111 protein-coding genes (1 of these 111 running past the window's edge) are annotated in these 113,308 nt (G+C 67.1%); 47 read left to right on the top strand and 64 right to left on the bottom strand.

Annotated elements, in window-relative coordinates:
• The 3 genes in view from ispH to rnhA are tightly spaced (at most 6 nt apart) and all read left to right on the top strand, a layout consistent with a single transcriptional unit that may run on beyond the window.
• Positions 1-371, top strand: the end of a protein-coding gene (gene ispH, locus BMX37_RS02035; RefSeq protein WP_093663792.1) for a 4-hydroxy-3-methylbut-2-enyl diphosphate reductase. The gene continues 586 nt to the left of window position 1, outside the view; only the last 371 of its 957 coding nucleotides appear in the window; its start codon lies off the left edge, out of view; its stop codon occupies positions 369-371.
• Between the two features lie 6 nt (positions 372-377).
• Entirely contained in the window at positions 378-1,331 is a 954-nt protein-coding gene (gene thrB / locus BMX37_RS02030) for a homoserine kinase (RefSeq protein ID WP_093663791.1), read from the top strand.
• Positions 1,328-1,813 carry a ribonuclease HI gene (gene rnhA / locus BMX37_RS02025; RefSeq protein ID WP_244501341.1) on the top strand — a complete coding sequence of 162 codons (486 nt, stop codon included), beginning with the start codon at positions 1,328-1,330 and terminating at the stop codon, positions 1,811-1,813. Before thrB ends, rnhA begins: the two co-directional genes overlap by 4 nt.
• A 19-nt stretch (positions 1,814-1,832) precedes the next feature.
• Here the strand turns inward: rnhA and BMX37_RS02020 are convergent, their stop codons facing one another.
• Together BMX37_RS02020 and BMX37_RS02015 are read right to left on the bottom strand one after the other, a co-directional pair.
• Positions 1,833-2,909, bottom strand: a complete 1,077-nt coding sequence (locus BMX37_RS02020) for an NAD(P)/FAD-dependent oxidoreductase (protein ID WP_093663789.1) — start codon at positions 2,907-2,909, stop codon at positions 1,833-1,835.
• The gene (locus tag BMX37_RS02015; protein ID WP_093663788.1) at positions 2,906-3,841 is read right to left on the bottom strand and encodes an alpha/beta fold hydrolase; all 936 of its coding nucleotides are present in this window, start codon (positions 3,839-3,841) and stop codon (positions 2,906-2,908) included. Before BMX37_RS02015 ends, BMX37_RS02020 begins: the two co-directional genes overlap by 4 nt.
• Positions 3,842-3,888: 47 nt before the next feature.
• Between BMX37_RS02015 and BMX37_RS02010 the strand changes: the two genes are divergently transcribed.
• The 8 genes from BMX37_RS02010 (at position 3,889) to BMX37_RS01975 (ending at position 11,443) form a co-directional block, all read left to right on the top strand.
• Positions 3,889-4,338, top strand: a complete 450-nt coding sequence (locus tag BMX37_RS02010; protein WP_093663787.1) for an A24 family peptidase — start codon at positions 3,889-3,891, stop codon at positions 4,336-4,338.
• Between the two features lie 82 nt (positions 4,339-4,420).
• Positions 4,421-5,452: a Flp pilus assembly protein CpaB gene (cpaB, locus tag BMX37_RS02005; RefSeq protein ID WP_093663786.1), complete on the top strand. Its 1,032-nt coding sequence runs from the start codon at positions 4,421-4,423 to the stop codon at positions 5,450-5,452.
• The gene (locus BMX37_RS02000; RefSeq protein ID WP_093663785.1) at positions 5,452-7,023 is read left to right on the top strand and encodes a type II and III secretion system protein family protein; all 1,572 of its coding nucleotides are present in this window, start codon (positions 5,452-5,454) and stop codon (positions 7,021-7,023) included. The genes cpaB and BMX37_RS02000 overlap by 1 nt, the downstream gene beginning before the upstream one ends.
• A 17-nt stretch (positions 7,024-7,040) precedes the next feature.
• Positions 7,041-7,679 (top strand): CpaD family pilus assembly protein, encoded by a 639-nt coding sequence (locus BMX37_RS01995; RefSeq protein WP_093664234.1) that lies wholly within the window; start codon positions 7,041-7,043, stop codon positions 7,677-7,679.
• Position 7,680: 1 nt separating this feature from the next.
• On the top strand, positions 7,681-8,976 hold the full coding sequence (locus BMX37_RS01990; protein ID WP_093663784.1) for a CpaE/TadZ family protein: 1,296 nt from the start codon (positions 7,681-7,683) through the stop codon (positions 8,974-8,976).
• A gap of 53 nt (positions 8,977-9,029) precedes the next feature.
• Entirely contained in the window at positions 9,030-10,004 is a 975-nt protein-coding gene (locus BMX37_RS01985) for a type II secretion system F family protein (protein ID WP_093663783.1), read from the top strand.
• A 7-nt stretch (positions 10,005-10,011) separates the two neighbouring features.
• On the top strand, positions 10,012-11,001 hold the full coding sequence (locus BMX37_RS01980) for a type II secretion system F family protein (protein ID WP_093663782.1): 990 nt from the start codon (positions 10,012-10,014) through the stop codon (positions 10,999-11,001).
• Positions 11,002-11,086: 85 nt separating this feature from the next.
• The gene (locus BMX37_RS01975; RefSeq protein ID WP_093663781.1) at positions 11,087-11,443 is read left to right on the top strand and encodes a hypothetical protein; all 357 of its coding nucleotides are present in this window, start codon (positions 11,087-11,089) and stop codon (positions 11,441-11,443) included.
• Between the two features lie 54 nt (positions 11,444-11,497).
• Here BMX37_RS01975 and ppdK read toward each other — a convergent pair whose 3' ends face one another.
• The 3 genes from ppdK to BMX37_RS01960 all read right to left on the bottom strand — a co-directional run bounded on the left by ppdK (position 11,498) and on the right by BMX37_RS01960 (position 17,433).
• Positions 11,498-14,200 carry a pyruvate, phosphate dikinase gene (gene ppdK / locus BMX37_RS01970; protein ID WP_425288421.1) on the bottom strand — a complete coding sequence of 901 codons (2,703 nt, stop codon included), beginning with the start codon at positions 14,198-14,200 and terminating at the stop codon, positions 11,498-11,500.
• 105 nt (positions 14,201-14,305) lie between these two features.
• Complete coding sequence (gene glyS, locus BMX37_RS01965) at positions 14,306-16,528, bottom strand: glycine--tRNA ligase subunit beta (protein WP_093663779.1); 2,223 nt, start codon at positions 16,526-16,528, stop codon at positions 14,306-14,308.
• Positions 16,525-17,433 (bottom strand): glycine--tRNA ligase subunit alpha, encoded by a 909-nt coding sequence (locus tag BMX37_RS01960; RefSeq protein ID WP_093663778.1) that lies wholly within the window; start codon positions 17,431-17,433, stop codon positions 16,525-16,527. The genes glyS and BMX37_RS01960 overlap by 4 nt, the downstream gene beginning before the upstream one ends.
• A 140-nt stretch (positions 17,434-17,573) precedes the next feature.
• On the opposite strand from BMX37_RS01960, the gene BMX37_RS01955 reads away from it, so the two are divergent.
• From BMX37_RS01955 to BMX37_RS01940, 4 genes are all read left to right on the top strand, one after another.
• Positions 17,574-18,506, top strand: coding sequence for a TraB/GumN family protein (locus BMX37_RS01955; RefSeq protein WP_093663777.1), 933 nt, complete (start codon positions 17,574-17,576; stop codon positions 18,504-18,506).
• A 127-nt stretch (positions 18,507-18,633) separates the two neighbouring features.
• Positions 18,634-19,251: a 50S ribosomal protein L25/general stress protein Ctc gene (locus BMX37_RS01950; RefSeq protein WP_093664233.1), complete on the top strand. Its 618-nt coding sequence runs from the start codon at positions 18,634-18,636 to the stop codon at positions 19,249-19,251.
• An 81-nt stretch (positions 19,252-19,332) separates the two neighbouring features.
• Positions 19,333-19,899: an aminoacyl-tRNA hydrolase gene (pth, locus tag BMX37_RS01945; protein WP_093663776.1), complete on the top strand. Its 567-nt coding sequence runs from the start codon at positions 19,333-19,335 to the stop codon at positions 19,897-19,899.
• An 11-nt stretch (positions 19,900-19,910) separates the two neighbouring features.
• On the top strand, positions 19,911-20,498 hold the full coding sequence (locus BMX37_RS01940; protein ID WP_093663775.1) for a TIGR02466 family protein: 588 nt from the start codon (positions 19,911-19,913) through the stop codon (positions 20,496-20,498).
• Positions 20,499-20,501: 3 nt separating this feature from the next.
• On the opposite strand, the gene BMX37_RS01935 is transcribed toward BMX37_RS01940, so the two are convergent.
• On the bottom strand, positions 20,502-21,041 hold the full coding sequence (locus tag BMX37_RS01935; protein ID WP_093663774.1) for a hypothetical protein: 540 nt from the start codon (positions 21,039-21,041) through the stop codon (positions 20,502-20,504).
• Between the two features lie 139 nt (positions 21,042-21,180).
• On the opposite strand from BMX37_RS01935, the gene ychF reads away from it, so the two are divergent.
• Both ychF and BMX37_RS01925 read left to right on the top strand, forming a co-directional pair.
• On the top strand, positions 21,181-22,281 hold the full coding sequence (gene ychF / locus BMX37_RS01930; protein ID WP_093663773.1) for a redox-regulated ATPase YchF: 1,101 nt from the start codon (positions 21,181-21,183) through the stop codon (positions 22,279-22,281).
• Positions 22,282-22,391: 110 nt separating this feature from the next.
• Entirely contained in the window at positions 22,392-23,675 is a 1,284-nt protein-coding gene (locus tag BMX37_RS01925; RefSeq protein WP_244501377.1) for an alkaline phosphatase family protein, read from the top strand.
• Positions 23,676-24,236: 561 nt separating this feature from the next.
• Here the strand turns inward: BMX37_RS01925 and BMX37_RS01920 are convergent.
• The 4 genes from BMX37_RS01920 to petA all read right to left on the bottom strand — a co-directional run bounded on the left by BMX37_RS01920 (position 24,237) and on the right by petA (position 27,848).
• Positions 24,237-24,944: a hypothetical protein gene (locus BMX37_RS01920; protein WP_093663771.1), complete on the bottom strand. Its 708-nt coding sequence runs from the start codon at positions 24,942-24,944 to the stop codon at positions 24,237-24,239.
• A 167-nt stretch (positions 24,945-25,111) separates the two neighbouring features.
• Positions 25,112-25,957: a cytochrome c1 gene (locus tag BMX37_RS01915; protein WP_093663770.1), complete on the bottom strand. Its 846-nt coding sequence runs from the start codon at positions 25,955-25,957 to the stop codon at positions 25,112-25,114.
• A 24-nt stretch (positions 25,958-25,981) separates the two neighbouring features.
• Positions 25,982-27,268 (bottom strand): cytochrome b, encoded by a 1,287-nt coding sequence (locus BMX37_RS01910; protein ID WP_093663769.1) that lies wholly within the window; start codon positions 27,266-27,268, stop codon positions 25,982-25,984.
• Between the two features lie 13 nt (positions 27,269-27,281).
• The gene (gene petA / locus BMX37_RS01905; protein ID WP_093664232.1) at positions 27,282-27,848 is read right to left on the bottom strand and encodes a ubiquinol-cytochrome c reductase iron-sulfur subunit; all 567 of its coding nucleotides are present in this window, start codon (positions 27,846-27,848) and stop codon (positions 27,282-27,284) included.
• Positions 27,849-28,064: 216 nt separating this feature from the next.
• Between petA and BMX37_RS01900 the strand changes: the two genes are divergently transcribed.
• Genes BMX37_RS01900 through BMX37_RS01890 form a run of 3 tightly spaced genes read left to right on the top strand, consistent with a single transcriptional unit; the run spans position 28,065 to position 29,988 of the window.
• Positions 28,065-28,511 (top strand): tRNA (cytidine(34)-2'-O)-methyltransferase, encoded by a 447-nt coding sequence (locus BMX37_RS01900; RefSeq protein WP_093663768.1) that lies wholly within the window; start codon positions 28,065-28,067, stop codon positions 28,509-28,511.
• A gap of 23 nt (positions 28,512-28,534) precedes the next feature.
• Complete coding sequence (hemF, locus tag BMX37_RS01895; protein ID WP_093663767.1) at positions 28,535-29,377, top strand: oxygen-dependent coproporphyrinogen oxidase; 843 nt, start codon at positions 28,535-28,537, stop codon at positions 29,375-29,377.
• A 5-nt stretch (positions 29,378-29,382) separates the two neighbouring features.
• The gene (locus BMX37_RS01890) at positions 29,383-29,988 is read left to right on the top strand and encodes a GNAT family N-acetyltransferase (protein WP_093663766.1); all 606 of its coding nucleotides are present in this window, start codon (positions 29,383-29,385) and stop codon (positions 29,986-29,988) included.
• On the opposite strand, the gene BMX37_RS01885 is transcribed toward BMX37_RS01890, so the two are convergent.
• Together BMX37_RS01885 and BMX37_RS01880 are read right to left on the bottom strand one after the other, a co-directional pair.
• Positions 29,955-30,740 carry a hypothetical protein gene (locus BMX37_RS01885; protein ID WP_093663765.1) on the bottom strand — a complete coding sequence of 262 codons (786 nt, stop codon included), beginning with the start codon at positions 30,738-30,740 and terminating at the stop codon, positions 29,955-29,957. The genes BMX37_RS01890 and BMX37_RS01885 overlap by 34 nt on opposite strands.
• On the bottom strand, positions 30,737-31,558 hold the full coding sequence (locus tag BMX37_RS01880) for a DUF7847 domain-containing protein (protein ID WP_139197938.1): 822 nt from the start codon (positions 31,556-31,558) through the stop codon (positions 30,737-30,739). Before BMX37_RS01880 ends, BMX37_RS01885 begins: the two co-directional genes overlap by 4 nt.
• Before the next feature lie 91 nt (positions 31,559-31,649).
• Between BMX37_RS01880 and lipB the strand changes: the two genes are divergently transcribed.
• From lipB to BMX37_RS01865, 3 genes are all read left to right on the top strand, one after another.
• Positions 31,650-32,333, top strand: coding sequence for a lipoyl(octanoyl) transferase LipB (gene lipB / locus BMX37_RS01875; protein ID WP_093663763.1), 684 nt, complete (start codon positions 31,650-31,652; stop codon positions 32,331-32,333).
• A 92-nt stretch (positions 32,334-32,425) separates the two neighbouring features.
• Entirely contained in the window at positions 32,426-32,710 is a 285-nt protein-coding gene (locus tag BMX37_RS01870; RefSeq protein WP_093663762.1) for a hypothetical protein, read from the top strand.
• 192 nt (positions 32,711-32,902) lie between these two features.
• Complete coding sequence (locus BMX37_RS01865) at positions 32,903-33,619, top strand: hypothetical protein (RefSeq protein ID WP_093663761.1); 717 nt, start codon at positions 32,903-32,905, stop codon at positions 33,617-33,619.
• 36 nt (positions 33,620-33,655) lie between these two features.
• Here BMX37_RS01865 and queE read toward each other — a convergent pair whose 3' ends face one another.
• The 6 genes from queE to parE all read right to left on the bottom strand — a co-directional run bounded on the left by queE (position 33,656) and on the right by parE (position 40,553).
• On the bottom strand, positions 33,656-34,288 hold the full coding sequence (gene queE / locus BMX37_RS01860; protein WP_093664231.1) for a 7-carboxy-7-deazaguanine synthase: 633 nt from the start codon (positions 34,286-34,288) through the stop codon (positions 33,656-33,658).
• 25 nt (positions 34,289-34,313) lie between these two features.
• Positions 34,314-35,003, bottom strand: a complete 690-nt coding sequence (gene queC, locus BMX37_RS01855) for a 7-cyano-7-deazaguanine synthase QueC (RefSeq protein WP_093663760.1) — start codon at positions 35,001-35,003, stop codon at positions 34,314-34,316.
• Between the two features lie 45 nt (positions 35,004-35,048).
• Complete coding sequence (gene hslO, locus BMX37_RS01850) at positions 35,049-35,954, bottom strand: Hsp33 family molecular chaperone HslO (protein WP_093663759.1); 906 nt, start codon at positions 35,952-35,954, stop codon at positions 35,049-35,051.
• A gap of 135 nt (positions 35,955-36,089) precedes the next feature.
• Entirely contained in the window at positions 36,090-37,007 is a 918-nt protein-coding gene (gene argF, locus BMX37_RS01845; RefSeq protein ID WP_093664230.1) for an ornithine carbamoyltransferase, read from the bottom strand.
• A 103-nt stretch (positions 37,008-37,110) separates the two neighbouring features.
• Positions 37,111-38,307, bottom strand: a complete 1,197-nt coding sequence (locus BMX37_RS01840; RefSeq protein ID WP_093663758.1) for an aspartate aminotransferase family protein — start codon at positions 38,305-38,307, stop codon at positions 37,111-37,113.
• Positions 38,308-38,573: 266 nt separating this feature from the next.
• On the bottom strand, positions 38,574-40,553 hold the full coding sequence (parE, locus tag BMX37_RS01835) for a DNA topoisomerase IV subunit B (RefSeq protein ID WP_093663757.1): 1,980 nt from the start codon (positions 40,551-40,553) through the stop codon (positions 38,574-38,576).
• A 208-nt stretch (positions 40,554-40,761) separates the two neighbouring features.
• On the opposite strand from parE, the gene BMX37_RS01830 reads away from it, so the two are divergent.
• A complete protein-coding gene (locus tag BMX37_RS01830) occupies positions 40,762-41,598 on the top strand; it encodes an outer membrane protein (protein ID WP_244501340.1) in 837 nt (278 codons plus the stop codon).
• A gap of 45 nt (positions 41,599-41,643) precedes the next feature.
• Here BMX37_RS01830 and BMX37_RS01825 read toward each other — a convergent pair whose 3' ends face one another.
• Entirely contained in the window at positions 41,644-42,390 is a 747-nt protein-coding gene (locus BMX37_RS01825; protein ID WP_093663755.1) for a GcrA family cell cycle regulator, read from the bottom strand.
• A gap of 66 nt (positions 42,391-42,456) precedes the next feature.
• Between BMX37_RS01825 and BMX37_RS01820 the strand changes: the two genes are divergently transcribed.
• Together BMX37_RS01820 and BMX37_RS01815 are read left to right on the top strand one after the other, a co-directional pair.
• Positions 42,457-43,311 carry an ABC transporter permease gene (locus BMX37_RS01820; RefSeq protein ID WP_093663754.1) on the top strand — a complete coding sequence of 285 codons (855 nt, stop codon included), beginning with the start codon at positions 42,457-42,459 and terminating at the stop codon, positions 43,309-43,311.
• Positions 43,311-44,600, top strand: coding sequence for a serine hydrolase (locus tag BMX37_RS01815; protein WP_244501339.1), 1,290 nt, complete (start codon positions 43,311-43,313; stop codon positions 44,598-44,600). Before BMX37_RS01820 ends, BMX37_RS01815 begins: the two co-directional genes overlap by 1 nt.
• 3 nt (positions 44,601-44,603) lie before the next feature.
• On the opposite strand, the gene BMX37_RS01810 is transcribed toward BMX37_RS01815, so the two are convergent.
• The 17 genes from BMX37_RS01810 to BMX37_RS01730 form a co-directional block, all read right to left on the bottom strand.
• Positions 44,604-45,395: a LysR family transcriptional regulator gene (locus tag BMX37_RS01810; RefSeq protein ID WP_093663752.1), complete on the bottom strand. Its 792-nt coding sequence runs from the start codon at positions 45,393-45,395 to the stop codon at positions 44,604-44,606.
• A gap of 19 nt (positions 45,396-45,414) precedes the next feature.
• Positions 45,415-45,828 carry a Co2+/Mg2+ efflux protein ApaG gene (apaG, locus tag BMX37_RS01805; RefSeq protein ID WP_244501338.1) on the bottom strand — a complete coding sequence of 138 codons (414 nt, stop codon included), beginning with the start codon at positions 45,826-45,828 and terminating at the stop codon, positions 45,415-45,417.
• Positions 45,825-47,033, bottom strand: coding sequence for a trans-sulfuration enzyme family protein (locus BMX37_RS01800; protein ID WP_093663751.1), 1,209 nt, complete (start codon positions 47,031-47,033; stop codon positions 45,825-45,827). Before BMX37_RS01800 ends, apaG begins: the two co-directional genes overlap by 4 nt.
• Before the next feature lie 53 nt (positions 47,034-47,086).
• On the bottom strand, positions 47,087-48,187 hold the full coding sequence (locus BMX37_RS01795; protein WP_093663750.1) for a glycosyltransferase: 1,101 nt from the start codon (positions 48,185-48,187) through the stop codon (positions 47,087-47,089).
• Positions 48,184-49,227: a 3-isopropylmalate dehydrogenase gene (leuB, locus tag BMX37_RS01790; protein ID WP_093663749.1), complete on the bottom strand. Its 1,044-nt coding sequence runs from the start codon at positions 49,225-49,227 to the stop codon at positions 48,184-48,186. The genes BMX37_RS01795 and leuB overlap by 4 nt, the downstream gene beginning before the upstream one ends.
• Before the next feature lie 27 nt (positions 49,228-49,254).
• Complete coding sequence (gene recO, locus BMX37_RS01785; protein ID WP_093664228.1) at positions 49,255-49,989, bottom strand: DNA repair protein RecO; 735 nt, start codon at positions 49,987-49,989, stop codon at positions 49,255-49,257.
• Between the two features lie 64 nt (positions 49,990-50,053).
• Positions 50,054-51,007, bottom strand: coding sequence for a polysaccharide deacetylase family protein (locus tag BMX37_RS01780; RefSeq protein ID WP_093663748.1), 954 nt, complete (start codon positions 51,005-51,007; stop codon positions 50,054-50,056).
• Positions 51,008-51,063: 56 nt separating this feature from the next.
• Positions 51,064-52,995, bottom strand: coding sequence for an excinuclease ABC subunit UvrC (gene uvrC, locus BMX37_RS01775; protein WP_170841791.1), 1,932 nt, complete (start codon positions 52,993-52,995; stop codon positions 51,064-51,066).
• Between the two features lie 33 nt (positions 52,996-53,028).
• Positions 53,029-53,619 carry a hypothetical protein gene (locus BMX37_RS01770; protein ID WP_139197936.1) on the bottom strand — a complete coding sequence of 197 codons (591 nt, stop codon included), beginning with the start codon at positions 53,617-53,619 and terminating at the stop codon, positions 53,029-53,031.
• Between the two features lie 72 nt (positions 53,620-53,691).
• Entirely contained in the window at positions 53,692-54,345 is a 654-nt protein-coding gene (locus BMX37_RS01765; protein WP_093663746.1) for a F0F1 ATP synthase subunit B family protein, read from the bottom strand.
• Complete coding sequence (locus tag BMX37_RS01760) at positions 54,338-54,832, bottom strand: F0F1 ATP synthase subunit B family protein (protein WP_093664226.1); 495 nt, start codon at positions 54,830-54,832, stop codon at positions 54,338-54,340. Before BMX37_RS01760 ends, BMX37_RS01765 begins: the two co-directional genes overlap by 8 nt.
• A gap of 61 nt (positions 54,833-54,893) precedes the next feature.
• Positions 54,894-55,121, bottom strand: a complete 228-nt coding sequence (locus BMX37_RS01755) for a F0F1 ATP synthase subunit C (protein ID WP_093663745.1) — start codon at positions 55,119-55,121, stop codon at positions 54,894-54,896.
• Between the two features lie 60 nt (positions 55,122-55,181).
• Positions 55,182-55,940, bottom strand: coding sequence for a F0F1 ATP synthase subunit A (locus BMX37_RS01750; protein ID WP_093664225.1), 759 nt, complete (start codon positions 55,938-55,940; stop codon positions 55,182-55,184).
• Between the two features lie 67 nt (positions 55,941-56,007).
• Positions 56,008-56,325: an AtpZ/AtpI family protein gene (locus BMX37_RS01745; RefSeq protein ID WP_093663744.1), complete on the bottom strand. Its 318-nt coding sequence runs from the start codon at positions 56,323-56,325 to the stop codon at positions 56,008-56,010.
• 171 nt (positions 56,326-56,496) lie between these two features.
• Complete coding sequence (locus tag BMX37_RS01740; protein WP_093663743.1) at positions 56,497-56,874, bottom strand: YdbL family probable chaperone protein; 378 nt, start codon at positions 56,872-56,874, stop codon at positions 56,497-56,499.
• A 3-nt stretch (positions 56,875-56,877) separates the two neighbouring features.
• The gene (locus BMX37_RS01735; RefSeq protein ID WP_093663742.1) at positions 56,878-57,078 is read right to left on the bottom strand and encodes a YnbE family lipoprotein; all 201 of its coding nucleotides are present in this window, start codon (positions 57,076-57,078) and stop codon (positions 56,878-56,880) included.
• Positions 57,075-60,317, bottom strand: coding sequence for an intermembrane phospholipid transport YdbH family protein (locus BMX37_RS01730; protein WP_139197934.1), 3,243 nt, complete (start codon positions 60,315-60,317; stop codon positions 57,075-57,077). Before BMX37_RS01730 ends, BMX37_RS01735 begins: the two co-directional genes overlap by 4 nt.
• 63 nt (positions 60,318-60,380) lie before the next feature.
• Between BMX37_RS01730 and radC the strand changes: the two genes are divergently transcribed.
• A complete protein-coding gene (gene radC / locus BMX37_RS01725) occupies positions 60,381-61,070 on the top strand; it encodes a RadC family protein (protein WP_093663740.1) in 690 nt (229 codons plus the stop codon).
• Between the two features lie 20 nt (positions 61,071-61,090).
• Here the strand turns inward: radC and BMX37_RS01720 are convergent, their stop codons facing one another.
• Positions 61,091-61,462 (bottom strand): hypothetical protein, encoded by a 372-nt coding sequence (locus BMX37_RS01720; RefSeq protein WP_093663739.1) that lies wholly within the window; start codon positions 61,460-61,462, stop codon positions 61,091-61,093.
• A gap of 185 nt (positions 61,463-61,647) precedes the next feature.
• On the opposite strand from BMX37_RS01720, the gene purB reads away from it, so the two are divergent.
• Entirely contained in the window at positions 61,648-62,964 is a 1,317-nt protein-coding gene (gene purB, locus BMX37_RS01715) for an adenylosuccinate lyase (protein WP_093663738.1), read from the top strand.
• A gap of 586 nt (positions 62,965-63,550) precedes the next feature.
• Here the strand turns inward: purB and dnaJ are convergent.
• The gene (gene dnaJ / locus BMX37_RS01710) at positions 63,551-64,669 is read right to left on the bottom strand and encodes a molecular chaperone DnaJ (protein ID WP_093664224.1); all 1,119 of its coding nucleotides are present in this window, start codon (positions 64,667-64,669) and stop codon (positions 63,551-63,553) included.
• A gap of 80 nt (positions 64,670-64,749) precedes the next feature.
• Positions 64,750-66,660, bottom strand: coding sequence for a molecular chaperone DnaK (dnaK, locus tag BMX37_RS01705; RefSeq protein WP_093663737.1), 1,911 nt, complete (start codon positions 66,658-66,660; stop codon positions 64,750-64,752).
• 172 nt (positions 66,661-66,832) lie between these two features.
• Here dnaK and BMX37_RS01700 point away from each other — a divergent pair, with 172 nt between their 5' ends.
• The 4 genes from BMX37_RS01700 to BMX37_RS19370 all read left to right on the top strand — a co-directional run bounded on the left by BMX37_RS01700 (position 66,833) and on the right by BMX37_RS19370 (position 69,678).
• Positions 66,833-67,294, top strand: coding sequence for a copper chaperone PCu(A)C (locus tag BMX37_RS01700; protein ID WP_093663736.1), 462 nt, complete (start codon positions 66,833-66,835; stop codon positions 67,292-67,294).
• Positions 67,295-67,350: 56 nt separating this feature from the next.
• A complete protein-coding gene (locus BMX37_RS01695; RefSeq protein ID WP_093664223.1) occupies positions 67,351-67,785 on the top strand; it encodes a vgr related protein in 435 nt (144 codons plus the stop codon).
• A gap of 38 nt (positions 67,786-67,823) precedes the next feature.
• Positions 67,824-68,882, top strand: a complete 1,059-nt coding sequence (locus BMX37_RS01690; protein ID WP_093663735.1) for an acyltransferase family protein — start codon at positions 67,824-67,826, stop codon at positions 68,880-68,882.
• A gap of 82 nt (positions 68,883-68,964) precedes the next feature.
• Positions 68,965-69,678 carry a methyl-accepting chemotaxis protein gene (locus BMX37_RS19370; protein WP_093663734.1) on the top strand — a complete coding sequence of 238 codons (714 nt, stop codon included), beginning with the start codon at positions 68,965-68,967 and terminating at the stop codon, positions 69,676-69,678.
• Between the two features lie 57 nt (positions 69,679-69,735).
• On the opposite strand, the gene grpE is transcribed toward BMX37_RS19370, so the two are convergent.
• The 3 genes from grpE to BMX37_RS01670 are packed head-to-tail and all read right to left on the bottom strand — an operon-like array spanning position 69,736 to position 71,869.
• Positions 69,736-70,314 carry a nucleotide exchange factor GrpE gene (gene grpE / locus BMX37_RS01680; RefSeq protein WP_093663733.1) on the bottom strand — a complete coding sequence of 193 codons (579 nt, stop codon included), beginning with the start codon at positions 70,312-70,314 and terminating at the stop codon, positions 69,736-69,738.
• Positions 70,311-71,369, bottom strand: coding sequence for a heat-inducible transcriptional repressor HrcA (gene hrcA, locus BMX37_RS01675; RefSeq protein WP_093663732.1), 1,059 nt, complete (start codon positions 71,367-71,369; stop codon positions 70,311-70,313). Before hrcA ends, grpE begins: the two co-directional genes overlap by 4 nt.
• A gap of 17 nt (positions 71,370-71,386) precedes the next feature.
• A complete protein-coding gene (locus BMX37_RS01670) occupies positions 71,387-71,869 on the bottom strand; it encodes a DUF6438 domain-containing protein (protein ID WP_139197932.1) in 483 nt (160 codons plus the stop codon).
• Between the two features lie 90 nt (positions 71,870-71,959).
• Between BMX37_RS01670 and rph the strand changes: the two genes are divergently transcribed.
• Both rph and rdgB read left to right on the top strand, forming a co-directional pair.
• Positions 71,960-72,676, top strand: a complete 717-nt coding sequence (gene rph, locus BMX37_RS01665) for a ribonuclease PH (protein ID WP_093663730.1) — start codon at positions 71,960-71,962, stop codon at positions 72,674-72,676.
• Positions 72,673-73,308: an RdgB/HAM1 family non-canonical purine NTP pyrophosphatase gene (gene rdgB, locus BMX37_RS01660; protein WP_093663729.1), complete on the top strand. Its 636-nt coding sequence runs from the start codon at positions 72,673-72,675 to the stop codon at positions 73,306-73,308. Before rph ends, rdgB begins: the two co-directional genes overlap by 4 nt.
• A gap of 16 nt (positions 73,309-73,324) precedes the next feature.
• On the opposite strand, the gene BMX37_RS01655 is transcribed toward rdgB, so the two are convergent.
• Together BMX37_RS01655 and BMX37_RS01650 are read right to left on the bottom strand one after the other, a co-directional pair.
• Positions 73,325-74,023 (bottom strand): hypothetical protein, encoded by a 699-nt coding sequence (locus BMX37_RS01655; protein WP_139197930.1) that lies wholly within the window; start codon positions 74,021-74,023, stop codon positions 73,325-73,327.
• A gap of 61 nt (positions 74,024-74,084) precedes the next feature.
• Entirely contained in the window at positions 74,085-74,639 is a 555-nt protein-coding gene (locus BMX37_RS01650) for a CAP domain-containing protein (RefSeq protein ID WP_244501337.1), read from the bottom strand.
• Positions 74,640-74,662: 23 nt separating this feature from the next.
• Here BMX37_RS01650 and hemW point away from each other — a divergent pair, with 23 nt between their 5' ends.
• Positions 74,663-75,835, top strand: a complete 1,173-nt coding sequence (gene hemW, locus BMX37_RS01645; protein ID WP_093663726.1) for a radical SAM family heme chaperone HemW — start codon at positions 74,663-74,665, stop codon at positions 75,833-75,835.
• Here hemW and BMX37_RS01640 read toward each other — a convergent pair.
• Positions 75,825-77,042 (bottom strand): penicillin-binding protein activator, encoded by a 1,218-nt coding sequence (locus BMX37_RS01640; protein WP_244501375.1) that lies wholly within the window; start codon positions 77,040-77,042, stop codon positions 75,825-75,827. The two genes, hemW and BMX37_RS01640, sit on opposite strands and share 11 nt — an antisense overlap.
• Between BMX37_RS01640 and rsmI the strand changes: the two genes are divergently transcribed.
• The 4 genes from rsmI to BMX37_RS01620 all read left to right on the top strand — a co-directional run bounded on the left by rsmI (position 77,035) and on the right by BMX37_RS01620 (position 80,184).
• Positions 77,035-77,889 (top strand): 16S rRNA (cytidine(1402)-2'-O)-methyltransferase, encoded by an 855-nt coding sequence (gene rsmI / locus BMX37_RS01635; protein ID WP_093663725.1) that lies wholly within the window; start codon positions 77,035-77,037, stop codon positions 77,887-77,889. The genes BMX37_RS01640 and rsmI overlap by 8 nt on opposite strands.
• A gap of 208 nt (positions 77,890-78,097) precedes the next feature.
• Positions 78,098-78,484 (top strand): YraN family protein, encoded by a 387-nt coding sequence (locus BMX37_RS01630; protein ID WP_093663724.1) that lies wholly within the window; start codon positions 78,098-78,100, stop codon positions 78,482-78,484.
• Between the two features lie 135 nt (positions 78,485-78,619).
• Positions 78,620-79,576, top strand: coding sequence for a glutathione synthase (gene gshB, locus BMX37_RS01625; RefSeq protein ID WP_093663723.1), 957 nt, complete (start codon positions 78,620-78,622; stop codon positions 79,574-79,576).
• Positions 79,577-79,584: 8 nt separating this feature from the next.
• Entirely contained in the window at positions 79,585-80,184 is a 600-nt protein-coding gene (locus tag BMX37_RS01620) for a DedA family protein (protein ID WP_093663722.1), read from the top strand.
• Between the two features lie 12 nt (positions 80,185-80,196).
• Here BMX37_RS01620 and BMX37_RS01615 read toward each other — a convergent pair whose 3' ends face one another.
• Complete coding sequence (locus tag BMX37_RS01615) at positions 80,197-81,105, bottom strand: tyrosine recombinase XerC (RefSeq protein WP_093663721.1); 909 nt, start codon at positions 81,103-81,105, stop codon at positions 80,197-80,199.
• Between the two features lie 77 nt (positions 81,106-81,182).
• Here BMX37_RS01615 and BMX37_RS01610 point away from each other — a divergent pair, with 77 nt between their 5' ends.
• Together BMX37_RS01610 and BMX37_RS01605 are read left to right on the top strand one after the other, a co-directional pair.
• On the top strand, positions 81,183-83,351 hold the full coding sequence (locus tag BMX37_RS01610; protein ID WP_093663720.1) for a primosomal protein N': 2,169 nt from the start codon (positions 81,183-81,185) through the stop codon (positions 83,349-83,351).
• Between the two features lie 311 nt (positions 83,352-83,662).
• Positions 83,663-84,109 carry a Cas5 family CRISPR-associated protein gene (locus BMX37_RS01605; protein ID WP_093663719.1) on the top strand — a complete coding sequence of 149 codons (447 nt, stop codon included), beginning with the start codon at positions 83,663-83,665 and terminating at the stop codon, positions 84,107-84,109.
• A 30-nt stretch (positions 84,110-84,139) separates the two neighbouring features.
• Here the strand turns inward: BMX37_RS01605 and BMX37_RS01600 are convergent, their stop codons facing one another.
• The 5 genes from BMX37_RS01600 to BMX37_RS01580 all read right to left on the bottom strand — a co-directional run bounded on the left by BMX37_RS01600 (position 84,140) and on the right by BMX37_RS01580 (position 88,978).
• A complete protein-coding gene (locus BMX37_RS01600; protein ID WP_093663718.1) occupies positions 84,140-84,394 on the bottom strand; it encodes an ATP synthase F1 subunit epsilon in 255 nt (84 codons plus the stop codon).
• Positions 84,394-85,875 carry a F0F1 ATP synthase subunit beta gene (gene atpD, locus BMX37_RS01595; protein ID WP_093663717.1) on the bottom strand — a complete coding sequence of 494 codons (1,482 nt, stop codon included), beginning with the start codon at positions 85,873-85,875 and terminating at the stop codon, positions 84,394-84,396. The genes BMX37_RS01600 and atpD overlap by 1 nt, the downstream gene beginning before the upstream one ends.
• A 26-nt stretch (positions 85,876-85,901) precedes the next feature.
• Complete coding sequence (locus BMX37_RS01590; protein WP_093663716.1) at positions 85,902-86,789, bottom strand: F0F1 ATP synthase subunit gamma; 888 nt, start codon at positions 86,787-86,789, stop codon at positions 85,902-85,904.
• A 74-nt stretch (positions 86,790-86,863) separates the two neighbouring features.
• Complete coding sequence (gene atpA / locus BMX37_RS01585) at positions 86,864-88,393, bottom strand: F0F1 ATP synthase subunit alpha (protein ID WP_093663715.1); 1,530 nt, start codon at positions 88,391-88,393, stop codon at positions 86,864-86,866.
• Between the two features lie 24 nt (positions 88,394-88,417).
• Positions 88,418-88,978, bottom strand: coding sequence for a F0F1 ATP synthase subunit delta (locus BMX37_RS01580; protein ID WP_093663714.1), 561 nt, complete (start codon positions 88,976-88,978; stop codon positions 88,418-88,420).
• A 289-nt stretch (positions 88,979-89,267) separates the two neighbouring features.
• Here BMX37_RS01580 and BMX37_RS01575 point away from each other — a divergent pair, with 289 nt between their 5' ends.
• Both BMX37_RS01575 and BMX37_RS01570 read left to right on the top strand, forming a co-directional pair.
• Entirely contained in the window at positions 89,268-90,803 is a 1,536-nt protein-coding gene (locus BMX37_RS01575; protein ID WP_170841789.1) for a TadA family conjugal transfer-associated ATPase, read from the top strand.
• A gap of 58 nt (positions 90,804-90,861) precedes the next feature.
• Positions 90,862-92,091: a hypothetical protein gene (locus tag BMX37_RS01570; protein ID WP_244501336.1), complete on the top strand. Its 1,230-nt coding sequence runs from the start codon at positions 90,862-90,864 to the stop codon at positions 92,089-92,091.
• 27 nt (positions 92,092-92,118) lie between these two features.
• Here BMX37_RS01570 and BMX37_RS01565 read toward each other — a convergent pair whose 3' ends face one another.
• On the bottom strand, positions 92,119-92,313 hold the full coding sequence (locus tag BMX37_RS01565; protein WP_093663713.1) for a hypothetical protein: 195 nt from the start codon (positions 92,311-92,313) through the stop codon (positions 92,119-92,121).
• Positions 92,310-92,894 carry a polyhydroxyalkanoate synthesis repressor PhaR gene (gene phaR, locus BMX37_RS01560; RefSeq protein WP_093663712.1) on the bottom strand — a complete coding sequence of 195 codons (585 nt, stop codon included), beginning with the start codon at positions 92,892-92,894 and terminating at the stop codon, positions 92,310-92,312. Before phaR ends, BMX37_RS01565 begins: the two co-directional genes overlap by 4 nt.
• A 14-nt stretch (positions 92,895-92,908) precedes the next feature.
• Between phaR and BMX37_RS01555 the strand changes: the two genes are divergently transcribed.
• From BMX37_RS01555 to BMX37_RS01545, 3 genes are all read left to right on the top strand, one after another.
• Complete coding sequence (locus BMX37_RS01555) at positions 92,909-93,973, top strand: alpha/beta fold hydrolase (protein ID WP_244501335.1); 1,065 nt, start codon at positions 92,909-92,911, stop codon at positions 93,971-93,973.
• A 29-nt stretch (positions 93,974-94,002) separates the two neighbouring features.
• A complete protein-coding gene (locus BMX37_RS01550) occupies positions 94,003-95,175 on the top strand; it encodes an acetyl-CoA C-acetyltransferase (protein ID WP_093663710.1) in 1,173 nt (390 codons plus the stop codon).
• A gap of 182 nt (positions 95,176-95,357) precedes the next feature.
• The gene (locus tag BMX37_RS01545; protein ID WP_093663709.1) at positions 95,358-98,309 is read left to right on the top strand and encodes a TonB-dependent receptor domain-containing protein; all 2,952 of its coding nucleotides are present in this window, start codon (positions 95,358-95,360) and stop codon (positions 98,307-98,309) included.
• Between the two features lie 135 nt (positions 98,310-98,444).
• Here BMX37_RS01545 and alr read toward each other — a convergent pair whose 3' ends face one another.
• The 3 genes from alr to BMX37_RS01530 form a co-directional block, all read right to left on the bottom strand.
• On the bottom strand, positions 98,445-99,482 hold the full coding sequence (gene alr / locus BMX37_RS01540; protein ID WP_093664219.1) for an alanine racemase: 1,038 nt from the start codon (positions 99,480-99,482) through the stop codon (positions 98,445-98,447).
• Between the two features lie 19 nt (positions 99,483-99,501).
• A complete protein-coding gene (locus tag BMX37_RS01535; RefSeq protein ID WP_244501334.1) occupies positions 99,502-101,106 on the bottom strand; it encodes an MFS transporter in 1,605 nt (534 codons plus the stop codon).
• A 71-nt stretch (positions 101,107-101,177) separates the two neighbouring features.
• A complete protein-coding gene (locus tag BMX37_RS01530; protein ID WP_093663708.1) occupies positions 101,178-101,876 on the bottom strand; it encodes a murein L,D-transpeptidase catalytic domain family protein in 699 nt (232 codons plus the stop codon).
• A 206-nt stretch (positions 101,877-102,082) separates the two neighbouring features.
• On the opposite strand from BMX37_RS01530, the gene BMX37_RS01525 reads away from it, so the two are divergent.
• The gene (locus BMX37_RS01525) at positions 102,083-102,685 is read left to right on the top strand and encodes a L,D-transpeptidase family protein (protein ID WP_093663707.1); all 603 of its coding nucleotides are present in this window, start codon (positions 102,083-102,085) and stop codon (positions 102,683-102,685) included.
• A 105-nt stretch (positions 102,686-102,790) separates the two neighbouring features.
• On the opposite strand, the gene mmsB is transcribed toward BMX37_RS01525, so the two are convergent.
• The 8 genes from mmsB to BMX37_RS01485 all read right to left on the bottom strand — a co-directional run bounded on the left by mmsB (position 102,791) and on the right by BMX37_RS01485 (position 113,215).
• Entirely contained in the window at positions 102,791-103,735 is a 945-nt protein-coding gene (mmsB, locus tag BMX37_RS01520) for a 3-hydroxyisobutyrate dehydrogenase (protein WP_425288420.1), read from the bottom strand.
• A gap of 110 nt (positions 103,736-103,845) precedes the next feature.
• Positions 103,846-104,619: an enoyl-CoA hydratase gene (locus BMX37_RS01515; RefSeq protein ID WP_093663705.1), complete on the bottom strand. Its 774-nt coding sequence runs from the start codon at positions 104,617-104,619 to the stop codon at positions 103,846-103,848.
• Entirely contained in the window at positions 104,616-105,695 is a 1,080-nt protein-coding gene (locus BMX37_RS01510) for an enoyl-CoA hydratase/isomerase family protein (RefSeq protein WP_093663704.1), read from the bottom strand. The genes BMX37_RS01515 and BMX37_RS01510 overlap by 4 nt, the downstream gene beginning before the upstream one ends.
• On the bottom strand, positions 105,692-106,849 hold the full coding sequence (locus BMX37_RS01505; RefSeq protein ID WP_093663703.1) for an acyl-CoA dehydrogenase family protein: 1,158 nt from the start codon (positions 106,847-106,849) through the stop codon (positions 105,692-105,694). The genes BMX37_RS01510 and BMX37_RS01505 overlap by 4 nt, the downstream gene beginning before the upstream one ends.
• On the bottom strand, positions 106,846-107,349 hold the full coding sequence (locus BMX37_RS01500) for a hypothetical protein (RefSeq protein ID WP_139197928.1): 504 nt from the start codon (positions 107,347-107,349) through the stop codon (positions 106,846-106,848). The genes BMX37_RS01505 and BMX37_RS01500 overlap by 4 nt, the downstream gene beginning before the upstream one ends.
• A gap of 65 nt (positions 107,350-107,414) precedes the next feature.
• On the bottom strand, positions 107,415-110,612 hold the full coding sequence (locus tag BMX37_RS01495; RefSeq protein ID WP_093663701.1) for a helicase-related protein: 3,198 nt from the start codon (positions 110,610-110,612) through the stop codon (positions 107,415-107,417).
• 231 nt (positions 110,613-110,843) lie between these two features.
• Positions 110,844-112,376 (bottom strand): CoA-acylating methylmalonate-semialdehyde dehydrogenase, encoded by a 1,533-nt coding sequence (locus tag BMX37_RS01490; protein WP_093663700.1) that lies wholly within the window; start codon positions 112,374-112,376, stop codon positions 110,844-110,846.
• A gap of 77 nt (positions 112,377-112,453) precedes the next feature.
• Positions 112,454-113,215, bottom strand: a complete 762-nt coding sequence (locus tag BMX37_RS01485) for a sulfite exporter TauE/SafE family protein (RefSeq protein ID WP_093663699.1) — start codon at positions 113,213-113,215, stop codon at positions 112,454-112,456.
• Positions 113,216-113,308 lie beyond the last annotated feature (93 nt).

Below are 113,308 nucleotides of genomic sequence, written 5' to 3'. Positions count from 1 at the left end.
CGCCGCGTGGGGAGGACATCTGCTACGCCACGTCCAACCGCCAGGCGGCGGTGAAGGCGATCGCGGCGTCGTGTGACGCGGTGCTCGTGATCGGCGCGCCCAATTCCTCCAATTCGCTGCGTCTCGTCGAAGTCGCGTTGCGCGAGGGGATCCGCGCGCAGCTGATCCAGCGCGCAGGCGACCTGGACTGGTCGCTGCTCGACGGCGTCGGCACGCTGGGCATCACGGCCGGCGCGTCCGCCCCCGAATTGCTAGTGCGCGAGCTGGTGACCCTGCTCGCCACCCGTTACGAAGTCACCGAGCGCGAGGTGGAAACCACACGTGAAACAGTGGCGTTCAAGCTGCCGCGCGGCCTCGACGCGGCGGCCTGAGACGCGATGGCGGTCTATACGCAGGTCTCGGCCGAGGCGCTGGCCGGGTTCCTCCGCGACTATGATGTGGGCGGCCTGCTCTCCGCGAAAGGCATCGCGGAGGGTGTGGAGAATTCCAACTACATCGTCGACACGACCGGCGGCCGCTTCATCCTGACGCTGTACGAGAAGCGCGTGGCGGCGGGCGACCTGCCCTTCTTCATGGCGCTGCTCGACCATCTCGCCGACAGCGGCCTGCCGGTGCCGCCCGCGATCAAGGATCGGCAGGGGCAGACGATCCGGGTGCTGGAGGGTCGCCCGGCCTGTCTGATCCGCTTCCTGCCGGGGGTATCCGTGTCGCACCCCACGGCCGGGCAGGCGCGCGCCGCCGCCGCGATGATGGCGGACATGCACGGTGCCCTGGAAGGGTTCGGGCAGGCTCGCCCCAACGACATGGGGGTGGCCGGCTGGCGTCCGCTACTCGAGCGATGCGGCCGCGACTTGGACGGGATCGAGTCGGGCCTGTTCGATCGCGTCGACCGGGTGCTGGCGGCGGTGGAGGCGGCATGGCCCGCAGACCTGCCGACCGGAGTGATCCATGCCGATCTGTTCCCCGACAATGTGCTGATGCTGGGCGAGGAGGTCACCGGGCTGATCGACTTCTATTTCGCGTGCACTGACATCCGGGCCTATGACCTGGCGGTGATGCACGGGTCGTGGATGTTCGACGCGCGCGGCGAGAACCCTGACGCCGCGCTGGGCCAGGCGCTCGTCGCCGGCTATGCCGAGCGGCGCCCGCTATCGACAGAGGAACGCGCCGCCCTGCCGATCCTGGCGCAGGGGTCGTGCATCCGCTTCCTGCTCACCCGCGCGTGGGACTGGCTGAACACGCCCGCCGACGCACTGGTGACGCGCAAGGACCCGCTGGCCTATCGTCGGCGGCTGCAATGGTATCAAACGCATCCGGAGGCATTCGCGTGAGCGACGAAGCGTTGGAGGGTCAGGCGGGCAAGGCCGCCGGCCCGCTGGTGGAGATCGCGACGGATGGCGCGTGCAAGGGCAATCCCGGACCCGGCGGCTGGGGCGCGCTGCTGCGGTTCGGCGAGCACGAGAAGGAATTGTCCGGCGGGGAGGCGCATACCACCAACAACCGCATGGAGTTGACGGCGGTGATCCAGGCGCTGAACGTCCTGACGCGGCCCTGTCACATCCGCCTGTCCACCGACAGCAAGTACGTCATGGACGGGCTGACCCGCTGGATCCACGGCTGGCGCCGCAACGGGTGGAAGACCGCCGACAAGAAGCCGGTGAAGAATGCGGAGCTGTGGCAGGCGCTGTTCACCGCCACGCAGCAGCATCAGATCGACTGGGTCTGGGTCAAGGGTCATGCCGGTCATCCCGACAACGAACGCGTCGACCGCCTGGCCAGCGACGCCGCGGTCGCCGCCGGAAAGCCGGCCTGAACCGACCTCGTCGCGACGGTCAGCCGAAGCGACCGGGCGCGTAAGCCTCCGCATCGACGCCGGCCGGCATGTCGCCCGTCCCGCGCAGCAGCGCCGCGGTCATCTGCCCGGCGGCAGGCGCAGTCTGGATACCGAACCCGCCCTGCCCCGCGCACCAGAAGAAGTCCGGCATGCGGGTGTCGTAGCCATAGACCGGCAGCCGATCGGGCGCGAAGCTGCGCAGGCCCGCCCACCGGCGCTCCACCGCCTCGACGCGCCAGTCGACGACATTCTCCAGCCGGTCGATCGCCAGCGCGACGTCGATCTCCTCCGCCGCGGCATCGCATGGGTCTGTGGGTGTCTCGTCATGGGGGCTGAGCCATAGCCGCCCTCCCGCCTCCGGCTTGAAATAGAAACGGCCGGCCAGATCGGCGACATGCGGCAGGCCGACAGGCGGGCGCGGATCGGTCCGCAATTGCACCACCGTGCGGCGGAACGCGCGTATCCCGAGCGGCCGCGCGCCGCACATGGCGGCCACACCGTCCGCCCAGGCACCGGCCGCATCGACGACGACACACGCCTGTACCGCCCCGGCGGCGGTATTGAGCCGCCATACGCCGTCCCGCCTGTCCGCCGATCGCAGCGCTGCGCCGGTCATCACGCGCGCACCGGCCGCACGGGCGACCGCCAGACGATCGGCATGGAGTCCCGCCACGTCGATATAGGCGCAACTCGGTTCCCACACCCCGACCGTCCAACCGTCACGCAGGCCGGGCAACCTGTCACGTGGATCGACCGCCTCCAAAGTGACAGGCGCGTCTTCAAAGGCTTGCAGAAGGGCGTCCGCCGCCGCGCGGTCTTCTGCCCGTCCGACATGCAGCGATCCCAGCGGCTGGAGAAACCCGCCCGATCGAAGCGCGTCGCCGGATGCCGTGGTCAGGGGCTGGATGCCGGGACCGCCATAGGTTTCCGACCAGAAGGCGGCGGAGCGGCCGGTGGCATGATATCCCGGCGCATCCTCCGCCTCTAGCAGCAGGACACCGGCATGCGGCGCCAGTTCGGCGGCCAGGCTCGCCCCCGCCATGCCTGCGCCGATGATGACCACGTCATGCGTCATGCCGCGTGCTTATCCAGAAAGGCATCGATCCGCATCAACGCATCGTCGCGGACCGGATCGGCCTCACGCAGGATTTCATGGGCCGACTCGGGTCCGTAGCGACGAACTTCCGCATTCGGCAGGCGCGCGGCCACGCGCCGGGCCGCCGCCGCGTCGACCAGCCCGTCCGCATCCGCGACCAGCATCAGCAACGGCGTGGTCAGCGCCGACAGCCGCGGGTCGGCCGCCAGCGTCGCGCAGGAGCCGAACGCCTCCGCCAGCCAGCCCCAACTGGGCGGGCCCAAGCGCAACTCGGGTTGGCGATCGTACCACCATTGCTCGTCGTCATAGCGGCTCCGGTCGCGGGTCAACAGCATCTGGCGAGGCGTGCGCGTGGCGGGCCGTTCATTGCCCTGCCACGCGGCGCGGGCAGGATCGCCTCGCCGGGCCATCCAACGCGCGGCCGTGCCGCCCAATGACGCGCCGACCGGTGAACGCAGCCCCAGCATCGGCGCGACCAGGACCGCCGCGTCGGGATCGATCGCGCCCTCCGCCATCGCGCGCAGGATCAGGTGCCCGCCCATAGAATGCCCGATCGCGACGCGCGGTCCCTGCCCCGCCCCGCTCCACTCCCGCCAGAAGGTGCCGAGATCGGCGATCCACACGCCGAAATCCTCGCAATGGCCGACATGCGGGTCCGCCGCGAACCGGCCCGAGCCGCCCTGCCCGCGCCAGTCGAACGAGGTCACCGACCATCCCCGCGCGTGCCAGTGACCGAACGCCTCCAGATATTTCTCGAACACGTCCGCCCGGCCCGCCTGGAACAGCAAACGGCCACGCGGGGTGCCGGCCGCCGGCCAGTCGAACCGGCGCACTCGCCAGCCATCCGGCGCCGTCCAGTATGAAACCCGCGCATCGGGCGGCAGCGCGCGGCGAAGGGATGTCAGGTCCATGCCCCCGGTTACGGTTTCGCAAGCCCTTCCGTCTAGGACCACGCGCCATGGGTTGGTTCCATCCGGCATCATTGTTGTTGGTCGTCCTGATCGTGCTGCTGGTCTGGGCCGGGGTCGAGGACGTGCGTCACCGCACCATCGCCAATGGCAAGAACGCGACGATCGCCCTGTTGGCGCCATTCTGGTGGTGGGCGACTGCCACGCTGGGCTGGGGCGACCTCGCCTGGCAGATCGGCGGCGCGCTGGCCGTGTTCGCCGCGTTCGCCGGCCTATTCGCGATGGGGTGGATGGGCGGCGGCGACGTGAAGCTGATCGGCGCGCTGGCGCTGTGGCTGCCCGTCGGCACCATGGTCTGGGTGCTGATGGTCATGTCGCTCCTGGGCGGAGCGATCTCGCTGGCGCTTCTCATCGAACGCGGGCTTGCCCGGCACCAGGCGCAGATCGAGGTGCCGTACGGCGTCGCGATCGTCTGTGCGGCGCTGCTGGCGCTGCCGTGAACGCAATCTTCACCACTTGGCGTGATGCTTAACGCTCACGCAACCGGGCCTGCACCGGCAGGCAGTAGGGGCATAACGGGTCATGGATAGTCGCAAGGTCGTTCTGCTGGTAGGCGCGCTGTTCGTCGCGGCGATCACCGCCTTCTTCGCACGAACGCTGGTCATGGGGGCCGCCGCACCACAGGCCGTGGCAGGTGTCGCGCCGCCGCCGGCCGTGGTGGACGGTCCGGAGGTGCTGGTCGCCACCCGCGCCCTGCCCGTCGGCACCATCCTGGATGCGACCGCCCTGAAGTTCCAGCCCTGGCCCAAGGAGCTGGTTGACGGCGCGTATTTCCTGAAGGGTTCCACCAACCTGGCATCGTTGCAGGGCACGGTTGTCCGCAACGCCGTGACCGCCGGCCAGCCGGTGACCCAGGGCGCGCTGGTCAAGCCGGGCGATCGCGGCTTCCTGGCGGCGGCACTCGGCCCCGGCATGCGCGCGGTCACTATCCCGGTTCAGGCGCAGAACGCGGTTGCGGGCTTCGTCTTTCCGGGCGACCGCATCGACCTGATCCTGACGCAGAGCGTGTCCGGCGGCGGCGACGGCCAGCCGCTGCGCGCGTCCGAAACCTTTCTGCGCAACGTGCGCGTGCTCGCCACCGACCAGCGGACCGACAATGCGGTGGGCGAAGACGGCAAGAGCAAGGTGCAGACATACGGCACCGTGACGATCGAGGCGACGCCGAAGATCGCCGAACAGATCGCGGTCGCACAACAGCTGGGCAGCATCTCGCTGTCGCTGCGCTCCATCGCCGACAATCCGGCCGAACTGGAACAGGCGATCGCATCGGGCAGCGTCAAAGTGCCGGAGGGCAACGATCCCAAGGCGGAAAAGGCGATGATGCTGCAACTCGCCAGCCAGCCCCAGGCCGGTGCCGCCAGCTATGCGACCGGCGCGGACGTATCCCGCTTCGCCCGCAGCACCGTGCCAGGCAAGGGCGGATCGTCGGTCGGCATGGGCGGCCCGGTCCCGTCGACCTCAGGCCCCGTCCAGACCGTCGTTTCGGCCGGCCCTGTGGTCCGCGTCGCACGCGGCACCAGCGTAACAGAAGTTCCCGTGGGGGGTAAGAAGTGATGCGCATGTCCCTGAAGCCGATGGGTTTGCCGATCGCGGTCGCCCTGACGGCGCCGGCCCTCCTCGCCGCCGCACCTGCAAGGCCGGCACGCGCCGGATCGCCCGAACCCGCCGCGACGACGGTCGCGCGCGCGCCGCTGGTCCAGGTGAACACGGGCCGTGGGCGCCTGGTCACGCTCGCCCGGCCGATGACGGACCTGTTCGTCGCGAACGACGGTGTGGCGGACGTGCAGGTCCGTTCTCCCACCCAGCTCTACATCTTCGGCAAGAAGACGGGAGAGACGACGGTCAGCGCCACGACCAAGGGTGGACAGGTCGTCTATGCGGCGACCGTCCGTGTCGGCAACAATCTGGATTCGATCGGGTCGATGCTGAACCTGGCGATGCCGGAGGCGAACATCGTCGCCACGCCGATGAACGGGCTGGTCCTGCTGACCGGCACCGTCGCCGGCCCCGACGACGCTGCGGAGGCGCAGCGTCTGGTGCAGGCATTCGTCGGCGACGATACGAAGGTCCTGTCGCGCCTGAAGACCGCCACGCCGTTGCAGGTCAACCTGCAGGTGCGCATCGCGGAGGTCAGCCGCGCCTTTGCCAAGAACATCGGCGCAAATCTGGCCTCCGTCGATGGAACCGGTGGCTTCAAATTCGGTATCAGCCGTGGTCGCGGCGGCGGCGGGCAATTCGCGCCCGGCGGCGCGTTGGGCACGGGCTTCACGAACACGCCGACGGGGTCCAGCCTGTTGACCAAGCCGGACAACACCAGCACGCTTGGCTTTGCCGGCAAACTGCTCGGCCTCGACCTTCTCGGCTCTCTCGACCTCGGCGAGACTGTGGGTCAGGTATCGACCCTCGCCAACCCAAACCTGACCGCGCTGTCGGGCGAAACCGGCACGTTCCTGGCCGGCGGCGAGATCCCGATCCCGATGGCGGGCGGCCTTGGCACCGTTTCGGTCGAGTACAAGCAATATGGCGTCAGTCTGGCCTATACGCCGACGGTTCTGTCCGACGGGCGCATCTCCATGCGCATCCGGCCGGAGGTGTCGCAGCTGGACTTCGCCAACGCGGTTACGATCGCAGGCACGCGCGTGCCGGGCACGCTGAACCGCCGGACGGAAACGACCGTCGAGCTCGGCTCGGGCCAGAGCATGATGATCAGCGGGCTGCTCTCCAATAGCCACAACAACAACTACGAAAAGACGCCGGGCCTCGGAGACCTGCCGATCCTGGGCGCGCTGATGCGGTCCAACCAGTTCCAGCGCAACGAAACGGAGCTGGTGATCGTCATCACGCCGTATCTCGTGAAGCCGGTCAACAACGCGTCGGAAATCGCCTTGCCGACCGATGGCGAGCATGCTCCGACCGACCTTGGGCGCGTACTGATGGGCCAGCTGGGCGGCGGCACGACGGGTGAGAAGCGTCCCGTGCCGACTCTCGCCCCCGCGCCCGGCCCCTACCCCGCCGCGCCGGCCGCGACCGTGTCGCCGGTGCCGCAGGCGGACCGCCGACGCGAGCCGAAGCCCGCATCCAAGCCGAGCAAGGGTGCGGTCATCGCGCCCGGCTTCTCCAATTGACCAAGGGACGCCCGATCATGTTCAAGCGTTCGATCCTCCTTGCCGCCCTGACCGTGCCGACGCTTCTGGCAGGCTGCGCAACCGGAACCCAGAACCGCGGGCTGGAAAGCTTCCACCAGCCGGTGGTGTCGCGGTCCGATTACCTGCTCGACCTGGGCACCGCAGGCGACCGGCTCGCGACCGGAGAGGCGCAGCGGCTGACCGGATGGCTGTCGTCGATGCGCCTGGGCTATGGCGACCACGTCGCGATCGACGACCCGAGTGGCAGCGCCCTGGGCGCGCGCGAACAGATTTCCGCAGTGGTCGCGTCGTACGGGCTGCTGCTGTCGGACGATTCGCCGGTGACGAGCGCCAGCGTCAGCCCCGGCACGCTGCGCGTCGTGGTCAGCCGCATGCATGCGCGAGTGGCCGGTTGCCCGGACTGGTCGCGCGACTCCTCGCATGATTTCGACCAGCACACCTCGTCCAACTATGGCTGTGCCACCAACAGCAACCTGGCCGCTATGGTCGCCAGTCCCGGCGATCTTGTGCGCGGCGAGGCACTGTCGAACGGTGCCGATCCGGCCACCAATTACCGGGCGATCGACGCGTATCGCAAGCAGGTGCCGACCGGTGCCAACGGCCTTGGCAGCTCCGGCCTGAAGGGCAGCAACTGATATGAACGCCCCCTGGAAACCCGCCGGTGCCGGCCACCGCGACCCCTTCACCGCCTTTGTCTGCGACGAGAACACCGCAGAGACGCTGCGCCCGGTGGTCACCGAACTCGGCTGGTCGCCGGACAAGGTCAACAAGGGCGGCCTGCGCAATGCGGTGCAGTCGTTGTCCGTGTCGGCCAGCCCGCAGATCCTGTTCGTCGACCTGGCCGAAAGCGGCGATCCGCTGAACGACATCAACGGTCTGGCCGAGGTGTGCGAGCCCGGCACTGTGGTGATCGCGGCAGGTCAGGTGAACGATGTCCGCCTGTACCGCGACCTGCTGGCGAGCGGCATTCAGGATTACCTGCTGAAGCCGCTCAACCCCGACATGCTGCGCGAGGCACTCGGCCACGCACAGGCCATGCTGAACGCGCCCAAGCATGCGGATACTTCCGCCGACCGGCCGCATGCCGCCATCGCGGTGATCGGCACGCGGGGCGGTGTCGGCGCGTCCAGCGTCGCCACGTCGCTCGCCTGGCTCGTGTCCGAAAGGGAAAGCCGGGCCACGGCGCTGCTCGACCTGGACGTGCATTTCGGCACAGGCGCGCTGTCGCTCGACCTGGAACCCGGCCGGGGCCTGACCGACGCGATCGAGAACCCCAGCCGCATCGACGGCCTGTTCATCGAGCGCGCCATGGTGAAGGCGTCCGAAAAGCTTGCGGTGCTGAGCGCGGAGGCACCGATCAACTCGCCGCTGGTTACCGACGGCAGCGCCTTCTTCCAATTGCAGGAGGAGATGCGCGCCGCGTTCGAGGCGACGGTGGTCGACCTGCCGCGCGGCATGCTGGTGCAGCATCCCCACCTGATCAGCGACATACAGATTGCGGTGGTGGTCACCGAACTGACGCTGGCGGCGGCGCGCGACACGATCCGCATCCTGTCCTGGCTACGCTCCAACGCCCCGCAGACGCAGGTGTTCGTCGTCGCCAACAAGGTCCAGGCCGGCAACCAGCTGGAGATCAGCCGCAAGGATTTCGAGGGTTCGATCGAGCGCCGCATCGATTTCACGATCGGCTTCGACCAGAAACTGGCCGCACAGGCCGCCAAGCTCGGCAAGCCGCTGGCGGAGGCGGGGAAGAATTCCAAGACCGTGGCGCCGCTGGTCGATCTGGCTCACCGGCTGGTGTCGGCCAGCGATGGCGGCCCGGACCTTCCCGCACCCGAGGCGAAGGGGAACGGCGCGGGCAAGGGCACATCGCTGATTGGCAAGCTGCAGTTCAAATCGCTGATGCCGAAGCGCGACGGCAAGAAGAAGTAATACCCGGCTCCTAAGGGAGACTGGACGAGCGACAGGGAAGCAAGGTCGACACGATGCAGATGTTGCCGATGATGGTGATGGCGATGGGCTCGCTGGCCGTGATCGGCATGCTGTTCTTCGCCTTTTCCGGTCCGAACGCGGCACGCGCGGGCAATCGCCGGCTGGCGGCGGTGCGTGGGCGGCACAACACCAGTGCCGTCGCTGCGGCGGAGGCCCAGATGCGCCGCATCACCGCCAATCGCGACACCCGCATGGACCAGGCGTTCGGCCGCCTGCTGCCCAACCCGGCCCTGCTCGCCAAGCGCCTGACGATGACCGGCCGCAGCTGGACGGTCAGCCAATATGGCATGGCCACCGCCGGTATCGCGGTCGCCGTCGCATTGCTGCTGTGGCTACGCGGCCTGCCGCTGCTGCTGGCGTTGCTGGCCGGCCTAGCGATCGGCGGTGCCATACCGCATTATGCGGTCGGCATGCAGATCAAGCGGCGAATCAACCGCTTCACCGCCAAGTTTCCCGATGCCATCGAACTGCTGGTGCGCGGCCTTCGCTCCGGCCTGCCGATCAGCGAGACGATCGCGGTCGTCGGCGCGGAAGTGGACGGGCCGGTCGGTGACGAATTCCGATCCGTCAGCGACAAGATGAAGATCGGCCGATCGATGGATGCCGCCCTTCAGGAAACGGCGGATCGGCTGGGCACGCCGGAATTCCAGTTCTTCGTCATCAGCATCGCGATCCAGCGGGAGACGGGTGGCAACCTGGCCGAAACGCTGGCCAACCTCGCCACCGTGTTGCGCCAGCGCGGGCAGATGAAGCTGAAGATCAAGGCCATGTCGTCGGAATCCAAGGCGTCGGCCTATATCGTCGGATCGCTGCCGTTCATCGTGTTTGGCATGATCTGGATGATCAACGCACCCTACATGGCGGGCTTCTTCGCCGATCCGCGCCTGATGGTGGCGGGCATCGGCGGCCTGATCTGGATGGGCATCGGCGCCTTCATCATGGCCAAGATGGTGAATTTCGAGATCTGAGGCAGGCATGACCCCGCACAACCCCACCCTGCTCGGCATCGATGTCTATTGGGTCGCGACGCTGCTGTCCGGCGTCGCCGCCATGGCGGTCATGCTCGCGATCTACGCCGTCACCACCGTACGCAATCCGATGACGAAGCGCGTCAAGGCGCTGAACGACCGGCGCGAACAGCTGAAGGCCGGCATCACCGCGTCGACCAAGCGCCGCGCGAAGCTGGTGCAGCGCAACGACACGGCCGACAAGATGCGGTCCGTGCTGTCGCGCATGAAGGTCCTGCAGGACGAACAGCTGAAGGATGCGCAGAAGAAGCTGATGCAGGCCGGCATCCGGTCAAAGGACTGGGCCGTCGCGGTGATCTTTGGCCGGCTGGTCCTGCCGATCGTGTTCGGCGGCATCATGCTGTTCTGGGTGTACGGCACCGATTACTGGGCCGACTGGTCGGAGATCAAGCGGTACGGGCTGGTCGCGGGCAGCTTCATCCTGAGCTACAAGGCGCCCGACATCTTCCTGAAGAACAAGATCACCAAGCGGTCCGACGCGATCCGGAAGGGTTTGCCCGACGCCCTCGATCTGCTGGTGATCTGCGCGGAAGCGGGCCTGACCGTGGATGCGGCGTTCAGCCGGGTCGCACGCGAACTGGGTCGCGCCTATCCCGAACTGGGCGACGAATTCACGCTGACCGCCATCGAGCTGGGCTTCCTGACCGAACGGCGTCAGGCGTTCGAGAACCTGTCGCAGCGCATCGACCTGGACGCGATCAAGGGCGTCGTCACCACCATGGTCCAGACGGAGAAATACGGCACGCCCCTCGCCTCCGCGCTGCGCGTGCTGTCGGCGGAGTTCCGTAACGAGCGCATGATGCGCGCGGAGGAAAAGGCCGCCCGCCTGCCCGCGATCATGACCGTCCCGCTGATCCTGTTCATCCTGCCCACCCTGTTCGTCGTCATCCTCGGCCCGGCGGCGTGTTCGATCAAGGACAGCTTCCTGACCGGCTGATACCTCTGCGCGAGGCGGCCGGCGCGCAGCAGGAAACCAGCACGTCGCATGGTCGTTCTTCCCCCGTAACAGGAGGATGCGGAGCATGTTGTACTACACGCCGTCACACTGGGCCGTGCTGGCACTCGTGCTGGTCGCGGGCTGGTTGCTGGGCCTTGCCAGCCATTCCGGCGGACGACGCTGGCGCGAACGCTATGTCGCCGAGAGGGACGCGCATGCCGTGTACCGCAAGGACGCGGATGCGCGGATCGCGGAGGCGGATCGCCGCCGCGCGGAAATCGAGCGCGACCATGCCCGCCTGGCAGCAGCGGCCCCGGTCACGGCAGCAACCGTCACGCCGGCTACGACCACCACCGCTGCCACGGCAGCACGTCCGGCCTATGCCAGTCGCACTGTCTACCCGACCGATCGTCCGCGTCGCGGCTGGTTCGACTGGCGCTGAACCGCGCCGAAGTGCCTCGCGAGCCGATGATCGGGCGCGAGGCACTTCGACCGATCACCGCGCCTTGAGCGCGGCCTGCGCCGCGGCCAGCCGTGCGATCGGCACGCGATACGGCGATGCGGACACGTAATCCAGGCCGGCTGACTCGCAGAACGCGATCGACGCAGGATCGCCGCCATGTTCGCCGCAGATGCCCAGCTTGATGTCCGACCGCGTCGCACGGCCACGCTCGACGGCCAAAGTCACCAGCTCTCCCACTCCATCCACATCCAGGCTGACGAACGGGTCACGCGCATAGATGCCCTGTTCGACATAGGCCGACAGGAAGCGCGCGGCGTCGTCGCGGCTGACGCCCAGCGTCGTCTGGGTCAGGTCGTTGGTGCCGAAGGAGAAGAACTCGCCCACCTCCGCGATCTCCCCGGCCTTAAGCGCGGCGCGGGGCAGTTCGATCATGGTGCCGACCAGATACTTCACCGTGCGGCCGCGCTCCGCGAAGACGGTCTGCGCCGCGCGATCAACCACCGCCTTCATCAGTTCCAGTTCCCGCCGCGTCGCGACCAGCGGGATCATGACCTCCGGCACCGGCGCGCGTCCGGTCCGTTCTGCGATATCGATCGCTGCCTCGAAGATCGCCCGCGCCTGCATCTCGTAAATTTCCGGGTAGGTGACGCCCAACCGGCACCCGCGATGACCCAGCATCGGGTTGAACTCGTGCAGGTCGGAGGCGCGGCGCTTCACCGTCTCCACATCGGTACCGGCCGCCGCCGCGACCTCCGCGAACTCCGCCTCCTCGCGCGGCAGGAATTCGTGCAGCGGCGGGTCGAGCAGGCGGATGGTCACCGGCAGGCCCGCCATCACCAGGAAGATCTCCGCGAAATCGTCGCGCTGTTCGGGCAGCAGCTTGTCCAGCGCGGCACGACGGCCCGCCTCGTCGGCGGCCAGGATCATCTGGCGCACGGCGGTGATCCGCGCTGCGTCGAAGAACATGTGCTCCGTGCGGCAAAGCCCGATGCCCTCGGCACCGAACTCACGCGCGGTCTTGCAGTCGGCGGGTGTCTCTGCGTTGGCCCGCACCTTCATCCGCCGGCATCCATCGGCCCAGCCCATCAGGGTGCCGAAGTCGCCCGCCAGCTCGGGCTGCACAGTCGCGACCTCACCGGCCATGACCTCTCCGGTGGAGCCGTCGAGCGTCAGCGTGTCTCCCTGAGCCACCTCACGTCCGCCGACGCGAAGCCGTCCGGACTTGGCGTCGATCGACAGGCCGCCAGCGCCGGAGACGCATGGCCGCCCCATGCCGCGCGCCACCACCGCGGCATGGCTGGTCATGCCACCGCGCGCGGTCAGGATACCCTTTGCCGCGTGCATGCCATGGATGTCCTCCGGGCTGGTCTCGGTCCTGACCAGGATCACCGCCTTCCCCTCGGCCGCCCATTTCTCCGCCGTGTCGGCATCGAACACCGCCGCGCCCGACGCCGCACCGGGGCTGGCGGGCAGGCCGCGCGCGATCACGTCACGGGTCGCCTGCGGATCCAGCGTCGGGTGGAGCAGCTGGTCGAGCGCCTGCGGATCGACGCGGCCGATCGCCTCCTCGCGGCTGATGAGCCCCTCGTTCGCCATGTCCACCGCGATCTTCAGCGCGGCGCGCGCGGTGCGCTTGCCCGACCGCGTCTGCAGCATCCACAGCGTGCCGCGCTCCACGGTGAACTCGATGTCCTGCATGTCGCGATAATGCGTCTCCAGCGTGTCGAACACGCCGGCCAGCTCGGCATAGACCGCCGGCATCGCCTCCTCCATCGACGCCGCCTGAGCCCCCGCGTCCTCGCGCGCGGCGCGGGTCAGATATTGCGGGGTGCGGATGCCCGCCACCACGTCCTCGCCCTGCGCGTTGATCAGGAACTCGCCATAATAGGCGCGGTCGCCTTTCGACGGATCGCGGGTGAAGGCGACGCCGGTGGCGCTGGTTTCGCCCATGTTGCCGAACACCATCGCCTGCACGTTAACGGCGGTGCCCCAGCCGGCGGGGATGTCGTTCAGGCGGCGATAGACCTTGGCGCGTTCCGACTGCCACGATCCGAACACGGCGCCCACCGCGCCCCACAGCTGATCGTGCACGTCCTGCGGGAACGGCTTGCCCCATTCCGCCTGAACCAGCGCCTTGTACTCCGCGACCAGCGCGCGCAGGTCGTCCGCCGACAATTCGGTGTCGAGCGTGAAGCCCTGATCCTCCTTCGCCACCTCCAGCGCTTCCTCGAACGCGCCATGGTCCAGGCCCAGCACGACATCGGCATACATCTGAATGAAGCGACGATAACTGTCCCACGCAAAGCGTGCGTCGCCCGATCCGGACGCGAGCCCTTCGACCGTCTGGTCGTTCAGGCCCAGGTTCAGCACCGTGTCCATCATGCCCGGCATCGACACGCGCGCGCCGGAGCGGACCGAGACGAGCAGCGGGTCCGACGCGTCGCCGAAGCGCTTGCCGGTCACACCCTCGATATGCGCGATCCCGCCGGCGACCTCTTCGCGCAGGCTGTCGGGGAAGCGCTCACCCTCTTCGTAATAGCGGGTGCACATGGCGGTGGAGATCGTGAAGCCCGGCGGCACCGGCAGGCCGATCGATGCCATTTCGGCGAGGTTCGCACCCTTGCCGCCTAGCAGGTTCTTTTCGCCCGCCCGGCCGTCCGACGCCCCCCCGCCGAAGCGATATACATAGCGCTCGTCCGTACGCTGGGCCGGGTCACGCGTGGTCACGGTCGCCATGTCTGTTGTCCTCATCCGGGTGTTTTGACCCGTTTGTGCACAGCAGCATAGGTGTCGCAAGCAAGGAAACGCTACCAGCGATGTAGCGCGACACTATTGCGGCAATTACCCTTCGATTCGGCCGAAATCGGCGACCGAACGGACCGCGGCACGCACGCGGGCGAGCAGGGCCAGACGCGAGTCGCGCTTTGCCGGATCGGCATCGTTCACCGTCACGGCGTCGAAGAAGGCATCAATCGGCGCGCGGAGGCTGGCGAGCGCGGCCATCGCGCCCTCGAAATCCTCGCGCGCCACAGCTGCGGCTGCCGCCGGTTCGGCCTGGTCCAGGGCCGCGTGCAACGCCGCCTCGGCCGGCTCGGGCGCGTAGCTGGGCGGGGTGGTAGAGGCCGGACCCTCCACGCCCTCCTTCTTCAGGATGTTAGCCGCGCGCTTGTATCCGGCGAGCAGGTTGGCCCCATCCTCGGTCCCGACGAATGCCTGCAAGGCACGGACGCGCGCGAGAAGCCGGACCAGATCGTCCTCTCCGCCCAGCGCGAACACCGCATCGATCAGGTCGTGGCGCACGCCTGCCTCGCGCTGCTGCACCTTCAGGCGATCCGCGAAGAAGCCGAGCAGCGCCGGTCCCGCTCGACCGGACGTGTCGAGGAACGCGGCGACCGCCGGGTTCTCCTCATGCGCGTGCAACCGCCTATCGATCAGCAGCGCCTGGAGCATGTCGCGCGTGACGCCCGTCTCCCCCGCCGCCTTCTGGAACGCGGCGAGCAGGTCGCCGCCGAACTGCATCGCCAGCCGATGACCGAATGCCTGTGCGACTTCTCCCACGGCCACGTCGAACGCCGCCGACAGCGGCAGGCGCACGCCCGATCGCTCGATCAGCAGGATGACGCCCAGCGCCGCGCGGCGAAGCGCGAACGGGTCCTTCGACCCGGTGGGCAGTTCGCCGATCGCGAAGAATGAGGCGAGCGTGTCGAGCTTGTCCGCCAGGCTGACAGCCAGCGTGACCGGCGCGGTCGGCACGTCGTCGCCCTGCCCGACCGGCTTGTAATGGTCGCGGATCGCGTCCGATACCGCCGGCTCCTCGCCCTGCGCGGCGGCGTAGTACCCGCCCATCAGGCCCTGCAACTCGGGGAACTCGCCGACCATGCCGGTGACGAGGTCCGCCTTCGCCAGACGCGCGGCGCGCTCGGCCTGGTCGGCATCGGCGCCGGCGACGATCCCCTGCTCCACCAGCCAGCGCGCCAGTTTCGCTACGCGATCGACCTTGTCGGCGACGGTGCCCAGCTTTTCGTGGAACACGATCTTCGCCAGCTTGGCCGATTGTTCGCCCAGCGGCACCTTCAAATCGGTGTCGTAGAAGAACCGCGCGTCCGACAGGCGGGCGGCGAGCACCTTGCGGTTGCCCTCGACGATCTTCGCACCGCCGTCGCTCGCCTCGATATTGGCGGTGCAGACGAAGGCGTTCGCGAGTTTACCAGCGGCATCGCGGCAGACGAAGTACTTCTGGTTCACCCGCGCGGTCAGCTGGATCACCTCCGGCGGTACGGCCAGGAAATCGGGGTCGAAACGGCCGAGCAGCGGCACCGGCCATTCGGTCAGGCCGGCATTCTCCGCGACCAGCCCCTCGTCCTCGACCAGCGTCAGCCCAGCCTCTGCCGCCAGCGCAGTGGCGCGGTCGCGGATGATCGCACGACGCTGGTCATGGTCGACGATGACGTGGCAGGCGCGCAGCTTTTCCTCGTAATCCGCCGCCGATCCGATCGTGATCGGACCGGGATGGTGGAAACGGTGCCCGAGCGTCATCGCGCCTGCCGTCACGCCGGCCACCTCAAGGGCGACGATGTCCTCTCCCAGCAACGCGACGATGCCGTGCAGCGGACGCACCCAGCGCGGGCTTTCGGTCGAGCGCGACGCCGCGCCCCAACGCATGGACTTCGGCCACGGAAAGGCCCGGACGATCGCCGGAATAGCCTCCGCCAGCACCTCCGCCGTGGCGCGGCCGGGCTTGTTCGTCACCGCGAACAGCACGCCATCGCGCTCGACCAGATCCTCCCGCGCCAGTCCGGTCTTGCGCAGGAAGCCTTCCAGCGCCTGCGGCGGTGCGGAGGCGCGCGGGCCCTTCACTTCTTCGGAAACCGCCTGCGTTTCGAGCGGCAGGTCGCGCGCGATCAGGGCCAGTCGGCGCGGGGTCGCGAAGGTCACGATCGCCGCCGCCTTCAGCCCCGCCTTGTCCAGCTCGGCCGCGAACAGGCGGGCGAGATCCTCGCGCGCCTTGTCCTGCATGCGCGCGGGGATTTCCTCGGAGCGGAGTTCCAGCAGAAAGTCGCTCACGCCACCTTCTCCATCTGTCCAGCAGCGTTTCGCGTCGTCAGGGCCTGTACCGGCTCCGCCCACCCGTTCTTCGCCATGTACGCGCCGCACGCGCCCTTTGCGAGGTCGCGGACCCGCCCGATATAGGCCTGCCGCTCCGCGACGGAGATCACGCCACGTGCCTGCAACAGGTTGAAGGTGTGGCTGGCCTTGATCGCCTGTTCATAGGCGGGGATCGGCAGGGGTTCGCTTCCGTCTTTCGGGGCCAGGCAGTTCTCGCACTCCGCGGCCGCCTTTCGGAACAGGTCGAACAGCGTGTCGGTGTCGGCGACCTCGAAATTCCATTTCGACATCTGGCGCTCATTCTCCAGGAACACGTCGCCATACGTCACGCCCGCGTCGTTGAACGCCAGGTCGTACACGCTGTCCTTGTTCTGGATGTACATGGCGAGGCGTTCCAGGCCGTACGTCAGCTCGCCCGCGACCGGCTTCATGTCGAAACCGCCCATCTGCTGGAAATAGGTGAACTGCGTCACCTCCATTCCGTCGCACCACACTTCCCAGCCGAGGCCCCAGGCACCCAGCGTCGGGCTTTCCCAGTCGTCCTCGACGAAGCGGATGTCGTGCAGCAGTGGGTCGATGCCGATCGCGGTCAGGCTGCCGAGATACAGGTCCTGCAGGTCGGCCGGGCTGGGCTTCAGGATCACCTGATACTGATAATAATGCTGCAACCGATTGGGGTTCTCGCCGTAGCGGCCATCGGTCGGGCGCCGGCACGGCTGCACGAACGCCGCGTTCCACGTGTCCGGCCCCAGCGCGCGCAGCGTGGTGGCGGTGTGGAACGTCCCCGCCCCCATTTCCATGTCATAGGGTTGCAGGATCAGGCAGCCCCGGTCGCTCCAATAGTCATGGAGCGTCAGGATCATGCGCTGGAAGGAAAGCGGTTGAGCGTGGGACTGGGTCACGGGGCGTGGCTTTGGCGGATGCTCCGGGGGTGGTCAAGCAAGGGGGAGGCACGCAGATCGGCAGTCTTTCGCCGTGCTTCTTTTCCGGGCAGAGATCGCGCATGAAGACGACCGCCATGAAGACCACCGCCACGATCCTCGCCCTGTTGCTTGCCCTGCCCGCCTGTGGACAGCAGCGATCCGCCCCGAAACAGGCGACGAAGACGACGCATGTGCGCGCCGCGAACGATGCCGATCCGGCCTTGTGGGTGGTGAAGGACAAGGACACGACCGTGTACCTGTTCGGCACGATCCACGTGCTGAAGCCCGGTCTCAGCTGGTTCGATGAGGCGGTGAAGACCGCGTTCGATCGTTCGGACACGCTGGCGCTGGAGATGGTGGAGCCGGACAAGGCGACGGCACAGGGCATCATCACCGCCAAGGGGCTGAACCCGACCGGCCCGACCCTGACGGAGCGCCTGCCCGCCAACAAGCGTGCGGCCTATACCAGGACGCTGACCGACCTGGGTCTGCCCGCGAACGCCCTTGACCGGATGAAGCCGTGGTACGCCGCGATGAACCTGTCGCTGCTGCCGATCATGAAGATGGGCTACGACCCGGCACAGGGACCCGAGACGGTGCTGACTGCCGCCGCGAAGGCGAGCGGCAAGAAGGTCGCGGCGCTGGAAACGTTCGAACAACAGATCGGCTTCTTCGACGGCCTGTCCCCGTCGGCGCAGACCCAGTTCCTGCTCAGCACGGTCGATGAAGTGCCCAAGGCGGGCGAAGAGATGAGCAAGATGGTCGACGAATGGTCGCGCGGCGACCCGGATGCCCTGGCCCGCGACATGAACGACAGCCTGAAGGACTCGCCGGAGGTCGCGAAGACCCTGCTGACCGACCGCAACGCGCGCTGGGCCAAGTGGATCGAGAACCGGATGAAGACGCCCGGCACCGTCTTCGTCGCGGTCGGCGCCGGTCATCTGGCGGGGCCGCAGTCGGTGCAGGCGCATCTGATGCGCGACAAGGTCAAGGTCAGCCGCATCCGCTACTGAGCGAGGCAAGACCCGGCGCATGGTTGCGGTTTTCGCCGTATCCCGCTATGCGCGCGCACTTCCGGCCATGGTCATCCCTGGAGGCGTGACCGGAAGCAACAAACCCATTCGTTTTCGGAGCAAGATCATGAGCGACACCATCACGCTCGCCGCCGAGACGCGTGACCGGGTTGGCAAGGGAGCCTCCCGTTCGCTGCGTCGTGAAGGCCGCGTACCCGCCGTCATCTACGGCGCCGGCCAGGAGCCGTCCTCCATCCATCTGGAGGAGAAGGCACTGGTCAAGGCCCTGATGACCGGCCACTTCTTCAACTCGGTCGTGATGCTGAACGGCGCGCGCACCCTGCCGAAGGATGTCGCCTTCGATCCCGTCACCGACCGTCCGGTCCATGCCGACTTCCTGCGCATCGGCGAGCACACCGCCGTGCACGTCAACGTCCCGGTCGTGTTCACCGGCGAGGAAGAGTCGGTCGGTCTGAAGAAGGGCGGCGTGCTCAACATCGTCCGCCACGAGCTGGAACTGGTCGCCGACGCGGCCGAGATCCCCAGCGAGATCACCATCTCGCTCGCCGGCCTGGACGTGGGCGATTCGCTCCACATCTCCGCCGTGACGCTGCCGCAGGGCGTGTCCAGCGCGATCACGGATCGCGACTTCACCATCGCCACCGTGGTCGCCCCATCGGCGCTGCGCAGCGAAGGTGCGGGCGCAGAGGATGACGCCGCAGAGGGCGAGACCCCGGCCGCATAACGCGGTTTCGGCGTCGACAATCTCGGGGGCAGGGCAGCGGAGACGCTCCCCTGCCCCTTCGCATTTCAGGAGCGGTGTTCGGTGCAGATCTGGGTAGGTTTGGGCAATCCGGGGCCGCAATATGCGATGCAGCGGCACAATGTCGGCTTCATGGCCGTCGACGCGATCGCGGAGGTCCATGGTGTCGGCCCGGTGAAGAAGCAGTTCACCGGCTGGACGCAGGAAGGGCGCATCGGCACCCAAAAGATACTGTTGCTGAAACCCGCGACCTTCATGAACGAATCCGGCCAGTCGGTCGGCGCCGCGCTCCGCTTCTTCAAGCTGGATACCGATGCGCTGACCGTGTTCCACGATGAGCTCGATCTCGCGCCGTTCAAGGTCAAGGTGAAGGTGGGCGGCGGTGCGGCCGGGCACAACGGACTGCGCTCCATCGACCAGCATCTGGGCCAGGATTATCGCCGTGTTCGGTTGGGCATCGGCCATCCCGGACACAAGGATCGCGTGACCGGCTACGTGCTCGGCAACTACGCCAAGGCGGAAATGGACCCGCTCGCCGACATGCTCGGCGCGGTCGCGGCGGAGGCGACATGGCTCGCCGCGCGCGACGACGTGCGCTTCATGAACGATGTCGCCCTGAGGTTGGGATAAAGGAGGTTGTCATGACGGTGCGGTCACTGTTCCCGACCCTGTTCTACGAGGATGCGCTTGGCGACGAGGCGCTGGTCGCGGAGCTGGAGGATGCGTGTCGCGACCTGTCGCGGGAGGATCGCGCCGGCGTACGCTGGTGCCGCGAACATGGTTATCGCGGCTATACCTCCTATGCGTCGCTCGACGATCTGCCGATCCGCGATCCGCGCTTTGCCGATCTGAAGCGGTTGCTCGACCGCCACGTCGCGCGCTTTGCACAGGAATGCGGGTTCGAGCTGGGCGGCAAGCGGCTGAAGCTCGACAGCCTGTGGGTCAACGTGTTGAAACCGGGCGGCGCGCATTCCGGCCACATCCATCCGCACAGCGTCGTCTCCGGCACGGTCTACATCGCCGTTCCGGAAGGCGCCGGTGCGCTGAAGCTGGAGGATCCGCGCCTGCCGATGCTGATGGCCGCGCCGCCGCGCACCGCGCCGACCTTCGTCTACGCGCAGCCGCAATCGGGCAGCATCTTCCTTTGGGAAAGCTGGCTGCGCCACGAAGTCGTCGCGAACGCCGCCAAGGGCGACCGGATCAGCGTCAGCTTCAATTATCGCTGGTGACGTTCAGAACCGATAGCGCATCGTCATCCGCGCCAGCCCGTTGATGCCGTTGGCGGTTTCGGCGGCGTCACTGCCACGCAGCCGCTGGTCCGGCGCGGGGTCGCTTCGCCCGACCACCACCCCCGCATCTACGCCGACGGCGATGCCGGTTGCACCGCCACGGCTGTACCCCATCAGCATCGCCGGGCTGAAACGCCGCCCCGCACGCCCAGTCGGCAGGGTACGCAGGCTTTCAGGATCGGCGCCACGCGGCACCGACCGGTTCAACATCCTGCCACCCGCCGACAGATGGAAATGATCGTCGAAGGGATAGATGTCGATCAGCGCGCCGCCGACTTTCCGCACCGGCGCGCCCGACATCGGCTGGAGGGGCAATCGCGCGGGTGGCGCGGTGGCGATGCGCAGGCGAACGTCGCGGCCCAGGCGCGTCCCGACAGGCTCCGTCAGGCGTAGCGGCGGCCGAAAGGCTGGACCCTGTGCAGACACGGTTGCCGATGCATAGATCGTCAGTGCCAGCCCGCTCCAAAGCCGCCCTTTCACCATCGATCCAGCCGCCCCCTTCACCCCGCCGCAATGCTGCCATCATCACGGGCCGTCCGCAACCATGCGCCGCCGCCACGCTGGCATTCGGCGACCGGGACGATTATGAGCCGCGCTTTCCCTTCCTCATCAAGGCATCTCCATGGGTTTCCGCTGTGGCATCGTCGGCCTGCCCAATGTCGGCAAGTCCACCCTCTTCAACGCGCTGACCGAAACGGCCGCGGCACAGGCGGCGAACTATCCATTCTGCACGATCGAACCGAACGTCGGCAACGTCGCGGTGCCCGATCCGCGCCTGCAACAGCTGGCGTCGATCGCGGGATCGGCCAAGATCATCGAGACGCAGCTCGCCTTTGTCGACATCGCCGGACTGGTGCGTGGCGCGTCCAAGGGTGAAGGGCTCGGCAACCAGTTCCTCGGCAACATCCGCGAGGTGGACGCGATCGTTCACGTGTTGCGCTGTTTCGAGGATGGCGACGTCACCCATGTCGAGGGCAAGGTGGATCCGATCGCGGATGCCGAGACGGTGGAAACCGAACTGATGCTCGCCGATCTCGAAAGCTTGGAAAAGCGTGTCCCAAACCTGATCAAGAAGGGGCAGCAGGGCGACAAGGAGGCGAAGATCGGCGCCGCCGTGCTCGGCCAGACGCTGGACCTGCTGCGCGACGGCAAGCCTGCGCGCCTGACCCAGCCAAAGGATGTGGAGGAGGCGCGCGTCTTCGCCCAGGCGCAGCTGCTCACCGCCAAGCCCGTGCTGTACGTGTGCAACGTCGAGGAAGGCAACGCGGCCACCGGCAACGCGCATTCCGCGCGCGTGTTCGAAAAGGCGAAGGCGGAGGGTGCCGAGGCGGTGGTCGTATCCGCCGCGATTGAGGCCGATATCGCAACGATGCCGGCCGAGGACCGGGGCGAGTTCCTGTCCGAACTGGGCCTAGAGGAAACCGGCCTCGCCCGCGTAATCCGCGCCGGCTACACCCTGCTCCACCTGCTCACCTTCTTCACGGTGGGGCCAAAGGAAACGCGCGCCTGGACCATTCCGGCGGGCAGCAAGGCACCGCAGGCGGCCGGCGCGATCCATTCGGATTTCGAGCGCGGCTTCATCCGGGCGGAGACCACCGCGTTCGACGACTATGTGTCGCTCGGCGGTGAAAGTGGCGCGCGCGATGCCGGGAAACTGCGTCAGGAAGGCAAGGAATATGTCGTCCATGATGGCGACGTGATGCTGTTCCGCTTCAACGTCTGACGAAGAGCCGTCATCGCCTGCATGGCTTGCGTGCAGCGTGAGCATGCGGGCGTCGATCGTGAGCTTCGTGCGTTGAACGTCCGGACCGTCTGGTTGAGGCAGGGTTGATGATGAAGTTCGCGGTCGCGACCATGGCGGCTTTGCTGGCATCTGGATGCGCGAGCTATCCGGCCACACCGCCGGCTCTCACACCGGTGACCACCGGTTCGCCCGCACCGGCGGAACAACGCGCGCCGGTGACGATCCTCGTCTCTATCGACGGCTTCCGACCCGACTACCTGCAGCGCGGGGCGACGCCGGTGCTCGCCCGCCTCTCGGCAGAGGGCGTCAGCGCGAGCATGATGCCGTCCTTCCCGTCCAAGACGTTCCCCAACCACTGGACCCTGGTGACGGGGCTGGTGCCCGATCATCACGGCATCGTCGGCAACAGCATGGACGACCCCGCACGTCCCGGTGCGAAGTTCACTATGGCGACCGCCGATCCGGGCTGGTGGAACACCGCCGAGCCGATCTGGGTAACGGCGGAGAAGGCGGGCATCCGCACCGCGACGGAGTTCTGGCCCGGTGCGAACGTGGCCTGGGGCGCGCCGGCCGGAACGCGCGATGATGACTCCCCTGCCGGTTCGGAGCGTCCGGAGGACTGGCACCAATATGCCGGCGCAGTGAGCAGCGTGCAGCGCGTCGATGCCGTGATTGATTGGCTCCGCCGGCCTGCGGCGACCCGGCCCCGCTTCATGACCCTGTATCTCGAAGCAGTCGACCATGCCGGCCATGACTCCGGCCCCGACTCCGCGGCGATGATCCCTGCCTTGGCGGAGGTCGATGCCGCGATCGGCCGCCTGCTCAGCGGGCTGACCGATTTGGGTCAGCCAGCCAATCTGGTGATCGTGTCGGACCATGGCATGGCCGCGACCTCCTCCACACGCACTATCGCCCTGGACCGCGTCACGTCCCCGAGCGACTACCGGCTGGTCGAGAAGGGTCCCTATGCCAGCCTGTTTACGATGCCGGGCCGGCAGGTCGCGCTGGAGCAGGCGCTGCTGCGACCGCATGAGCACATGCAATGCTGGCGCAAGAATGAAATTCCCGCACGCTTCCGCTACGGCACGAACCCGCGCATCCCACCCTATCTCTGCCTGGCGGATACGGGATGGCTGATCGACAGCACCGTGCCGACCCAGACGAAGGTCGGCGGCAATCACGGCTACGACAATCGCGCGCCGGAGATGCAGGCGCTGTTCATTGCGCATGGTCCGGCGTTCGTTGGCGGCACCCGCCTGCCCAGCTTTCCGAACACGGACGTGACGCCGCTGTTGCGGGACCTACTGGGTCTTGGCGCAGCGAGTGTTTCGGACGGCGACGATGCTCCCTTCCGGAACGCGCTCGCTCATTGATCGTCGGCGCCATCGAGGGATGCAGCGAGCTGGAGCTAAGTCGCCGTTGCGCGATCAGCGCTAACGACTGAAGTTGCCGCGGTTCTTATCCCAGGAAACGGCCCGGTCGGTGCCGCTCGGCGAGCAGCAGCGGAACACGCGCTGGTTGCGAAAGGGCACGAGGGATGATGACCCACTAACTAGCGGCAGTTATCGTGATAAAGGCGCTGTGTGTCGCATGGCCTATTCGTCGGCAGCACATGCCGACCCGCCTTCCGACCACTGATATAACGCCGAGTTATCGGGCTCTAGCGCGGCAAGTGAGGCTGCCGAGACCGTGATTTCCAGGACTTGGCCTAGTACATCAACGGAGCCGGTCCCGATGGACACCAACGCGGTAGTTGCCGCAGAACAGTGCATCCAAAGCTGCGGCGCTCAAGCGAGAGTGATGCCCGTCGCTGACATTCGGATGATGTGAAAGCTGGGCGAACCGCTCCGAGCGAAGAGGTACTAGTCGACGGACGCTACGCGACCAGCCACTTGTACCGGCTGATTGCGTTCACCCCCGCCATTCGCCTTCTATCAGCGGCGCCCACGACCCCCGCCCTGCCTTCCACCCCAGCCACGCGGGCCGCCCGCGCCGCGCGGACCGTTCCAGCCGGGCGATCCGCGCCAAGAGCCAGGGCTGCCCCACTGCCGCCCAAGAGAGCCGGGATGGGCATTGGCCGGCGCACCCGGCTGTCCGGGTGTGCCGGGATTGACTGCCACCGGGGGACGCGAGCCTCCGCCTCTCCATCCTGGCTGCCGACCGTCACCCGGGCGACCGTCAGCGGGCCAGCCAAAGCCGGGTTGACCAAAGCCGGGCTGACCAAAGCCGGGGCGACCGCCGGGCGCGTACGGCCGGCCCTCGCCATGCCCATCGCGATGGGGAAAGCCGCTCCAATTGCCGGGCGCGCTGCCGGGGCGGCCGCGATACGGACGCCGGCGATGCTCCCAGTACCGACGCTGCTGACTGTTCCAGCGGTAAGGGCGACGGTACTGGTCGTACACGTAGATCCCGCTGCCCGGATAATAGAAGTCGCCCGCCCAGCCGTAATAGGATGGATAGCCGCCGGCGTAATAAGGGTCTCCATAGCCGCCGTAATAGCCGCCATCATACCCGTAACCGCCATCGTAGCCGGAACCATAGCCGAGTGACACGCCACTATAGCCGTAGCCGTCCGTACAGCCGGACATCCCGAACGCTGCGCCGATAACCATGCCGGCCAATGCCAGACGCTTGAAGAACATGAGAAACACTCCCGCGATACACGGGCGCGGCAGACTACGCGCCGATCCCATCTCAACGACATGTCGTTGAACGGGTTCCACCAGCTCCGATGGACGGCCGCAGCAACGAAAAAGGGCGGAGGCATCACTGCCCCCGCCCCTTCTCTTTCCCGCTCTACGGTCGGGCCTCAATGCTTCAGATCGCGCCAGACGTTCTGATAGGCGCCCCAGGCCAGGAAGCAGAAGATGATCAGGAACACCACTGCTCCGAACCCGGCGGCGTGCCGGGCCTCCAGCCGCGGTTCCGCCGTCCAAGTCAGGAACGCGGAGACGTCCTTCGCCATCTGGTCTACGGACGCGCGGGTGCCGTCGGCATAGGTCACCTGCCCATCCTGGGTCAGCGGCGGCGGCATCGCGATGTTGAGGTTCGCGAAATACTGGTTGTAGTGCAGGCCCGTCGGCGTCTTCGATGCCGGGAACTTGCGGATCAATTCGGCCGGCTGTGCGACATAGCCATGCCCGACCAGCGAATAGATGTAGTTCGCACCGTCATGCCGCGCCTTCGCCATCAGCGACAGGTCCGGCGGCAGCGCGTTGTTGTTCGCGGCACGCGCGGCGATGTCGTTCGCGAACGGCGAGGGGAAGCGGTCGGACGGTACGTTCGGACGCGTCGATGCCTCGCCGGTGTCCGGATTGATCGTCGGCTGCTCGATCTTCCAGCCCTTGGCGATCGCCTTCACTTCGGCGTCGTTATAGCCAAGCTGAGTCAGATCGCGGAACGAAACGTATTTCAGGCTGTGGCAGGCCGAGCAGACCTCCTGATACACCTGAAATCCGCGCTGAACCTGACGGCGATCGAACTTTCCGAAGAAGCCGGCCGACGACAGTCCAGCGTCCAGCGGATGATGGTGGAACTCGTGCTCCGCGGACTCGACCGGCGGGTTGGACACCCATTCCGATACCGTGCCGAACAGCGCCAGCCCGAGCACAAACACAAATGCCGCGCCGACGAGGGATGCGATGATGCGAACCATGATTTTGTCAGTCCCCCGTTCGGTTCAGTTCGCCATCGCCGACTTGGTCGGCCCCAGCCCCGCATGCTTTTCCAGCACCGCCTCGGTGATGGAGTTCGGCAACGGACGCGGCCGCTCCGAACGGGCCACGATCGGAAGGATGATGAGGAAGTGCGCGAAATAGTAGATCGATGCGATCTGCCCGAGCAGGATCACGCCCGGCGACGGCTCCGCGCCACCGACATAGCCGAGCACCAGCACGTCCAGCAGCAACACGCCAAGGAACTTGCGATACAGCGGCCGGAAATTGGCCGACCGCACGGGCGAGCTGTCCAGCCAGGGCAGGAAGAACAGCAGCAGGATCGAGCCGAACATCGCCAGCACGCCCCACAGCTTCGCATCCAGGATGAAGTTGGCGGTGAAGCTCTTCAGGATCGCGTAGAACGGCAGGAAGTACCATTCGGGCACGATGTGCGCCGGCGTCGAAAGCGGGTTAGCCTCGATGTAATTGTCCGGGTGACCCAGCAGGTTGGGGCTGAAGAACAGCAGCAGCGCGAACACCAGCATGAACACGCCCAGCCCGACCGCGTCCTTTGCGGTGTAATAGGGATGGAACGGCACGGTGTCCTGCTCGCCCTTCACCTCGACACCCGTCGGATTGTTGGAGCCGGGGATGTGCAGCGCCCAGATGTGCAGCACGATCACGCCCGCAATCACGAACGGCAGCAGATAATGGAGCGAGAAGAAGCGGTTTAGCGCCGCATTGTCCGGTGCGAAACCGCCGAGCAGCCACACGCGGATCGTGTCGCCGACCAGCGGAATGGCGGAGAAGAAGCCGGTGATGACCTGCGCACCCCAGAAACTCATCTGACCCCAGGGCAGAACATAGCCCATGAAGGCGGTTGCCATCATCAGCAGGAAAATCACCACGCCGAGCAGCCACACCATTTCACGCGGCGCCTTGTATGACCCGTAATACAGCCCGCGCCCGATATGGATGTACACGACCAGCAGGAACATCGACGCGCCGTTGGCGTGCGCATAGCGCAGGAACCAGCCCGCGTTGACGTCGCGCATGATGCTCTCGATCGAGCCGAACGCGACACCCGCATTGGCGGCGTAATGCATCGCCAGCACGATGCCGGTGATGATCTGGATGCCCAGCGCCGCGCCCGCGAGCACGCCGAAGTTCCAGAAATAGTTCAGGTTGCGCGGCACGGGATAGCCGGCACCGACCGCGTTGTAGACGAGGCGCGGCAACGGCAGCTTCTCGTCCAGCCACCGCATCAACGGCTGCTTCGGTTGATAATGCTTGGCCCAGGGAAAGCTCATCTCGGGTGCTACCTCAACCGACCGTTACGGTCGTGTCAGACGTGAACGTGTACTCGGGAACCGTCAGGTTCTTCGGCGCCGGCCCCTGCCGGATGCGCGCCGCCGTGTCGTAGGCGGAGCCGTGGCACGGGCAGAAATAGCCGCCGAACGGTCCGCGATTCTCGCCCTCGCCCGCGCCCAGCGGCACGCAACCGAGATGGGTGCACACGCCAAGCGTGATCAGCCAGTTCTGCTTGCCCGGCTTCGTGCGCTCCGCCAGCGTCTGCGGATCGCGCAGTTCGGACAGGGACACCTTGTTCGCCGATGCGATTTCCGCCGGCGTCAGGTTGCGGACGAACAGCGGCTGCTTGCGGAAACTCGCCTTGATCGCCTGCCCCGGCTGGATCTTCGACAGGTCCAGTTCCGTGGTGGACTGCGCCAGCACATCGGCCGACGGGCTCATCTGATTGATGAGCGGCAGCACGATCGCGATCGCGCCCACGCCCGCAAAGGACACGGCGGCGATGTTGATGAAGTCGCGGCGACGCGGATCATGTGGATGTTCGTGGAACGGCGCGGCGTCTTCACCGGGAGGAACCATATTGTCGACTGCGGCCATTCACCCGAACCCTTGTTCTTGCATCCGGGGCGCCCGCGCCGGGACGCTTACGCCCTCCGCCTTCCCGTCCCCACGGTATAAGGCCGGCGGAGTGATAGACGGCGATGCGTGGCTTTCCAACCGTGTTTTTACGGATGGCTATTCGCAGGGGCGTCGAGCAGCATTTGCATCGGCATGGGCGGCGACTAAGCGCGCGGCATGCGCATCGCCCTGTTCCAACCCGATATCGCCGGCAATGTCGGCACCATCCTGCGCACCGCGGCGTGCATGGGCATTGCCGTCGACCTGATCGAACCAATGGGTTTCCCCTGGAGCGACCGCGCGCTTGCACGCGCCGGGATGGACTATGCCGATCGTGTCGAGGTGCGTCGCCACGTGGATTGGGACGCTTTCGTACAGGCGAACACCGGCCGCCTCGTCCTGCTGACCACCGCCGGCGCGACGCCGCTGAACCAGGCGACGTTCCGCGACGACGACACGCTGCTGCTGGGGTCGGAGGGGCACGGCGTACCTGCGGAGGTGCATGCGCGCGCCGACCTGCGCGTCGCCATTCCGATGCGCACCGGCTTTCGCTCGCTGAACGTGGCGGTTGCGGGCGCGATGGTGCTGACCGAGGCGTTGCGCCAGACGGGTTGGCCGAACTGACGCCCGCCGCTAGACCGGCGGAGATGATCGCCCTCGACGCCCAGCAAGCCGCCGCCCGCGCATGGTTCGAATCGCTTCGCGACCGGATCTGCGCCGCATTCGAAGCGATCGAGGAAGAGGCAGGATCAACGGCCCGGTTCACCTACACACCCTGGGACCGCGCCGATCCGGCCGGCGCGCCGGGTGGTGGCGGCGTGCGCGGCGTGATGAAGGGCCGGGTGTTCGAAAAGGTCGGCGTCAACGTCTCCACCGTAGGCGGCACGCTGGAGGGAGAGTTCGGCCGCTCCATCCACGGCGCCGCGGAGGACCCGCGCTTCTTCGCCACCGGGATCAGCCTGGTCGCACATATGCGCAACCCGCATGTGCCGGCCGTGCACATGAACACGCGCTTCCTGGTCACCACGAAGCGGTGGTTCGGCGGCGGCGCGGACCTGAACCCGCCTTTGCCGATCGAGGTGGATACGAACGAGTTCCATGCGCGACTGAAACAGGCGTGCGACGCGCATGACGGCGACTATTATCCACGCTTCAGGAAATGGGCGGACGAGTATTTCTTCATCCCCCATCGCGGCGTGCATCGCGGCGTGGGCGGCATATTCTACGACCATCTGGAGGGCGATTTCGAGGCTGGCTTTGCCTTCACCCGCGACGTGGGACAGGCGTTCCTCGACATCTATCCCCGCATCGTGCGGCGGCGCATGGACGAGTCCTTTACCGAGGCAGACGTGGCGCAGCAGCTGGCGTGGCGCGGGCGCTATGCCGAATTCAACCTGGTCTATGATCGCGGAACGCTGTTCGGGCTGAAGACCGGCGGCAATATCGACGCGATCCTGATGAGCCTGCCCCCGATCGCCAGCTGGGATTGATTGTCATGGGTCTCGTCCCCTTGCCCGACGATCAGGTCGCGACCATCGTGACCACGCTGGAGATGCGTCGCCGTCCCCCGCTGCGGCCCCTGCCGTCGTCACCGCTGCGCCTTGTCGCATGGCCTTCGCCGCGGCCCGACACCTATCGCGGGTTGTTCCGCCGGGTGGGGGCGCCGTGGCTGTGGTTCTCCCGATTGGCGATGGACGACCGCACGCTGCTGTCCATCATCCACGACCCGGCCGTGCAGGTGTTCGCCGCCGTCGACCGCGCCGGGATAGAGGTCGGGATGCTCGAACTCGACTTCCGCACGGCGGGAGAGGCGGAGATCAGCTATTTCGCGCTTGTGCCCGAACTGGCCGGTCGCGGCGTCGGCCGATGGTTGATGGCGGAGGCGCTGGCCCGCGCGTGGCGACCGGACGTGACCCGGGTATGGGTGCATACCTGCACGCTGGATCACCCCTCCGCGCTCGGCTTCTACCGCGCACAGGGCTTTCGGGCGATCCGCCGGACCGTGGAAACGTTTCCCGATCCACGCGCGATCGGCCTGCTGCCGAGCGACGCCGCGCCGCGCATCCCCTATTTGGGCGACGATCGCGACAGCGCGCCATAGGCGATCACACCCGACAGCGCGAGCACCAGCGATGATGCCCAGATCGTGCCGGCTGCCAGCGCATCGAGCAGCGCCACGACCACCGGGTTGGCGATGTTCTGTCCATGCAGACTGCGCACCGTGGCGAGCAGGATGGCGACGATCGCCTGCGTCGCGAAGGTGGGGATGCCGGCAAGCAGCATCAGCGGCAGACGGTTGCCCCGCGTCGCCGCCCATGCCTGGCTGATCGCGCGCACGGCCCCGCCACGCTCCGCAGCGACGGCGGGCGCCACCAGCATCAACAACGCCACGGCCACGATGTAGAGGATGGGGGCGAGCGCCGCGGCGACACCCGCGCCACCGATGGACAGCAGCACCGTCGCGGCAACGGCGACCGGTAGCCCGACAAGGAACAGCGCAAGCAGGAATCGCCAGAACAGGGCCGCCGCGCGCATCATCGACCGCCCGGCTTGGCCCGCACCCGATCCGATATACAGGGTTGCGATGGCCAGGGTGCCGAACTGCGAGACCAGCGCCGCCGCCACATAGGTTGCGCCGTTCTGCGACACCCATGCCGCCATCGCGGTGCTCCACGCGGTCATCGCGTCCGCCGTCGCCTCGCCCTCCGCCATCATCGGCAGGTCGGGTACCAGCAACAGGATCGCCCATTGCGGAATGAACAGGAACAGTCCGCTGAGCGGCCCCAGGATCGCCCGGTCACGGGTCCAGATCGCGCGGGCGGCGCGCAAGACGCCAATCGGATGCAGGGTCATGCGAAGACGTCGGCCGCCCTTCGCCCGCTGACCGTAACATACAGCTGGGCCGTGAACACCGACACCACGACCATGTAGATGCTGGCAAACGCCGCCGACACGATCGCTGTGACGAAACGAGCCGCGACCGCCCCGCTGTTACCGAGCAGCAGGCTCGTCACGATCCCCAGCACTGCCTGGCTGGCCGCGGTCGCGACCGACAGCACGATCACGAACAGCAGCGTGACCCCGACGATTCGCCAGGTGAGTCCACGCGTGAGGAACCACGACCGCGCGAACGCGCGGATGCCGGATCGTTCGTTGACGATCACCGGGTTCAGCAGGAACAGGCGCGCACCGACGAACAGCCCAACGACCACGAGGGCGAGCAGATACAATCCCGCAAAGCCGACGATCCCGGCCGGTATCGCCGGCGACTCTCCACGACCAAGCGCGGCAAAATCGATATGGCTGGCGACAAGAGCCACGATCAGCGGCACGGCCAACATGCCCACGACCAGACCCGCAATCGCATAGACGCCTAAAGCCGGCAGGAACCGGCGGCCCGCCTGACGTGCGGCGTCGCCGGCGTCGACGTCCGGATCGGATGCCACCGACACGACGGCGAGCTGTCCCCAGATCATCAGCAACAACGCCGCGAACCCGATGACGCCGCCGACCATCACCGTCGGCGCAGAAGGCGCGCCGCTCAGAATCGTCCAGCCATCGCGCACCACGGCCGGCAGGAACAACGCCGGCACCGCGATCCGCGTGAGGATGGCCCCCCGCCCCCGCAGCACATCGGCCGTGCTGTCCCAGATACCACTCATCGTCACCATGGCCCGCTCCCTGCCCGCTCAGCCTGCGGCAGCGCTTAACGCTCCGCCACGCTCTTGCAAGCGGTTGCGCGGCACGTCACATCGCGCCTGCATGACGGCGCACACCATCTTCCATCGCGGATCGCCACCCAGCGGGCTGGAATGGCGCGTGACCCCCGGACTGACCGACTATGCATCCGCGCTCGCGGATATGGAGGCGCGCGCGGAGGCGGTGCGTGCCGGCGAAGCGGAGGAACTGCTCTGGCTGTTGGAGCACCCGCCCCTGTACACCGCCGGCACCAGCGCGGACCCCGCCGAGCTGATCGATCCGCGTTTCCCGGTGTTTCCGACCGGTCGCGGTGGGCGGTACACCTATCATGGCCCTGGCCAGCGGGTCGGCTATGTGGTGCTGGACCTGAACCGGCGCGGCCGTGATGTGCGCTGCTTCGTGCACTCCTTGGAAGCATGGGTGATCGCCGCGCTGGCCGAACTGGGGCTGGAGGCATCCCGCGCGGAGGGCCGGGTAGGCATTTGGACACGGCAGGGCGGCACGGAGGCGAAGGTGGGCGCGATCGGCGTTCGCGTGCGCCGCTGGGTGACGCTGCACGGGTTCGCGGTCAACGTGTCGCCCGACCTGTCGCACTTCGGCGGGATCGTCCCGTGCGGCCTGCCGGAGTTCCCCGTCACCAGCCTGTCGGCGCTGGGCATCGACGTGCCAATGGCCGCGGTCGACGACGCGCTGGCGCGAACCGCGTCCGATTTCCTTCAAACTCTTTCTTGCGGCGCGGAAAACTAGGCTTGAGGGCGGCCCCGTCTGTGGGTAATGTGCGCGGCGATTTGGTTACATAGGGCTGCCAGCCGTCCAAATCCTTTTCTAGGGAGCTTCCAATGCGTGCACTCATCTCCAAGGTCCTGACGGGTTCGATGATCGCCGGCGCGGCGCTCGCGGTTGCGGCTTGCGGTCCGAAGACCGAGACCACCACCGAGAACACCACGGTCACCGATCTGAACGCGACCGAGGGCATGGACACCATGTCCGACAACATGACCGCCGTCGACAGCTCGATGAACTCGGGCATGATGTCGAACGACACCATGGGTAACGCGGGCATGATGTCGAACGACACCACCATGACCACGAACACCACCACCACGACCACCAACGCGATGTAATCAGCCCATCCGGGCTGCCGCGCTGCGGTTGAAGAAGGGGTCGACCGGGATACCGGCCGGCCCCTTTTTTCATGCCCGCGATCCGTGCCGCCCTCATTTTACGCTGCGCCAATGGTTAAAATTGTTTGGGGTCGACGCGAAAAATGTCGTAGATTCCCGCCATGTAGAAGCTCCTGGGGGAGGATGGTGTAAATGCGTAACGGGTTTTTGGCAGGCGCGGCGGCGCTCGTCTTCGGAATGGCCTTGGCTACCCCGGCGTCGGCACAGTTCTTTCTGAAATCGCGCGACCTGAGCGACCGCCCCACAAAGGGTGCGGAGGCCGGGATCGTGCAACCGCTGCCCGGCGCCACCGCCGCGGAAGAGCGGGCAGGCCTGGCCTGGACGTTGCGCGCTGCGCTGAACGTCGCCGCCTTGCAGTGCCAGTTCGAACCGACGCTGGTCACGGTCGACAACTACAACGCGACATTGAAGGACCATGGTCCCGAACTGAAGTCATCCTTCGACACGCTGACCAAGTACTTCGCCCGCACCGCAAAGACGCCGAAGGCCGGTCAGGCGGCGCTCGACCAGTTCGGCACCCGCACCTATTCCAGCGTTACTGCCGTCTACAGTCAGATCAATTTCTGCCAGACCGCTTCATCGATCGGCAGCGAGGCCGTGTTCACGCCGCGCGGGGACTTCGGCAATCTCGCGGAACGTCGCATGCGCGAGTTGCGCAACTCGATCGCGACGCCTTGGGGTGAGCAGATGTTTTCCCGCTATATCGGCCGCGATCCCTATCCCGTGGCGATCCCGCGCCTGGACGCGATCTGTTGGGACAAGAAATATCGCTGGCAGGAAAAGCAGTGCGGGCCGCAGACGTTGCAGCCGATCAGCCAGCCCGTGGCCGGCGGCATCGCGGCACGCTGACGCGACATGGCGGGTGCCCCGGTTCGGGGCACCCGATCAGCGCAGGCCGAGCAGCTTGTGCGTTTGCAGCGACAATCGCCAGTTCGGCCGATCCATGACCAGGGCGATGGCCGCTTCCGTATTCGCCGCACCGGCCGCATTGTCCATCGGCTGGATCAGCCGGTTGGCGAAGTGCCAACTTTCCAGTTCGTCAATGTCGATACCCGCCTGGGGCCAGACCAGCTTCAACTCGTCGCCCCTTGTCTGAACGACGGTCGACCCTGCCTTGGGACTAACGCACACCCAATCGATGCCGGGATGCGCCGCAAGCGTCCCGTTCGTTTCCACCGCAATCCGAAAACCGGCCGCGTGCAGCGCTTCGACGATCGGATCGTCGATCTGGAGCATGGGCTCGCCACCCGTCAGCACGACAAAGCGACGCTCCGTGCCCTGCCCCCAGTGCGCCTCGACCGCCGCGACGAGCGCCATCGCATCCACGAAGCGCCCCCCACCCAAACCGTCCACGCCGACGAAATCGGTGTCGCAGAAGCGGCAGATGGCGGACGCGCGGTCCCGTTCGCGCCCGGACCACAGGTTGCAGCCCGCGAACCGGACGAACACCGCGCGCGCGCCGGCATTGACCCCCTCGCCCTGCAGCGTGAGGAACATCTCCTTGACGGCGTACATCAGGACCGCGTGATCGTTGCGGGCGTCATCACGGATGCGCGGCGTAGCGGGTGGGATCGGGCACGCCGGCCTCCTCGAACCCCTTGGAGCGCAGGCGGCAACTGTCGCATAGCCCACAATGCAGGTCGCCCGGTGCGGGATCGTAGCACGACCAGCTCAGCCCCATGTCCAGCCCCAGACGCGCACCCTCGCGCACGATATCGGCCTTTGTCATATGCTGAAGCGGCGCGCGGATGCGGAACGGCTCACCCTCGACACCAGCTTTCGTCGCCAGCTCTGCCATACGCTCGAACGCCTCGATGAACTCAGGGCGGCAGTCGGGATAGCCGGAATAGTCGAGGGCGTTCACCCCGATGAACAGGTCGCGCGCGCCCGCCGCCTCCGCCCAGCCGAGCGTCAGGCTGAGGAAGATTGTGTTGCGCGCGGGCACGTAGGTGATCGGGATACCATCCAGCTGCACCCCGTCCTTCGGCACGGCGATGTCGTCGGTCAACGCGGAGCCGCCGAACTTCGACAGGTCGAGCGGCAGGACGATGTGGCGCGCCACGCCCAAAGCGGCGGCGACGCGTGCGGCCGCGGCCAGTTCGACCCGGTGCCGCTGGTTGTAATCCACCGACAGCGCCAGCACGACATAGCCGCTTTCCCGCGCCAGGGCGGCGGACACCATTGAATCCAGGCCACCCGAAACCAGGGCGACGGCGATCTTCTCATCAGACATGATCGCTGCCCGCTAGGCCTTTGCAGGTCCGACCGCAACTGTGCGTCATGCGGCCTCCACGACCGGTACGGCGAACTTGCGCGCGCAGAACTGGCAATCGACGAAGATGTCGCCGCCCTCGTCCGCCATTGCCCGCTGCTCCTCGATCGGGAAGCGGGACAGCACGGCCGCGAAATGCTCCGGCGTGCAACGGCAACCACGGCTGATCGCGGTCGCCGCCAGAACGCGCACATCGGGCTCCTCGTTGAACAAGCGCCAGACCAGCGTCTCCAGCGGCAGTGCCGCGTCCGCCAACTCGTCCGCACCGATCGTGCTGCCCAGTGCGGCGACATGCTCCCATTCCGGGTGGTCGAGGCGCGTGTGCAGCCGCTCGCGACCGTCCTCTCCCTCCGGCAGGTGCTGGAGGAAAAGCCCGCCTGCGACCGTGCGGCCATCGGCGCCCTTGCGCATGCCGACGCGCACCAGCGTCGGGATCTGTTCCGACTGGATGAAGTAGCTCTGCGCCGCCTCGGTCAGCGTGTCGCCGTCCAGGGGCACGATGCCCTGATACCGCTCGCCGCTGGTCGACAGGTCGAAGGTGATGGCGAGGTAGCCCGCACCGAACAGGGCGAACAGCGTCGGCCGCTCCGGTGCCATAGCCAGCCGATCGGCGTCGAACTCGACATAGCCGCGCACCTCCCCGTTGCGGTAATCGCAGACCAGCAAGGTGACGACGCCGGTCTCGGTCCGCGACTGCATCGTCAGCTGGCCCGCCGGGTCCTTCAGGGTCGACCCGATCAGCGCGGTCAGCGTCAGTGCCTCGGCCAGTAGCGCCTCGATGGCGGGAGGATAGGCATGTGCCGCCAGGATCGTATCGAGCGTCGTGCCGAGACGGACGATGCGCCCACGCGCGCTGCGGCCCGCGATCGTGAAACCGAGTGCGCGGTCGAGGTCGGAAGAGGTTTGATCCATCGAATCACCGTGGGCTGTGCCGATGCCGACCCGCTCCGCTCGCGCACGAACGCGATGTGCTCAACGAAGAACACAGCGGATGGGAAAGCAAGTCAGGCGGGCGTTTGCGTCAAGATAGGACGCCGCCCGGTCCGATCAACCGATCTGGCCGAAGCACCACCGCAACACGGACTTCTGCGCGTGCAGGCGGTTCTCCGCCTCCTGCCAGATCAGCGACCGCGGCCCGTCGATCACCTCCGTCACCACCTCCTCACCGCGGTGGGCCGGCAGGCAGTGGAGGAAATGCGCGTCGGGCTTGGCCTTTGCCATCAGCGCCGTGTCCACCTGGAACGGCATCATCGCGGCCAGCTTCGTCTCCGCATGCAGCTGACCCATCGAGATCCACGTGTCGGTGACCACAACGTCGGCACCCTCAACCGCCTCCGCAGCGGTGCCGACCACGCGGGCGCGCCCTCGCCCGCGCTGCACATCGGCATCGGTCGGCTGGAATCCCTGCGGACAGGCGGCCACCACGTCGAAGCCCATCAGCCCGGCCGCCTCCATGATCGACGCGAGCATGTTGTTGCCGTCGCCCAGCCACGCGACCTTCAACCCCGGCAGGGCGCGCCCGCTCTCCAGGATGGTGAGCAGGTCGGCCATGACCTGACACGGGTGAGACGCATCGGTCAGGCCGTTGATGACCGGGACGGAGGCGTTGGCCGCCATCTCCACGACCTTCGCATGATCGTCGGTGCGGATCATGATCGCGTCGACATAGCCCGACAGGACGCGCGCGGTGTCGGCGATGCTCTCGCCGCGCCCCAACTGCATCGATCCCGCATCCATCACGATCGAGGTCCCGCCAAGCTGCCGGATCGCCATGTCGAAACTGACACGCGTGCGCGTCGAGTTCTTCTCGAAGATCATCGCCAGCACATGCCCGGCCAGCGGCGCATCGGCATCGCTGCGCCCCTTCGGCCACCCGGCCCGCGCCGCCTTGCGATCGAGCGCGTCGACTAGCATCGCGGCAACGCCGTTCCCGCCAGCATCGGACAGATCAAGGAAATGGCGGATGGTCACCTTCACTCACCTTCCATTCGTGTAGTCGGTCCACGCGCCCCACGCCGCGCTTTCGGCGGCGCGCGGCGCGATGGCCGGTCAGACGAGATTTGCGGGATCAATCGTCGGATGGGCCGGCGAAAGTACGCGCACCTTCGCTCAGGCGCTCGATCGCCTGCGCCACGTGACTTTCGTCGATGACGAGCGGCGGCAGGATGCGCACCACATTCTCACCGGCCGCGACCGTCAGCAGTTGGTGATTGTCGCGCAAGTGCGCCACGAACGCGCGCGGCTCGTTGCCCGGCTTCAGCTTCAATCCCAGCATCAGGCCCGACCCGCGCACTTCCTCGAACAGCGCGTCATGGTTGGGGATCATCTGCTCCAGCGCCTGACGAAGCCGCTGCCCGATTGTCTCGACATGCTCGAGAAAGCCCGACTCCAGCATGACGTCGAGCACCGCCTGACCCGCCGCCATGGCGAGCGGGTTGCCGCCATAGGTCGACCCGTGCGTGCCGAACACCATCCCCTTCGCCGCCTCCGCCGTGGCGAGGCATGCGCCCAGCGGAAAGCCGCCGCCGATCCCCTTGGCCACCGCCATGATGTCCGGCGTGATGCCGTGGTGCTCATACGCCCACATCCGGCCGGTCCGACCATAGCCGCACTGTACCTCGTCCAGCACCAGCAACAGCCCGTGCTCGTCACACGCCTGACGCAGGCCCTTGATGAACGCCTCCGTGCCGACCGACACGCCGCCCTCGCCCTGCACGGTCTCGACCAGGAAACCGGCGGTGCTGTTGTCGATCAGCGCCAGCGCGGCATCGAGATCGTTGAACGGTGCATAGGCAAAGCCGGGCAGCAACGGCTCGAACCCGTCACGCATCTTCGCCTGGTTGGTGGCGGAGATCGCGCCCAGCGTCCGACCATGGAACGCGTTGTTGAAGGTGATCAGCGTGTGCCGCTGAGGATTGCCGTTGGCGTGGTGGAACCGACGCGCGGTCTTGATCGCGCACTCGATCGCCTCGGCACCCGAATTGGTGAAGAACACCGTGTCGGCAAAGCTGTTGTCGACGATCCGCTGTGCCAGCGCCTCGCCTTGCGGGCTGCCGTACAGGTTGGACACGTGCATCAGCGTGGCCGCCTGATCGGCGATCGCCTTCACCAGATGCGGGTGACCATGCCCCAACGCGTTGACCGCGATGCCGGCGGCGAAATCGAGATACTCGGTCCCGTCCTCACCATAGAGATACACCCCCTCCCCTCGCACCGGGCGCACGCCGCACCGTGGGTAAACGGGCATGAGCGCGGGGGTGGACACGGGCCTTCTCCTTGATTGAAACGACAAAGGGCGGCCCGGAAGGGACCGCCCGGTATCGAGCATAGGGAGCCGGAAGGGCCAGCGTCAACCATAGAGGCTGGCGGTAGGCGGCATCTTCGTCGAGCGCGTAGCGCGAGCGGCGGCTGGTTTCGTGCATCGATCGTGGCGAGCAACTCAAGAGAGCACCTATAATCCGCCCGCTGCTCCTACCCATCGGCGTATCCCAGCGGATCGCGCATCACTCTCCACTCAAGTACTCGCAACGCTCACGCGTCGATCACCTCCTCGTCCAGCCGGGCCGCATTCTCCTGGATGAAGGCAAAGCGGTGGGCCGGATTGTTGCCCATCAGCCGGTCCACCAGATCCTTGACGCCGGCGCGCTCCTCATATTCCTGCGGCAAGGTGATGCGAAGCATGCCGCGTGTCGAGGGGTCCATGGTGGTTTCCCGCAATTGCTGCGGGTTCATCTCACCGAGACCCTTGAAGCGGGCGACCTCGACCTTCTTGCCCTTGAACGCGGTCTTCTCCAGCTCCGCGCGGTGGGCGTCGTCGCGGGCGTAGAGCGACTTCGCGCCAACCGTCAGCCGGTAAAGCGGCGGCTGCGCCAGATACAGGTGCCCGCGTCGCACCAGATCGGGCATTTCCTGGAAGAAGAAGGTCATCAACAGTGTCGCGATATGGGCGCCATCGACGTCTGCGTCGGTCATGATGACGACCCGTTCGTAGCGTAGCGCCTCCGGCCGGCACTCCTTGCGCGTGCCACAGCCCAGTGCCTGGATCAGGTCCGCGATCTCCTGATTGGCCAAGATCTTCGCGCTGGTGGCGCTGGCGACGTTCAGGATCTTGCCCCGGATCGGCAGGATCGCCTGCGTCTTGCGATCGCGCGCCTGCTTGGCCGATCCGCCGGCCGAATCGCCCTCCACGATGAACAGCTCCGTGCCGGCGGGATCATCGGCGGAACAGTCGGTCAGCTTGCCCGGCAGGCGCAGTCGCCGCGCGCTGGTCGCGGTCTTGCGCTTGACCTCGCGCTCCTGCTTGCGACGCAGGCGGTCGTCCATCCGCTCCAGCACGTAACCGAGCAGGGCCTTGCCACGGTCCATGTTGTGGCCGAGCCAATGATCGAAGTGGTCGCGAACCGCCTTTTCCACCAAGCCTGCCGCTTCGGGGCTGGTCAGCCGGTCCTTTGTCTGGCTTTGAAATTGCGGCTCGCGGATGAAGACGGACAGCATCAGTTCCGCCCCGACCACCACGTCGTCCGCACTGAGGTCCTTCGCCTTTTTCTGGCCGATCAAATCGCCGAACGCCCGCAATCCGCGGACCAGCGCCTGTCGCAGGCCCTGTTCGTGCGTGCCACCGTCGGGAGTCGGGATGGTGTTGCAGTACCAGCTGTAGCTGCCGTCCGACCAGAGCGGCCAGGCGACCGCCCATTCGACCCTTCCCTGATCGCTAGGAAAATCCTGCCGCCCCGCGAAGAAGTCCGCCGTGGCGCATTCGCGCGCGCCGACCTGTTCCTTCAGATGATCGGCCAGACCGCCGGGGAACTGGAACACCGCCTCCGCCGGGATATCGTCGGTCAACAGCGACGGCGTGCAGCGCCAGCGGATTTCGACGCCCGCGAACAGATACGCCTTCGACCGCACCAGCTTGTAGAGCCGCGCCGGCTTGAAGCTCAGATCGGGTCCAAAGATCTCCGTGTCCGGGGTGAATGCCACGGACGTCCCGCGCCGGTTCGGCGCGGCGCCGACATGTTCCAGCGGCGCCAGCGTCTGTCCCCGGCTGAAACGCTGGCGGTACAGCTGACGGTCGCGCGCGACTTCCACGACCGTGTCGGTGGAGAGCGCATTGACCACCGACACGCCGACACCGTGCAGGCCGCCGGAGGTTGCATATGCCTTCCCCGTGAACTTGCCGCCCGAGTGCAGCGTGGAAAGGATCACCTCCAGCGCCGACTTGTCCGGAAACTTGGGATGCGGATCGACGGGAATGCCGCGCCCGTTGTCGATCACGGTCAAACGGTTGCCGGGTTCCAGCACCACCTCGATCCGGGTGGCGTGACCGGCCACCGCCTCGTCCATCGCATTGTCGAGGACCTCGGCGGCAAGGTGGTGCAGCGCGCGCTCGTCGGTCCCGCCGATATACATGCCGGGACGACGGCGGACGGGTTCCAGCCCCTCCAGCACCTCGATCGAGGAAGCGTCATAGTCAGTACCGCTCTGGGCGGAAGTCGCGAACAGGTCGTCGGCCATGATCCCGACATAGGCGATGTTCGCCCTGTGTACCATCGGTCTGTGGTCGGCGTCGAAACGGCGGCCTGACGACGCGCAATCAGGATCCGTTGCCGCTTTGTTTCCGCCAGGTACGAAATGGTTTCGCGTGCAGGTCCGGACGGTCCAGCGCGGATACCACTGCCGCCCGACCTGTTCATGTCCCCACCACCATTCGGGAGCCTATAGTTTGTTCAAACCTGCCCTGGCCGCTTTCGGCCTCGTCCTTGTCGCCGGCACGCCCGCCCTGGCGCAGGAGAGCACGGCCGATCGCCCGTTTGACGGCGTCTATGTCGGCGTCGCCGGCGGCTATGACGTTCAGCCAAACGATATCGGCTCATCCATCCTGTTCGATCGGAACCTGGACGGTCGCTTCGGCGACAGCGTGACCACGGCCACCGGCGCGAACGCCTTTTCACCCGGTTTCTGCAACGGCGCTGCACTGGGTGCGACGCCCGCCGCCGGATGCCGCAACGATCGCGACGGCTGGGCCTATTACGGCCGCGTCGGTGCAGATACCCAGCGCGGCAACCTGGTGATCGGTGCGGTGGGCGAGTTCGGCCGGTCCGAAGTGCGCGACAGCGTCAGCGGCTTTTCCACCACGCCCGCCAGCTACACCATGACGCGCTCGATCGACTGGGAGGCGAGCGTGCGGGGACGGGTCGGCTATGCCGTCGACGCCACGCTGTTCTACGGAACTTTCGGCACGGGCTACGCGCGCATCGACCGCAGCTTTTCGACCACCAACACCGCCAACGCTTTCACGGGGCGCGGCGATCGCAACCAGTTCGGCCTGCTGGGCGGCGGCGGCATCGAGCAGAAGGTCGGCCGCAACTTGTCGTTCGGGCTGGAATATATGTACCACCAGTATCGCGACAACGATTACCGGGTACAGGCGACCGCAGGCACGGCACCGGCGACGAACCCGTTCGTGCTGGCACCCAACATCGCGGGCACGGACTTCCGTCGCTCCGACAGCATGTTCCGCTGGCATTCCATGCGGGCAACCGCCGCATTCCGCTTCTGAAGCGGAACGGGCCGCCGCCTGTTCACCAGACGGCGGCCCGATCGGTCAGCGTACGCGCGGGCCGCCAAAGGGCAGCGGCGGCGCGGGACGCCGATCCCGACGCGGCAACTGCGCCTGATAGGCATGGCCGCAATGGTCCACGCAATACGGGAAGCCGGGATTCACCCGCTCTCCGCAAAAGTGGAAATCTGGCTCGCCCGGATGACCCAGCGGCCATTTGCAGATGCGGTCGTTCAGGTCGAGCAGGCTGGTCTTGCCGGCGATCTCGGCCGACGGCTTGGCCGGCACCAGACGACGCGGCGGAGCGGGCGTGGCCGGCGGCTGCTGCTCGCCCGGCGATTGCCGCACGAACCCACCGGGACCGACGGAGCGCAGGATGGTCTGCGGTGCCGGCGCCGACGGCTCCGCGTCGCGCCTGGGCTCTAGGGGCGCGGCAGATGGCGCGGCGGACCAGGGCGCCGCTGGCGGGGTCGCGGCGGGGGCAGGATCCGGACGGACAGTCTCCGCAGGCGCGGCCGGCGCGTCCTGAGCGGCGGGCTCGGCGCGACGCTCGGGCGCAGGCGCTGCGGGCACAACCGGCTCGGCCGGCGCAGGGGCTGCGGGTGCCGCCGCCTTGGGCTCGGCATCGTTCTGCTTCACCGGCGATGGGCGCGATTGCAGTCCCAGGCGATGCGCCTTGCCGATCACGGCATTGCGGCTGACGCCACCCAGCGCCTCCGCGATCTGGCTGGCAGTCTGGCCCGCTTCCCACATCGTCTTGAGCGTTTCGATCCGCTCGTCGGTCCACGACATCGCAATTTCCCCAATGTTTCATGCGCCGGTTGCGGGCGGCATCGCCAGCGTTTACCCGCTCGGCGCATGAACAGCCACCCACCGCTCGGCCAAACCGGTTCGGCAATCAGAAACGCACCTGGCGTGCCCGTCATCCGGGCGATCAACTGGGGCGGCCTGAGAACCCTCTATATCAAGGAGGTTCGCCGTTTCTTCAAGGTCCACCTCCAGACCATCTGGGCGCCGGCGATTACGACGCTGCTGTTCCTGATCGTGTTCACCATCGCGACGGGGGCGAAGCGGCCGGTTCAGGTTGGCGGCGTCGACATCCCCTTTGCCGATTTCATCGCGCCCGGCCTTATCATCAGTCAGGGGATGATGGGCCCGGCCTTCGCCAATGCCAGCTTCTCGCTGCTGGTGGGCAAGATCCAGGGCACGATCGTCGATTACCTGCAGCCGCCGTTGTCGACCGGCGAGCTACTCGGCGCACTGGTCGGGGGCGCGATGACGCGCGCGTTCATCGTCGGCTTCATCTGCTGGCTGGCCATGGCCTTGTGGCCGGACGTTCACGTGTTCCCGCGTCACCCGGTCGCCATCCTATGGTTCGGCTTCCTGGGCGCGATGTTCCTGTCGCTGCTCGGCGTGCTGACGTCGATATGGGCGGAGAAGTTCGACCATGCGGCGGCGGTCACCAACTTCGTCATCGCGCCGCTGTCGCTCCTGTCTGGCACCTTTTACTCGGTCGACCGGCTGGCGCCGGCGTTCCGCGCATTCAGTCATGCCAACCCGTTCTTCTACATCATCTCCGGCTTCCGATACGGGTTCCTCGGCACCGCCGACTCGCCCGTCCTGCTCGGCAGCGCAGTGATCCTGGCGATCGACGTCGCGCTCGCGCTGGTGTGTTACGCGCTGCTGCGGCGCGGCTGGCGGTTGAAGAGCTGATGCGCCGGCGGCTCGCCGCCACGCTGTTGCTCGCGGCGGCACCGGCCGCCGCCCAGCAGCCGCCCGCGCCCGCCGCCGCGACGACCGTCGCCGCCGATCCGGCGGTTCGCGCCAGGGCGGATCAGCTCTCCCTGTTCCTTGGCGGGTCCGGCGACGCAGAGTCGCTATTCTCGCCCGCCTTCCGATCCGCCATTCCGGCCGAGCAGTTTCGCGGGATCGCCGACAACCTGACCGCCGATCTGGGACAGCCCCGTGGCGTGGCGCGCGTGCGCGCCTTCGGTCAAGGGCGGGCGGAGATCGTGATCGGCTTCGAGCGCGGCAGCGCGACGATAGACTTGGCGCTGGAACCCGGCGATCCACACCGGATCGCCGAACTCCGCATCACCGCACGCGCCTTGGCGAACGACAGCATGGCAGCAGTGGGGTCGGCGGTCGCAGCACTGCCGGGACACGCCGCGATCGGCGTCTATGCGTTCGGCGATGGCGCCCCGCAGCCGCTGCTGGAACAGGATGCGGACCATGCCATGCCGCTGGGATCGGCGTTCAAGCTGTGGGTGTTGGCGGAGGCTGAGCGGCAGGTCGCCGCAGGGCAGCGTCGATGGGCCGACGTGGTGCGCCTCGGCCCACCCTCTCTGCCGTCGGGCATTACGCAGGGCTGGCCGCGCGGCGAACCCGTGACCGTACAGACGCTCGCCACGCTGATGATTTCGATCAGCGACAACAGCGCAACCGACACGCTGATGCGGACGCTGGGACGCGCGGCGGTCGACCGCGCCGCGGCGGGCAGCGGTTTGTCGACGCCGGTGCTCACCACGCGTGAGGCCTTCGTGCTGAAGGGTGATGCCGCGCTGCGCTGGCGCTGGTCGGCAATGACGCCGCCGGCGCGTGCCGCGCTGCTCGCCCGCGATCAGGCCCGCTTCGACGTGACGCCGCTCGCGACCGGCATCTTCGCCAAGGGCCCTGTAGCGACGGACACGGCGGAATGGTTCGCCAGCCCACGCGCCACGGCCGCGCTACTCGACCGGCTCCGTCAATCGAGCGACGCCACGACCCGCGACATACTCGCGATCAATCCGGGCGTACCGACGACGGTGGCGGAGCGGTTCGGCTACCTCGGTTTCAAGGGCGGGTCGGAGCCGGGGGTGCTGACCCTCAACTATCTGCTGCGCACGCGCTCGGGCCATGCCTATGCCGTTGCGGCCGCGTGGCACCGCACCGACGGGGAGACGCCAGAGGCGCCCTTCGCCGCGCTGGTCACCCGCGCGCTGACCCTGCTGGCGGACCGCTGACCCTCAGGCGGTCAGCGCGTCGACCAATGCCCGCACCTTCTTCTGCCGCCATTGCGGCAGCGGCGCGACCAGCCAATAGCCTTGCGAGGCGCCACGCGGTTCGCCCAGCACCACCACCCGCCCGCTGGCGATGTCGCCCGCGGCGAGCAGCTCGGGCACCGACGCGCGCCCCAGGCCGGCTGCGGCGGCGTCGATCGCCAGCCCGGCGTCCGCCACCCGCACCGCAGCCGCATTGCCGTCGTCGGGTCCGCCCGGCCAAGCGATTGCGCCATCCAGCGTTCCCGCCGGCGCCGCGACGGTAACGAAGCCGTCGGACTCCAATGCCTCGCCCTCATGCTCCCCCGGCCCCTGACCCCAGCGGATCGCCAGGTCCAGATTGGCCTCCGTGAAGTCCAGCCCCTCATCCGACGCGACCAGGGCAAAGCGTAATTCGGGATCGGCCGCCGCGATCGCGGTCAGCCGCGGCATCAGCCACTTCTCGGTCACGTCACGCGGTGCGGCGATGGTCAGCGACTTGGACGTCTGCCCCGCCTGCATCGCGCGAACCGCCTCCTCGAATTGCAGGAAGCCGTCCCGCAGCGAGGCAAGCCCCGCCTCCCCCTCCGCCGTCAGTTCTAGGCCACGGGTGGTGCGACGGAACAGGACCACGCCCAGCGTATCCTCCAACGCGCGGATCTGCTGCCCCACGGCGGCGGGGGTCACAGCCAGCTCGTCCGCCGCGCGCGTAAAGGACAGGTGCCGCGCCGCCGCATCCAGCACGCGCAACCCGTTGAGCGGCAGGTGCGTCCGCTTCATGCGCCGCCTCCGTGCTCGATCATCGCGTCACCGCCGGCGCTGTCAGCGGAAAGCGCGGAATGGCCACGTCGAACGCGTCGCCGACCGCGCCGGACACGCGGTACCGGCCCTGCATCGCGCCCGTCGGCGTCGCCAGCGGACAGCCCGACACATAGTCGTAGCTCGCTCCCGGCGCGATCACCGGCTGTTCCCCGACCACGCCCTCACCCTCCACCGAGTGGCGAGCGCCGCGTCCGTCGGTGATGATCCAGTGACGGGTCAAAAGCTGCACCTCCTCATCGCCGTCATTCTCGATGCGGATGTGATAGGCCCAGAACCAGCGCCCCCGCTCCGGCTCCGATTGTTCGGGCAGGAAGCTGACCGACACGCGCACGGTGATCCCTCGCGTGGTCGCGGCATGGGGGAACAGGGCGCGCGCGATGGTCGGGTTCACAGTCCCGCCCTGTCCAATGCCTGAGCCAGGTCGTCCAGCAGGTCGTCGACATCCTCCAGGCCTACGTTCAGGCGCAGCAAGCCCTCACGCACCCCCATCTGCTCGCGCACTTCCGCCGACACGCCGGCATGGGTGGTGGACGCGGGATGGGTCATCAGCGACCGCGAATCACCGATGTTGTTGCTGATGTCGATCAGTTCCAGCGCATCCAGCAGGGCGTGCGCCTGCTCGCGGCCGCCCGCGACCTCCAACGAAAAGATCGGGCCCGCCGCGTCCATCTGGCTCATCGCCAATGCGTGCTGCGGATGGCTGGGCAACCCTGGATAGTTCACCGTCGCGACACGCTGTTCCAGGAACTTCGCCACGATCAGCGCGCTCTCCGACTGGCGGCGGATACGCAGGTCCAGTGTTTCGAGACCCTTCAGCACCACCCACGCGTTGAACGGCGCCAGCGTCGGGCCCGTGTTGCGCGTGAACGCCAGCAGTTCCTCGTTGATGAATTGCGCACTGCCGCACACCGCACCTGCCAGCACGCGACCCTGCCCATCCATCATTTTCGTTGCGGAGTAGGCAGTGATGTCCGCGCCCAGATCCAGCGGCCGTTGCAGCGCCGGGGTGGCAAAGGCATTGTCCACGACCGTGCGGATGCCCCGCTCCCGCGCGATCGCGCAGACGGCGCGCAGGTCCACCACGTCCATGGTCGGGTTGGCCGGCGTCTCGAAGAAGAACAGCTTCGTCTCGGGCCGGACCGCGTCGACGAATTGCTGCGGATCGCGCGCGTCGATGATCGTGGTCGCAATGCCGAACCGCGGCAGCAGCGTGTCGGTCAGCCAGCGGCACGACCCGAATGCCGCGCGACCGGCGACGACGTGATCGCCCGTCTGCAACTGGCACAGCAGCGCCGCCGTCATCGCAGCCATGCCGGTCGCCATGGTCCGGCACGCCTCCGCCCCTTCGAGCAGGGCGATACGCTCCTCCAGCATCTCCACCGTCGGGTTCTGCAGGCGCGAATAGGTCATGCCCGCCTGTTCACCGGCAAAGCGTGCCGCCGCGTCTCCGGCCCGGTCGTAGCTATAGCCGGAGGTGAGGAACAAAGCCTCCGACGTTTCGCCCCATTCCGAGCGGGCGGTGCCGCCGCGGATGGCGCGGGTGGCGGGCCGCCACTTCTGCGTGACGGAGCGATCCTGACCTGTCTTGCGCTTCATGTCCGTGCCTTTGCCCGTGTCGACGGACGCTGGCAAGAAAGCGCGCTAGTCCGTTAATAGCGGCCCCATACGAAACGGGCCGACAGCGCGTAGTTCCAGACCGCGCTGACCGCGATGCCGGCCAGTGCGGGCACCACCCACGCCCCCGCCCGCGCGTCATGCAGGAAGTCGGCGACACCCACATTCGCGATGGCTCCGATGGAACAGGCGACGCAGAACGACACCCAGCCACCGAACAACTCAGCCGCGCCTTTCAGCCGTCTTTCCCGATAGGTAAGCGCGTTATTGAGGAAGAAGTTGAAGGTCATCGCGACTGCGGTCGCCAGGATCTGCGCCGCCCGGAACGGCGCATCCAGCCAGAAATGCAGCCCCCCAAGAACCGCCATATGAGGTATCACACCGATCAGCCCGATCAGGCAGAACATCGCGAACCGCACCGGCACCACCCGCCCGAACATGCGGTCGTACAGCGTGATGAGAAATTCCATCGCCACGACATGGTCGAGCTTGCTTTCCCCGACCTGCCGCGTGCGGAAGGTATAGGGCAGTTCCCGAAAACGCAGCGAACGCGGGCTGGCCATCAGGATGTCGAGCAGGATCTTGAACCCGATCGCTGCGAGATGCGGTGCCAAATCCCGCAACGTCTGCGTACGGATCATGAAGAACCCGCTCATCGGGTCGCTGACATCGGATCTCAAGACATGCCGCGAAAGCCTTGTAGCGAATGCCGATTTTGCCACGCGATCACGGTCCCAGGAACCCGTACCACCCCCGGCCACGAACCGCGATCCGATCACCAGATCCAGCGTCGGGTCGGCGGCAAGAGCGTCGGCCATCGCCGGCAGCAGCCGCTCATCATGCTGCATGTCGCCATCGATCACCGCAACCAGCGGCGCTGCCGTCGCGCACATCCCCTCCACGCACGCAGAGGCCAGACCGCGCCTACCGATGCGCTGGATCACCCGGACGCGACGATCGATCCGGCCAAGCTCCCTTGCGCTGTCGGCCGTCCCGTCCGCGCTGTCGTCGTCGACGAAGATCGCTTCCCAATTCCGCCCCGTAAGCGCCTGATCCAACGCGCTTATAAGGCGGCCGACATTGCCCTGCTCGTTGAAGGTCGGAATGACGACCGCCAGGTCGAGCGGGGGACTCACAGTCGGGCGATCACCGCATCACCAACCTGCCGCGTTGTTGCCGTCCCGCCCAGATCGGGCGTCCGGATACCGTCGGCTACCGCGCCTATCACGGCTGCCTCCAGCCGGTCGGCGAGTTCCGGTCGGGCCAGCGAATGGCGCAGCATCATCGCCGCGGACAGCATTGCCGCGCAGGGATTGGCCGCACCCTTGCCCGCGATATCGGGAGCGGAGCCATGGATCGGCTCATACAGCCCCTTGGCATCGGTGTTCAGCGCCGCCGACGGCAGCATCCCAATGGAACCGGCACACATCGACGCCTGATCGGACAGGATGTCGCCGAACAGATTGCCGGTGACGATGACGTCGAACTGGCCGGGATTGCGGACCAGCTGCATCGCGGCGTTGTCGACATACATGTGGCTGAGTTCAACATCGGCATAGTCGGCGGCGACCTCGATCACCACATCACGCCACAGCTGCGATGTTTCCAGCACGTTGGCCTTGTCCACCGAGCACAGGCGCCCCCGCCGCTTGCGTGCGGTCTCGAAGCCGACCCGTGCGATCCGCGCAACCTCATGCTCGTCATAGGCCATGATGTCATAGCCCTGGCGTGATCCGGTCGCAGTCTGCCTCTGCCCCTTTTCGCCGAAATACACGTCGCCGGTCAGCTCGCGCACGATCACCAGGTCGATCGCGCTCGCCACCTCGGGGCGGAGCGCCGACGCATCCTCCAGCCCCGGAAACAGCCGTGCCGGACGCAGATTGGCGAAAAGCGCCAACTCGCGCCTGAGTCCCAGGATCGCCTGTTCGGGACGCAGCGCGCGTTCCAGCCCGTCCAGATCGGGATCGCCGACCGCCCCGAACAGGACCGCATCCGCCCGCCGCGCCAGGTCCAGCGTCTGCTCGGGCAACGGATGCCCGCAGGCGCGATACGCCGCGCCACCCACCGGAGCCTCCTCGAACGTCAGATCATACGCCAGCGCCTCCAGCGCCCGCCGTGCTTCGGTGGTGACTTCGGGGCCGATGCCGTCGCCCGGCAGGATCGCGATCAGGGTCATGCGCCGTACCTGCCGATGCCGTCGCTCTCACGCAACCGCCCTTTTCAACCTTGCCGTCAGTCGCTGCCGCGCCGCCCCCACATCCTCCCGCCGGTCGGCCAGGATGTCGCGGTCCAGAAAATGCCCGGTCAGGCGCATGCCGTCGAAGAGGTCCGGCCAGTCTGGCGACTGGCTCCCGCCGAGCAGAAAGGGCGGCAGGCGCAGCATGCGGCCGGCATAGGTACCGGCCGCCGCCCGCGACACCGCCCCGCCACTGCGCGGGCTGACCAGATCGAACACGCCCCGCTCACCGGTCACGACGCAGCGATCCAGTGCCAGTCCGAAGCCAAGCTCCGCCAGCACCAGCAACTCGTAACGGATCAGGCCCGGCAACCATCCCCGCGCCGACGGCGCCGCCGCCAGCGCCCCGATCACGCCGTCCAGCGCCTCGTACAATCGGGGATAGGGTTGCGCCTCCGGCAGGGCCGTCGCGGTCAGGGCCGTGACCCAGGACAGCGCCGCTGCCGCCAAAGGATCGCCATGCAGAGCCGCACGGCTTTCGATCAGTTCCACCGTAAGCGACGCCAGTTGCTCCCCAGTACGCGCGCGCCATTCGCCGAGCACCGCGTTGGCCGGTTGCAGCACGGGCCTGAGGACACGCGACCGCCCACCCCGAACATAGCCGGGCTGCATGCCGTCGGCCGGCGTCAGTGCGCGCACGATCGCACCATGCTCCCCATGCGGGCGGACGGAGAGGATCAGGGCCGGCGCGACGATATGCACGGGGGCGATATAGGGCACGACACGCGCGCGGCGCAGCCCCCGTCAGGGCAGCAACCGCGCTCGGTCATCCCGCGCGTTCGGCGACCAGATTGGACCAGAGCTGTTCCGCCTGCCGCAAACGCGTCCGCAGCAGGGCGGGCGGCAACGGGCGTTCGCCACCGTCCGGCCGCAACGGCGGCATGTCGGCGAAATGGCTCGTCGGCAGCGTGTCGCTTCGCTCCGCCAGCATCGCGCACAGGGCGTCGAACCGGCGCACATGCACCGCGTTCACCGCGTCCCGCGTCCGATTGGCGAGTTCGAAGCTGTGACTGACGATCGTTACCGCGGCATGATCGTGGGTCGCGGCGTGATCCAGCGCGGCCCGCGCTTCCCCGGAGGACAGGGCACAAATCTGAAACGGCCGCAGATGGCCGGGGCGGTCCTCGATCAGGGTCACCGGCACCTCCACCAGATGGTGGCGCGTGGGGCCGATCAGCTCCGGCGGCAGGTCGATCCCGGGACGATCCAGCGGTTCCGCGCCATTGTGGCTGCTGTCATAGCGGAAATCGAGCGCCGCCAGCGCCGCCAGCGTATCGTCATTCGCCGCATAGCCCCCGGCCCGAAACGCGATCGGCCGGGGCGCGCCAGCCGCCACCAGCAAGTCGGTCGCGCGCGTCAAAAGCTCCAGCTGCTCACCAGCATCATATTCGTTCAGGTAGAACCGCGCATGAGCGGCCCCGCCATCGCCGACCCGCGCGCCCGCCCAATTGGCGTGGCAATGCAGCTGCACCTCCTGCCCCGCCTCCAGCACCGCTTCGACCATGCGCGCGATCGGCGCCACGCCGTAAGGGATGGCCGGCATCGGATCGATGAAGAAGCACCCCTTCAACCCCCACCGCCCCATTCGCTCCAGATGGAAGCGCAGGCCGACGCCCGCCGGCTCCACCGACCGGTCATAGATCGCGGACAGGTCGCGGCCATCGGCATGGTCACGCCACGCGAATTCGGTGTCGACGGTGAGGAAGACCGGGGTCGCCATGCCCCGGTCCTAGTCCCATGCTGGTGAAGAAAGCCTGATCGTCCGGCACGCCCCGCTCAATGCGCGTGGTAAAAGTCGTACACCTGCTGCGCCACCGCTGCCGACACGCCGGGCGCGCGCTTCAGGTCGTCCAGGCTGGCGTTGCGGACCGCGCGTCCAGTTCCGAAGTGCATCAGCAGCGCCTTCTTTCGCGCGGGCCCGATACCCGGTACCTCGTCCAGCGGACTGGCGCCGATCGCCTTGGCCCGCTTTTCCCGGTGCGCACCGATCGCGAACCGGTGCACTTCGTCGCGCAAGCGCTGGAGGTAGAACAGCACCGGCGAGTTGACCGGCAACGTCAATTCGCGCTCATCCATCAGGTGGAACACCTCTCGGCCCTCGCGTCCGTGATGCGGCCCCTTCGCGACCCCGACCAGGCACACGTCCTCGATTCCAAGGTCCTCCAGCACGCCCTTCACCGCGTTCAACTGGCCACGTCCGCCATCGATCAGCACCAGGTCGGGCCAGGTGCCATCGTCACGATCCGGCGCCTCCTCAAGCTGGCGTGCGAAGCGACGGCGAAACACCTCCCGCATCATGCCGAAATCGTCGCCGGGGATGGTGTCCTTCCCCTTGATGTTGAACTTGCGGTACTGGCCCTTGCGGTACCCTTCGGGGCCCGCGACCACCATCGCGCCCAGCGCACTGGTACCCTGGATGTGGCTGTTGTCGTACACCTCGATCCGATCCGGAGGCTCGGCCAGGTCGAACAGGTCCGCCACCTCGCGGAGCAGCTTCGCCTGCGTCGTCGATTCGGCGAGCCGCCGTTCCAGCGCCTCGCGCGCGTTGCGCTTCGCCTGATCCATCAGGCGCCGTCGATCGCCCCGCTGCGGCACGGACAGCGACACCTTGTATCCCGCACGCGCGCCCAGGGCCTCAGATAACAGCTCGCCCTCACCCACTTCACGATCGACCAGAATCGTGCGCGGCGGCGGCACCTCCTCGTAGAATTGGGTCAGAAAGCTCAACATCACTTCGTCTTCCGGCACGTCCGCGACATGCGCGGGGAAGAAGCTGCGATGCCCCCAGTTCTGGCCGCCCCGGATAAAGAACGCCTGGATCCCGATCACCCCCTCCAGACAGGCGAGGGCGAAGACGTCAGCGTCGCCGACCCCCTCGGCGTTGATCGCCTGAGTGCCCTGGATGAAGGTCAGCGCCTTCAACCGATCGCGCAGCACGGCCGCCAGCTCGAAATCCATCGCCTCCGCCGCGGCCTGCATCTGGCTGCCGAGCTTTGCCTGGACCTGGGTCGACTTGCCGCCGAGGAAGTTCTTCGCATCCGCGACCAGCTCGGCATAATCCTCCCGAGAGATGCGACCGACGCACGGGGCGGAACATCGCTTGATCTGATACAGCAGGCAAGGCCGGTCGCGCGTCTTGAAAAAGCCGTCGGTACAGGAGCGTAGCAGGAACAGTTTCTGCAGCGCGTTCAACGTGTTGTTGACCGATCCTGCGCTGGCGAAGGGGCCGTAGTAATTGCCCACCGCTCGCCGCGCCCCGCGATGCTTCTGGACGCGTGGGAAGTCGGTGTCGGCACGCAGCAGGATAAACGGGAAGCTTTTGTCATCGCGCAGCAGCACGTTGTACGCGGGGCGAAAGCTCTTGATGAGCTGCGCCTCCAGCAGCAACGCCTCCGCCTCGTTGTTGGTGGTCACGATGGTCATCGCGCGGGTCTGCGACACCATGCGCTGGAGCCGCTTCGGCAGCTGCTTGACCTGCGTGTAGTTCGCAACCCGCTGTTTCAGCGACCGCGCCTTGCCGACGTAGAGTACGTCGCCCTTCGCATCCTGCATCCGGTACACGCCGGATCGGTTAGGCAGCGTTTTCAGCACGTTGCGGATCGCCGCCACACCCGCGTCGAGGTCGGGCGTGTCGCTACCGCGAACGGTGTAAGTGGCTTTTTCTTCGTTGAAACGATCGGGGGGGCCGTAGCCTGACATGCCGCCCATGTAGGGGCCGAGGAGTCACACCGCCAGCGGCTTCTATCGCCCTTCGAACCGCCGTTTGCGGGCTGGGGCCGTCTTGGTGGCTGGAGCGGTCACCGATGGCGAAGAGTCGGCCGATTCCGATGCCGCGATACCTCCCGGGGAGATCGTCGCCAGATCACGGCCGACCTGCTCGATCAGGCCCATGGTAAGTTGACCACCCGTCATGGGTTGGAACTGCCGCAGCGACAGGTCGCGGAACTTGGCCAGATTCTCGTCGTCGCTCAGCCCTGGCAGGTCGCGGTCGAGTATGGCCTTTGCAGCGGGATCGGCGATCAAACGGCGGATCGGCGTATCAAGGCCGAAGGTGGCGATATCCGTCGGAGCGTCAGCAATATCCGGTGCAGCAGGCGCAGGTTGAGGCGGCGCAGGCTCAGGAGCCGACACAACTGCCGGCCCGGACGTGGTCTCGACCTCCCGTACGCGCGGCGGCACCACCTGATCGTCGACAGGGACGTTGCCCAGATCGAGTTTGAACGCGTCCGCTGCCTTTGCGGCATTCTTCTGCAAAGGCGCAGCGCTGGCGGCGGCAGGCAGGGCGCCGACCAGCGCCCCAACCAAAGTCACTGAAACCAGACGCCTGTCCATCGGCCGCTCTCCGCCTACACCGTCAACAGGATAGCGTGAGATCGGAAGCCGGGAAAGCGCTGGGCGATGAACTCAGTGCGGGCGACCCAAGCCGGCAATCGCGCGGTCGACCATCATCCGGTCGGCGCCCGCGTCATGACGCTCCGCGATGATCAGCGCGGCCGCACGCGCCGCCGCCTCCGCCGCACGCTCGCGCACTTCCGCAATAGCGCCATGCTCGGCCGCAGCGATGCGATCTTCGGCTATCTTCGCGCGGCGCGTCATCAGGTTCTCGGCATCCGCCTTCGCCTTGGCGATGATCTCGTTCGCTTCCTGCTTGGCGTGCGCTCGCATCGTCTCGGCATCGGCCGTGGCAGCCCTGGCGCGCGCCTCATACTCAGCCTTCAGCGCCTCGGCCTCTGCGCGCAGGCGACCGGCTTCGTCCAACTGGCTGCGCACCGCCTGAATGCGCGAGTCCAGCATGCGTGCGATGGCCGCGGGAACGCGCCACACCACCATGCCGGCCAGCACGACCAGCGCCGCGATGCCCACCCAGCCGGTGGAGTTCAGGCCAAGCGCGGTCGGATCGGCGACATGCTCCGGCCCGCCTTCTGCGGTCGTGCCGCTCTGGGTGCCCTCAAGGCCGTTGCCGTTGCGGATGTCGTACGGCTTCAGCGGCTGGCCCGATGCGGCATCCTGCAGATTGGCCGCAACGGTTGCGTTGGGATGGGTAACGGGATCAGCCATGAACCGTGGTCCTGCGCACCGCGTCTGCGGCGACCTCTTCGCTGACCTCGACACTCGCCAGCTTTGCCGCCAGCGTGCGCGCCGCGTCAGCGGCAATGTCCTGAAGGTTGGCCATCGCCTGCGCCTTGGCATTGGCGATGGCCACCTCGTGATGGGCGAGCCGTTCGGTAAGTTCGGCATCGGCATGCGCCAGCTGCGTCTCGCTGGTACGAGAAGCCTGCGCCTTTGCCGCCGCGATGTCCGCCTGGGCGGTCGCACGCGCCGCATCGGTGGCAGCGCGCCACGCGTCCTCGGTTCGATCGGCCGTGACCCGCGCCGCCTCCGCCGCGCTCAGATCCGCTGCGATCCGCGCCTCGCGCGCATCGACATTGGCGACGACGCGCGTGACCATACCCCGCCCCACAACGAAGTAGAGCAGGCCAAAGGTGACCAGCAGCCAGAAGATCTGGGATGCGTAGGTTGCGGTGATCTGCGAAATCTGGGGCATCGGCTCGCCTATTGCCGCCGCCGGGCCCATGCGGCGCCCGGCGGATCGACAGGATTGGATGTTACGCGACGAACACCAGGATGATCATCGTCACGAAGGCCAGCAGGCCGAGCAGCTCGGCGGCCGCGAAGCCGATGAACAGACGGCCTTGCTGGCTGTCAGCGGCGCCCGGATTGCGCAGCGCGCCTTCCAGGAACTTCGCGAACACGTTGCCCACGCCCAGCGCGGCCAGGCCCATGCCGATCGCGGCCAGACCGGCACCCAGCATCTTGGCGGCTTCTGCGTCCATGTCAGTCTACTCCAGTTTCAAACTTGTCGGTGTGTACGAAGAACGGGCGGAATTGCCCGATCAGTGAAGGTTGACGGCGTCGTTCAGGTACACGCTGGTCAGCAGCGCGAAGACGTACGCCTGGATCGCGGCGACCAGCAGCTCCAGCAGCGTGATGCCGATCATCAGGACGAAGCTGGGCAGCGTGATGATCGCCGCATAGCCCACGCCGAGATTGATGCCGTTGATGACGAACCCGGCCAGCACCTTGAGCAGGATGTGCCCCGCCGTCATGGCGACAAACAGTCGCAGGCCCAGGCTGAACGGCCGCACCAGAAAGCTGAGCAGTTCCACCACGAAGATCAGCGGGATCATCAGCACGGGCGTGCCATGCGGCACGAACAGGCTGAAGAAGTGGAAGCCGTGCCGGCCGAAGCCGACGATCAGGACAATGGAAAAGCTGATGATCGCCAGCACGCCGGTCACCGTCAGGTGGCTGGTAATGGTGAAGGGATGCCAGCCCGGCACGACGCCGAACGGCAACAAGCCCAGCACGTTGGCGAACAGAATGAACATGAAGAGCGAGAAGACGTACGGGACGAAGCGCTTGCCCTCCGGCCCGATGTTCGACGTCAGCATGCCCTGTACGAAGCCGGTGAAGCCCTCCACCGCCGCCTGCCAGCGGCCGGGCACCAGTTCGCGCTTCATGCCACCCAGCATGAACACGGCCAGGCTGGCGACCGTGATCACCATCCACAACGCCGAATTGGTGAAGGACAGGTCGTATCCGTTCACGATCCAGTGCCGACCGAACAACGGTTCGATCAGGAACTGGTGCATGGGATCGATCTTGCCGCCCTGTTCTGCCGCCACGTCCACTTTTCCCAAATGCAAACAAACGCCCAGGTCAGCCCGGGCGTCCGCCAGCGATCCGAATAATCTGCCTGAACGCGACCGCTATTCCAAGGAACAGCATCACGATCAGCCCCCAGGGGCTCGTCCCGAACCAGCGGTCTATACACCAGCCGATCAGGGCACTGCCGACAAGGCTGCCGATCAACGCGGCGAGAACCCGGTTTCCGAGCGAGTAGCCGACATCCTCCGCCGGCCGGACCTGCCCGGTCCTGAGCGCCTCGCGATGCCGCGCCTCCTTCAACCGCTCATCGAGCGCCTGGAGTCGCGGATCCTCCGCATCGTCACCAACCTGCCCGGGACCGTTCGCCACGCGCCACCCTCACCTGCAACACATATGTTCCGGGAAGAAGCGCACCGACCGGCGAGCGACCCCGCCAAGACGCGATCCGTTTAGGTGGGGGGGTACGGGGTGTCAACCGCGCAGCATGCCTGCGCCGCAACCCCGCGGCGCGGCGGCTACCACGCCGATCGTCGCCTCAGGTCAGACGCAACGACCGTCGCGCGTCGGCGCGCCACCGGTGCGGGTGTGCCAGCTACCGTCCGGCCCCTTGTACTTTTCGCCGGCGGAGGTCTGGGCGATCAGGTTGCACCCGCTGGTGAACGCCATCTGCTCCACCGTCGCACCGGACGCCTGCGCCTTGGCGGTGTAGGCGGCCTTGCGCTGGATGTTGATGCTGTTGACCAGCCGCTGGAGGTCGCCCGATCCACCCGCGACCACGCCCAGATAGCCGTCCGGCTGCTCACCGACCTGGCCGGCCGCGCGCGCCGCCGCATAGGCCGGATCGCGCTGCGCCTGAGCCGCGGTCGCCAGCCCTGCGGCGGCGAGAAGAACAATGGGGGTGAAGAAAATCCTGGTCATGGCTCAAAAGATTCCCGGGTTCTGCTGGATCAGCGTCTTTGCCTCGTTGTCGAGACGATACACCACTTCCTGCGTTACGGAGATGTTGAGATTGATCTCGATCGGCTTTTCCGGCGCGGAGATGTTGACGCATCCGCCGCATCCCGCGCCTGCCAGCACGATCGTGCCCAGCACCGCCATTCTGGCTGTCGCAACCCTTGTCATCGTCCGTCCTTGTCCCTCTCTATCGGGGTATGGCTTGCCGGCGGCTGAACGGTGGCCGCCGATGGCGTGGCCTGTATCGCCACCCTATTCTGCTGCTCGATCAACGCGGGCAGGTTGCGGCTGATCAGCCGGCTGGGGTCGTAGAAGCCTTGTGCCGAATCGATCAGGCCGCGGAATGGCGCCTTGATGCGGACGTTGAACACGAACGGCAGTCGCTGGAGCCGGCGGATCAGCACGTTGCTGATCGCGCCCTTGCCCTGGCTGATGCCGCTGAACCGTACGTCGGTCACCATCTCGCCCGCCAGCGGCCCATTCATGGCGATGCGCAGGTCGCGGTATCGGAGCGACCGCAGAGCTCCAAACGCCAGATTGCCCCAGAAGCCCAGGTTTCGGCGGCTCACCTCGCCCAGATAGGCGATGCTGCCGCCGCCGGCACGTACCTCCAGCTTGCCGTTCTCTATCCGGCCGCCGTTCACATCGAACACCATAGGCAGCGTGCCGTCGAAGGTGCCCGTCGCCTCAAGGTTCTTGAAGTCGAATTGTTGCAGGAACTGGTCCGCCGCAACTCCGGCGACCGTGAAGGTCATGCGTCGTTCACCCGCCGTGCCGAAATCGAGCAGTGCCGGCTCAAGCGTCAGCGTGCCGCCCGCGAACGGCCAACGCGCGCCCTCCACCCGGACCCGCGCGTTCGGCAGCAACTGGAAGGAGGCGGTGCCGTTCTCGACCGGCACGCCCGGATTGATCGAGGCGATCGTCGCGATCTGCCCAGGCGCGCTTTCCAGGGCGAGCAGGTCGGTGAAGTGGATATGGGTCTGCAACCCCGTCACCGGGCCGAACGCGGCCGCCAGGTCCATGCCGTCCGTGCCGAAATCGCCCGAACTGGTGACGCCATCCACGGTCCATGCGATCCGCCCTTCCCCCTTCACGATCCCGCGCACGTCGGCGACCACGCCAAAGGTCAACCGGGTCAGTTGATCCGGCTGCAAGGTCTTGGAGAACGTTACCCCTGGCACGCGCAGAACGGCATTGCCGCTGCCGTTCGCCAAGCGGTGGTCGATGACCACATCGGCGACATGGCTGCCGGTCGTCGGTTCGGTCAGAGCGCCGGCCGCGTGGATGACGCCGTCGACCAGCGTCAGCGCGACCTCCTTTGCAGCAAGCGGCTCGAAACGCGCAGGGGTGGCGGTGTCGCTGACCTTCAGCGCCCCGGACAGGCTCAGCCGCTGTTGCGCGAATCGCCAGCGGCCTTCCGCGTTGGACAGGGCCAGCGGCACCGCGCCGATCCGACCATCGGCGCCCGAAAATCCGCCGCCGATCCCGCCGCCCCCGAACCGCCCATCCAGAGCAGCGACGTCCAGGCGGCTGACCCGGTCACCACTCCCCAGCCGCGCCGCGACGCCGGTGAGCGCGAAGCGGGCATCCGCCAAAGTGCCTCGCGCGCCGGCCCAGTCGAGCGTCAGCGGCGTGCCGCCGAGCCGGCCTTTCAGGCGGGTGAGACCGATGCGCCCGCCACCGCCGACACGCCCCGCCTTCACTGCAACGAGAGCCTCTCCCTCGGCGCAGACGCGCAGGGTGGCCGGCGCAAGCACCAGTCCGCCCGTCGCCAGACGCCGCCATCCCACCTGACTGCAACCGGGATTGACCGCAATGTCGTTGCCAAGGGATCGCACGGCGAGAGGAAGGTCCAGCCCCTCGACGAACCCGCCACTCATCGGGCCGGACATCACCGCCCGTCCGCTTGCCTGCCATCCCTGTCGCGTCACCGACACGTCGATCGGTGTAGTCGCCAGCCTCGCGGCCCCTGCCGCATAGGGCGCCATCGCGACCGTCGCACCCAGTCGCTCGCCGGATCGGCGGGGTCGGGTCTCGACCCGCACCTTCGGCAGGCCACCGCCGCTGAGGGAAATCCGTCCCTGCCCGATCGGCATCCGCCACCAGTTGGATGCGAACAGGTCCAGCGGCTGGTCGGATACCAGACGCGCGCCGGACGCCGAATGCGCCACGACCGACCGGATTGTCAGCGAGCGCGTACCCGGCGCATCCGTCACCTCCACGCCCGCGCGCGCGTCGAACAACCGTGCCGCCTGATCCACCCGGGATGCAACCTGTCGCGCGATCGGGCCGACCGGGCTGTTCGCCCCCGCGGTCGCCCACTTCGTGGCAAGCGCACGCCAGCGCGGCGCGACGGCCGCGTTGCGGACCCCGATCAGCAAACCCGTGGTGCCGCCCGACCCTTGAGGATCGGCGACCACCGCCACATGTCCATCGTCGACCCGCAGACCACCGGCCGCCGTCACCTCCTGCGCCCGACCCGGTGCGCCAGCCACGTCGCGCGCCGCCAGTTCCGCGCGACCGACCCATGACCGCGCCGTACCGTGGCCGTTCAATGTCGCCTGCACCGCCGCAGCGCTCAGGTTCGGGTGCCTGAATGCCGCGCTGGTCAGCGCGACCTGCCCGTCCAGGCGATCGAGTGCGGAGCCGAACCCGACCGCCAGCTTTGCGATGGGACGCTCCACGGCGGCCTCTCCGCATGCCATTCGACGCGCGCCCAACGGCCCGGTCAGCGTCGGTGCCCCACCTTTCGTCGTCACCCGCGCATCCAGGGCCATCCCGGATGCCGCGCACCCGCTTAGCGCCAGCCGATCCGCGCGCCCAAGGATTCGCCCATCAAAGCCGCCAGACAGCCGCCCTTTGCCGCTCAGGCGCAACGCCACCGGACCGGCAGGCGTCGCCAGCGCCACTCGCCCATCCTGAAGGTCGAGGTCGAATTCCGGCAACCTTGCCGGACCGCCCGAGGATTGGGGCAGCAATCGGTCGATGCTTCCCAATGTCAGACGACCGTCAGCGATTCGGGCACGCAGCCGGACATGCCCGGCGCGAACGCCGTCCAGCCGCGCACCGAACAGCCTGACCACCGTCTGCGTCTCGATCCAGTCCGCCGTCAAATCCGGATGCGTCGGATCGCCGATCGTCACATCGGTCAGCCGCTGCCGCCCGAAACCCAGGTTCGTGATGCGATAATGCGCAGCGACGCCGCGCCGGGCCAGCTCGCGGTTGATGAAATGCTCCGCCACCGGCTTGCGTGCCAGCCACAGCCCGCCGGCGGCGCACAGCAGCACGGTCGCCGTCCCCGCCGCCAGCTGGTGGCGGTGGCGGTGGCGGTGGCGCCACCGCCTGCCTGGCCGCCCTTCCGGCGTCTCGTCCTGTTCCTGACCGTCCAGCACCCTCGATCCCGCCACTTGCGATCCGCTGATAGGACGTGACGCTTGCGATGCAAACCGTCGCCGCTAGGGTCCCGGCCGATGGCCGACAGCGATCCGTCCCCCACCAGCTTTTCGCAAGGGCATCGCGCCCGCCTGCGCAAGCGCTTGCTAGAGGCCGGCGGCCTGCTCGATCACGAGTTGATCGAGTATCTGCTCGCCCTCGCCATTCCGCGCCGCGACACCAAGCCTCTTGCCCATGCCTTGCTGCGCGAGTTCGGCGGTATCGGCGGCGTTCTGACTGCCGATGCGGAAGCGCTCGGTCGCGTGTCCGGCATGGGCGACACATCGGTCGCGGCGGTGAAGATCGCGCATGCCGCGGCGATCCGCCTGCTTCAGGCCGACGTCGCGGATCGGCCCGTTCTCGCCAACTGGCAGGCACTGCTGGACTACCTGCGCGCGGACATGGCGCATCACGCCATCGAGCGGTTCCGCGTCCTTCATCTCAACACCCGCAACATGCTGATCCGGGACGAGGTGATGAGCGAAGGGTCGATCGACCAGGCCGCGGTTCATGTGCGCGAGGTGATCCGTCGCGCCATCGACCTGGGGTCGGCGGCGATCATCCTGGTCCACAACCACCCGTCCGGCGATCCGTCGCCCAGCCGGGCCGATATCGACGTGACCCGCTCCATCGCGGACGTGGCGAAGCGGCTGGGCATATCCGTCCACGACCACATCATCATGGGCGCCAGCGGCCACGTGTCACTCCGCGCACAGGGCCTGATCTAAGCCTGGAGCGCCCGCGCGGATCAGCCCTGCCGAACCTGCGACAACAGGCCCAGCAGTTCCGCCTTGCTTAACATCTGGTTGTGGTCCGTGTCGGCCCGGTCGAACGCCGCCGTGACCCAGGCACGCGTGGCGGGATTGTCAGCGGCGGCGCTCGGGTCTGACTGCGCCTTCAGCGGAACCATCCAGCCGGCGAACTCCGACCGGTCCAGCGCGCCGTTGCCGTCCCGGTCATGCGCCGGGAAATCGCGATCGACCGCCCGGACCACCTGCTCGCCGGTCACGCCCGCCAGCGAGAAGCGGTCCGCCGCCGGATTGCCCTCTGCGTTGCTCGCATGCCCTTCGACCGGCGCAGCGATCAGCGCCGCGGTGGTCATCATCAGTGTCTTCAACATAAGACGCGTTCCATGTTCGGGCCCGCACCGCCGTTTATTCGGCTCGGCCGGACCGCGTTCCTCGCCCCTGTTCGACGCTAGGTGGGGGTCGCAGCACGTGGTTTGAACCCGCCGCTCCGCGCTGCTAACGCCGCGCAGGATAGCGCCCGCGCCAGGGCGTGCCCCGCCCACGACAAGGTACAAAGATGGTCCCCCGCTATTCCCGCCCCGCCATGACCGCCCTCTGGACGCCGGAGGCGCGCTTCCGCATCTGGTTCGAGATCGAGGCGCACGCGACGGAGGCGTTGGCGGACTTAGGCGTGGTGCCGAAATCCGCGGCCGATGCGCTGTGGCGCTGGTGGGACACGAACCCCGCGATCGACGTGGCCGCGATCGACGCGATCGAGGCGGTGACCAAGCACGACGTGATCGCCTTCCTCACCTGGGTCGCGGAGCAGGTCGGCGACGAGGCGCGCTTCATGCACCAGGGGATGACGTCGTCAGACGTTCTCGACACCTGTCTCGCGGTGCAATTGGCGCGCGCCAGCGACATCCTGCTCGCCGACCTGGACGCGCTGCTCGCCGTGCTGGAACGCCGCGCGCGCGAACACAAGATGACCCCCACCATCGGCCGCAGCCATGGCATCCACGCCGAACCCGTCACCTTCGGCCTGAAGCTCGCGGAGGCGCATGCCGAATTCGCGCGTTGTCGCACGCGGCTGGAACATGCCCGTGCGGATATCGCCACCTGTGCCATTTCCGGCGCGGTTGGGACCTTCGCCAACATCGATCCCCGCGTCGAAGAGCATGTCGCAGCCAAGCTGGGCCTGTCGGTGGAACCAGTCTCGACCCAGGTCATCCCGCGCGACCGCCATGCGATGTTCTTCGCCACGCTGGGCGTCATCGCCTCGTCGATCGAGCGGCTGGCGACCGAGGTCCGCCATCTGCAACGGACCGAGGTGCTGGAGGCGGAGGAGTATTTCTCCCCCGGCCAGAAGGGGTCGTCCGCCATGCCGCACAAGCGCAATCCGGTGTTGACCGAAAACCTGACCGGTCTAGCCCGCATGGTGCGGGGTTACGTCACGCCGGCCTTGGAGAATGTCGCGCTGTGGCATGAGCGTGACATCAGCCACTCGTCGGTCGAGCGGTATATCGGACCCGACGCGACGATCACGCTGGACTTCGCTCTCGCGCGCCTGACCGGCGTGATCGACAAGCTGCTCGTCTATCCGGAGCGCATGCAGAAGAACCTCGACCGCATGGGTGGTCTGGTCCATTCGCAGCGCGTCCTGCTGGCGCTGACCCAGGCCGGTGTCAGCCGGGAGGATGCATATCGGCTGGTCCAGCGCAACGCGATGCGGGTTTGGGAATCGGACGGCGCCCTGTCGCTGCTCGAATTGCTCAAGGCGGACGAGGAGGTCACCGCCGCCCTCACGCCCGAGCAGATCGAGGCCAAATTCGACCTCGGCTACCACCTCAAACATGTCGACACGATCTTCGCCCGGGTGTTCGGGGCCGCCTGATTGCATTTAACGCAATTGCGATTGCGGGCAATAATGTTGCGCGCATGAGCAATGAATCACATATGCGCCGAGCCGGTCAGTTACCGGCTTCGGAGACCCAACCATGCGCATGTTCGAGACCGTGACCAGCACCGCGCTGGCCATCGCGGCCCAGGCGCTGGTGGTCGGGGTGGTTCTGACCACCCTTTGATCCATCGGCCCCCGCCCCTCCCAAACGGGGGGCGGCAAGGGCCGGCGGGTCTCGCGCCAATACCTAGTTGCCGGCCCGCCTTACGGGTGATGTGTTACGCGACGTGCGGCGGAAGCCAAGATCGCGCCGTCCGGCTATAGCGGCATTCCGATCGCGCCTAAGCTCAGCACATAACGCCGACCAGGTCGGCCCGCAGCCTAGCAACATAAGCAAGGCACGGGCCTCGTAGGCGGTTCAGTTGATCCAGAGACAAAGCGCAGTGTCTGCAACCGCATCATGCACGCTGAACAGCTAAAAAGTCAGCATCCGCCCGCGGACACCTGCCCCCTGCAAACAGCACCCCGCCGAAGCAGCAGGACGACACACAGGCCGTCTCCGGCCAGTGTGCCGCACGTATCAACCGCCGATCGCCTGCTTCAGCTTGGCGAAGAAGCCCTGGCTCTCGGGGCACTCCTCGCCAGTCTCCGTTTCGCGGAACGCCTGCAACAATTCCTTCTGTCGCGTGGAGAGGCGCGTCGGCGTTTCCACCTCGATCTGGATCACCAGATCGCCGGCGCCACGACCCTGCAACACCGGCATGCCGGCGCCGCGTTGACGCAGCTGCTTGCCCGACTGGATACCCGCCGGAATCCTGATCTCATGCTCTTGTCCATCGAGACCAGGGATCGACAAAGCCCCACCCAGCGCGGCGGTGGTGAAGCTGATCGGTGCGCGCGCGAACAAGGTCGTGCCTTCACGCTCGAAGATCGCATGCCGCTTCACATGAAGGAAGATGTACAGGTCGCCGGGCGGTGCACCGCGTGCGCCCGCCTCGCCCTCGCCCGTCAGACGAACACGCGTGCCCTCGTCCACACCGGGCGGCACGTTCACGGCCAGCGTCTTCGTCTTCTCGACACGCCCCTCGCCGCGACAATCGCCGCAGGGGTCGGCGATGACCTGACCCGAACCCTGACACACCGGACACGGCCGCTCGACCACAAAAAAGCCTTGCTGGGCACGCACCTTGCCGTGCCCCGCACAGGTCTGGCAGGTGCGAACGCTGGTGCCAGGCTTCGCACCGGTGCCCTGACACGTGTCGCACGGCGCCGAAACGTCGACGGTGATGTCGGTCGACTTGCCGTGGAACGCTTCCTCAAGCGAGATTTCCATGTCGTAACGCAGGTCGGCGCCACGTCGCGGTCCGGCACGGCCACCGCGTGACCCGCCGCCCATGAATTCGCCGAACACGCTTTCGAAGATGTCGGAAAAGGCGCCGAAGTCCTGCGCCCCGCCCGCGCCGCCCTGCTGCTGAAACGCGGCATGGCCGTACCGGTCATAGGCCGCACGCTTCTGCGGGTCCTTCAACACCTCATAGGCTTCGGACACGGCCTTGAACTTGGCCTCCGAATCCTTGCACCCGGCGTTACGATCCGGGTGATATTTCATCGCGAGCTTGCGATAGGACGACTTGATGGTGCCGTCGTCCGCTGTGCGCTCGCATTCGAGCAGCTCGTAATAATCGACAGTGGTGGTCATGCCCGCCCCGAACGGCACCGCCCCGCCCCGAATGCCGGCTCATCGGAACCGGTTTCGGGACGGGGCGACACCATGACTGGTTACGCCTTGTGGCTGTCGTCGACTTCCGAGAACTCGGCGTCGACCACGTCGTCGCCGCCGGTCTGGCCGTCGGTCGATCCACCCTGCGGCGAGGCTTCCGCCTGCTGCTGCTTCTCGTAGATCGCCTGACCCAGCTTCATCGCCACCTGGGCCAGGGCCTGGCTCTTCTCATTCATCTGGTCAGGATCATTCGACTCGACCGCCTTCTTGGCTTCATCGATCGCCGCCTGGATTTCCGACTTCAGGCTGTCGTCGACCTTGTCGCCATTGTCGGCCAGCTGACGCTCGGTGGTGTGGATCAGGCTTTCGGCGTTGTTCTTCGCCTCGGCCGATGCACGCCGCTTCTTGTCCTCCTCGGCGAACTGCTCGGCGTCGCGCACCATCTGGTCGATGTCGCTGTCCGAGAGGCCACCGGAGGCCTGGATGCGGATCTGCTGCTCCTTGCCGGTGCCCTTGTCCTTCGCGGACACATTGACCAGACCGTTGGCGTCGATGTCGAACGTCACCTCGATCTGCGGCACGCCGCGCGGCGCCGGCGGGATGCCGACCAGGTCGAACTGACCCAGCAGCTTGTTGTCCGCCGCCATCTCACGCTCGCCCTGGAACACGCGGATCGTCACGGCGCCCTGGTTGTCGTCGGCCGTCGAATAGACCTGCGACTTCTTGGTCGGGATCGTCGTGTTGCGATCGATCATGCGGGTGAACACGCCGCCCAGCGTCTCGATACCTAGCGACAACGGCGTCACGTCGAGCAGCAGCACGTCCTTGACGTCACCCTGCAATACGCCCGCCTGAATGGCGGCGCCCATCGCCACGACCTCGTCCGGGTTGACGCCGGTGTGCGGATCCTTGCCGAAGAACTGCTTCACCACCTCACGCACGCGCGGCATGCGGGTCATGCCGCCGACCAGCACCACTTCGCTGATCTCGCTGGACGAGGTACCGGCATCGGCCATCGCCTTCTTGCACGGCTCCAGCGTCCGCTTGATCAGGTCCTCGACCAGACGCTCCAGATCGGCGCGGCTGATCGTCTTGACCAGATGCTTCGGGCCGTTCTGGTCGGCGGTGATGAAGGGCAGGTTGACCTCGGTCGACTGCGCGGACGACAGCTCGATCTTCGCCTTCTCGGCCGCTTCCTTCAGACGCTGCAGCGCCAGCTTGTCCTTGGTGAGGTCGATGCCCTCATCTTTCTGGAAGCCCTGCGCCAGGAAATCGACGATCTTGTTGTCGAAGTCCTCGCCGCCCAGGAAGGTGTCACCGTTGGTCGCCTTCACCTCGAACACGCCGTCGCCGATCTCCAGGATCGAGACGTCGAACGTACCGCCGCCAAGGTCGTAGACTGCGATCGTCTTGCCGTCCTGCTTCTCCAGGCCATAGGCAAGGGCCGCCGCCGTCGGCTCGTTGATGATGCGCAGCACCTCAAGGCCCGCGATCTGGCCGGCGTCCTTGGTCGCCTGACGCTGAGCGTCGTTGAAATACGCGGGCACGGTAATGACCGCCTGGGTCACCGTCTCACCGAGATACGCCTCGGCGGTTTCCTTCATCTTCTGAAGCGTGAAGGCGCTGATCTGCGACGGCGAGTAATCCTTGCCGCCCGCATTGACCCATGCGTCGCCATTGCTGCCGCGCACGATCTTGTACGGGACCAGCTCGGTGTCCTTCTTGGTCACCGGATCGTCGAAACGGCGACCGATCAGGCGCTTCACCGCGAAGATGGTGTTGTCGCCGTTGGTCACCGCCTGGCGCTTCGCCGGCTGGCCGACCAGCCGCTCGCCATCCTTGGCGAACGCGACGATCGACGGCGTGGTACGCGCGCCTTCCGCATTCTCGATCACCTTGGGCTTGCCGCCCTCCATCACCGAGACGCAGCTGTTGGTGGTGCCGAGGTCGATGCCGATAACTTTAGCCATAAAGCGCTTTTCTGCCCCTCAGAAGAAGTCAATCCTGTAGAAGGTGGCGTCCCGTTACGGCGGCGCAACCTCCTCTGCTGAGCCGGGATATAGGAGGGGTTCGGCTTGCCGCAAGAACCTGTGGAACCTAGGGACGCCCCCTGTTTTCCCGAAGCGGGAGGAGTGTTGCGTAATGGGTATGCCGGCAAAAGGATCGATCGGAGGCGCGGCCGCGGCGCTGGCCCTGATGCTGGGAGCATGCAGCGCACCGCCGAAGCTGTCCGTCGACAATGCATGGGTGCGCCTGTCCGCGGTGCCGAACGGCCCCGCCGCCGCCTATTTCACGCTGCATGGCGGGCGCACGGATGCGACCCTGATCAGCGTATCCGCCGATGTCGCGGTCCGCAGCGAGATGCACGAAAGCATGACCGGCGCGCGGGGCATGAGCGGGATGCACCCGCTCGACCGCGTCGTGGTTCCGGCGGAGGGTGACGTCGCGTTCGCGCCCGGTGGTCGGCACGTCATGCTGTTCAACGTCAATCCGGGTATCCGGCCCGGCGGCCACCGCGTCCTGCTGACCCTGACCTTTGCCGATGGCCGCCGCCTGCAACGCAACGCCACCGTGCTGGGCGCGGGCGACGAGGCGGCGGAGTGATCGCGCCGGCAACGACGGATGGCAAAGCCGCCGCGCGGGGTTTGACGCAGGGTGAGATGGTGCTGGCGCGCGGCATCTTCGGTGATGCGGTGGATTATAATCGGGTAAAGCTGGCCCGGCGCAAATGGGCGTTCTTCCAGCCGCGCGACCGCGTCATGGCGCCGTCGGGGTGCATCCACTTCCATCCACAAAGCAACATCTGGCACGACGACTTCACCGCCGCGCCGCTGACGTTGCAGGGCCTGTTCATCCACGAAATGGTGCACATCTGGCAGCATCAGCGCGGTGTCTACCTGCCGCTCGCGCGCCATCCCTTCTGCCGGTACGACTATGCGCTGAAGCCCGGGCAGGCGTTCACCCGATACGGTCTGGAGCAACAGGCGGAGATCGTGCGCCACGCTTTCCTGCTGCGGCGTGGCCAGGTGGTGCCCGGCGCGCCGCCGCTCGCCCAATATGAGAGCCTGCTGCCGTTCCGTCGCAAGCCGGCTTAGCGAAATCTTGACGGGCCGAGCATTAGCATCGGCCCGTCATGAATCCGCTGACCCCCGACACAACGGTCATGCCTCCGCACGCTGGCGCAGTCCGGCGCGATCGGCTGGCCGCGCTGGACGGACTGCGCGGCCTGTCGGCACTGGCTGTCTGCCTGTTCCACTATACCTATATGGTGCAGTTCATGATCCCCGGCGCGCCGCTTCCCGCGGCCCAGGTCTGGTGGGGATGTTACGGGGTGCAGCTGTTCTTCGCCATTTCCGGCTTCGTCATCCTCGGCAGCCTGGCGCGCACACGCAACGTGCCGTCGTTCGCACGCGCACGCGCCATGCGGCTGTTGCCGGAATATTGGATCGCCATGACCGTCACGGCCGCGCTGCTGGCATTGCTAGGCCCGACGCGGTTGCAGGTGTCCCCGATTGACTGGTTGTGGAACCTGCCGATGCTGCAACTATGGTCCATGACACCTATGATCGACGGGGTGTACTGGTCCCTGAACCTGGAGGTCGGCTTCTACGCCGCCATGGCGCTGATCTGGCGGCTTGGCGGGACCCGTCGGATTGAGACGGTGGTCCTGTGCTGGCTGGGCGTGAAGTGGCTGTTCTGGCTGACGGAGCCCAACTTCCGCCTCGCGCTGCTGTTCCTGACCGATCAGGCGGCGTTCTTCGCCATCGGCCTCGTCACCTATCGCGTCTGGTCGGGCGAGCGGCATTGGACCGAGCAGCTGCCGGTGATCGCGGCGATCGGGGTGACGGTGTTCCTGACCGATCCCATCCACGCGCATTGGTTGTTCCTGGGCATGGTACCGCTGTTCCTGCTGCTGGCAAAAGGGCGGCTCGGCTGGCTGGCGCATCCGGTGCTGATATGGATGGGGTGGCTGTCCTATCCCTTTTACCTGCTTCACGGTGCGATCGGTTATGCGGTCATCGCTCGCCTGGAGTCCGTTGGCATCGGCCCTCTCCTCGCCACACTCGTTGCATTGGCACTCACCGGATCGCTCGCGTTCGGCGTGGCTACGTTGTGTGAGCGCGCTCGCGCACTGGCAGCGCGCCGAGCCACTAAACGCCCGTCGGCAACGGCTGCGCCGGCACTCGCCTGACCAACGGCATCGGTACAGCCGTTCCCTATCCCGTGATGCGGTGAGAGTAGCTGTTAAGACTCTCCCGTTACACTGAAATTCCATGTTGCCCGCCGACTCGCCGCGACGCTTCCAGGCGCTCCATGCAGACGCGGCCACCGTGCCGGCGTTGGCGGAAATATGGGCCCTGCTCGCCGCCGACATCGAGCATCAGACCCGTGAGTTCTGCCGTGACGGCCTGGCGGATCAACTCCATGGGGAGCAACAGGCCCGCTACGAGCACGAGATCGCCTTTACCCGGCGCAAGTTCCTGGGGCCGTTCGATGCCGCCTTCGACAAGGAGATGGTGGCCAGGGGCCGAACATTCGTCGCGCATGGCGGGGACGAGGACGACTATGTCGATGGCCTGACGGCCAATTACCAGTTGCGCCGCACCCTACTCGCCGAGCGACTGGCTGGCGATCCGGATCGAGCGACACGGCTGTCGGAGGCCTTGTTCGTACTGGCGACGATCGACATCCGCGCCTTTTCCGCCGGCGTCGCGGAGCATCATGCGCGGCGGGAACGGGCGATGCGCAGCGCCATGGAATATACGATGGACGAGGCGGATCGGATCGTCTCGTCGATCGAAAAGGTCAGCCGTCAGACCAACCTCCTCGCCCTCAACGCGGCGATAGAGGCGGCCCGGGCCGGGGACCATGGCCGCGGCTTTGCCGTCGTCGCGCAAGAGGTGAAGCGGCTGGCGCAAGCCACGCGGGAGGCGACCGGCGCCGCCCGCACGCTGTTGTCGGGCCGAAAGACCCAGGCGGCCGCCTAGCCGCAAACACACCACCCGGCGCCCCGCCGTTTCAGGCAGGGCGCGGGTCAGACACCGTCAGTCTGGCTTCTTCGCCACCCCGACCAGAGCGGGGCGCAACAGGCGGTCCTTGATCATGTACCCGGCCTGCATCTCCGTCACCACCGTGCCGGGTTCGGCGTCGGCGGTCGGCATCTCCATCATCGCCTGATGCTTGTTGGGGTCAAGGGTCGCACCCATTGCCTGGATGCGCGTAATGCCGTTGCGCGCGAAGACGCTCTCCAACTCGCGCCCGGTCGCCTCCAGCCCGGTGACGAGGCCCTTCAGCTTTTCGTCCGCGCGCATCTCGGCGGGGATCGCCGCCAGTCCGCGCGACAGATTGTCCGCCACCGACAGGATGTCGCGAGCGAAGCCGGTCGCTGCATAGGCGCGCGCGTCCGTCGCCTCACGCTCGGCACGCCGGCGCACATTTTCGACCTCTGCGCGCGCATACAGCGTCTGCTGCTTCGATTCGGCCAGTTGCGCTTCCAGTTCGGCGATCCGTCCCTGCGCCTGATCGTGCTCGGCCACTTCCGGCGCGGAGCCGGCGGTTTCCGCGCGCAGGTCCTCCGTTTCCGGGGTCGTGCCATCGTTATCAACTATGCGGGTATCGGTCATGTGTTTCCCTGTACGCCCATGAAGCGGGCAAGCGTTGCCGCGGTGAAGTCCACCATGGGCACGACCCGCGCATAGTTCAACCGCGTCGGGCCGATCACACCCACCACGCCGACCACCCGACCGTCGACCCCGCGAAACGGTCGCGCGATCACCGAAGAGCCGGACAGCGCGAACAGCTTGTTCTCTGCGCCGATAAAGATGCGGGTCGCATCGCCGGCCCGCGCCGAATCGAGCAGGCTGGCGATCTCCTGCTTCCCCTCCAGGTCGTCCAGCAGGCTGCGCACCCGCTCAAGGTCGGCCGTTGCCGCCGCGTCGATCAACCGACCCTGCCCGCGCACGATCAACACGGGCCGCCGCTCGCCATCCTCGCTCCACACCGCCAGCCCACGCTCGACCAGCGCGCGCGCGGCGCCGTCCAGCGCGGCGCGGCTGTCGGACAGCTCGCGTTCCAGCCGGTGCCGGGCGTCCGACAGGGTCAGGCCGGACACCGTCGCTGACAAGAAATTCCCGGCCTCCGTCAGCGCCGATCCGCCCAACCCTTCGGGTATGGCGAGCACCCGGTTCTCGACCGACCCGTCCTCGCTGACCAGCACCGCCAAGGCCTGCGTCGCGGACAAGGGCACGAAGCCGATCTGGCGCAGCCGCACCTCGCGCTTTGGCACCAGCACCAGCCCGGCACAGGCCGACAATCCCGACAGGGCGGCGGTCGTCGCGGCCAACGCCTCCTCGACCGGCCCACCGCCGCTCGCCCGCGCCTCGATCGCGGCACGCTCCTCGACGCTGGGCTCCGCCACCTGCATCATGCCGTCGACGAACAGGCGCAGGCCACGTTCGCTCGGCATGCGCCCGGCACTGGCATGCGGCGACGCGAGCAGGCCACGCTCCTCCAGTTCCTGCATCACGCCGCGGATGGAGGCGGGCGACAGGTTCAGCCCGGCGCGCTGCGCGATCGTCTTGGACCCGATCGGACCGCCGGTCGCCAGATACGCGTCGACCACCACGCGGAAGATGTCGCGGGCGCGGTCGTTCAGTTCGGTGATAGGCGGCACGACCATGGCTGTGATCTAGGGCCTCAACGCTTCCCCACCAAGTCACCTATCGGGAGCAGACCGGGCGCGGCGCGCAACGCGTCGGCGATCTGCCGGTTGTCACGGGCGCAGCCATAGTTGAACGTCAGGCTGCTGACCCCGCCCGCGCCCTGCCACCGCACGGTCGCGCCCGGCATGTCGGTGGCGAAGTCGGTGCAGCCGGGCTTGCCGGGCGTGATCTCGCGATCGCCCTCGGTGCGCACCTTCGCCAGCGCGGCAGTGAACGCCCGCACCTGTTCCGGAGTCGCCTGGAACCGGCGCTCACCGGCCACGGCAGTGAATTTTTCGCCGTTAAAGACGCCCTGCCCGTCCGGCCCCACGGTCACGGTGTAGACCGGGCAGGTGCCGAAGCACATCGCGGTCGCATAGCTGATCGTCTCGCCGCCGCGCGGCACGCGGTGGTGCGCGCATCCTGCCAGCGCCCCTGCCATGCCCAGCATCGCCCATGCTGCCGTCGCCATCCGCATTCCCGGTCTCCCTGTTCCGTCGCGCCTCGCCTCTGGCGTGGCCGTGCCGACCCGTCTAGGGCCGCGAACCTGAACGGAAAGGAACACATCATGCGCCCCAGCGGCCGCGCCCCCGACCAGATGCGCGCGATCACCATCGAACCCCGCTTCACCCGCCATGCGGAGGGATCGGTTCTGATCGGCTTCGGCGATACGAAGGTGCTGGTCACCGCCTCCGTCGAGGAGCGTGTCCCACCCTTTCTTCGCGGCAAGGGAGAGGGCTGGGTCACCGCCGAGTACGGCATGCTGCCCCGCGCCACCCATACCCGCTCCAGCCGCGAGGCGGCGAAGGGTAAGCAATCGGGCCGGACACAGGAAATCCAGCGCCTGATCGGCCGATCGCTGCGCGCCGTGACAGACCTGAAGCTGCTCGGCGAGCGGCAGATCACGCTGGATTGCGACGTGATCCAGGCGGACGGCGGCACGCGCACGGCCTCCATCTCCGGCGCATGGGTGGCGCTGCGCATGGCGATCGATGGTCTGATGCGCGACGGCAAGCTGACCACCGATCCGTTACAGCAAAAGGTCGCAGCCGTGTCCTGCGGCATCTATGAGGGCACGCCCGTGCTCGACCTCGATTACGACGAGGATTCGAACGCGCACGCCGACGGCAATTTCGTGTTGCTGGAGGATGGCCGCTTCGCAGAGGTGCAGGCGACCGCAGAGGGTGCCTGCTACGACGAGGAGGCGCTGCTGCGCCTGCTGCGCCTTGCCCGCATGGGCGCGACGGAGATCTTCGCCGCGCAGGATCTGGCGGTCGGGCGATGAGCGTGCGCGACGAAGGACGCCAGGCGATCCGCAAGCTGAAACCCGGCAGGCTGGTGATCGCCAGCCACAATGCCGGCAAGGTGCGCGAGATTCGCGACCTGCTCGCCCCCTATGGCATCGACGCGGTGTCGGCGGCGGAGCTGGACCTGCCGGAGCCGGAGGAAACGGGCACCACCTTCGTCGCGAATGCAGAATTGAAGGCGATGCAGGCCGCAGACCTGTCGGGGCTGCCCGCCCTGGCCGACGACAGCGGCCTGTGCGTCGACGCGCTAAACGGCGACCCGGGCGTGTACACCGCGAACTGGGCGGAAACCCCGAACGGGCGCGACTGGAACCTGGCGATGCAGAAGGTGGAGGACGCCCTGTCGACCAAGGGTCCCGACGCCAGCCGCGACGCGCATTTCGTTTGCGTCCTGGCGCTCGCCTGGCCCGATGGTCACGTCGAGTGGTTCGAGGGGCGTGCCGAGGGGCGGCTGACCTGGCCGCCGCGCGGCACGGTCGGTTTCGGGTACGACCCCGTCTTCGTACCGCACGGTCACGAGCGCAGCTATGCCGAGCTGGACCCGGCCGAAAAGCACGCGATCAGCCACCGTGCCGACGCGTTCCGCCAGCTGGTCTCGGCGGTCTTCTGATCGGCGCCTCTTCGGCTCAGTCGCTGATCGTCCAGCCCAGCTTGGCGTCGCGACCCCTGACCGGCTGATTGGCCTTCAAGGCGCGGGCGAAGCGCTGTTGCGCGGCGGTTTCAGCGGGCGCTTGGGTCGGCGGCAACGAAGCCGTCACGACCCGACGAATCGGCAGAACGTCGGTCATGACGCTGCCGCCAGTGCCCTGCCGCTGTTCGGCCGTGCCGATCCTACCCAGGCCATAGGGCGACTGATAGACGGCCCGCCCGACGCCGTCCCTCGCATGGGGCACCTGCACGCCCGGCTGCGTACCGTCGACGCCGCGCAGTGCCGCCAGCAGGCGGTCGACACTCGCCATGTAACAGCTTTTGACGAAGCGTGGCGGGCAGGCGACCGGCGGGGTCGCGGCATGGCTGGGCACCGCGTACACGAACGCCTGATTGATGCCGCGCGCGCGGATGGTCCGGCCGCCCAGCAGATAGACATAGGCGTACCCCTGCTCGCGCGCCCGCTCGGCCATGCGATGGATGGCGACAGCCGCGGCATCGCCGGTCCGCACGGCCGCGTCGACCCGCCAGGACCCGTCCTTGTCGAACCGATCCTCGTAGCCGAACTTGTAACCGACACCGTGCCAACGCTTGGCCGGACCGTAAAAGGGCGCAGTCTGTGCAAAGGCTGGTTGCGCCAGCGCGAGCAGCAACAGAGAGGGCCATAGACGCGTCATTGCCGATCCTCCGCTCGATCGGTGTGCACCTACCGATCCGGCTTAACGCGGCGTTGTCACGTCAGAACGCGCGCACGCCCACGACATTACCCGCCGGCCAGTAACGACACACCAGAAAATCATCGGTCCGGTTGCTCGCCACGGCACATCCAACCCGCGAACTGCCGCGCCAGACGATCTGGCTGTAATGTGCGGTCGCATGCCAGTTGCCGGCCCGGCTGATCGCGGGAACCGCGGCGTTGACGTACTGCGCGCGCTCACCGGACCAATAGTTGATCATCTCGTCATATCCATAAGCGTCGTGCGTGCCGGTCCACAAATTCTCGCCCTCCTGATCGGGCCCGACCGACTGCACCGCATGTTCGAACCGGCCGGTGCGCGCCAATGCCTGTGCATAGGAGAGCGCATGGGCTGCCAGACGATCGTCCCAGCTGAGCGGCTGGACGCCGACTTCCTGACGTGCGCGGTTATGAGCGGCCAGCAACGCCTGTTGCATGAACGGCTCGCCACGCTGCACCGGCCTGGCGTCGGGCCAGGGCTCCACAACCCGCGTCGGCGCGTCCTCGCATGCGATCAGCAGCACGGCGGCGATCAAGGCCAGGTGGCGTTTCGACATGCGACCACCCATAGGTCGAAATCATGAACGCCTTTTTACCGACGACCGACGAGCCCCTTGCCCTGTACGTGCACTGGCCGTTCTGCGTCGCCAAATGCCCTTATTGCGATTTCAACAGCCATGTTCGCGCGCAGGTCGACCAGGACCGCTGGCGCGACGCCTTGCTTGCGGACCTCGCGCATGAGGCAGCGATGCTGCCGGGGCGGCGGATCGGGTCGGTGTTCTTCGGCGGCGGTACGCCGTCACTGATGCCGCCAGCCACCGTCGCCGCCGTGCTGGACGCGGCGGAGCGGGCCTGGGGATTCGATCCAGGGGTAGAGATCACGCTGGAGGCCAACCCTTCCTCGGTGGAGGCGGCGCGCTTCGCGGACATTGCGGCGGCAGGGGTGAACCGCGTCTCGCTGGGCATCCAGGCGCTGGACGACGAAGCCCTGCGCTTCCTCGGCCGCGCGCATGACGCAGCGGAGGCGCTGTCCGCGATTCGCGTCGCGCAGGAGAACTTCGCCCGCGTCTCGCTCGACTTCATCTACGCCCGCCCGGATCAATCGCTGCCGGCATGGCAGGCGGAGCTGACCCGCGCCCTGTCCTTTGGCACCGAGCATCTGTCGCTGTATCAACTCACCATCGAACCGGGCACGCGCTTCGCCACCGACGCAGCGGCTGGGCGGCTGCACATCCCCGATGGCGATGCCGCCGCCGATTTGTTCGAGGCGACAAGGGCGATGACCGCCGCCGCCGGCCTGCCGGCCTATGAGACGTCGAACCATGCCCAACCGGGGGCGGAGAGCCGGCACAACCTGACCTATTGGCGGTACGGCGATTATGCCGGCATCGGTCCGGGCGCACATGGCCGGCGCGGACGCCTGGCCACGGTGCGGCGCAAGAAGCCGGAGAACTGGCTGGCGGCGGTCGACCGCAACGGCCACGGCATCGAGGTGGAGGAGCCGCTGTCCCCCGCGACCCGCGCGACGGAGGCGCTGGTGATGGGCCTGCGCCTGTCGGAGGGCGTGTCGCTGGCCCGCGTCGGGTCACTAGCGGGCGGCGAAGCGCCGATCGACGCGCGCGCGCTCGAAACCTTGTCGGCTCAGGGCTTCGTCGCGAGGGAGGGCGACCGGCTCCGTGTCACGGAGGCCGGCGCCTTGTTGCTGGACGCGATCCTGCCGATGCTGGTCGCTGAGGCGCCGGTCAGCGCGTGAAGCCGCCCGGCGCGGGAGAGACCACGACGACGCTGCCGCCGCGAATCTCCTGCACCTCCAGCGCGCGTTCGGCCACGCTGTCCCGGCCGAAGCGGAACGCGCCATCGATCCCCGCAAAGCCGCCCGGATCGCGCAGCCGCGCTTCGGGGAACGGGCGGTTGATCGGCCAGTCCCGCGCGATCCGGACGGTCAGCAGCACCGCGTCATAACCCAGGCTGGACAGGCGGTACGGCGCGGTGCCGAAGCGCGCGCGGTATTTGGTGGCATATTGCCGGTACAGATCGTCCGACACGCTGGCGAACCATGCACCGTTCAGCGCCGTGCGGCCGCCGATCGACGCTTCGGAGTTCCACAATTCGGTGCCGAGCAGATGCACGCCGGGGCTGGCCCGCCGCACGCCCGCAGCCGAAGCGGCAGCCGTCGCGCCGGAATCCGCCACCAGCACCGCGCCATAGGGTGCCTTCGCGTTCAGGCGCGCGACCGCAGCCGGGATCGTACCCCGCGCATAGGTCTGGAGCGAGTTCACCTGGCCGCCCGCTTCCTCCACGGCGCGCAGGAACGCTGTCGACGCGCGCTCTCCGTACAAGCCGTTCGGGACCAGCCCGGCAAAGCTGGTGACGCCGCGCCCCTTGGCGTAATCCACCACCCGCGCGATCGACTGGGCCGGTGCATAGCCCATCAGGTACGCGCCGTTGCCGGCCACGCCCGTGTCGTTGGAAAAGCTGAGCAGGGGTACACCCGCCGCACGTGCCACCGGCAACGCCGCGCGCACATCCTCGGCCAGCAACGGCCCCAGGATCAACTGCGCCCCATCGGCGATCGCCCGCTGCGCCGCCGCCGCCGCGCCGCTCGCCGTGTCGTAATTGGTGATGCGCAACTGGTCGCTGCCCGTGTCCAGCGCCGCGAGCATGGTGGCGTTCGCGATCGACTGACCCACGCCCGCATTGCTGCCCGACAGAGGCACCAGCAACGCGATCCGGTGGCGTGCGACATCGTTCGGGATGCCCGGCTCGACACCCGGCTGTGGGCGCTCGGCGGGGCGACCGGCGCTCGGCCGCTGCGTCGTCGGCGCCTCGACCGGCCCGCGCGGGACCAGCGTCTGACACGCGCCCAGCAGGCACGCGGCCGCCAATGCCGTCCAGCGCCGCCAGCGCCCGCCGCGCGTTGCGGCCCGTTGCGTCCCGCCGTTCGGCTCTGCCATGACCATACCCATGATTCCCCTTGATCCCGGCCTGTACATCGTTGCGACGCCGATCGGCAATCTCGGCGACCTGTCGCCGCGTGCCGCCGATATCCTGTCGAGAGCCGACCTGCTGGCGGTGGAGGACAGCCGCGTCACCGCCGGCCTGTTGCGCCACATCGGGGTGAAGCGCCCCATGCAGCCCTATCACGACCACAATGCCGATCAGGTGCGCCCCGCGCTTCTCGCACGCCTGGCGACCGAGGCGGTGGCGCTCGTATCCGACGCCGGCACGCCCCTGATCTCCGACCCCGGTTACAAGCTGGTCCGGGATGCACGGGCGGCAGGGCATATGGTGGTGACGATCCCTGGCCCTTGTGCCGCGGTCGCCGCGCTGACGCTGGCCGGCCTGCCCACCGACCGCTTCCTGTTCATGGGCTTTCTGCCGGCCAAGGAAAAGGCGCGCGCCGACGCGGTGGCGGAGGTGGCGACGGTGCGCGCCACGCTGGTCTTGTACGAATCGGGTCCGCGCCTGTCCGCCTGCCTGTCCGCCCTGGCGACGGGGCTAGGCGACCGCGAGGCGGCGGTGACGCGGGAGATCACCAAGCGTTTCGAGGAGGCCGTGACCGGCACCCTGTCCGCCCTGGCCGCCAGGTATGAAAACGCCCCGCCCAAGGGCGAGATCGTCATCGTCGTCGCACCACCGGGCGATCCGGCGCCGGCCAGCATGGAGGACGCCGATGCCGCGCTCGCCGAAGCGCTTACCCGCCTCCCCGCCTCCAAGGCCGCAGGCGACGTCGCCAAACGGCTCGGGCTGGATCGCAAGGCGCTCTACGCCCGCGCGCTGGAGATGAAGGCCGCCGCATCGGACTGAGCGGTTGAACAAGGTATTGCGGCAAGATGACTGATGCCAATGCTGAGCCCGGCGTGCTCGCAGCAATCGGCAGGCAGCATAATCGTCGCTTAGCAGGCTGATAGCCCTCACGTTGACTTAGCCGCTTGGCTCCAGCCCTCTGAGGCGGGTTGCTCTGCCGATCAGGCATAGCCTTGCGCGAAAGCGCAGGTTCCGGCACGCCGACAGCATGCGCACCGCCTCACCCCGACAACCCCGCTCGCGCCAGAGCCGGCTGGCAGCGGAGGAGGCCGGGCGTCGCGGAGAGCGGCTGGCCGGATGGTGGCTGCGGCTGAAGGGCTGGCGCATCCTTGATCGCCGGGTCCGCACTCCTGCTGGCGAGGTCGACCTGGTCGCCCGGCGTGGCAACCTGGTCGCGTTCGTGGAGGTCAAGACCCGCGCTACCGCCGCCGAGCTGGACTTCGCCATCGATCATGGTCGCCTCGCGCGCGTGGCGGCGGCGGCGGAGGTGCTGATGCCCGTCTATGCCGGACCGGGCGACGACATCCGCGTCGACGTGGTTCTGCTCGCCCCGGGCACCCGGCCGCGCCACATCGAGAACGCCTGGATCGGATGAGCGCGGCGCGCAGGCTGTCCTGCCGGGGAACGACAGCCTAGATGAACACGATGACGCGATTCGCGCTCCCACGCCGGACATGAAGCGGCCGCCGGCCGTTATCCGCCCGTTACGCCAGCATCCCAGGGAACACGCATGACCCTTTCCGTCGCCGTCCAGATGGACCCGCTCGCCACGATCAACATCGCGGGCGATTCGACCTTCGCATTGATGCTGTCGGCGCAAGCGCGGGGTCATCGCCTGTTCCATTATCTGGCCGAGGATCTGAACTACAGCGACGGACGCGTGTGGGCGAAGGCTCATCCCGTCACGGTCGAGCGGGTGGAGGGCGCGCATTTCCGGTTCGGCGATACCGTGTCGCTCGATCTGGGTGAGGACGCGGACGTGGTGCTGATGCGTCAGGACCCACCCTTCGACTTGGGCTACATCACAGCGACCCATCTGCTGGAGCGGATCGCCGACCGGACGCTGGTGGTCAACGATCCCGCCTCCGTCCGCAATGCGCCGGAAAAGGTCTTCGTCCTCGACTATGCCCGTTTCATGCCGCCGACGCTGGTCACGCGTTCGCTGGATGAGGCGCGGGCGTTCCTGGCGGCGCATGGCGAGATCGTCGTAAAGCCGCTGCACGGCAACGGGGGCAAGGCGATCTTCCGCGTCGGCTCCGACGGCGCCAACCTGTCCGCCCTGATGGAGGTGTTCAACCAGACCTGGCGCGAACCGCACATGGTGCAGGCCTTCCTGCCTGCGGTGGCGAAGGGGGACAAGCGCATCGTGCTGATCGACGGGGAGGTCGCGGGCGCGATCAACCGCCTGCCGGGAGAGGGAGAGATCCGATCCAATCTGGCGGTGGGCGGTTCGGCCGAAAAGACCGAACTTACGCCGCGCGAGCAGGAGATCTGCGAGGCGCTCGGTCCGGAATTGAAGCGGCGGGGCCTGTTGTTCGTCGGCATCGACGTCATCGGCGGCGAGTGGCTGACGGAGATCAACGTCACCTCCCCCACCGGCATCGTCGCCATCGAACGGTTCGACGGCACTGACGTCGCCGGCCTGATCTGGGACGCGATCGAACGAAGGGTGACCGCGCGGGGCTGAACGACGGGATGACCGACTTCATCGTCGATGCCATCGCATGGGGAGGATATCTCGGCATCTTCCTGCTGATGGCGCTGGAGAACATCATCCCGCCGATCCCGTCCGAGGTCATCATGGGCTTGGGCGGCATGGCGGTCGCGCGCGGGCAGATGGCGCTGGTGCCGCTGATCCTGTGGGGCAGTGCTGGAACTACGGCCGGCAATTACGCGTGGTACGCGCTGGGCCGGCAGGTCGGTTACCAGCGCTTCCGCCCGTTCATCGAACGCCACGGTCGCTGGCTGACGATGCAATGGAGCGACGTGGAGCGACTGCACAGCTTCTTCGTGAAGCGCGGCAACTGGGTCATCTTCGTATTCCGCTTCATGCCGGCCTTCCGCACCCTCGTCTCGCTGCCGGCGGGCATGACGCGGATGGGCATCGTGCGATTCCTGCTATGGACCTTCGTGGGCAGCATCATCTGGAACAGCCTGCTCGCGCTGGCAGGCGAGTATCTTGATGAGAACTTCCATGCCATCGACCGCTATGTCGGACCGGCCGCGATCGCGCTGACCGTCGCGATGCTCGGTGGCTATGCCTATCGCGTTGCCACCTGGCGTCCGCGCGACTGATCCCGGGCGCCCTTACGCACGCGGGTGAGCGTTGCGATACACGTCGAGCAGGTGGGCGGCGTCGACCGCGGTATAGACCTGGGTGGAACCCAGGCTGGCATGGCCGAGCAATTCCTGCAGCGACCTCAGGTCCGCGCCACGGCCCAGCAGGTGGGTGGCGAAACTGTGTCGCAGCGCATGCGGCGTGGTGCGCTCCCCCAGCCCCAACCGTCCGCGTGCCGCCTGCACCGAATGGCGCACGACGCCCGCCGCCAGCGGGCCGCCCTTGGCTCCTCGGAACAGGGCGCCGTCACGCGGCAGCGGCCAAGGGCATTGTTCGGCATAGGCCTCCATCGCCGCGCGGACCTGCGGCAACAGCGGCACGACGCGCGTCTTCGCGCGCTTCCCGACAACGCTCAACGTCTCGCCCAGCGGCAGCACAGCGGCGGTCAGACCCAACGCCTCCCCGATCCGCAGTCCCGCGCCGTACAGCAGCAACAGCACGGCCCAGTCGCGCGCGCCGATCCACGGCTCCCGCGCCTCGTCCGCCACGTCACCGGCCAGCGCGAGCGCCTCATCGGGAGAGATCGGGCGCGGCACCCCCTTCTTGACCTTGGGACCGCGCAGCCGGGGCACGGACCCCGCCCCCTCCCCGGCCCACGACAGGAAACCGCGCATCGCCGACAGCTCGCGCGCGGCCGAGTTGTTGCCCAGCCCATCCCCGCGCCGCTCCGCCAGAAAGGCGCGCAGGTCCGCCGCCGTCGCCTTTGCCAGCGCCTGTCGCGTGACCGGGCCACCCCAATGCCGTTGCAGGAAGGAGGTCAGCCGCGCCGCCGTCGCGACATAGGCACGCACCGTATGCACCGAGCGCCGCCGGTCGCGTGCCAGATGCTGCCCCCATGCGGCCGCGATCGTCACCGGCCCCGCGTCAGTCCGTTCCATCGCCGACGCATGCCACTCCCCGCGTGGAGGCGAAAGGCGGTTCCGTCAGCGCCGGTTCGCCCCCATATGGGCGAACGATGCAGCGTGCCCGCGTCCTCCTCCTCAACGCCGCTCTCGGCCCACTCGACTACCGCGTTCCCGCCGACATGGCGGTGGAGCCGGGATCGATCGTCGTGGCACCGCTGGGCCCGCGCCAATTGCTCGGCGTGGTGTGGGAGGCGGATCGCATGCCCTCCGATGCGGAGGTGGGCGACAACCGCCTGCGCCCCCTGCTCGCCGCCGCCGACGTTCCGCCGTTGCGAGAGCCGCTGCGTCGGCTGATAGAGTGGACGGCGGATTATTACCTCGCCCCCCCTGCGGCGGTGCTGCGCATGGCGCTGGCCTCGACGTCCGCGCTGGAGGGCACCCGGACCGCGATCGAGTACCGCGCCACCGGGGTAGTCCCCCCTCGCCTGACGCCGCAGCGGGAACAGGCGCTGGACCGGATCGGCGAGCGTCAGGGGCTGATCCGCGAGCTGGCCGACATCGCCGACGTGTCCGATGCGGTCGTCCGTGGACTCGTTAAGGCGGGTGCGCTGGAGGCGGTCGAGGTCGCGATCGACAGCCCGTATCCGGCTCCCGATCCCACCCATCATCAGCCCGACTTGTCCGGCGATCAGCGCACCGTCGCCGACACGCTGGTCGCCGACGTCGCCGCCCACCGCTTTCGCCCCACCCTGCTCGACGGCGTCACCGGATCCGGCAAGACCGAGGTGTATTTCGAGGCGGTGGCGGAGGCGATCCGCCAAGGGCGGCAGACGCTGGTCCTGCTGCCCGAGATCGCCCTGACCGAGCCTTTCCTGAAGCGCTTCGCCGCGCGCTTCGGCTGTGAGCCGGTGGCGTGGCATTCCGGACTGCGATCGACCCAGCGCCGCCGCGCATGGCGCGCAATCGCGAGCGGCGACGCGCTGGTGACCGTGGGTGCGCGATCCGCGCTGTTCCTGCCATATCGCAATCCGGGCCTGATCGTCGTCGACGAGGCGCACGAAACCAGCTTCAAGCAGGAGGAGGGCGTTCATTATCACGCGCGCGACGTCGCCGTGATGCGCGGCCGGTTCGAGGGGTGCCCGGTGATCCTCGCATCCGCCACCCCCGCGATTGAGACGCGCCACCAGGTCGAACTCGGCCGCTATGCCGAACTGAAGCTGCCGGGCCGTTACGGGGCGGCGGAACTGCCGACGATCGAGGCGATCGACCTGCTCCGCTCCCCACCGGAACGCGGCCGCTGGCTCGCGCCGCAGCTCGTGTCAGCGATGGAGGAGACGCTCGCGCGCGGGGAGCAGGCGCTGTTGTTCCTGAACCGGCGTGGTTACGCGCCGCTGACGCTGTGCCGCACCTGCGGGCATCGTTTTCAATGCCCCAACTGCACCGCATGGATGGTGGAACACCGCCTGACGCGCCGCCTTGCCTGCCATCATTGCGGCCATGTCGAACCGGTGCCCCGTGCCTGCCCGGAATGCGCAAACGAGGAAAGCCTGGTCGCGTGCGGCCCGGGCGTGGAGCGCATCGCGGACGAGGTCGCGCTGCTGTTCCCCGAGGCGAAGGCGGCGGTCATCACATCCGACACGATCTGGTCACCAGCCAAGGCGGCCGAGTTCGTCGCGCGCATGGAGGCCGGTGACATCGACATCGTCGTCGGCACGCAATTGGTGACGAAGGGCTATCACTTCCCCAACCTGACGCTGGTCGGCGTGGTGGATGCCGACCTGGGGCTGGAGGGCGGCGACCTTCGCGCGGCGGAGCGGACCTTTCAGCAGATCCGTCAGGTCTCCGGCCGCGCCGGTCGCGGCGAGAAGCCCGGCCATGTTCTGATCCAGACGCACAGCCCGGCCGCGCGGGTCATGCAGGCGCTGGTCACGGGCGATACAGAAGCCTTCTACACGGCGGAGACAGAGGCGCGTCGCGACGCCGACGCCCCGCCCTTCGGCCGCTACGCCGCCATCGTCGTGTCCTCGGAGGATCAGGCCTGCGCCCACCAGACCGCCGTGATGGTCGGCCGCAATGCGCCGCGCGTCGATGGCATGGTGGTGTACGGCCCCGCCCCGGCCCCGTTGGCGATGCTGCGTGGACGGCACCGCTACCGCCTGCTTGTCCATGCCAGACGGGCCCTCGACGTTCAGGATGTCATTCGCGAATGGCTCGGCGGGCTGGACTGGCCCGCCAAGGCGCGCGTCACCGTCGATGTGGACCCGTACAACTTCCTTTGACGGGCCAAGTGCGCTGACGCGCCGTTGCAACAGGAACTTGCAGCCCAGTCATTATGTGGCAGCCGATGCGATCCGCAGTGACCTAAGCTGACATGATCATGAGATCAGCTCTCCGAGTCGCCGTCGGAACAGAGAGCTGAAGGCAAGTCGGCATTTGACAACGGTCAGTCGTCGCCAGAACGTGTCATCTGAAACGCAACTGTTACGACGAGCGCGCTAGAAACGTGGCACACACATCGTTTAGTCCCTGCGACTCGCCTTTTTGTTGCGAAGACTGAGCGTGCTTCCGCCGTCTCGAGTTTGCCGCAGACTTGATCACCTATGACGTCATGCCGCCGACGGTTGCGCGTCAAGTGCTCGCTACCGTATATGGAAACAGGTGCGACCTGTCACGGATAGAGGTTGTTGCGCCCATTTCGGTGGAATGGGACACAGTCACCACGGGCCGAGGCGAAAGGCGCGCACTGGTCCTGCGCAATGTCGAGTACATCTTGACGGCAGTCGGGCCGTCAGTCTCAACCGGCCATCGTTTGGACGCGCAAACTGCCGTACATCTGGGGATCGCGGACTTCCCGGCGACATTGAAGATTCGGGGAGACGATGACTGGCCAGTCAACGGTCTCGCGAATAGCGGCACGATCGATCTTGGCTGGATGCCCTATGACGTGCACCGATCGTCGCGCAGGTTCTTCCGCGCAATGATGCACGATGGCGTGATCGACATACCGCCGCCGGACCAGCTTACCTTGGCAAGCTAGCTCCTCACCAAGCCAAGACCGTGGCAAGTCTTAGGAGAGCTGCTCCGCCAGCACGGTCAGCCCGGTGGCGTTCACCTCCGCAAAGCCACCGCGGATCGGCAGGGTTTCCGCCGCGCCGTCCTTGGTGCGGTAGATCGACAGTGCGCCGTCGCGGATGGTCGACATAAAGGGCGCATGGCCCTCCAGCACGCTGAAATCGCCATCGGTCCCTGGAACCACGACCATATGGACTTCCTCCGAGCGCACCAGGCGCTCGGGGGTGACCAGTTCGAAATGCAGCGCCATTACGCGTCCTTGGCCATCTTCTCGGCCTTCGCGACCGCCTCGTCGATGCCGCCGACCATGTAGAAGGCCGCCTCAGGCAGATGGTCGTACTCGCCATCGACGACCGCCTTGAACGAGCGGATCGTGTCCTCGATCTGCACGAACTTGCCGGAAATGCCGGTGAACACTTCCGCGACGTGGAACGGCTGCGACAGGAAGCGCTGGATCTTGCGGGCGCGCTGCACAGTCAGCTTATCTTCTTCGGACAGCTCGTCCATGCCCAGGATCGCGATGATGTCCTGCAACGACTTGTAGCGCTGGAGCAGCGACTGCACAGCACGGGCGGTGTCGTAATGCTCCTGGCCAACGACGCGCGGCTCCAGCACGCGGCTGGTCGAGTCGAGCGGATCGACGGCCGGGTAGATGCCCAGCTCCGAAATCGCACGGCTCAGCGTCGTGGTGGCGTCCAAGTGCGCGAACGAGGTTGCGGGCGCCGGATCGGTCAAGTCGTCGGCCGGCACGTAGATCGCCTGCACCGAGGTGATCGAGCCCTTGTTGGTCGAGGTGATCCGCTCCTGCAGCGCACCCATGTCGGTCGACAGCGTCGGCTGGTAGCCCACCGCCGACGGGATACGGCCGAGCAGTGCCGACACCTCGGCGCCCGCCTGGGTGAAGCGGAAGATGTTGTCGACGAAGAACAGAACGTCCTGCCCCTCCTGATCGCGGAAATATTCCGCGATGGTCAGGCCGGACAGTGCGACGCGGGCGCGGGCGCCCGGCGGCTCGTTCATCTGGCCGAACACCAGAGCGACCTTGCTGCCCTCCGGCGTCGCATTGCCCTCGGCATCCTTGGCGATGACGCCTGCGTCGAGGAACTCGTGATACAGGTCGTTGCCCTCACGGGTCCGCTCACCGACGCCTGCGAACACCGACACGCCGCCATGACCCTTGGCGATGTTGTTGATCAGTTCCTGGATCAGCACCGTCTTGCCGACGCCGGCACCGCCGAACAGGCCGATCTTGCCGCCGCGCGCATAGGGCGCGAGCAGGTCGATGACCTTGATGCCCGTGACGAGGATCGCGCTTTCGGTCGACTGGTCGATGAACTCGGGCGCCTTCGCATGGATCGGCGCGCGCAGGTCGGTGGTGACCGGACCACGCTCGTCGATGGGCTCGCCCACGACGTTCAGGATGCGGCCGAGCGTCGCCGGGCCGACCGGCACGGAGATCTGCGCGCCGGTGTCGTGCACCGACTGACCGCGCGTCAGACCCTCGGTCGAGTCCATCGCGATGGTGCGGACGGTGTTCTCGCCCAGATGCTGCGCGACTTCCAGCACCAGACGGTTGCCGTTGTTGTCCGTTTCCAGCGCCGACAGGATCGCCGGCAGGTTCTGGTCGAAATGCACGTCCACGACGGCGCCGATGACCTGCGCGACGCGGCCCACATTGTTGGTCTTACCCGTATCCTGGGTCGGGCGGATGTCTTCAGCGACGGTTGCCATGACGATTCTTCCTGCTTCGAATGTTCTTACAGCGCTTCCGCGCCCGAAATGATTTCGACCAGCTCGGTCGTGATCGCGGCCTGACGTGCGCGATTATACTGGATCGACAGGCGCTTGATCATGTCGCCCGCGTTACGCGTGGCGTTCTCCATCGCGTTCATGCGGCTGCCCTGTTCGGAGGCGGCGTTCTCCAGCATCGCGCGGAACACCTGCACCGTCACGTTGCGCGGGAGAAGCTCGTCGAGTATTTCCTCCTCGGACGGCTCATACTCCACCACCGCATCGGCGACCGGTGCGGCGGCCGCCTGCGGGTTCACCGTTGCGGCGGACACCGGGATGATCTGCTGCCCGACGGGCTCCTGCACCAGCGCCGACACGAACTTGGCGTAGAACAGCTCGGCCACGTCAAACTCGCCGGCCGCATAGCGGCGCAGCAGGTCGTCGGCGACCGCCTTGGCATCGCCGAAGCCGACCGTCTTGATGCCCGATAGGTCGGGATCGGCCACGATCGCGTTCGGGTAGAGACGCCGCAGCACGCGGCCTTTCTTGCCGGCCAGGAAGAATTTCACTGTCTTGCCTTGAGCGATCAGATCCTCGGCACGACGACGCGCGGCGCGCACGATGTTGGTGTTGAACGCACCGGCCAGACCGCGCTCCGACGTTGCCACCACCAGCAGATGGACCTGATCCTTGCCGGTGCCCGCGAGCAACGGCGACACCCCGGCCCCGCCGCCCAGGCGGCTCGCCAGGCTGGCCACCACACGCTCCAGCCGCTCGGCATAGGGACGGCCGTTCGTCGCCGCCTCCTGCGCACGACGCAGCTTGGCGGCGGCGACCATCTTCATCGCCTTTGTGATCTTTTGCGTCGACTTCACCGACTCCCGGCGAAGCTTCAGGGCCTTCAGAGACGCCATTGTCTTCCTTCTTGTGTCCCCGTGTCACCGAGGACCCAGGCTGGGCTCCCGCTAAAGCGCGGGAGCACAAGGGTTTATGCGAACGTCTTCGCGAACTGGTCCAGGGCCGCCTTCAGCTTGCCCTTCGCCTCGTCGCCCAGATCGCGCGTGTCGCGGATCGACGCCAGCACGTCCGAATGGTTGGAGCGCAGTTCGGACAGCATCGCCGCCTCGTACCGCGTCACATCCTTCACGGCGACCGTGTCGAGATAGCCGTTGGTACCGGCGAAGATGGACGCGGTCTGCTCCTCGAAAGGCAGCGGATTGAACTGCGGCTGCTTCAACAGCTCCGTCAGGCGCGCGCCGCGGTTAAGCAGCTTCTGCGTCGAGGCGTCGAGGTCCGACCCAAACTGCGCGAACGCCGCCATCTCGCGATACTGCGCCAGCTCCAGCTTGATCGAGCCCGACACCTTCTTCATCGCCTTGGTCTGCGCGGCGGAACCGACGCGGCTGACCGACAGGCCGACGTTGATCGCCGGACGGATGCCCGCGAAGAACAGGTCGGTTTCGAGGAAGATCTGGCCGTCGGTGATCGAGATCACGTTGGTCGGGATGTACGCCGACACGTCGCCCGCCTGCGTCTCGATGATCGGCAGCGCCGTCAGCGATCCACCGCCATTCGCGTCCGACATCTTCGCGGCACGCTCCAGCAGGCGCGAGTGGAGATAGAACACGTCGCCCGGATACGCCTCACGGCCCGGCGGACGACGCAGCAGCAGGGACATCTGGCGATACGCCACCGCCTGCTTCGACAGATCATCATACACGATCAGCGCATGCATGCCGTTGTCGCGGAAATACTCGCCCATCGCGCAGCCGGTGTACGGCGCGAGGAACTGCAGCGGCGCTGGGTCGGACGCGGTGGCGGCGACCACGATGGAATATTCCATCGCACCCTGCTCCTCCAGCGTGCGCACCAGCTGCGCCACGGTGGAACGCTTCTGACCGACCGCGACATAAACGCAGTACAGCTTCTTCTTTTCGTCCGAACCGGCGTTGACGCCCTTCTGATTGATGAAGGTGTCGATCGCGACGGCGGACTTGCCGGTCTGACGGTCGCCGATGATCAGCTCGCGCTGGCCACGGCCGACCGGCACCAGCGCGTCGATCGCCTTCAGGCCCGACTGCATCGGCTCGGACACCGACTGACGCGGGATGATGCCCGGCGCCTTCACCTCCACGCGGCTGCGGTGCGCGGCATCGATCGGACCCTTGCCGTCGATCGGGTTGCCCAGCGCATCCACGACGCGGCCGAGCAAGCCCTTACCCACCGGCACGTCGACGATGGTGCCGGTGCGCTTCACCGTGTCGCCCTCACGGATCTCGGCATCGGAGCCGAAGATCACCACGCCGACATTGTCCGCTTCCAGGTTCAGCGCCATGCCCTGCACGCCGTTGGCGAACTCGACCATCTCGCCCGCCTGGACATTGTCGAGGCCATAGATGCGCGCGATGCCGTCGCCGACCGACAGCACCTGACCGGTTTCGGAGACCTGGGCCTCGTTGCCGAAATGGGCAATCTGGTCCTTGATGACCCGGGAGATTTCTGCGGCGCGGATATCCATGTTCTTAGCCCTTCCAAGCGGCGTTCAGCCGCCGACCTTCATTGCATGCGCGAGAGAATTGAGACGGGTCCGGATCGAGGAATCGATCATCTGGGACCCGATGCGGACGACCAGCCCGCCGAGCAGTTCGGGATCGACCGACAGCTCCACCGCGACGTCACGACCGACGCGGACCCGCAGCTGCTGCTTCAGCTCGGCAACCTGATCGTCGCTCAGCGGATGCGCGCTGGTGACCTCAGCGGTCTGCTCGCCCCGGTGGCGCGAGGCCAACTGGCGAAAGGCGCGCACGATCGCGGGTAGCTGATCCAAGCGGCGGTTCTCCGCCAGCACGCCCAGAAAGCTGCGGGTGGTGGCATCCAGACCCAATTGGTCGGCGGTGGCGATCACCGCCCGCGTCGCGTCGGCACGCGTGACCAGCGGGCTGTGCGTCAGGTCGCGCAGATCGGCGGACCCGTTCAGCGCATCGCGCACCTGCAGCAGGCTCTGTTCGACCCGGTCGATCGCCTTCGATTCTTCCGCCAGTGCGAACAGGGCATAGGCGTAACGCCCGCCTAAGCTCGCTTGAATACCGCCGGATGCCTCCACGCGATGGGTTCCTTGTTCAACAATCGGTTAGCCCATGGCACAAGAGGGCGCACAGACAAGGCGCCCTGATGGGGTGCCCGGCGGCTAGCATGGGCCTCCGATCGATGCAAGCGGACCCGTGCATCGGACAGCGGGTGTGAACGGGCAAAGGCGCCGGGCCACCCCGGCGCTTCCTTTCGACGCGCTCGCGCAAGGGCGTGACACGCCACGAGCAACTGCCGGAATGGTTAGGCAATTCTCAAGCCTTCATGCCTAGGCATCTGCGCGGGATCAACGGGATGGATGTGGCATGAGCGCGTTCGGGCGTCGCAACGGAATGGGTGGCGCGGGGCCGGGCCGACCCGCCTTCGGGGTCGCGCGGCCCATGCAGACGGGCACCGGCCCGCGCACCGAGCCGGAGACCGGCGGCCAGTTCCCCCCGCTCGACATGCTGCCGCCGCTTGGCGCGGACACGCTGGGCACGCCCGACCCGATGTCGGCCACTCCAGCGATCGACGCCATGCAACGGCTGGCCGACCGGCAGGCGCAGTCCGGCGATGCCGGCAGCAGCCGGATCGAAGGTTTCGAATCCTCGATCCACAAGATCAAGGAACAGGTGCTGCCCCGCCTGCTGGAACGCGTCGACCCGGAAGCGGCGGCGACACTGGGCAAGGATGAGCTGGCCGAGGAATTCCGGCCGATCATCGGCGAGGTGCTGGCCGAACTGAAGCTGACGCTGAACCGCCGCGAACAGTTCGCGCTGGAAAAGGTGCTGGTCGACGAACTGCTCGGCCTGGGCCCGCTCGAGGAGCTTCTCGCCGACGTCAACGTGTCCGACATCATGGTCAACGGCCCAGACCAGACCTATATCGAGCGCAAGGGCAAGCTGGAGCTGGCGCAGATCCAGTTCCGCGACGAGGAGCATCTGTTCCAGATCGCGCAGCGCATTTGCAACTCGGTCGGCCGCCGCGTCGACCAGACCACGCCGCTCGCCGACGCCCGCCTGAAGGACGGCAGCCGCGTCAACGTCATCGTCCCGCCGCTCAGCCTGAAGGGCACGGCGATCTCGATCCGCAAATTCTCCGCCAAGCCGATCACGCTGGACATGATGGCCGGCTTCGGCAGCATGAGCTCGAAAATGGCGACCGCGCTGAAGATCGCGGGCGCGTCGCGGTTCAACGTGGTGATCTCCGGCGGCACCGGCTCGGGCAAGACCACGATGCTGAACGCCCTGTCGAAGATGATCGACCCCGGCGAACGCGTGCTGACGATCGAGGACGCCGCGGAACTGCGCCTGCAACAGCCGCACTGGCTGCCGCTTGAAACCCGGCCCGCGAACCTGGAGGGTCAGGGCGAGATCAGCATCCGCGACCTGGTCAAGAACGCGCTGCGTATGCGCCCGGACCGCATCATCCTGGGCGAGATTCGCGGCGCCGAATGTTTCGACATGCTGGCCGCGATGAACACCGGCCATGACGGATCGATGTGCACCCTGCACGCCAACTCCCCGCGTGAGGCGCTGGCACGCATGGAGAACATGGTGATGATGTCGGACATCAAGGTGCCGAAGGAGGCGATCAGCCGCCAGATCGCCGACTCCGTCGAGCTCATCATCCAGGTCAAGCGCCTGCGCGATGGCTCCCGCCGCGTGACCAACGTGACGGAAGTCATCGGCATGGAAGGTCCCGTGATCGTCACACAGGAACTGTTCAAGTTCGAGTATCTGGACGAAAGCAGCGACGGCAAGATCATCGGCGAATACCGCTCCATGGGCCTGCGCCCCTACACGCTGGAAAAGGCGAAGCAGTTCGGTTTCGACCAAGCTTATCTGGAAGCCTGCCTTTAACGGGGTCGACGCCGATGCGGCTTAACGCGGGCGCATCGAACCGCTAGGGCGACCGGTGATGCGCGCGTTGCCGTTCCTGTTGATGATTGCTCCCGTCCCGCTGGCCGCCGTCGCGGCCCTGGCATCGGCGTCACGACCGCCTGCCGAGGTTCCGGTCCCGATCGCCGCGCGCGACGCAGGCACCGCGACCCTGACGCCCGATACGGAGGCGCGCTGGGTCCCATTCGACCTGACGCCGGGCAACCAGATCCGGTTCACCATGACGCTGGACGGACGTCCGGTGACTGCCATTCTCGACACGGGCGTCAGCTATTCCGTGCTCGGCCGGGGATCGCCTGCGGTGGACGCCACGAAGCTGAAACCCGGCGGTAGCGCGACCGCGATCGGCGGGGCGGTTCCGATCGACTGGATGCCGACCCAGACCCTCGCGGTTGGCGGGCTGGTCCGCACCGGCGGCGGCGTGACGGTGGCGCAATTGCCTGCCCTCGCCACCGGCAGCAGCACCGCCGTCGATCTGCTCGTCGGGCGCGACCTGATCGGCGCTCAGGCGCTGGACATCGATTACGAGAACCGCCGGTTCCGCCTGTTGCTGTCGGGACGCATGCCCTTTGTCGGCTCCGTCGCGCCGCTTTCCGTTTCGCCGGCGCGGCGCGTGTACGAAAGCGAACTGACGCTGGGCAATCGTCGGTTGCGCCCGGTGGTCGTGGATACCGGCGACGGATCGTCGATCACCGTGTCGCGCGGCGACTGGACGGCGGCCGGGCTGTCGCGGTTGCCAACCACCACCGCGATCTCGTTCGGACTGGCCGGATCCATGATCAGCGACCTGGCGGTGGTGCCGGGACTCAAGCTGGGACAGCTGGTCGCAAGGGAGGTCGAGACGCGGATCGAACCCGCCAACGGTTTTTCCCAATCGATCGGCACGGCCGGCCGCGTTGGATCGGGGTTCCTCCAGAACTACCGCGTACTGCTCGATCCAGGCGCCGGGCGCATGGTGCTGAAGCCCGGACCAAAGGCCTATCAGCCTCCACTCCGCTCGACCAGCGGCCTGCTGGTCGGGCTGGTTCGCGACCGGCTGCGTGTGCTGCACGTCATGCGCGGCGGTCCGGCGGCTGCGGCCGGCTGGCACGACGGCGACGAGATCTGCACCATCAACGGCCAGCCCATCCCCGCCGATTATCCCGGCAGCACGCTGGCGACCTGGTCCGTCGGCGCGCCCGGCACGCGCGTGACGCTCGGCCTGTGCGATGGCGAGACGCGGCTGCTGACGCTGGCCCGCTTCTACTAACCGCGAGCGGTTCGACCGCGTCGCCGATCACGCATGCAGACCGATGCCCGCCAGCAGGATCGCGGCCATCAGCGCGAACAGCTGCACCGCCGGCCAGTCCACCCAGCCCACACGGTCCGGGTCGCGACGCAGGCGCCGTCGCCGCTCCCCGAACGCGGCGCCGAGCGCGACGACCAGCGCACAGGCCGCCGCCATCCACGGCAGCGGCAGCGGCGGGGTCAATGCCCCATCTTCTCGATCTTGTCCTGCAGCTTGCCGAGTTCCGCCCGCAACGCGGCAATCTCCTCGTCCTTTCCGCCCGCATCCGGAGCGGCCGGCGTGGGACCAAGGCCACCCGCGGCTGCACCTGCACCGGTGGCCGCAGAGCCGAACGCGTTCGCGGCCGCCTCGAACATCGCCATGTTCTGCTTGGCGATTTCCGCAAAGGGCGATCCCGCGAACGCGCCCTCCACCGCCGATTTGAACTGATCCTGGTTGCGCCGGAAACTGTCCATTGACGCTTCCAGATATCCCGGCACCATCGCCTGCATGGAGCCGCCATACATGCCGATCAGCTGGCGCAGGAAGTTGACCGGCAGCATGGTCTCGCCACGGCTTTCCTCGTCCATGATGATTTGGGTTAGGACGCTGTGGGTGATGTCCTCGTCGGTCTTGGCGTCGACCACCTTGAAGTCGCGGCCCGCGCGGGTCATCGCGGCCAGATGTTCCAGCGTGATGTAGGACGACGTCTCGGTATTATAGAGCCGCCGATTGGCGTATTTCTTGATCGTCACGGGCCCCTGTCCGGGCTGCTGCTTCTTCATGGACGCCCCCTCTCATGACTCGAAAGGCTACACCCTCGCCTGCCGCGCCGCAACATGGACCGCGGCCGCTGCCCCTGTTCCTCGACATGCTCTATCGTGAGACGGCGGGATCGGCGGAGCGTAGGGCCGCCGCCTTGCGAGGGCTGGCGATGTTCCAGCACGCGCCCCGCAGGCGCGCTCACCCCGCTTTGCCGATCCGACACCGGCGCGGCCGGGCGCGCCTGCGTGACGCGGGCGGTGCCGGGCGCCCGGTGATCCTGGTGCCCTCGCTCATCAACCCTGCATCCATTCTCGACCACGGCTCCGGCCGCTCGCTCGCGCGTTGGCTGGCCGATCGCGGACACCACGTCCTGTTGCTGGATTGGGGCACCCCCGAACCGCTCGACCGGGAGGTCGACCTCGCCGGCCATGTCGAACAGCTGCTGCTGCCCCTGATCGCGCGGCTGGAGGTGCCGCCGGTGCTGGTCGGCTATTGCCTGGGCGGCACGCTGGCGATTGGGGCAGCAAGCGCGGCTGAGGTGGCCGGATGCGCCACGATCGCCGCGCCGTGGCGCTTCGCCGGCTACGGCGCTGCCCGCGACGATATGCTGGCGGGATGGCGGGCGGTGGAGCCGGCGTGCGCGACGCTGGGCCTTGCGCCGATGGAGGTGCTGCAGGCCGGCTTTTGGCAACTCGATCCCGCCGGCACCATCGCGAAGTTCGAACGCTTCGGCACACTCGATCCCGGCAGCGACGACGCACGGTCCTTCGTGCAACTGGAGGATTGGGCAAACGCCGGCGCCCCCCTCACCCTGTCCGCCGCCCGCGAACTGTTCGAGCGCTTGGTCGGCGAGGATGCCACTGGCCAGCTTGATTGGCGTGTCGGCGAAGGCATCGTCGATCCGGTTCGTCTGGCGTGCCCGACGATCCAATTCGTCTCCCTGACCGATCGCATCGTGCCCTCAGCGACCGCGCTGGACGGGTGGCAACGCCGCGACATCGCCGCCGGCCATGTCGGCATGATGGTCGGGCGTCGCGCGGAGGCGGCGCTGTGGCAGCCACTCGCCGACTGGATCGCGTCGCTCCCGCACGTTAGGTGAGTGCCAGAATTTTTCGAGGACCCGCGACCATGACCGACATCGTCATCACCGCCGCCCGGCGCACCCCGGTCGGCAGCTTCCTCGGCGCCTTCGCCACGACCCCCGCGCACGAGCTGGGCCGCGTCGCGATCGAGGCGGCATTGGCCGACGCGGGCGTTGCCGGGGACGAGGTGTCGGAGGTGATCCTGGGCCAGGTGCTGACCGCCGCACAGGGTCAGAACCCGGCGCGGCAGGCGTCGATGGCCGCCGGCATTCCCAAGGAGGTGCCGGCATGGGGCGTCAACCAGGTCTGCGGGTCGGGCCTGCGTGCCGTTGCGCTCGCCGCCCAGATGCTGCGCACCGGCGACGCCGATATCGTCGTCGCGGGGGGTCAGGAGTCCATGTCGTTGTCCCCACACGCCCAGGTGCTGCGCGGTGGTCAGAAGATGGGCTCGCTGGAGCTGATCGACACCATGATCCGCGACGGTCTGACCGATGTCTTCAACGGCTATCATATGGGAGTCACGGCGGAGAACCTTGCCGAGCAATATGCGCTCACCCGTGAGGAGCAGGACACCTTTGCCTGCGCCAGCCAGAACAAGGCGGAGGCCGCCCGCGCCGCCGGCCGCTTCCAGGCGGAAATTGCCCCCGTCACCGTGAAGGGGCGCAAGGGCGACGTGGTCCACGATCGCGACGAGTTCATCCGGGAGGGCGTGGCGGTCGCGAGCCTCGCCGGGCTGCGCGCCGCCTTCCGCAAGGACGGCACGGTGACGGCCGGCAACTCCTCCGGCCTGAACGACGGCGCCGCGGCCTTGATATTGATGCGCCGCGAGGATGCCGAACGCCGCGGCGCCCCCGTGCTGGCCCGCATCGCGAGCTGGGCCTCCGCCGGTGTCGATCCCGCCATCATGGGCATCGGCCCCGTCCCCGCCACGCGCCGCGCGCTGGAGAAGGCAGGCTGGAGCATGGGCGACCTCGACCTGATCGAGGCTAACGAAGCCTTCGCCGCGCAGGCGCTGGCCGTCGGCCGCGAACTCGGCTGGGACGCTGACCGCGTCAACGTCAACGGCGGCGCGGTCTCCATCGGCCATCCGATCGGCGCCAGCGGCGCGCGCGTGCTGACCACCCTGCTGCACGAAATGGGTCGCCGGGACGTGAAGAAGGGCTTGGCGACACTGTGCGTCGGCGGCGGCATGGGCGTCGCCATGTGTGTTGAGCGGTAACACACTAGCCCGAGCCAACTTGGTAAGTGGCTCAGATTGCGTAGCAAGTTAGCGGACGACCCTGTAGCATTACGGTAACACTCGTCGGTAAAATGAACAGACGTTCATTCTTTCCGTTGCATGAACAGGATTGGAATTGCAGCCTCTGTGGCAGGTAAAGATGCCGTAAACAGGGGTACCTCATGAATCTGAATCGCCTTGCCAGCGCGACCGCGCTCGCGACCACGCTTTTCCTCAGCCCGGCCGCATGGGCGCAGACTGCATCTGATCCTCAGACGACCGCAGGGTCGCAGGACGTCGGCACCGCTCCTGCGGAGGCCTCCCCTACACAAACCGCTTCGGACGAGCAGGATGGTGGCGGTGAAGTTGTGGTCACCGGCTCTCGCATTCGCCGCACCGAAGCCGACTCGGCGGTGCCAGTGACTGTCGTCAACGACCGGGAGATTCAGGCTACAGGTTTGAGCAACGTCGGTGATATCCTTCGTCAGCTTCCGTCTGTTGGTCTTGGCTCCACGCGCACCAACACGAACTTCCTGACCTCGGGCACGGGCATCTCGGCGCTTGATCTGCGCGCGTTGGGTAGTTCGCGGACTCTGACCCTGGTCAATGGTCGGCGTTTCATTGGCGGCTTTGCTGGCGACTCTTCGGTAGACACCAACAATATTCCGACCGATTTCGTCGAGCGCATTGACGTAGTGACGGGCGGTAACTCCGCCGTGTACGGATCCGACGCCGTTGCGGGCGTCATCAACTACGTACTTCGAGATCATATCGACGGAATTACTGTCCGCGCGCAGAACGGGGTGACCGAGCGCGGCGATGGCACCAATCACATGGTGAGCGTGACTGCTGGCACGGCCCTTGGTCATGATGACCGCGGGAACGTGATGGTGAATTATACCTGGGACAAGGACAACGGCCTGTTCTCTCGTAACAGGTCCATCTCAGCTCAGGACTGCGCAAATCTGATCTGCGGCCCTGCGTCCTATTCGACATACGCTGCTCAAGGGCGATTTCAGCTGCTGGGAGGCGACGATCTGACCGCTCGGGCGATCCTGCCGGGCCGCAACAGTATTTTTACGTTCAATCCGGACAACAGCGTAGTTAACGGATTCCCCGTCGGATACGGCTACAACCGCAACAACGATCGTTATATATCGACCCCAGTTGAACGCCAACTCGTGTCGGGCGTCGCTAACTACAAGGTGTCCGACTCGGTGACAGCGTTTGTCGAGGCGACATACAGTCACGTCAAGTCAAACGCATCGCTTGAACCTTCTGCTCTTGGAAATGCAGATATCGGTGTAGACGGGATTGGAATCGACAATCCATTCATTCCGGCCAGTGTTGCAGCGGCTATCGCTGCAGCGAACTCGGACGCCAATCCCGACAACGACGTGAGCACGATCGGCTTTCGCCGCCGCAGCAACGGTATTTTCGATCGTAGCAACCGAGTATCACGCGACACGTGGCGCGTCGCCACTGGCCTGAAGGGCGATCTTGGTAAGTTTAACTGGGATGCGACCTACGTCTTTGGCCATCTGCGGGACTTCAACTCGACGGAGGACGTCGACATTACCCGTTACGCCAACGCGCTCAATGCCATCAGGGTGGGTCCGGGTAACGTCGTGGGAACGGACATCATCTGCCGTGATGTCGCAGCACGCGCGCAGGGCTGCATTCCGCTGAACCTCTTCGGTTACAACACTGTTGATCCGAGGGCCGCCAGTTACGTGCAGGCCGTCGTTCCGAAATCCGAAGACATCCGCAACACTGAGCATGTTGTTACGGCGTCGATCGGCGGGCCGCTCGCGTCACTGTGGGCAGGAGACGTTCAAGCCGTCATCGGCGGTGAGTACCGCAAAGAGAAGACGAATGATGACCTCGATATTCTGACCAACACTGGCCAGAATTCTGGCAACCAGGTTTCTGACTTGGTTGGCAGCTTTGACGTCAAGGAAGTCTTTGGCGAGTTGAGCATCCCGCTTCTAAGGGATATGTCGTTCACGCGCTATTTCGGCCTGAATGGCGCCGCTCGTTATTCGGATTACTCCACGATTGGGCACGTCTTCAGTTGGAACGCGGGTGCTGAATGGGAGGTGCTGAAGGGACTTCGCTTCCGCGGCAACTATGCGGTTGCGAATCGGGCGCCGAACACATCGGAACTGTTCAGCACTCCGTCGGAAACCTTTGCAGCTGTGGCAGACCCCTGCGACGGCATAACTGCCAGCGATAGTTCGGCTACGGCAGTGGCTTGCCGCAGGATCGCGCCTATCGGTGCATTCTTCGCCGCCAATCCGAACGGCACGTTCCAGTACTCGCTTTCGGACCTCCAATCGATCAATGGGTTCACGGGGGGCAACACTGCACTGAAGGAAGAGACGGGCAAGACCTACACTCTCGGCGTTACTTACACGCCGGCGTACATCCCGGGCCTTTTGTTCACTGCGGACTACTATAATATCAAGATTGAGGATGCGATTTCGACGATTGGGCGGTCTCGGAGCATCCAGCAGTGCTTGCTGACGGGTGCACCGGTGTACTGCGATAACGTTTATCGCAGTGCCACAACCGGGTTCGTAACTCGTGTCGATGGTCAACTTATCAATACCTCCACATACAAGACGAGTGGTATCGATTTTGTGTTGCGCTACAACCGTGACCTTAATCTATTGGGGCCGGACTCTCTGGCGCTTGATTTCCGCTATACGCATTTGTTCCACTACATCACGCAGGGGGATCCATCGGATGAGGCCGTCGACTACGCTGGGACCTTTGGGTATGGCTTCTCGCGTGATCGGTTCAATGTTCGTGCAACTTACTCCCTGGATGATGTAAGCTTTAGCTGGCAGACCCAGTTCCTCAGCGGGGGTCCTTACACGCTCAACTTTGCCAGCAACGATCCTGCTGTGCAGGCACTGAACAACGTGAAGGATTACTGGCTCCATAACGCGCAGTTGCGTTGGGATATCGACAAGCGCTTTTCCTTCTATGTCAACGTCGACAACGTTCTCGACAAGAAGCCTCAGTACTTGCCAGGTGCGCCGTTTGGGACTCCCACCGGGCTTGAAACGGCCGCTGACTTCGACCTTTATGGACGTCGCTACACCATGGGTGTGAAGGTGGCGTTCTAATTAGGACTGATCTGCGTCTAAACTGGGGAGGGGCATCGCTCCTCCCCCTTTTTTTATCCAGCAATGCTCACGCGCCCTTGATCACGGGGTTAGGAGCTCGATTATACAAGACCCATCAGGAAGCTTTACTGCGGGCTATATATTCCAGCGGCGCTGCAACCGTGCCCCTAAACTCGTCAGTAGCTCGTATTGAGATATGCGCGACACGCGCGATGCGATCGGGATTTCGAAGTCTAGTACGACCCAGTCTCCTTCCTGCAACGATGGGATAGTTGCTGCACTCAGCGCTACCAAATCCATCGACACCCGCCCGACCACCTGTAGCTGCGCGTCGCGGAACCAGGCATGCCCACAATTCGAAAAGGCACGGAAGTAGCCGTCGGCATATCCGATGTTGATGATGGCGACTGCAGTGCCGGCCGGGGCCGTCCACTTCGCATTGTAGCCGACCGTTTCGCCTGCTCCGACACGCCGACGCTGCAGCACCTGCGCCTCGAGGGCTGCTACCTGTCTTAAGCGACCGGCAAAGGCTGAGCATGGCTCCCCACCGTACAGGGCCAAGCCGGGCCGGACCAGATCGAAGTGGTACGGCTCCCCCAGTGCGGTCCCTGCCGAGTTGGCAAGGCTCATCCGCCGCGCCGTGGTACGTCCTCGCAAGGACGAGAAAGCCGCACGCTGCCTCTCGTTATGCGCGCTCTCCGGCTCATCAGCACAAGCGAGGTGGCTGTGCAGCGTGTCGAGGGCCAGCCCGTCCAACAGCCCCGCGCCCACCTCCTCCGGTGCGACACCCAGCCGGTTCATGCCCGTATCGACCATAACGTCGCAGACGCCGCCGCCCGCCTGCCGCCAGCGGGCGATCTGCCCGGCCGTGTTCAGCACCGGCTTGGCGATGCCGGACAGCGCGATGTCCATGTCCTCTTCGCGTACGCCATGCAGGACCGCGACAGGCAGGCACAACGGCGCAAGGGCCGCGGCCTCCGCCCAAGTCGAGACAAAGAAGTCGCGACACCCCACCGCCGCGAGCCGACGCGCAACCTCCACCGCGCCAAGCCCATAACCGTCCGCCTTCACGGCCGCGCCTGTTGCCGCCGTGCCGCTCATCCGGTCCAGCGCGCGCCAATTGTGGCAAAGGGCCTCGCCGTCCAGGCGCAGGCGGTGGGGAGCGGGTGGTATGTCGATCACCCGCGCGCGTTTACGCCCCGCGCGCCGGTTCCCGCAACCCGATCACGGTGACCACCAGCGCGATCGCGACCACGGCCATCGTGTACCAGAGGCCTGCGAACGGATCGCCGGTCCGCGCCACGATATACTGGCTGATGAACGGCAGAAATCCGCCGAAGTATCCCGTGCCGACATGATACGGGATCGACAGCGACGAGTAGCGGATCTCCGGCGGAAACATCTCCGACAACAGCGCGGCGACGGGGCCGTAGGTGACGCCGGACAACGCCCCCAGCATCAGGATCGCGAGCATGATGATCGCGATGTTACCAGCGGACGGACGAACCGGATCCAGCCGATATCCGGCCCGCGTCAAGGCCGCATCCAGCGCCGCCGGGGACAGGTCCGCCTGTGGCTCATCGTCGATCGTCACCACCGTGGCCGGGCTGGTCGCCTTGACATAGGCGATGCCCTTCTTGCTGAAATAATCGAGCAGTTGCCCACACTTGTCGCCCTGTTCGCGCGCGAATGGGCTATAAGCGCAATGCGGGCCGGAGATCACGACCGGTGCGTCGACCGCCGCGCGCGACAGGCCGGGGTTGGCGGCCGCCGCGATGATCCAGAAGATCGGGAACAACAGCACCAGCGTCAGGGCATAACCGGTCACGATCGGCGCCTTGCGCCCGATACGATCGGACAAGCGGCCGAACAAGATGAACCAGCCCAGCCCGAACAGCGCGCCTGCGCCGACGATCAGCTGAGCCGTGGTCTCCTCGACCCGCATGGTGGTTTGCAGGAACGACAGGACAGTGAACATCGCCGTGTACCAAATCACCGTCAGGCCTGCGGCGATGCCGAACAGTACCACCAGCATCCGCCGGACGTTTCCCGGATAGCGAAAGCTGGCCAGCACCGGATTGCGGCACCGTTCGCCCTGATCGCGCATCGCGACGAACACCGGGCTCTCCGACAGCTTCAGCCGCATCCAGAGCGACACGGCGAGCAGCACCGTGGAAAACAGGAAGGGCAGGCGCCATCCCCACTCGCTCCATGTCACGGCGGGCAGCGCGCCTTTGATGACCAGCACGACCAGCAGGCTAAGGATGAAGCCGCCCACCACGCCGGCCTGGATGAAGCTGGTGTAGAAACCGCTCTTCCCCTTCGGTGAATGCTCGGCCACGTAGATCGCCGCTCCGCCGTACTCGCCGCCCAGCGCCAGCCCCTGCGCGATCCGCAACAGCAGCACCAGCACCGGCGCGGCGAAGCCGATCGTCGCCGCCGACGGAATGAAGCCGACGCCGGCGGTCGCGACGCCCATCAGCGTGATCGTGACCAGGAACGTGTATTTGCGCCCGAGACGATCGCCCAGATAGCCGAAGATCACCGCGCCCAGCGGCCGGAACCCGAACCCGACCGCGAACCCGGCCCATGCGAGAAGCGTCTGGACCAGCTCGTTGCTGGCGGGGAAGAACGCCCGCCCGATTATTCCCGACGCAGCCAGCGTGCCGTAGATGAAGAAGTCGTACCACTCGAACACCGTGCCAAGTGCGGACGCGGCGATGACGCGCCGGATATCCGCCGGCGAAGGGTCCCGTTCCGCAGGCGCGGGAGTGGCTAGAGATGTATCCGACGTCACGACCCTGACCCTCCCCTGGCCTACGCAGCGTAGCGCGGCCGATGGGGAGGGCAAGCGTCAGCCGCGTCAGGTCACGCCTTCGTGGCGAAGATCATGCGGCCCGGACCCAGTCGGTCGAACACGCGCGGCAGGTCGGCGTCACCCACGGCGAAGCAGCCCTGGCTGCGCCCCAGCATCCCGTGCGTCTTCAACATATCGGGATTGGAGTACCACGCCGCATGGACGACGATGGCACGGCTGAGCGCATTGTTGTTCGTCGGATCGAGGCCGACCAGGCGCTGCGAGCGCCCATGCTTGCCGACATAATAATCGTCGGTGACGAACGCGCCCTCGCAAGAGGCGTTGGAGCCGGGCTGGTTCGAGAAGCGCGACAGCCACCCGCTGTGCGACGGATCGGACCCGCTGCCATGCGCGACCAGGAACGAGGTCGTCGAGCCGTCGACCAGATCGACCAGGTGGAACCGCTTCTGCGATGACGGAGCCGCGAAATCGGCAATCGCGATGCGATCGCGCCGACCGACCCGGCCGCCCTGCCGATCCAGCGCGGCGAGCGCACGACGCATCAGGTCAGGACGCACGGCGCGCGAGTTGACGATGGGCGCGGCAGGCACCGTGGCGGGACGACCAGCAGGCATTGGCAGCTTCATGCCTTCCAGCTGAGCTCGCCCGGCAGCGGACACCGCGCCGGGAACTGCAAGCGCACCGGCGAGAACCAGGCCGTTCTTGATGACCGCACGCCGCTCGCGCTCCGCGCCCAGAAACTTGTTCATGCTAATCCTCAGCAAAGCCCCGGATGGGCACCATGCGAACGGATATAGCCTATCCGACGGTTAATTTCTGTAAGCTTTGCCGATGGTTGCACGCCAATTCACAAGTTTCGGCGCAGTTCCGAGGCGCTTCGTCGCAACGAACGGCGGCATCTTTTCCGCACCTGCTGCGTTGAGCTTTCGAGTCTTGAGTATCACGGAGCGAAACCATGAAGGGGTTCATGATCGCCACGACGCTGCTGGCGTCCGCGTTGGCGGCATCATCTGTACAGGCGGCAGACAGCGGAGCGCTGACCACCGAAATGGCGGCAACGCTGACCCCCAACGCCTATGTCTGGCGCGATGATGTCCAGGCGGGCAACATCAGGATCGTGGTGAGCATCGCCGATCAGCGTGCCTATGTCTACAGGGATTCCGCTCTGGTTGCTGCCTCCACCGTTTCGACGGGGAAAGAGGGCAAGGAAACCCCGGTCGGCGTCTACCCGATCCTGCAGAAGAACGAGAAGCACCGTTCCAACCTCTACAATTCCGCGTCGATGCCCTTCATGCAGCGCCTGACGTGGGACGGCATCGCTATCCACGCCGGTGCGAATCCCGGCTTTCCCGCCTCTCATGGCTGCATCCGGGTGCCGACCGCCTTCGCCAAGCGTCTGTTTGCGATCACGCAGGTCGGCACGACGGTCGAGGTGACCGACGCCTCTGTGGACGGCAGCGAAAGCGGCGAGCCACTCGTCCCGGCCGATGTCGAGGCACGTGCAGCCGCCGAGACGGCGAAGGCGAACGCGACGCAGCTTGCGTCGATCGAGCGCTAAGCGCCCCGTAGGATCAGGACCTCCCCGATCGCGATTTCCACTTTCGCTTGGAAGCAGCGGCCATCCCACGGCCGCTGCTTTGACTGTTGCCCGCACCTCCCAGGTTCAGGACGCGCTCCGGCCTTCGGCATCCTGACGCAGTGTTCGGCCGATGATCGAGAAATCGCGGCCACCCTGCCCCCCAGACACGAGCCGCTCATACAGTTCCGTCGCGCGCTCACCCATGGGTGTAGACGCGCCGCTCGCTTCGGCCGCCTGCATCGCCAGGCGCAGGTCCTTGAGCATCAGTGCCGCGGCGAAACCGCCCGCATAGTCATGATCGGCTGGCGTATCCGGACCGACACGCGCCACGGGGCAGTAACTGGTCATCGACCAGCTCTGCCCCGACGACACGGAGCTGATGTCGTAGAAGGTCTGGAGGTCGAGGCCCAGGGCCTCAGCCAACGCGAACGCCTCGCAGGTCGCAACCATGGTGGCGCCGAGCAGCATGTTGTTGCAGATCTTCGCTCCCTGCCCCGCTCCGCTCGGGCCGGCGTGGATCACCGCCTTCCCCATCGCCGCCAGCACGGGTTCCGCCTGGGCGAATGCCTGTTGGGAACCGCCGACCATGAACGTCAGCGTACCCGCCGCCGCCGCCGCGATGCCGCCCGACACCGGCGCGTCCACAGCCAGCAGCCCCTTGGCGACGGCGGCGCCCGCCACCCTGCGCGCGGTGGCGACATCAATGGTGGAACAATCGATCAGCACCGCGCCGGGCGCCGCGCCGGGGATGGCCGCGTCGGCATAGATGGACTCCACATGGGTCCCGGCAGGAAGCATCGTCACAACCGCCTCCGCCCTCTCCACCGCTTCCACGGCGGTACCGGCGGCCAGACAGCCGGCTGACACGGCGCGTTCCAGCGCCTCCGCCGACAGGTCGAACGCACGCACGTCGTGGCCGGCCTTGGCCAGGTTCGCCGCCATGCCGCCGCCCATGTTGCCCAGACCGATGAATGCGATGCGCGCCATGCCAACCTCTCCAATAAAGCGGAGCCGCAACCGGCACGGCATCTGTGCCCGCTGCCGACCGCGACCCGACCGATGATCGCGCGTTTAGCGCGGCGCAGGAATGTTGGTCAGCCTGCAGGTCGGGCCGCCGGCGACCACCATCCCCAATCTGTTTACCGTCCCGACCACTTGCCCGGGCGTTTGTCGACAAAGGCGCTCATGCCTTCCTTCTGGTCCTGCGTGCCGAACAGGGCGTGGAACAGACGCCGCTCGAACTGGACGCCCTGCGCCAGCCCGCTTTCGAACGCGGCGTTGACCATTTCCTTGTTCGCCTGCGCCGCCAGCGGGGCCATGCCGGCGATCGTCGCGGCGGTCTTCATCGCCTCGTCCACCAGATCGTCGGCGGGAACGATGCGACTGACCAGCCCGGCACGTTCCGCCTCGGCGGCGTCGATCATGCGGCCGGTCAGAACCATTTCCATCGCCTTGGCCTTGCCGACCGCGCGCGTCAGACGCTGCGAGCCGCCCATGCCGGGCGACACGCCGAGCTTGATCTCCGGCTGACCGAACTTCGCCGTGTCGGCCGCCAGGATGAAGTCGCACATCATCGCCAACTCGCAGCCGCCGCCCAGGGCGTAGCCCGCGACCGCCGCGATTACCGGCTTGCGCGTCCGGGTGAAACGATCCCAGCCGCCGAAGAAATCGTCGGCGTACATGTCGGCAAAGCCCTGCGCCTGCATCTCCTTGATGTCGGCGCCCGCGGCGAACGCCTTGGCCGATCCCGTGATGACCGCGCATCGCTGCTCGGGATCGCGATCGAACGCCGCCATCACGTCGAGCAGTTCCGTCAACAGCCGGCTGTTGAGGGCGTTCAGCGCCTCCGGCCGGTTCAGCGTCACCAGCGTGACGGCGTCGCGGCGCTCCACCAGAAGGGTTTCGTAGCTCATGCGGGGCTCCAGGCATCTGCGTCGGGCAGGGGTGCGAAAATCTGGTCGATCAGGTGATCGCTGACCGCGTCGGGGCTCGCCGCGCTCCATCGGGGCGCATTGTCCTTGTCGACGATCACCGCGCGCACGCCCTCCGCGAAATCATGGCGCTGCACAACGCGGCTGGCGACGGCATATTCCATCCGCATCTCGTCTTCGAACGTGCCGATCGTCTCCGATTCCAGCAACAGCTTCAGGCTGACCTTCATCGCCTGCGGCGACTTGGTGCGCAGCGTCGCCAGCGTCTCTGTCGCGAATGGACCACCGTCCGCTTCCAGCGCGGCGAACACATCCTCCAGCGTGTCGGACGCGAACAGCCGGTCGATCGCATCGCTGTGCGTCAGGATGTCGGCGGCCGGCACAGGCTCAGCCAGTGCATCCAAAGCCGCCTCGATCCCCTGCGGGTCGGTCAGGATCGCGGCCTTCGCCTCGTCCAGCCGCTGGGAGGAGATGAAATGCGTCGCCAGCCCCAGCGCCATCAGTTCGCCGCCGTCCAGCCGGTGACCGGTCAGCGCCAGATAGCGTCCGATCCGCCCCGGCAGGCGCGACAGATACCAGCCGCCACCGACGTCCGGAAACAGCCCGATCGCCGTTTCGGGCATGGCGAAGCGTGTGTTCTGCGTCGCAACGCGGAACCGGCAAGGCTGGCTGATACCCACGCCGCCGCCCATGGTGATGCCGTCCATGAAGGCGACCGTCGGCTTGGCATAAGTGAACAGCCGGTGGTTCAGCCGATATTCGGTGAAGAAGAACGCCCGTGCCGCCACGCCGTCCGCCGCGCCGCTGTCGGCCAGCATGCGGATGTCGCCGCCCGCGCAGAATCCGCGCGACAGCTTCGGGTCGCCGTCGGGCGAGGCCAGATGGTCGATCGCCACCGCCTCCACCTCCGGATCGTTCGCCCAATCGTCCAGCGCCCGCAGCATGGCGTCGCACATCGCGGTGTTCAGCGCGTGCAGTTGACGCGGGCGGTTCAGGCGGATGCGACCGACCCGGCCCTCTACCTCCGTCACGATTTCTCCGGGGAAGGCACCGGTCATGGCCGCAACAACTCCCGTCCCACGATCATCCGCATGACCTGGTTGGTCCCTTCCAGAATCGAATGCACGCGCAGGTCGCGCCAGAACCGCTCGATCGGGTAATCCATCAGATATCCGTAACCGCCATGCAGTTGCAGCGCGCGATCGACCACCGACGATCCCGTGTCGGTCGCCAGCCGCTTCGCCATGGCGGCGAACCGCGTCTTGTCCGGCGCATTCGCCGACACCTTAGCCGCCGCCGCGTAGAGCAGCACGCGTGCCGCCTCCAGCTCCGTCGCCATGTCCGCGATCGTGAACTGCGTGTTCTGGAACTCGGCCAGCGCGCGTCCGAACTGCTGGCGATCCTTGGTGTAGCGGATCGCCTCGTCCAGGCATCGCTGCGCCCCGCCCAGCGAGCAGGCGCCAATGTTCAGCCGCCCCCCGTCCAGCCCGGTCATCGCGATGCGGAAGCCCTCACCCAGCCCGCCGACCAGGTTCTCCGCGGGCACGCGGACATTGTCGAACGTCACCTGCCGCGTCGGCTGCGAGTGCCAGCCCAGCTTGCGCTCGTTCGCGCCGAAGCTGACGCCGGGCATGTCCTTTTCGATCACCAGGCAGGAAATGCCTTTAGGCCCCTCCTCCCCCGTGCGGACCATGGTGACGTAGACCTCGTTCTCGCCACCGCCGGAGATGAACTGCTTTGATCCCGAAACCAGCCAGTCGTCGCCGTCGCGCACGGCGCGCGTCTTCAACGCCGCCGCGTCGGACCCGGACGACGGCTCCGTCAGGCAATAGCTGGCCAGTCGGTCCATGGTGACCAGGCTGGGCAGATACTTGTCCTTGACCGCCTGTGCCCCGAAACGGTCGATCATCCACGACGCCATGTTGTGGATGGAGATGAACGCGGAGGTGGAGGGACAACCATAGGCCATCGCCTCCATGATCAGCGCCGCCTCCAGTCGGCCGAGCGCGATGCCGCCCGACTCTTCGCTGACGTAGATGGCGGCGAACCCCAGCGCCGCCGCCTCCTTGATGACATCGCGGGGGAAGATGTGCTTCTCGTCCCATTCGGCGGCGTTCGGCGTGATGCGGTCGGCGGTGAAGCGGCGCGCCAGGTCCTGGATCTCGCGCTGGTCGTCGGTCAGGTCGAACTGGTTCGCGTCGGCCTGCGTCATGCCGGGCACCGCTCGTACCGCTCGGTCGCGCCGGCCTTGCCCTCTGCCTTGACCAGCGTCTTGCCGCCGTCCAGCAAGGTCAGCGTCTGGTCCGCGGTCCATTCCTGACCCTCGCCGGAGAAGGACAGGCGCGCGTCGAGCGTGTCCGGGTGCGTGGCCTTCGCCGATATCAGCTTTGCCCGCGATTTGTAGAAGCGCAGCAAGCGGGGCTCCACCACCATCAGCCCCTTCGCGTCGTCGCGCTTGGGATCGCAGTCGTTCGCCCCCATGCCCCAGCGGCCCAGGAACGGCGCGGGAAAGTCCGCCACAGCGGTCGCGGCCGGGGCATCGATCGGCACCACATGGTTCTGCGGATCCTGCAACAGGTTCTCGTCCGGCGCTTCCTGCACGGTGGCGGCGGAGGTGAAATTGTTGCCGCCCTGCCCCTCGGGATCGCGGCCACAGCCCGCCAGCGCCAGCGCCAACGGGACGCATGCCAGCATCGCCGGTCCTGTCCTCATCCCTTCATCTCCTCTACCCCCGTCACCGGGTGTCGGCGCGTGCTGGGCCGGGAACCGTACCCAAGTCAACCGTCATCCAGCGTTTCCAGCACGCCGCGGACACGTTCCAGCCGTTCGGCGGCATCCTCGATCCGCTCGGCCAGGATCAGCCGATCGCCCTTCTCCGTCAGGTCCGCGAGCGAAGGGTCGGCGGAGAAGCCGGTGCGCGGCGTCAGCGCGATCGCCGCCGGCCCGGCGTCGATCCGGGCGATCTCCAGGGCGGCGGCGCGCAGGCGGATGCGGGCAAGCCCCAGCAGTGCCTCCGCCTCCGCAGGCGGCTTGCCGAACCGGTCCTCCAGCTCCTCCGCCAGACTGTCCAGCGCAACCGTATCGGCGATCCGCGCCAGCCGCGCGTAGGTTGTGATCCGCAATTCCGCCTCCGGGATCCAGTCGGCGGGCAGCCGCCCCTCCAGCCCCAGGTTGATCTCCGGCGTCCAGCGCTCGACATCCTCGCCCCGCGCCTTGCGCAGCGCCGCTTCGAGCAGGAACTGGTACAGTTCCACCCCGATCAGCTTCATGTGTCCCGCCTGGGTTTCGCCGATCAGGTCACCGGCGCCGCGCATGTCCAGATCGCGTGCGGAGATCGCGAAGCCTGCGCCCAGCCGGTCGAATGCCTCCAGCGTCCGCAGCCGCTTGGCGGTCGCAGGCGCGATCTCCTTGTCCGGCTCGGTCAGCAACAGCACCTGTCCGCGCCGGCTGCCGCGCCCCACGCGGCCGCGCAACTGGTGCAACTGCGACAGCCCGAAACGGTCCGCGCGCCACACGATCATGGTGTTGGCGCGCGGCACGTCCAGCCCAGCCTCGATGATGTTCGTCGCGAGCAGCACGTCGTCGTCGCCGTTCGCGAAGCGGATCATCGCCTCGTCGATCTCCTCCACGGGCATCTTGCCATGCGCCTGACGTACCGACAGGTCGGGCACCAGCCGCGCCAGCCGGTCGGCCATGCCCTCCATGTCCTCGATCCGGCTGACCACGACGAAGCTCTGTCCCTCGCGTCCCGCCTCCCGCATCAGCGCGGTGCGCACAGTGGCGTCGTCCCACGCGGCGGTAGAGGTGCGGATCGGCTGCCGCCGCGCGGGCGGGGTCGCGATAACCGACAGTTGCTGCAACCCCACCAATGCCGTCTGCAACGTGCGCGGGATCGGCGTGGCCGACAGCGACAGCACGTGCGTGCCGCCCTCGCCATCCTCCCGGTCGCCCAACGCGCGCAGCTTGGCCTTGTCGGCCGCGCCGAACCGCTGTTCCTCGTCGATCACGACCAGCGCCAGGTCCTTGTAGGTGACGCCCTTCGCCGCCACCGCGCCGGTGCCGACCACCACGCCGATGCTGCCATCGGCCAGCCCGGCCTTGGTCGCCTTTTTCTCCGCCGCGGACGACAGCCGCGACAGGCCGGCGACGGTGATGCCGGTGCCCTCGAACCGCTTGGTGAAGTTCTCCAGATGCTGGCGGACCAGAACGGTGGTCGGCGCCGCCACGATCACCTGCTTGCCGGCGAGCGCGGCCAGCGCGGCGGCGCGCAGTGCGACCTCCGTCTTGCCATAGCCGACATCGCCGATCACCAGACGGTCGCTCGGCTTGCCGCTGGCCAGGTCGGCGCGCACGGCGCCGATCGCGCGGGCCTGATCCGCCGTCTCCGTGAACGGGAAGCCCGCGGCGAAGCGCTCGTACGCCGCCGCGTCGGGGTCGATGACGGGCGCCTCCTGATCGGCACGCTCGGCGGCCAGTCGGGTCAGTTCCCTGGCGCTTTCCGCGATGGCCGCGTCGATTGCGCCGCGCCGCTTGGTCCAGCTCGATCCGTCCAGCTTGTCCAGCGTTACAGCATCGGCATCCGCGCCGTAGCGCCAGATCCGATCCGCCTCGGCCACCGGGACCAGCCGCCGATCATCGCCGGCATAGCCGATGACGATGGCATCGCCCCCACCGACTTCGCTTTCGACGGTCTCGATATCCTGCACCACGCCCAGCCCGAAATCCTCATGAACGACCACGTCGCCCAGCCGGATTTCGCCCGCCGGCCCTTGTAGGGGATCGATCGCGGAGGGTCCGGCGTCGCCCAGCGTCGCGCGGCTGCCGATCAAGTCGGCCGCCGCCACCACCAACAGGCCGTCCTCCTGCCACCCCGCATCGATCGGGAACACCAGCGTGGACACCGTTCCGGCCGCAGCATCCCGCGCCTCTGCCCAGCTTCCCGCGCTCGTGGTTTCACGCTTCAGCGCCTTGGCCACACGGCGGGCCAGAAAGCGGACGTCGCGCTCGCTGCCGGCCAGGACCATGCGTCCGTCCGCATCGAGCACCGCCCCGGCCGCCTTGGCGAGCGCGCGCGCCGGCGCCTTTCGTTCCACGAACCGCTCGACCGGCTCCGTTCCGGCATCGCTCAACACCGTCAGCTGCCGGCCCTTCAAAGCCGCATCCCACGCCTTCGCATCGGCGACCGGCTCCCGCGGGCGTCCGGCACCGGCGGCATCGGCGGCCAATGCCACGAAACGGTTCCTGCGCGTCTCGGCGCCGGGATCCAGCAGAACCCCCGCACCCGGCATATGGTCGAACAGCGTCGCGGTGGCTTTGCCGTCGGGTTCGCTTACCTGTCCGATCTCCAGCCGCTCGACCGTCTCGACGCCGAGTTGGGTGATAGGGTCGTAATGCCGCAGCGAGGCGATGCGCCCGTCCGCCACCTCCACCCGCACCGGTTGCAGGACGTCGGCGGGGAAGATGTCCGCCACCTGGCCGCGCACGGCCATTTCGCCCGGCTCGTCTACCCTATCATCGGCAATATATCCGATCGCCTCCAGCTCTTTGGCGAAAACGCCCAGGTCCAAGGCATCGCCAACCGCCAGCTGAGGCGGGATCGCGTCAAAGGCTTCAGGCGCAAGTACCCGCCGTGCCGCCGCCTCAGCCGTCGTGACAAGCGCCAGCGTCGGACGCCCCTTGTCCTCGTGCGACCGGCGCAGATGACGCAGCGCGGCGACGCGACGACCGGTGTTGCCCGGAGATGCCTGCGCGGAATCGCCCGGCAACGCGTCGCTGGACGGCAGATGGATGACGCGAGCCTCCGGCGCCGCGGCGCGCAACGCGGCGGTCAGGGCCTCGGCCCGCTGTTCGTCCAGCGCCACGATGATCGCGTCACCCTGGGCCAGCGCATCCGCCACACGCGCCGCCGCGACACCCAGCGATGCCACCTCCCCTTCGCGAGGCGCCGTCGTGCCCGCGACCGTCTTCTTGTTCATTGATGCTCCGACTCAACAGGTCGGGCGGCAACGTCGCGGCGGCGGCGCTGTTCCAGACCGTTGAAATCTTTGGCGACCCAGGTTGCCGGACGGGGCTGCGCCTGATCAGCGCGCCGCCTGAACCCTGAACAGATCGTCCGCACCGCACGAGGCTTCAGCCGACGCGCACAAGTGGTCGGAGGCCGACCCCGCCGGATACTCTCGCGGGGCGGGAGTATCCGGACGCCCAGATCAGCTCATGGTCGGAATAACGAAAGCATCCTGGATCCGGCTGGGACCACCATCCTCGCTGCCCCGCGACCCATCCGCCGATCCGTCGGGCCAGCGCTGCGTTACCGTCTTCACCTTGGTCCAGAAGCGGACGCCCTCGGTGCCATGCTGGTTGACGTCGCCGAACGCCGAACGCTTCCACCCGCCGAAACTGTGATACGCGACCGGCACCGGGATCGGCACGTTGATGCCGACCATGCCGACCTCCACCCGCGCGGCGAATTCCCGCGCGGCATGACCGTTGCGGGTGAAGATCGCGACGCCGTTTCCGTACTGATGCCGGCTGGGCAGTGCCACGGCCGCCTCGAAATCGGGCGCGCGCACGATCTGCAGCACGGGGCCGAAGATTTCCTCCTTGTACGACGCCATGTCGGGCGTGACGCGGTCGAACAGGCTGGGCCCGATGAAGAAGCCCTTTTCATGTCCCTGAAGCTGGAACCCACGCCCATCGACGACCAGTTCGGCGCCCTCGTCGACGCCCGTCTGGATCCATTGCTCGACGCGGGCCTTGTGCGCCGCGTTCACCACCGGGCCGTAATGCGCCTCCGGATCGGTCGAGACGCCGACGCGAAGGGCCTCGATCGCCGGGATCAGCTTTTCGCGCAGCGCGTCCGCCGTCCTGTCGCCGACCGGCACCACCACGGGCAGCGCCATGCACCGCTCCCCCGCCGACCCGAACGCCGCGCCCGCCAGGTCGGCCACGACCTGATCCAGGTCGGCGTCCGGCATGACGATGCCGTGGTTCTTGGCCCCGCCCATCGCCTGCACGCGCTTGCCCGCCTCGACGCCGCGCCGGTAGACGTGATGCGCGATGTCGGATGATCCGACGAAGCTGACCGCCGCGATGGCGGGATGATCCAGGATCGCGTCCACCATCTCCTTGTCACCGTGCACGACCTGCAGGATGCCCTCCGGCGCCCCGGCCTCCACCATCAACTCGGCCAGGCGCACCGGAACCGAGGGGTCCCGCTCAGACGGTTTCAGGATGAAGGCGTTGCCGCACGCGATCGCCACGCCGAACATCCACATCGGGATCATGCCCGGGAAGTTGAACGGCGTGATCCCCGCGCCGATGCCCAGCGGCATGCGCATCGAATATACGTCGATGCCGGGCCCGGCGCCGTACGTGTATTTGCCCTTCAGCACATGGGGGATGCCGCAGGCGAACTCGATCACGTCCAGCCCGCGCTGGATGTCGCCCTTCGCGTCCGCGATCACCTTGCCATGTTCGGACGACAGGGTGTGCGCGAGCGAGTCCATCTCCGCCTCGACCAGCTCCTTGAAGCGGAACATGACGCGCGCGCGCCGCTGCGGATTGGTCGCGGCCCATCCAGGTTGCGCCGCCTGCGCTGCCGCCACGGCCCGATCCAGGTCGGCGGCGGTACCCAGCACCACCCGTGCCTGCACCTGACCGGTGTTCGGGTCCCAGACGTCGCCGGTCCGGCCGGTCGCATCGCCCGTGTACCCGGCGATGACGTGCTCGATGCTGCGCATGACTCTCTCCTGTGCGTGTTTGCCCACGCCTTTGCGCCCGGCACCGGTGCGGGGCAACCCGCTGCGGTGGATGCGCGTCAGCGGCTCAGCGCATGGACGATCCCGTACAGGCTGGTCAGGATCAGCACCGCCGACACCAGCAGCAGCAGCATGCGCGTCGGCAACCGCCTGGCGATCAGCGCACCCAGCGGCGCGGCCAGGACACCCCCGACCATCAGGCCCAGCGTGGCGGTGGTGAACGCCGCCCAGCCCAGTTGCGCGATGAATGTCGCGGACACGGTCGCGGTCAGGAAGAACTCGGTCGTGTTCACCGTCCCGATCGTGCGCCGCGGACTGCCGCCCTGCGCCAGCAGGTTGCTGGTCACCACCGGACCCCATCCACCGCCACCCGCCGCATCCAGGAATCCGCCGACGAGCCCCAGCGGCGCGACATAACGCGGTGTCGTCTCCCGCGGCTCGCGATGCCGGATACCCCGCCACAACAGATATAGGCCGATCGCCGCGAGATAGGCCAGCACGAAGGGCCGCGCGACGCCCGCATCGATGTTGCTGAGCACATAGGCGCCAAGGATGCCGCCCGCGATGCCCGGCAGAGCCAGCCTGCGGAACAGGCGCCAGTCGACATTGCGCTGTGCCACATGGCTGATGCCTGATGCCGCCGTCGTGAACGTCTCCACCGTGTGCACGCCAGCCGACGCCGCAGCCGGCGGCACGCCCAGGCTGATGAGCAGCGTGTTGGAAATGACGCCGAACGCCATCCCCAGCGCCCCATCGACAAGCTGCGCCCCGAACCCGACCGCGACGAAGGGCAGCGCCGGGATGATCGCATCGAGGGTCATCGGATGCTCCCCTTGCGGGAGCTGTAAACGAAGCGGCGGGCGTGACCGGACATGATGTGGATGATCGTTGCTCCTTGCAGGGTCATCCTCTCA

The sequence above is a fragment of the Sphingomonas gellani genome (assembly GCF_900110035.1).
In the GTDB taxonomy this organism is placed as follows: Bacteria; Pseudomonadota; Alphaproteobacteria; order Sphingomonadales; family Sphingomonadaceae; genus Sphingomonas; species Sphingomonas gellani.
This window is presented reverse-complemented; position numbering and strand designations above follow the sequence as displayed.

Bases quoted from the DNA above. Each gene is read 5' to 3' on its own strand.
- parE (WP_093663757.1), bottom strand. From the start codon at position 40,553: ATGGCCGACGACCTGTTCGCGACTTCCGCCCAGAGCGGTACTGACTAT.
- BMX37_RS01735 (WP_093663742.1), bottom strand. From the start codon at position 57,078: ATGACAAGGGTTGCGACAGCCAGAATGGCGGTGCTGGGCACGATCGTG.
- BMX37_RS01915 (WP_093663770.1), bottom strand. From the start codon at position 25,957: ATGGTTCGCATCATCGCATCCCTCGTCGGCGCGGCATTTGTGTTTGTG.
- BMX37_RS01615 (WP_093663721.1), bottom strand. From the start codon at position 81,105: ATGGAACGGACTGACGCGGGGCCGGTGACGATCGCGGCCGCATGGGGG.
- hslO (WP_093663759.1), bottom strand. From the start codon at position 35,954: ATGGATCAAACCTCTTCCGACCTCGACCGCGCACTCGGTTTCACGATC.
- BMX37_RS01720 (WP_093663739.1), bottom strand. From the start codon at position 61,462: ATGTTGAAGACACTGATGATGACCACCGCGGCGCTGATCGCTGCGCCG.
- ychF (WP_093663773.1), top strand. From the start codon at position 21,181: ATGGGTTTCCGCTGTGGCATCGTCGGCCTGCCCAATGTCGGCAAGTCC.
- BMX37_RS01765 (WP_093663746.1), bottom strand. From the start codon at position 54,345: ATGGCTGATCCCGTTACCCATCCCAACGCAACCGTTGCGGCCAATCTG.
- leuB (WP_093663749.1), bottom strand. From the start codon at position 49,227: ATGACCCTGATCGCGATCCTGCCGGGCGACGGCATCGGCCCCGAAGTC.
- BMX37_RS01810 (WP_093663752.1), bottom strand. From the start codon at position 45,395: ATGAAGCGGACGCACCTGCCGCTCAACGGGTTGCGCGTGCTGGATGCG.
- BMX37_RS01780 (WP_093663748.1), bottom strand. From the start codon at position 51,007: ATGGCGACCCCGGTCTTCCTCACCGTCGACACCGAATTCGCGTGGCGT.
- BMX37_RS01500 (WP_139197928.1), bottom strand. From the start codon at position 107,349: ATGAGGACAGGACCGGCGATGCTGGCATGCGTCCCGTTGGCGCTGGCG.
- BMX37_RS01900 (WP_093663768.1), top strand. From the start codon at position 28,065: ATGCGCATCGCCCTGTTCCAACCCGATATCGCCGGCAATGTCGGCACC.
- BMX37_RS01495 (WP_093663701.1), bottom strand. From the start codon at position 110,612: ATGAACAAGAAGACGGTCGCGGGCACGACGGCGCCTCGCGAAGGGGAG.
- BMX37_RS01590 (WP_093663716.1), bottom strand. From the start codon at position 86,789: ATGGCGTCTCTGAAGGCCCTGAAGCTTCGCCGGGAGTCGGTGAAGTCG.
- hemW (WP_093663726.1), top strand. From the start codon at position 74,663: ATGAACGCCTTTTTACCGACGACCGACGAGCCCCTTGCCCTGTACGTG.
- BMX37_RS01935 (WP_093663774.1), bottom strand. From the start codon at position 21,041: ATGGTGAAAGGGCGGCTTTGGAGCGGGCTGGCACTGACGATCTATGCA.
- uvrC (WP_170841791.1), bottom strand. From the start codon at position 52,995: ATGGGCGGCATGTCAGGCTACGGCCCCCCCGATCGTTTCAACGAAGAA.
- BMX37_RS01525 (WP_093663707.1), top strand. From the start codon at position 102,083: ATGAAGGGGTTCATGATCGCCACGACGCTGCTGGCGTCCGCGTTGGCG.
- BMX37_RS01940 (WP_093663775.1), top strand. From the start codon at position 19,911: ATGACGGTGCGGTCACTGTTCCCGACCCTGTTCTACGAGGATGCGCTT.
- BMX37_RS01995 (WP_093664234.1), top strand. From the start codon at position 7,041: ATGTTCAAGCGTTCGATCCTCCTTGCCGCCCTGACCGTGCCGACGCTT.
- BMX37_RS01640 (WP_244501375.1), bottom strand. From the start codon at position 77,042: ATGGTCATGGCAGAGCCGAACGGCGGGACGCAACGGGCCGCAACGCGC.
- BMX37_RS01770 (WP_139197936.1), bottom strand. From the start codon at position 53,619: ATGGACAGGCGTCTGGTTTCAGTGACTTTGGTTGGGGCGCTGGTCGGC.
- cpaB (WP_093663786.1), top strand. From the start codon at position 4,421: ATGGATAGTCGCAAGGTCGTTCTGCTGGTAGGCGCGCTGTTCGTCGCG.
- BMX37_RS01650 (WP_244501337.1), bottom strand. From the start codon at position 74,639: ATGTCGAAACGCCACCTGGCCTTGATCGCCGCCGTGCTGCTGATCGCA.
- BMX37_RS01755 (WP_093663745.1), bottom strand. From the start codon at position 55,121: ATGGACGCAGAAGCCGCCAAGATGCTGGGTGCCGGTCTGGCCGCGATC.
- BMX37_RS01880 (WP_139197938.1), bottom strand. From the start codon at position 31,558: ATGGTGACGATGAGTGGTATCTGGGACAGCACGGCCGATGTGCTGCGG.
- BMX37_RS01575 (WP_170841789.1), top strand. From the start codon at position 89,268: ATGAGCGCGTTCGGGCGTCGCAACGGAATGGGTGGCGCGGGGCCGGGC.
- BMX37_RS01695 (WP_093664223.1), top strand. From the start codon at position 67,351: ATGGTGCTGGCGCGCGGCATCTTCGGTGATGCGGTGGATTATAATCGG.
- BMX37_RS01570 (WP_244501336.1), top strand. From the start codon at position 90,862: ATGCGCGCGTTGCCGTTCCTGTTGATGATTGCTCCCGTCCCGCTGGCC.
- BMX37_RS01505 (WP_093663703.1), bottom strand. From the start codon at position 106,849: ATGACGCAGGCCGACGCGAACCAGTTCGACCTGACCGACGACCAGCGC.
- BMX37_RS01800 (WP_093663751.1), bottom strand. From the start codon at position 47,033: ATGAAGCGCAAGACAGGTCAGGATCGCTCCGTCACGCAGAAGTGGCGG.
- BMX37_RS01950 (WP_093664233.1), top strand. From the start codon at position 18,634: ATGAGCGACACCATCACGCTCGCCGCCGAGACGCGTGACCGGGTTGGC.
- BMX37_RS19370 (WP_093663734.1), top strand. From the start codon at position 68,965: ATGTTGCCCGCCGACTCGCCGCGACGCTTCCAGGCGCTCCATGCAGAC.
- BMX37_RS01865 (WP_093663761.1), top strand. From the start codon at position 32,903: ATGCGTAACGGGTTTTTGGCAGGCGCGGCGGCGCTCGTCTTCGGAATG.
- rph (WP_093663730.1), top strand. From the start codon at position 71,960: ATGCGCCCCAGCGGCCGCGCCCCCGACCAGATGCGCGCGATCACCATC.
- dnaK (WP_093663737.1), bottom strand. From the start codon at position 66,660: ATGGCTAAAGTTATCGGCATCGACCTCGGCACCACCAACAGCTGCGTC.
- BMX37_RS02000 (WP_093663785.1), top strand. From the start codon at position 5,452: ATGCGCATGTCCCTGAAGCCGATGGGTTTGCCGATCGCGGTCGCCCTG.
- BMX37_RS02020 (WP_093663789.1), bottom strand. From the start codon at position 2,909: ATGACGCATGACGTGGTCATCATCGGCGCAGGCATGGCGGGGGCGAGC.
- radC (WP_093663740.1), top strand. From the start codon at position 60,381: ATGGCCGACAGCGATCCGTCCCCCACCAGCTTTTCGCAAGGGCATCGC.
- BMX37_RS01740 (WP_093663743.1), bottom strand. From the start codon at position 56,874: ATGACCAGGATTTTCTTCACCCCCATTGTTCTTCTCGCCGCCGCAGGG.
- BMX37_RS01910 (WP_093663769.1), bottom strand. From the start codon at position 27,268: ATGAGCTTTCCCTGGGCCAAGCATTATCAACCGAAGCAGCCGTTGATG.
- BMX37_RS01820 (WP_093663754.1), top strand. From the start codon at position 42,457: ATGAACAGCCACCCACCGCTCGGCCAAACCGGTTCGGCAATCAGAAAC.
- phaR (WP_093663712.1), bottom strand. From the start codon at position 92,894: ATGAAGAAGCAGCAGCCCGGACAGGGGCCCGTGACGATCAAGAAATAC.
- hrcA (WP_093663732.1), bottom strand. From the start codon at position 71,369: ATGGTCGTGCCGCCTATCACCGAACTGAACGACCGCGCCCGCGACATC.
- hemF (WP_093663767.1), top strand. From the start codon at position 28,535: ATGATCGCCCTCGACGCCCAGCAAGCCGCCGCCCGCGCATGGTTCGAA.
- queC (WP_093663760.1), bottom strand. From the start codon at position 35,003: ATGTCTGATGAGAAGATCGCCGTCGCCCTGGTTTCGGGTGGCCTGGAT.
- BMX37_RS01815 (WP_244501339.1), top strand. From the start codon at position 43,311: ATGCGCCGGCGGCTCGCCGCCACGCTGTTGCTCGCGGCGGCACCGGCC.
- BMX37_RS01975 (WP_093663781.1), top strand. From the start codon at position 11,087: ATGTTGTACTACACGCCGTCACACTGGGCCGTGCTGGCACTCGTGCTG.
- BMX37_RS01655 (WP_139197930.1), bottom strand. From the start codon at position 74,023: ATGACGCGTCTATGGCCCTCTCTGTTGCTGCTCGCGCTGGCGCAACCA.
- BMX37_RS01620 (WP_093663722.1), top strand. From the start codon at position 79,585: ATGACCGACTTCATCGTCGATGCCATCGCATGGGGAGGATATCTCGGC.
- atpD (WP_093663717.1), bottom strand. From the start codon at position 85,875: ATGGCAACCGTCGCTGAAGACATCCGCCCGACCCAGGATACGGGTAAG.
- BMX37_RS01960 (WP_093663778.1), bottom strand. From the start codon at position 17,433: ATGATCCTGACGCTCCATGACTATTGGAGCGACCGGGGCTGCCTGATC.
- purB (WP_093663738.1), top strand. From the start codon at position 61,648: ATGGTCCCCCGCTATTCCCGCCCCGCCATGACCGCCCTCTGGACGCCG.
- BMX37_RS01980 (WP_093663782.1), top strand. From the start codon at position 10,012: ATGACCCCGCACAACCCCACCCTGCTCGGCATCGATGTCTATTGGGTC.
- ppdK (WP_425288421.1), bottom strand. From the start codon at position 14,200: ATGGCGACCGTGACCACGCGTGACCCGGCCCAGCGTACGGACGAGCGC.
- atpA (WP_093663715.1), bottom strand. From the start codon at position 88,393: ATGGATATCCGCGCCGCAGAAATCTCCCGGGTCATCAAGGACCAGATT.
- BMX37_RS01530 (WP_093663708.1), bottom strand. From the start codon at position 101,876: ATGAACAAGTTTCTGGGCGCGGAGCGCGAGCGGCGTGCGGTCATCAAG.
- petA (WP_093664232.1), bottom strand. From the start codon at position 27,848: ATGGTTCCTCCCGGTGAAGACGCCGCGCCGTTCCACGAACATCCACAT.
- BMX37_RS02010 (WP_093663787.1), top strand. From the start codon at position 3,889: ATGGGTTGGTTCCATCCGGCATCATTGTTGTTGGTCGTCCTGATCGTG.
- BMX37_RS01600 (WP_093663718.1), bottom strand. From the start codon at position 84,394: ATGGCGCTGCATTTCGAACTGGTCACCCCCGAGCGCCTGGTGCGCTCG.
- BMX37_RS01670 (WP_139197932.1), bottom strand. From the start codon at position 71,869: ATGCGGATGGCGACGGCAGCATGGGCGATGCTGGGCATGGCAGGGGCG.
- BMX37_RS01870 (WP_093663762.1), top strand. From the start codon at position 32,426: ATGCGTGCACTCATCTCCAAGGTCCTGACGGGTTCGATGATCGCCGGC.
- grpE (WP_093663733.1), bottom strand. From the start codon at position 70,314: ATGACCGATACCCGCATAGTTGATAACGATGGCACGACCCCGGAAACG.
- rdgB (WP_093663729.1), top strand. From the start codon at position 72,673: ATGAGCGTGCGCGACGAAGGACGCCAGGCGATCCGCAAGCTGAAACCC.
- rsmI (WP_093663725.1), top strand. From the start codon at position 77,035: ATGACCATACCCATGATTCCCCTTGATCCCGGCCTGTACATCGTTGCG.
- BMX37_RS02015 (WP_093663788.1), bottom strand. From the start codon at position 3,841: ATGGACCTGACATCCCTTCGCCGCGCGCTGCCGCCCGATGCGCGGGTT.
- BMX37_RS01555 (WP_244501335.1), top strand. From the start codon at position 92,909: ATGACTCGAAAGGCTACACCCTCGCCTGCCGCGCCGCAACATGGACCG.
- BMX37_RS01750 (WP_093664225.1), bottom strand. From the start codon at position 55,940: ATGCACCAGTTCCTGATCGAACCGTTGTTCGGTCGGCACTGGATCGTG.
- BMX37_RS01630 (WP_093663724.1), top strand. From the start codon at position 78,098: ATGCGCACCGCCTCACCCCGACAACCCCGCTCGCGCCAGAGCCGGCTG.
- BMX37_RS01550 (WP_093663710.1), top strand. From the start codon at position 94,003: ATGACCGACATCGTCATCACCGCCGCCCGGCGCACCCCGGTCGGCAGC.
- BMX37_RS01490 (WP_093663700.1), bottom strand. From the start codon at position 112,376: ATGCGCAGCATCGAGCACGTCATCGCCGGGTACACGGGCGATGCGACC.
- BMX37_RS01985 (WP_093663783.1), top strand. From the start codon at position 9,030: ATGCAGATGTTGCCGATGATGGTGATGGCGATGGGCTCGCTGGCCGTG.
- BMX37_RS01610 (WP_093663720.1), top strand. From the start codon at position 81,183: ATGCAGCGTGCCCGCGTCCTCCTCCTCAACGCCGCTCTCGGCCCACTC.
- gshB (WP_093663723.1), top strand. From the start codon at position 78,620: ATGACCCTTTCCGTCGCCGTCCAGATGGACCCGCTCGCCACGATCAAC.
- BMX37_RS01690 (WP_093663735.1), top strand. From the start codon at position 67,824: ATGAATCCGCTGACCCCCGACACAACGGTCATGCCTCCGCACGCTGGC.
- BMX37_RS01515 (WP_093663705.1), bottom strand. From the start codon at position 104,619: ATGAGCTACGAAACCCTTCTGGTGGAGCGCCGCGACGCCGTCACGCTG.
- BMX37_RS01885 (WP_093663765.1), bottom strand. From the start codon at position 30,740: ATGACCCTGCATCCGATTGGCGTCTTGCGCGCCGCCCGCGCGATCTGG.
- lipB (WP_093663763.1), top strand. From the start codon at position 31,650: ATGACGGCGCACACCATCTTCCATCGCGGATCGCCACCCAGCGGGCTG.
- BMX37_RS01925 (WP_244501377.1), top strand. From the start codon at position 22,392: ATGAAGTTCGCGGTCGCGACCATGGCGGCTTTGCTGGCATCTGGATGC.
- BMX37_RS01545 (WP_093663709.1), top strand. From the start codon at position 95,358: ATGAATCTGAATCGCCTTGCCAGCGCGACCGCGCTCGCGACCACGCTT.
- thrB (WP_093663791.1), top strand. From the start codon at position 378: ATGGCGGTCTATACGCAGGTCTCGGCCGAGGCGCTGGCCGGGTTCCTC.
- BMX37_RS01700 (WP_093663736.1), top strand. From the start codon at position 66,833: ATGGGTATGCCGGCAAAAGGATCGATCGGAGGCGCGGCCGCGGCGCTG.
- BMX37_RS01920 (WP_093663771.1), bottom strand. From the start codon at position 24,944: ATGTTCTTCAAGCGTCTGGCATTGGCCGGCATGGTTATCGGCGCAGCG.
- dnaJ (WP_093664224.1), bottom strand. From the start codon at position 64,669: ATGACCACCACTGTCGATTATTACGAGCTGCTCGAATGCGAGCGCACA.
- BMX37_RS01760 (WP_093664226.1), bottom strand. From the start codon at position 54,832: ATGCCCCAGATTTCGCAGATCACCGCAACCTACGCATCCCAGATCTTC.
- BMX37_RS01990 (WP_093663784.1), top strand. From the start codon at position 7,681: ATGAACGCCCCCTGGAAACCCGCCGGTGCCGGCCACCGCGACCCCTTC.
- BMX37_RS01890 (WP_093663766.1), top strand. From the start codon at position 29,383: ATGGGTCTCGTCCCCTTGCCCGACGATCAGGTCGCGACCATCGTGACC.
- BMX37_RS01510 (WP_093663704.1), bottom strand. From the start codon at position 105,695: ATGACCGGTGCCTTCCCCGGAGAAATCGTGACGGAGGTAGAGGGCCGG.
- BMX37_RS01485 (WP_093663699.1), bottom strand. From the start codon at position 113,215: ATGACCCTCGATGCGATCATCCCGGCGCTGCCCTTCGTCGCGGTCGGG.
- mmsB (WP_425288420.1), bottom strand. From the start codon at position 103,735: ATGCCGTGCCGGTTGCGGCTCCGCTTTATTGGAGAGGTTGGCATGGCG.
- BMX37_RS01955 (WP_093663777.1), top strand. From the start codon at position 17,574: ATGAAGACGACCGCCATGAAGACCACCGCCACGATCCTCGCCCTGTTG.
- BMX37_RS01825 (WP_093663755.1), bottom strand. From the start codon at position 42,390: ATGTCGTGGACCGACGAGCGGATCGAAACGCTCAAGACGATGTGGGAA.